This is a genomic window from Vibrio frigidus, assembly GCF_042465995.1.
Lineage (GTDB): Bacteria > Pseudomonadota > Gammaproteobacteria > Enterobacterales > Vibrionaceae > Vibrio.
This window is the reverse complement of sequence record NZ_JBCDMC010000010.1, coordinates 1-115,343: the sequence shown is the minus strand read 5'-3', so window position 1 is coordinate 115,343 and position 115,343 is coordinate 1. Positions and strand designations below refer to the sequence as shown.

Sequence of the window (115,343 nt, the reverse complement as noted above, 5' to 3'; positions counted from 1 at the left end):
AAAACGCCCCAGTCAAATATTGACTGGGGCGGCTGAATTAGCCTAATCCAATAACGTGAAACAAAAGGTCTGAAAGATAGAACATCTTACCTCTGTACCCTACGAGAGTTACTGTACAACAAACGATCATATTTGAAAATAGTTTTTGTAATTTATTTTCATCATTTTTTATCAAAAATACATAAGTGATTGAGATCACACTACTTTATTTTGAATAAAAAAAAGCCAACGAATGTGCGCTGGCTCATGTATTTAGGTCTTATTTAGTTAAAAAGTGTCTAGTGAGCCTGGTCCCAGTTATCACCATGACCCGCATCAGCCACTAAGGGGACATTTATTTCTGCCGCCGATTCCATCAAATTCTGTATTTTTATTTCAATTTCGGCTAATACGCTCTCTTTCACTTCAAATACCAATTCATCGTGTACCTGCATAAGCAAACGCACTTTTCCATCACCCTCAGACTGAACCCAATTATCGACCAACAACATCGCTTTTTTAATAATATCCGCAGCGGTCCCTTGCATCGGCGCATTGATAGCCGCTCGTTCTGCTGCTTTTCTACGTATACCATTACGAGATTTAATTTCTGGAAGGTACAGTTTTCGACCGAATATTGTCTCTACGTAGCCTTGAACCGATGCTTGTGAACGTGTGTCTTCCATATATTGCAAAACACCTGGGTAGCGTTCGAAATAAGTATTCATATAGTCTTGAGCTTCGTGTCTAGGTATACCAAGTTGCTTAGCCAGACCAAAAGCGCTCATGCCATATATTAATCCAAAATTAATGGCTTTAGCACGTCGACGTTGCTCACTACTCACGTCTTCAATGCTAACTCCCATCACTTCCGCCGCCGTTGCTGCATGGATATCTTTCCCATTTTTGAAGGCATCTAATAAGGCTTTATCACCAGAAAGGTGAGCCATAATACGAAGTTCTATTTGGGAGTAATCGACTGCCAATATTTTCCACCCATGTGGCGCAACAAATGCCTGGCGTATACGACGACCTTCTTCATTTCGAATGGGGATATTTTGCAAGTTTGGATCAGTTGATGAAAGACGACCAGTTGCTGTCACAGCCTGATGATAAGAGGTATGCACCCGGCCAGTTTCAGCATTGATCATTTTAGGCAGCTTATCAGTATAAGTTGATTTCAGCTTAGCGAGTCCACGATACTCTAAGATTCGTTTTGGTAATGGGTAATCAAGAGCGAGCTCTTGAAGAACCTCTTCATTTGTTGAAGGCGCACCCGACGGTGTTTTCTTTACGACTGGAAGCCCCATCTTCTCAAACAAGATCGCTTGCAACTGCTTAGGTGAGCTTAAGTTAAACTCCTGACCTGCGATTTCATACGTCTCTTTTTCTAATTCATCTAAACGAACAGCAATTTCCTGAGACTGTGCGGATAACAACATATCATCAATAAAAACTCCGGTTCTTTCTATGCGAGAGAGTACAGGCACAAGCGGTATCTCTATTTCTTCATATACCGATTTAATCTTTTCATCTTTCTCAATTTCAGCGTATATACGATTATGCAGACGCAATGTCACGTCTGCATCTTCTGCTGCATATGGTGAAGCCTGATCTATATCTATTTGGTTGAACGTAAGTTGTTTTTTTCCTTTACCGGCTATCGCCTCAAACGAAATACAACTGTGTTGCAGAAATCGAAGTGCCAAGCTGTCCATATCATGCCTGCCACCAACGCTGTTATAAACGTAAGAAGCTAACATTGTGTCATGTTTGATACCTTTCATTTCAATATCATATCGAGCCAAAACACTGGCATCATATTTTAGGTTTTGACCGACCTTTTTACGGCTATCATCTTCTAAGATTGGTTTGAGTTGTGATAACACCCATTCTCTATCTAACTGCTCTGGTGCGTCCATGTAGTCATGAGTAAGAGGTACATACGCAGCAATGCCTTCTTCAACGGCAAATGAAAGCCCAACAAGATTAGCTACCATATAGTCTAAACTGTCGGTTTCAGTATCGAATGCAAAGAGATCACACTCTTTCAGTTTCTCTAACCATTGGTGAAAACTCTCTGCGCTCAAAATCGTTTCATACTGGCTTCTGTCTATCTTTACCGCACTGTTATCTAGAGTAGAAGTGGTATTACTGCCTGTCGATGCCCCTGCAGCACGACCAGACTTATCATCAGCTTCGACGACGCCAGTTCCACCATCTAATAACTCATTCAACCATGCCTTGAATACAAGTTTGCCATAAAGTTCTATCAACTCATCACGATTTGGTTCTTGTTTTAGTAAAGAGTCATGTGTCTCTTCTAACTCAACATCTAACTTAATAGTGGCGAGTTCATAAGACATATATGCATTTTCTTTGTTATCGATAAGCTTTTTAGCCATGTTTTTAGAACCACGGAAGCCCAGTGCCGCAATACCGTCTAAATTATTGTATATCTCATCGACACTACCGATTCCTTGTAAAAGTGCCGTTGCCGTTTTATCACCTACACCGGGAACGCCTGGAATGTTATCAACCTTATCCCCCATTAGCGCAAGATAATCGATAATTAGTTCAGGAGGGATACCAAATTTCTCAATGACACCTTCCCTGTCCATCACAACATTAGTCATGGTGTTAATCAGGGTTACATTTTCGTCAACAAGCTGTGCCATGTCTTTATCGCCAGTACTAATAAGTACTGGCATACCCGCTGCAGATGCCTGAGAAGACAACGTACCTATTACATCATCAGCTTCCACTCCGGGAATAGATATTAACGGTAATCCCATTGCTCTTATTACGTTATAAAGAGGCTCTATCTGACAGCGCAATTCGTCCGGCATAGAAGGTCGATTAGCTTTGTATTCTGGATACAAATCATCTCGAAACGTTTTTCCTTTGGCATCGAATATGACGACTATTTTTTCAGTAGAAAATTGACGCATCATACTTCGCAGCATGTTAACTACACCATAAACGGCATTAGTTGGAATATCTCCATTACTCATAGAATCGGGGTATGCGTGAAATGCACGGTAAAGATAAGAAGAGCCATCGATAAGTATCAGTGGGTTTTCAGGAATGCTTGCCATGAGATTGTAATCCAGAACAGGGAAAAGTTATTCACTTAGAATGCCATGAAAGGTCATTATTATCCATTCAGATAACGAAACCTATGCGGCTGTTATTTGCAAGAACATATCAAGTTTTCTGTGGATAAGTCTGTTTGTACTTTCTGATCGCTTAAAAAAAATCCATGCGAATTTACTATTTTATTCACATAAAAACCTTAAATATCAACGGATTAAATGGAAACAACTTGAGAAGTTAAAGATCAAAAAATGATCCTTAATTGTGGAAAAGTTCTCGATAGGACAAAAGATAATTATTTTCAACTAGCGGTATTGTACAAAGATGGGATTCGGTATGACTTAAAAAAAGAAAGCGACATCAAGAGATGTCGCTTAGCATAACTAGTACAAGCAGAATCGGATCCTGCTTTTCCTAATAGCCTAATACACTGGAAGCAATGTGAGCAATGTCGTGTCAATAAGAGATAAAATTCAACTACTTTGGTAAACAGTGAATCATCTCCTGAAGACATGGTAATAATAACCATTCTCATTCGCATTGCAAGAGTTATTTGAAAAAACTTTGTATAGACAAGCGCTAAATCCAATTAATCAGGCATTAAAACAAAAAAACGGCGTCATTTGACTCCGTTTTTAATTTTTAAGCGATTAAGTAGAGGTTACTCGCTGATGCTTTCTTTCGCTTTGGCATTATCTTCCGCAAGCCAAAGTGCTACGTCTTTGGCAAAATAGGTCAAAATACCATCCGCTCCTGCGCGCTTAAAGCACAGCAATGACTCCATTACGGTCTCTTTCTCTTTTAACCAACCATTTTGAATAGCCGCTTTATGCATTGCATATTCGCCAGATACTTGATAGGCGAATGTAGGAACTTTCAGTTCAGACTTCACTCGTCGAACAATATCTAAATAAGGCATACCGGGTTTAACCATCACCATATCGGCACCTTCATTGATATCCATTGCAACTTCATGTAATGCTTCATCACTGTTCGCAGGATCCATCTGATAATTTTTCTTATTACCACCTTTCAGATTTGACGCTGATCCGACGGCATCTCTAAATGGACCGTAATAGTTCGACGCGTACTTAGCAGAATAAGCCATTATTTGGGTGTGAATGTATCCCGCCTCTTCCAAAGCTTCTCGGATACGACCAATTCGCCCATCCATCATATCTGAAGGTGCAACAACGTCAGCACCGGCTTCTGCATGAGAAAGCGCCTGCTTGATTAAAACGTCTGTTGTTTCTTCATTCATGACATAACCGGCTTCATCGATGATGCCATCTTGTCCGTGTGTCGTGAACGGATCCAGAGCAACATCAGTAATCACACCTATTTCCGGCACGTGTTCTTTTAACGCTCTCACTGCTCGTTGTGCTAATCCTTCCGAGTTATACGCCTCTTGCGCGCATAAACTTTTGACGTCTTGATTAACCACAGGAAATAATGCGATAGCGGGCACACCCAATTTAGCAAGTAACTGAGCCTCCTCTAACATCAAATCAATTGATAAACGCTCTACGCCTGGCATCGAATCAACGGCTTCGCGTCGATTTTTACCCATCAATATAAACATCGGGTAGATAAGGTCACTCGCACTTATCTGATTTTCGGCCATTAAACGGCGACTAAAATCGTGCTTACGCATACGACGCATACGTCGTACTGGAAATTCACCTTTAATAGAAACAGACACTTGGCTCTCCTAGACAATAATTCGTTTTTATCAATCAATGTACAGTTTGTATTATATCATTGTCGATATTGGATAGGAGCTTAATGCGGTAGAAATTCTCTCTAGAGCACAAATTCAATATATACTGAGAGGAATTTATTCAATCACCTAAACTCGGAATAATAGAGATACAATCATGATAGATACCCATGCCCACATATACGCTTCCGAATTTGACAACGACCGTGAAGAAGTCATTCATAGGGCGTTAAGTCAGGGGATAGATACTATTTTATTGCCTAATATTGACCTAGACTCTATCAAGCCCATGCTGGCCACTGAGGCGCAATATGCTGATGTTTGTCGCTCAATGATGGGGTTACATCCATGTTATGTAAATGGAGAGGTAAAACAGACTCTAGCAACGATTCACTCTTGGTTTGAAAAGCACAATTTTATTGCAGTTGGTGAGATAGGAATTGACCTCTATTGGGATAAAACCTACAAAGCCGAACAGGAATACGCCTTTATTACCCAACTAAACTGGGCGAAAGAGATGTCGTTACCTGTTGTCATCCATACTAGAGATTCAATTGAAGAAACGCTTCATTTATTGCGCAGTGAACAGGATGGTTCTTTATCCGGTGTATTTCATTGCTTTGGTGGCAGTATTGACGAAGCAAAGGCGATTAACGAACTCGGATTTCATCTTGGATTAGGCGGGGTATCAACATTCAAGAATGGTGGTATGGACAAAGTAATTCCAAGCTTAGACCTAGACTATGTCATTCTAGAAACCGACTGTCCGTATCTTGCACCAGTGCCACATCGAGGTAAACGTAACGAACCATCATATACCGCATTAGTCGCGAAACGAGTGGCTGAACTAAGGGCGTTGGATATTGAGGAAGTAGACCGTTTAACCACGGAGAATGCTAAACAACTATTTAAGCTGAGTCTTGAATCTTGAATCTTGAATCTTGGATCTTGGATCTTGGATCTTGGAAAGACAATAGTAAAAAAGCGAGTAGTACACCACTCGCTTTCAGTATATTAAGCCTCTGTTTCCTCTTCACTACTTTCATCGTCGTCTTTTTTTATATAGAAACGAGCGAAAAACAACCCCACTTCAAACAATATACACATTGGAATCGCGAGCAGTGTCTGTGAAATCATATCGGGTGGCGTTAACATCATCCCGAATACAAAAGCGGCAACAACAATATACGGACGTTTCTCCGCAAGGCTCTTTGGGTTTGTGGCACCAGTCCAACATAGCAATATAATTGCAACAGGTACTTCAAATGCGATACCAAATGCAAAAAACAGGGCAAGAACAAAGTCTAAATAACTCGAAATATCAGTAGCGAACTCTACACTGCCTAACGAAATAGCAGTAAAAAAACTAAAAACAAGTGGGAAAACAACATAATAGGCGAATGCAACGCCACAATAAAAAAGCAGCGAACTTGAAAACATAAGCGGCATAACTAACTTACGTTCATGTTTGTACAAGCCCGGAGCAACAAATCCCCATACCTGATGCAAAATATAAGGTACAGCAACAAATATAGACGCTATCAGCGTTAATTTAAGTGGCGTAAAAAAGGGAGAAGCGACGTCTGTTGCTATCATCGTAGCCCCTTCAGGCAGACGATCAACTAATGGAGACGAAACAAACACATAAATGTCACTGGCAAAATAAATTAAACCAACAAATATAAAGAGTACAGCCAATAGTGCTCTTAAAAGGCGATTTCTCAGCTCTAGTAGATGGCTAATCAAAGGTTGGGTTTGCTCGGCTGATGCCATATTTAACCTCTAAATGGAAAAACAGAAAGAGCTGCACTTGCGGCAGCTCTATCAAAATGAAGCCAAATCAGTCTGGCTTTTTTTCTTCAGGTACATCAACTTTCACGGCCTTCACCTTTTCAGGTTGAGCGGGATCCGTTGATTTAGACTCTGTAGCATAAGGTCTTTGAACATCTGCCGCCGCTTTTTTCAGTTCTTCAACTGATGCTTTTAGATCAGGGGCGAGATCTTCCATCCCCATTTTCTCGGCTTTTTTAAGGTTATCTTGTAATTCTTGAATTTTCAGCTCGTGGGTAAGTTCATCTTTTACCCCATTTGCCATTGCCTTTGCGCTGTTGATAAATTTTGAAACACTGCGTATCGCAACAGGTAAACGCTCTGGACCAAGGACTACTAAACCTACGACAGATATTAATACCAGTTCCCAAAAACCGATATCAAACACTAATTAGACCTTCTCTTTGTCTTTTTTAACTTCTTCAGTAGAAGCCTGTTCTGACTTCTGCTCTAAATTTTGCTGTTCGAAGTCTGCGTCTTTGGCTTCTTTTTTCGCCGCGTCTTCGTCACTCATGGCATTTTTAAATCCTTTTACTGCAGAACCCAAATCACCACCCATGTTGCGTAGCTTTTTAGTTCCAAATAGTAAAACAACGATAACTGCTATGATAAGCAACTGCCAAATACTAATACCGCCCATTTTCCAATACCTCGGGTTATACAATAAGACTATAAATAAGTGTGCTAGTTTACTTGTTATTTACCGCGTACACGTAAATTAAGCAAGCAAAATGTGACCTCAACAACACCACTACCTACACATGGGTAGATTAAGAATTGATATATTCCTTAATGTTAACGATTAAAAAGGAATGTAAACGTTTATTAACAATATACACCTCCTTTTCAGCGTCGATTTTTATTCTACTTGCTGTGTATGCGCCAGCTTACTAACCAACACAAAACACCAGTGACAGCGGAAGCAATAGCAATATCCTGATACGGACTTAGCAATAGAATCGCTGAACAAACAACCAATGTCGCGCCAACACCAAAGGTTAATATCCCTTTAGCATGTTGTTGCTTCGTCGCTCGATAGCCAGTATAAAGCTGCTCCATTTTGTGATTCATTGCTTTGCCCTGCTTAAGGCTGTCGTAAAGCAATTCAGGAAGTTCAGGTAATCGCTCCGCCCAAAACGGCGCTTTTTCTTTGATCGCATTAACGACCGCTTGGGGTCCAACTTGATTGGCCATCCACTTTTCTAAAAATGGTTTAGCGGTATCCCACAAATCTAACTGTGGGTAAAGCTGCCGACCCAAACCTTCAACATAGAGTAACGTTTTTTGTAACAGGATCAACTGCGGTTGTACTTCCATATTAAAACGGCGAGCGGTATTGAATAGATTCAATAACACATGACCAAAAGAGATTTCACACAGCGGCTTAGCAAAAATAGGTTCACATACAATGCGAATAGCAAATTCAAACTCTTGTAGGTTGGTGTCTGGTGGTACCCAACCGGAATCGACATGAAGCTCCGCGACTTTACGGTAATCGCGATTAAAAAAGGCAAGAAAATTTTCGGCAAGATAACGTTTATCTTCTGTGTTTAACGTACCTACGATCCCGCAATCAAGGCCAATCCATTGTGGATTCTCAGCATGCTCAGGATTCACAAACACATTACCGGGGTGCATATCTGCATGAAAAAAGCTGTCACGAAAAACTTGGGTAAAGAAAACGCTAACACCGCGTTCCGCGAGCAACTTCATATTAGTGCCGTTCGCTTCTAACCCTTCAATATCAGAAACTTGGATACCGTAAATACGTTCAGATACCATTAAAGCTTCACTACTGAAATCAGTCATAACCTCAGGAACATAGAGCTCTTCGCTCCCTTCAAAATTCCGTCTTAGCTGTATTGCGTTAGCGGCTTCTCGACGAAGATCTAATTCATCAATTAGCGTTTTTTCATACTCTCGTACCACTTCTACTGGCTTTAAGCGCCTAGCTTCGGGTGTCGCTTTAGCGACGATCTTCGCCATTCGATACATCAACTTAATATCCGCATCAATTGCTGGACGAATATCTGGGCGTATGATCTTGAGTACGATTTCTCTACCGCTATCTTTTAGCTTTGCAGTATGGACCTGAGCAATTGATGCGGAGGCTAGCGGCTCAATATCAAAGTCCGTAAACCAATTTTCTAGTTTTCCTCCTAGCGCTTTTTCCATTTGGTCCTTTGCTTCCTGACCATCAAATGGTGCTACTCGATCTTGCAAAAGAGCAAGTTGATCGGCTAAATGAGGAGGAAAAAGATCTCGACGAGTCGACATCATCTGACCAAACTTAATCCAAACTGGCCCCAACTCTTGGAGCGCTAAACGTAGCCTAACGCCAAGCGCTTTGTCTTGATGCTTGTTCTTGATCCAAAAAAGCGCTTTACGGGCAAGCAAGGGGGTTTTAGTCAGTTCATGTTCAGGAATTAATTCATCCAAACCATACTCTAACTGAACTTTAGTGATGTGGTACAGGCGTTGTAACTCTGCTGGTTTCATGCTTTCTCCAACAATTGAGTAAAGCGTTTATTTAGTTTGGCAGCACGGCTCTCAACGTCTGAGATCTGATTGCAAAAGTTGGCAATTTCCAGTGGACTCGGTGCGACTTTCCACTCTTCTGTCAGTATTTGTGCTACATGACTATGATGCCTATTCGCTTGTTTCTTAACCCAAGCACTCGTGTCTTTGACACCTTGTACAACGGTATGAGCGAAAATATCACCCGTCACTCTGGACATCCACTCCTCAAGATCGGGTTTACAATCGTTCATTAATTGAGAGAATTGCTGAGCCAATTTCAAATCACCTTCAAGCTCAATTTTTTCTTGCTTGATCAAGCGAGTGATATTGTTTTGGTCTTTAAGCTGTGTAAGCACGGTTAAATGAAGAGAAAGGTAGCAATCTGGCGAACCTTCATAATGCGTTAACACATCAACTTGCTGACTAAAAACGAAAGTAAGTGTTTTTTTTAATTCAATAAGATGAACTTGCAACACCTTTCCTTTAAGACGGTTTAAGCGTCGCCCATGTTCAGGGTTGTCTTTAATCAGAGTATTAATCGTGGTTTCTATTGCTGCTGTAGCAATTTGATCCGTCAAACCTAGCTCAAGCATTAGTTACCTCAACTTCAGAATTTGTAGCCGCGATGCAAAGCAACAATACCGCCCGTTAGATTGTAATAGCTGGTTTGCTCGAAACCAGCATCATCCAACATATCTTTGAGTGTTTCTTGATCTGGATGCATACGAATAGACTCAGCCAGATATCGATAGCTTTCTGAATCATTCGCTATCAACTGTCCCAGTTTAGGTAACAAATGGAATGAGTAAGTATCATAAATCTTAGATAATGGTTTTAATACTGGCTTAGAGAACTCAAGCACGAGTAATCGTCCACCCGGCTTAAGTACACGAAACATCGAACGCAATGCTTTATCTTTGTCTGTTACGTTTCTCAAACAAAAGCTAATTGTAATGCAATCAAAATAGTCATCAGGAAAAGGCAGATCTTCGGCGTTTGCTTGTACATAATGCACATTACCAACAACACCAACATCACGTAGTTTGTCACGGCCTACATTCAACATTGAGTTATTTATGTCCGCAAGAATGACATGACCTTGTTCACCAACAATGCGAGAAAATTTTGCCGTCAGATCACCGGTACCACCACCAAGGTCTAGAATTTTTTGACCAGGTCTTGCTCCACTACAATCAATAGTAAAACGCTTCCAGACACGGTGAACACCGCCTGACATTAAATCGTTCATAATGTCGTATTTCGTTGCTACAGAGTGGAATACTTCCGCTACTTTGGCGACTTTATCATCTTTGGCTATCGTTTTAAAACCAAAGTGTGTCGTCTCATCTGATGGTATCGCTGAGTTTTCATTTAGGCTTATATCGGTCATTGTGTTCCTCTTCTGCAATACCTTAACAACAGCTTTGTTGCTTTAAAATATTCAATACATTCAGTCTTAATTAGAAATACATCCGTACATTAAGTCAATTCTAACTCCGCAAATAAGCAATATGAATACGGTGTGTGTTTTTCACAAACTAGTAGGAATTGCGGACCGTCAGTTTACTTTATCCTCTGCCTGATGTCTTTCTTTTGACGACGCTTCCGTTAGGCAATTTTGTTCTAACTCAATAATACTTGTTGGTATTGAGCGCTTAACTTCCACACCTAACTCTTTGAAGCTTTCTGCCTGCCGGATTACATTTCCTCGACCCGTAGCCAGTTTATTCATTGCACCTTGGTAATTCTGATTCGCTTTGTCTAATGACTGCCCTACCGATTCCATATCGGTAACGAAAAGTCTTAACTTGTCATAAAGTTTACTTGCTCTATCCGCGATCACTTTTGCATTTTGATTCTGCCTTTCATTACGCCAAAGGTTATCTATCGTTCTTAACGCCACCAACAAGGTTGTGGGACTGACTAAAATGATATTATTTTCCATCGCATCTTTTACTAGGCTTGGGTCAGCCTCAATCGCGACCTGAAAAGCAGGTTCTACCGGAATAAACATTAATACATAATCGAGGCTCTGTATGCCTTTTAGGTGCTGGTAGTCTTTAAGACTTAAGCCTTTGATATGTGCACGTAACGCGAATAAGTGATCGCTTATCGCCTGTTGTTTATCTGCATCTGATTCAGCGTTAAAATACCTTTCATAGGCAACCAAGGCCATTTTTGAGTCAACAATTACCTGCTTTTCATGAGGAAGGTACACAATTACATCCGGTTGATAGCGCTTACCCGCGTCATCTTGAAGACTAACTTGTGTTTGATATTCATGTCCTTCTCGCAAACCAGATTCAGCTAACACTCGAGCCAAAACCACCTCACCCCAATTACCTTGCTGCTTATTGTCACCTTTCAAGGCCTGGGTTAAATTGACGGCTTCTTTCGTCATTTTCTCATTGAGTTTTTGTAAGCTTTTAATTTCATGAACAAGCGTGTGCCGCTCTTTGGCTTCCATACCATAGCTGTCTGTTACCTGCTTTTTAAAGCCTTCTAACTGTTCTTTCAACGGTGTGAGTAGCCCTTCAAGACTTTGTTTATTTTGTTGATCAACTTTCGCCGTCTTGGCATCAAAAAGGTTATTAGCGAGCTGTTCAAACTCCTGCTTTAGACGCTGCTCTGCCTTCTCCAATAGTTCGACCTTTTCATGAACGGCCTTACTTTCTTCTTGATGCCTTGCTTGTTGCTCTCTTAATTCCGCTTTTCTTTGTGATATCTCTTCTCTGGCAAGTTCAAGTAGTTGAGAAAACCTCAAACGTTCTTTTTTTACCGAATCAAAGTAGCGTAAATTCTCCATAGCAGCCATTAACTGACCATGAGTTTGTGTTAATTCATGCGCCGCTTTATCTCTGGCAATATCCAATTGCTCTAATTCTGTTTGAGCTCGTTGAATGCTCATCTCAAGTTGCTCATTTTTAGATCTAAGCAGGTTTTGTTCGGCTTCCGCTTGTTGTTTTAGCAACTGGATCTGAAATTGATACTTCTGTTTTATCCACCAACCGACAATAAATGCCGAAAAAATACCACTAGAGAGAATAGTAATAACGAGTTCTTGATTTTCTATAATCCACTGCATAATGTCAGTCTTAATCCTTTGAATGCTGGACAAATGGTAAGTGTGTACTGGATAAATGTCCAGTCATTCGGTACAGGTTAAATTTATTGATTCTTGAACCTAAAAACCGTTGGAATATTGGGCATTTCATTTGTTGAATCTAGGAAAGGTTTGTTGGCGTTAAATTTCGTGGTTTGAAAAATAATTACGCAAAGATTCAAAATTCAAGAAATGCTACTATCCAAGTCCATTTGAACAAAACAAAAATCTACATGATAAATGAACGTCGCGCTTTAGGATTTGGTATTGCTGCTGTCATGCTTTGGTCAACAGTTGCCACCGCTTTTAAAATAACCTTGCAAGAATTTACACCTATTCAAATGTTGACTGTGGCGAGCTTTGTTTCTGCGGTAACCTTATTCTCACTCTGTTATTTCCAAGGAAAAGTGAATCAGATATTCACTACCTTCTTCTCCAATCCACTCTATTTCGTCATCCTTGGGCTCATCAATCCATTGGCTTATTACTTAATTCTCTTTAAAGCCTATGAGTTACTGCCAGCCTCACAAGCGCAGCCATTAAACTACAGTTGGGCGATTACATTAACGTTGATGGCTGCTGTTTTTCTCGGTCAAAAAATAAAAAAACAAGATTGGTTGGCGTGCGCGCTTGGTTACTTCGGTGTTGTGATTATTGCCACAAAGGGAGATTTACTGGCACTTGATTTTGATAGCCCGCTCGGTGTTGGCTTGGCATTATTATCAACGCTACTTTGGTCCGGCTACTGGATTCTCAATGCTAAAAACAAAGCCGACCCGGTCATTGGCGTCTTTTTAGGCTTTGTTGTTGCCTTGCCTTTTGCTGTCGCTCTTTGTTTTTATGAACAGTCTTCATGGGATATGAGTATAAAAGGATGGCTAGCCGTTACTTATGTCGGACTATTTGAAATGGGAATTACCTTTGTTCTCTGGATCTCTGCACTAAAATCCACCGAAAATACGGCGAGAATCAGTAATCTAATTTTTATCTCTCCGTTTATTTCGTTACTCTTACTTGCCTATATCATCGGCGAAGAAATACATCTATCAACCTTGGTGGGGCTCGTGATGATCGTCATCGGATTACTTGTGCAACAATTAAAGAGTAAGCATTAATTTTACACTCTGACATTTAGCTATCATATATAACACCCTGTTGCCAATGACAAAAGAGAGTGATTAGAACGGAGTGTTGAGAGGAGAGTATATGAACCGAATCACACCTCTCCATTTAAAATGGCTTTTCATTCTTCGACTATAAATCTATGCAAACATCTTATAAGCTAGCTCAAAGCCTTTACCACGGACACCATCAATCGTCGGAATAACGTCTTTGTCCAATTTCAATGCAATAGCGCTCGGGTGAGATGAGATAAAGGTCAGCTTATCATCTTCTTTAATCAGTGAGTCCCAAACATTGTGAAGATCACTAGCTAAACGAATCGTATAAGCGAGTGTTGGTGATAGCTTTGCTTTTTCAGGATTAGGCAAAAAGAAAATAGCCTCGACCATTTGAGGCGGAAAGTTCCAAGCGTGAGCAAGTCTAGCCCCTAAGTAAGGCACGGTTGTATTCAACAACTCCTCTTGAACCCGATATGGGTCTTCTCCCTTCGCGATCCGATCGACCATTATTTGGGCTTCATCAGGCAGATTCGCATGAATCATTAACTCACCGATATTATGCAGAGTTCCCGTCGTAAAAACCTCGTTTTTATCCAATCCCGCAATAACACCAATCTTGCTGGCTATCATGGATATCTCAAAATTTTTCGACCAATAATCTTTCAAGCTGATGGTTTTAATCACAGGGAAAGCCATTGATAAAACAGAAGAACGAACAAGGGTGCGAACGTTGTCTTCACCAAGCCTCACGATGGCTTCATTAAGCGATGAGATCTCTCTTCGCCCGCCAAATTGTGCAGAATTAGCCATCCTCAACATGCTTGTACTGAGAAGTTGGTCCATAGACAATTTGATTGCAAGCTCATCAAAATCGAATTCGTCCTGATTGACGATATTAAGCGCATCTTGCAAAACTTGCTTAATTCTAGGTAATGCTTCGACCTTTGATAATCGCTCTTCTATTCCCATGAATTTATATCCTATGTTCAATTCCTACACTAAATATAAGATAGATCGAATTTTGGAGCTAGAGTTTCAATACCGTATAGAGAGCTGTATACAAAGAAAATACATAACCTTACAAATATTTCACTCATACGAATAAATTTGATTTGGTACTTAATCACCTTTGCACCTGTAATTACACCATTAACTTGACCGCAATCACACTTTCAATCATAATGTGATTCAAATCACATTTTATCGGAAAATATACATGAATACGACAATCTTAACCAACCATACAATGACAACAACAAGCGCTCTTAACCGCCTAATATCATCGGCAGCAAATGAAGTATTGTTCTTTACCAAATTGTCCATTGTGTTGACGGTAACTACCTTATTATTAGCGTCAGTTTGGGTCTAATCATTTACGGTTTAAAGCAATCGAAAACGGATTATTGTAAATAATCACCCCGATCACATCATTATGTCTGATTCTTTAGGTTTTCTCTAAACAACCCAATCATAATCACATAGCTTATTGCGGGTATCCAATAACTGGTACTCAAACCATACTTATCTATGCCAATGGCCTGTATCAAAGGCAAAATAGCACCACCCATTGTGCACATAATAAGTATCGCCGCACCCTGAGAATTATAACTTCCTGACGCACGAAGTGCTTGTGCATATATAATGGGATAAAGAACGGAATTAAACAGACCCACCATTATCATCAAATACCCCACAAATACACTTGTTACCTGTGTCGCAATCAAACAAACCACAATCGCCAGTAGACACATAATAGTGAATAGACGAAAGCTATGAGCTCGATGTCCGTATTTTGCAAAAACAAATCGTCCAAAAAACATCCATGCCCAATAAAGCGCAATAAACTGCGTCGCTCGCACTAACCCTAACCCACCAAATTGTTCGTCTGCTAAATAAGTAATCGTAAAAGTGCCAAAACACACCTCCATCCCAACATATAGCAGAAGTACGGCCGCTATTTTCAGAAAACGTGGTCGCTTTAATAAAATGAATAACCCACTAAAAAATCCAACCCTAGCACTCGGTTTAATATCGGGTAACTCAATCGTTCTAAAACAGATCATCAATCCTAAAAAATAGACAGCGATAACTAAAAACAGTATGGAAATTTGTTGCCCAGTATTCACAACCCCTAAGGTACTTGCAATGAGAATAATTGAGCTCAACACAACCGGACCTAGAACGGTTCCAATGGAGTTGGATGCTGTTGCAATACTTTGCCTACGCATGCTTTGATCCGGTGTCGAAAGCAACGATACGTAGGGAGAGCTCACCACTTGGATAGACGATATTCCAGATGCCATAAGTAAAATACCGAGCAACGTCAACGTCAACGTTTCTGTTTGGACAAAATAGGCCATCGCTAAGCAGCCGAAAAAGCACCAATATAGGCAATACTTTAGCGTTCTTTTATAGCCTATTTTTTCCATCAAAAATGAAATAGGTAATGAAGTCACTATCCGTGTAATAAAAAATGACATGAGAAAAAGCATTACCGTCTGATAATCCAGATTAAACAATTGTTTATAATGAGGAATCAAAGAATTACTGGCTACAGTAATAAAGCCCCATATAAAAAAGACAGATGATAATAGCGTTAGGGCTGAATCTCGATTTTTGAACCTAATCAATCTAGAACCTCACATTCAGGTCAAAAAAAAGCAGAAGGCACTTCACATGCTTCTGCTTTTTGGTGTTAAATCTTTGCTTAATCACGAATAAAGTTAATGTGATGCACTTTGATATCGTATTTTTCAATAATAACTTTGGTTGCATGCATGCTGGCTAACCTTGCATCAGAATTCAATGCAGATTCCATTACCGATTGATCTTCATAGCTGTGTTGCATCATCATCAATAAGTTTTTCTGACTTTCTGCTTCTATCATTTCAGGCTTATTAACCACAACACCTTGGTTATTAGGAAATGTCCGAATAATTGGCACCACTTCTTTTTCCATGTATTGATAAAAATCTTGTTTTTGTGCTTCAGTTAATTCCGCTTCAAAAAATGCCGTTCTTACAATGGTCATGTTATGACTCTCTTAAGGTTGCGTTTCAAATTGATTACAGGCTACATTAAAGTGCTTCATACCCGTCGTACCAGCGTTGCATCGTTGTTAGCGACGATAGCGACATTATTTGCCTAGACTCGCTCATTTGTCACCTCACTACAACGCCAATGACTTAGGGTATGTCTTGCTGTAATTTAGAGCTCGAAGCCAACACTATTCGCAATAGTCTGGATTTTATTCTTCGCTTCTTTAATCTCATCTAACCAGTTGTCGTTTTGAGCCCACATCTCGATCACAAGCGGAGCACTGTAGTCAATATCCACCAACGTTTTAAATATCGAATGAAAATCAACCTGTCCTTCACCTATGACAAGGTCTCTAAACTGACCCTTACATGTCTCTGATACACGCAACGTGTCTTTCAAATGGATTTGTACAATATGATCTCGACTCAACTTCAGCTCAGTACACACATCATAATTCCAACCAGTAATGTTGCCCACATCAGGATAAGCCATGAAATAAGGTGATGGAATTTCACGCTTCAATACTTCAAATTTGCTCAAAGAATTTAGATAGGGTGTATCCATAATCTCTACACCCAACATAATGCCTGCACGTTCGGCCATTTTTGCTGCTTGTTTCATACCATCAACAAATCGAGCGTGTGTCTTTTCAGACTGAGGCTCATAATAGACATCATAACCCGCCATTTGAATACAACGGATGCCGAGTTTATAAGACAGCGAAATTGCCTTTTGCATGATAACCAAAGACTTTTCTCTAACTTCTTCGTCCATTGAGCCGAATGGGAATTTTCGATGAGCACTCAAACACATAGATTGCAAAGGCATACCATGTTTCTCACACAAACGACGCAGGTCATAGATTTCATCGTCTGACCAATCCAATCGAGCTTGACGTTCATCTGTCTCATCTACAGAAATTTCTACAAAATCGAAGCCCGCGTTTTTCGCATGCTGCAATCTTTCTTCCCAGGTCAATGACGTTGGCATCGCTTTTTCATAGATGCCTAATCTAAATTTGTTTTTGGAATCAAACATTCTCTATCCTTAAAAGAGTTGCTGCTCAATACGCTTAGTGATGCTCTGAATTTTTTCTGCCAACAATTCATATCCAACTTGCTTCATTTTTGGCGTTAAAGAAGAGACACTAACCGCGTATACCGGAGCCTTATTTTTATCAAAGACAGGAACCGCTACACATGAAATTCCTGCTTCATTTTCTTCATCATCTAATGCATATCCACGTTCTCTGATTTCGTCTAGAACGTCTAAGAAATGCTTTTTATCTAAAATTGTATTTTCTGTCAGTGGCTTCATCGTGCTGACGTTTCTCTGCCAGTACGCTTCTCTAGCAAGATCAGAGCAGAATGCTAAATAGCACTTGCCCGCTGCTGAACAATACATTGGTGAATGTAATCCAACATAAGTACGGGTTCGAAACGAAGCATCAGCAGGCTCAAATTTATCCTTGAAGATAATATTGTCAGAATCAAACGACAAGAAATTAACCGTCTCATTAACATCGTCCAACAATTCACCTAAGTAAGGTTTTACTGCGCCAGTCACATCCGAATTTATTGCAGTATGCCCTAAATGGACAAGCTTCATCGTTAATCGATATTCTTTACCCGAGTTCAACTGAGCCACATACCCAGACGCTTCAAATGTCGCCAAAATTCGATGGGTAGACGATTTATTAAAACCTGTTCCTTCTGAGATTTTTTGTAATGAAATACCGTTTGGGAAACCACCCAAAAATTCTAAAACCGTTAGTGCCTTGGATAAGGATTTAATTTGTTCACTCATATTTTTTACCAGTGTTTTTCAATTTCATTATGAAAATACTCTGCTATTTTTTTCCCGTTTTCACCCGCTAGAGCTCTACCAGCTATAAATGACTTGGCGGACAAATCTTTAAATAAATGCAGATCTTCTGGCACAATACCACCAGTGATAGAGAGTTCAATGCCTATATCAGACAATTCTTGCATCTTATTCAGATCTTCATTGGTCCAATTCACTCCTGCGAGTTCAGCATCTCGTGAGCGATGATAGATGGCCTGCGTTATGCCCATAGCAACCCAACTTTTGGCGTCTTCCATGGTCCAGTGACCATAGAGTTCAATCTGAACTTCACCATTAAATTCATCGGTTACTTTTTTTGCCGCGCGGATAGTTTCAATATGCGCTGCGGCACTAACCGTAACCCAATTAGCACCCGCTTCCATTGCTAGTCGTGACAATATCGCGCTTGCATCGGTTATCTTCATATCACAGACGATAATATGATTAGGGTATTTCTCTCTTATAATTCGAACGCTATCTACACCATGAGCAAAGGCTAAAATGGTTCCGATTTCAATCACATCCAGCTTATCCGCCACCAACTCTACAGAGGCAAGTGCTGTTTCAATGTCAGTGGCATCAAGTGCCATCTGCAATAATGGTTTAGACATTCATCTCTTCCTCAAATTGCTTAAATAGTTGAACCAAGCGCTGATAATTTTTGTATTTATTTTGATAACTCTCGTAGTTCTCTTTATTAGGATAAACACGAGAAGATGCGACCGCTAACGTTTGCCCACACTCATCCACAGAATCAAACTCACCAGCACCTACCATGGCAACCATTGCCGCACCAAGTGAACCTGTTTCATCTACATCTGATATCTCTACTGTCATTCCGGTTAGGTCCGCTAACATTTGCATCCAAACAGGACTTGATGCTGGTCCACCGGTTACTTTCAATATTTCCGCTTTTGGAAAGCGTATTCGCATGCGCTCTAAATGAATGTTATGGCAGAATAATATTCCTTCCCAAATAGCTTGTATCAGGTGGCCTTTGGTATGGTGGGACTGCAAACCATAGAAACCAGATTTAAGCCCTAACCCTTGATTTGACCCATATAAAAATGGGACAAAGTAAATACTGCTATCAGCCGGTTGTAACCCTTCTACCAGAGATTGATTCTCGACATGATTTAGTTGACCATCTTCGCCTAAATAATCGGCAAACCATTCATAGTTACCAGCAGAAGTTGGACTTGCTTCATGGATGATGTATTCACCATCTACTGCATAATGACCATAAACAAAATTGTGTTCTTCTTTGGTGACTTCTTTGGTAATCCCAGAGGTCACTGACCACGTACCCATGACATAGTTAAGCGTATCCACTGAAGAGTTAATACCGGAACAAATTGCCGTTGAAACCACGTCAAATAGCCCGCCAAACACTGCTGTACCTGCCGCTAAACCGGTTTCATCCGCTACTTTCTTGGTCACCATACCGGCTTGTTGTTGAGGATTAACAATGGGAGGAAGCGCTTCCCAAACTTCCTCAATACCGAATTTTTTGAGCAGATCCCTGTCGTAACAACCTTTGACAGAATTGAAAAAATTACTTTCTGACATATTGGTGATCTCAGCACCAATTTCGCCCGTAAGCCGGTAACGTAGGTAGTCATGCGCCATCATAATTGAACCAATGTTTGCATAACGCTCCGCGTCGTTTTCTTTAATCCAACGAATAATAGAGACAGGGTGTCCAGTCCATAATGTCTGCAATGTAATGGGGTAGGTTTCTTGAGCTAAACCTTGCTCCAACCATTGTTTAACGATAGGCAGAGAACGAGAATCCGATGACATAATGCCATAACCTAAATTGTCTCCAGACTTATCAAGTAAATACGCACCTTTCCCTTGCGCCGAAATACTAATACCTTTGATCAAACTTACGTCAACGTGAGTGCTTGCAAGAAGTTGCTTTATAACTGATACCGCGTTTTCCCATAGTGCATCAAGATCTCTCTCAACCCAGCCTTGTCGATCATTAATCACCTTGGCTGACACTCTTGCTAATCCATGTTGTACACCTTTAGCGTCAAATAATGCCGCTTTCATAAAGGTGCCGCCAGAGTCTATTCCTATATAAAAATTCATTCACAAGCTCCCAATAGATCATTATGGATTTTAACGACAAGTTTTCGAACGGGTTGCGAGTTCCCATCATGGATGTTGGTGATATGAACGATATTAGGAGTAAACAAATAGAAACAACCCGGTAATGCATCGATATAATTGAGTTTTATATTTTCAAATTGATAAAATTGGAGATCGCGGTCTTTATTATATTCTTCTGCATTGACATGATGACCAGTATCTAATGACCATGCCATCGTCTCAGAACCCTGCAATATAATCTGAAGGTCAGAGTGATACTTGTGGACCTCTGGCTTAAAACAAGAGATGGGTTCTTTTTCATACTCAAGAACCACAAACCACACTTGTTTAGGGTCATAGTTTGGCAATTCATGACGCCCTAATTCTAATGAAGATTGGTCAAGACTATTTAAATATTGAAGAATATCTTGCACCGCCAAAGGGTAAGTTTTGGTAAGTAAGTTTTTTTGTGTATTTCCAACTAACATAATTATTCTCTACAAAAATAGGCTTTCTAAAAGTGTTGATAATCCCAACTCATCATCATGGGACTTTTCAGTCACTAACGTCGCAGACGCTTTTACTGTTTGGTCGGCATTCTGCATCGCGATACCAAGCCCCACTAACTTTAGCATTGAGATATCGTTATGATTGTCTCCTACCGCTACGCACTCATCTAAAGACACGCCAAGCTGTTTCGCATAACCAGACAAAGCATTACCTTTGCTGTTACCAGCCGCGGAGAAATCAACTCGGTCAACCCAAGAGCGCTCTCCATTAAAATTCGTTTTTACAAATTCGATATTCGAGAAAACATCAATATCGCCTCCCTCGACAACAAATTTCCAAACGAAATCTGTTGCACCTAACTCATCGAAAAAATTATCTACTCGACGAATATTTGGTTGAGAACCTTCAGGGAAAGACTGTGCCCATTGCGATAATGTTTCCATATAAGCAATGGGCCTTTTATTCGAATACAACATCGCATCTCGTACATACATCACCATTTTCAAATCATGTTTATCTGATATTGAGATGAAGTCAGCTGCAATATTTTTGTTTATTGCGTTTTCACTAATTACGCTGTCAGTCGCGTAATCAAACATATAGGTACCATTACAACAAATTATCGGCGTACGCAGACCCAGCTCTCTATAATAAGGCTGAGCGGCAACATGATGTCGTCCAGTTACAATAATGACGGGGACTTTCTGAGAGATATTTTTGATTGTCTCGACTAATACAGGACTGATTTTGTGTTGCGAGTTGAGTACTGTCCCGTCGAGATCCAATGCCAATAATTTGTGCATATTTCTACACCTTATTTCTGACCATAATACGAATTTTTTCCGTGCTTACGGTTATAGTGCTTATCCAATAATTCAGGATTAATTTTTATATCCGCATTCAGTGCACGAGTAGCGGTTGCCATTGCTGCCACTTCTTCCATTACCACAGCATTATGCACCGCATCAAAACCATCTTTCCCCCATGTAAATGGAGCATGGCCTGCGATTATCGCACCTGGCATCGCTTTTGAATCGATGTTGCGCTTCTGAAATTCTTCTATTATCACCAAACCAGTATTTTTTTCATAATCAACATGGATTTCTTCACTCGTAAGTTGACGAGTACAAGGAACGTCACCGTAAAAGTAGTCTGCGTGAGTCGTACCTAATGCGGGTATATCCAAACCTGCTTGCGCCCAAACTGTCGCATTGCGCGAATGGGTGTGTACAATTCCACCAATGGACGTAAATGCTTTATACAACTCAATATGAGTTGCCGTATCACTCGATGGATTAAGTTTTCCTTCAACACGATGACCATCTAAATCAACAATTACAATGTCGTCAACCGTCATGACATCATATTCAACACCAGATGGCTTAATGGCAATAACACCCTTGTCTCTATCAATTTCAGATACATTACCCCAAGTGAAAGTAACAAGGCCATATTTGGGCAGTTGAAGGTTTGCCGCTAATACACGCTCTTTTAATTGTTGGTACATAATATTTTTACCGAATTTTTTAGTGAAATGGAGGTGTTAATAAAGGTTAGGAAGAGACATATTGCCTCGCTTTTCAGCCAAGCAACATGTCAATTTAGCGACAGCTTATTTTGCTGCTGCTGCTATTTTCTTAACCATTTCATCACCGTTTACTTCAATGAATGCTTTCCATACAGGCGCGATAGCCTTTTGGAATGCAGCACCATCTACATCACGGTTAACTTCCATACCGCCAGCTTCTAGCTCAGCAATCATCTTGTCTTCTTTCTCGATGCTAAGCTCACGTTGCATCGCAACTGCTTCTGCAGCTACATCAGTAATAATGCTTTGCTCATCAGCACTTAACTTATCGAATTTTTTAAGATTCATAGTAAGAACAAGAGGTGAGTAAGCATGCTGAGTTAAGCTCAAGTACTTTTGTACTTCGTAGAACTTAAATGACAAAGTCACGCCAATTGGGTGGTCTTGAGAATCAACAACACCCGTTTCCAATGCTGTATAAAGTTCAGCAATAGGAAGTTGTAACGGGTTAGCACCTAACTCTTTAAACATATCATTCAGTGCTTTTGAACCATTGACTCGCATTTGCAGGCCTTCAACATCTGCAGGAACGCGGATTGGCTTGTCGTTGTTCGTCATGTTGCGGTAACCGTTTTCTGGGTAACCAAGTCCTTTCAGGCCAAATTTCTCCATTTTTTGTAGAATTTCTTGTCCTGGAGCACCATCAAGTACTTTGTAAGCCGTTTCACGATTTGGGAACATAAAAGGTAAAGTAAAAGCGGATGATTCTGGTAGTAGCCCAGAATAGTTATTAAGCCCAACCATCGCGATATCTAGGATGCCAGAACGTGAACCGTCAATCATCTGCTTGTCATTGCCAAGCTGACCCTGTGGGTAGATGTTGATTTTAATTTCGCCATTTGAACGAGCTTCAACTTCTTTCTTAAAGAACAAAGACATGTCTTGTTGAAGATCTGATTCAGGAGCCGCGTGCACTAACTTTAATGTTGTTTGTGCCATAGCTGTTGAGCTAAATGCGACCGCCGATGCAATTCCTACGACTTTAAATAATGACTTCATTTTTCTCTCCTTAGAGGGTTAACCAATGACAAAAGACATTGGCACAGTAATAATGCTTGGGAATATTACAAACAGTGTTAAAAGCATCATATATGCAGCAATAAACGGTAAAACACCTTTTACTGCTGTAGACATAGGTACACGAGCAACGCCGCATACCACGTTAAGAACAGTGCCTACTGGAGGCGTAATTAGCCCAATCGAACAGTTAATAACAAACATCAGACCGAAATACGTTGGGTCAATACCTGCCATTTTGACAATCGGCATTAACAGCGGGACTAAGATTAAGATTGTTGGACTCAAATCCATAACCATACCAACACATAACACCAATAACATGATAACGGCCATCAACAAGCGTGGACTGTCAACCAGTGGCCCTAACATCTCGGCTAATTGCTGAGGAAGCTGAGCAACCGTAATCAACCATGCTGCCACCATTGCACAACCAACGAGGAACATAACCATCGCGGTAGAGCGGCCAGCATTCAATAAGATTTTGTAGAAACTTTTTAATGTAAGTTCACGATAAATAAACGTAGATATAACGATAGCGTATACCGCCGCAACAACCGCAGCTTCCGTCGGCGTAAAGATGCCAAGACGAATACCGAAAATGATGATAACGGGTAAAAACAATGCCCAAATGCCATCTTTAAGCGCAGCACGTTTCTCAGCCTTCGTTGCACGTTCTGAGACTTCCAAATTCTCTTTACGAACGGTCATTCTCCATACGAACATCAACGTCATGCCCATTAGCAAGCCAGGAACAATACCGCCAAGGAACAAGTTTTTGATAGAGATGCCACCCGCTACACCAACCAAAATCAATGGAATTGAAGGTGGAATAACCGGAGCGATAATACCGCCGGATGCCAGCAGACCCATTGACGATGCTTCTGGGTATTTAGCCGCCTTCATCATTGGATAAAGAATACTAACTAACGCCGCGGCATCTGCAACGGCAGACCCAGACAAACCCGCCAAGAGTACTGATGTCAAAATGGCAACATATCCAAGGCCGCCTTGACGGTGCCCAACATAGGTTGTGGCTAAGCGAACGATACGGGTAGACAGTCCACCAGATGACATCACCTCACCAGCAATCAGGAAGAATGGAATGGCCAAGAGCGTAAAGCTGTCCACACCATTGATTAAAGATTGCGCAAGAATATCAGCACTAAAGAAATCCATATGCAGCATCAAAGCCATTGAAGACAACAGCAGCGCAAATGCCACAGGTAGCCCTAATAGGATTGAAATAATTAATACCGATAAGAATATCGCGAGAGTCATTACTGTTTCTCCATGTCTACGTTATCTAGTAGCCAATTTGGGTTAATAATACGAACCACCGCAATCACTCCCATCAATAGCCCCGACACAACACCAGCCATATAAAACAATGATGAAGGAAGACCCGTTAATGGTGAAATATCAGACCAGTTCGACATCATTTGTCGATAAGAACCGATGTAGAGCATGCCGACCGATACGGTAATAATTACCCAACATATACGTCTTAAAAATGGAACGGCTCTAGGAAGTAATTTTTCAGAAAACTCAGCAACAGCTAAGTGATCCCCTCGACGCAGTACAACTGCAGCACCAAGCATTACCACCCAAACCAAACCTAATCGAGAGAGTTCGACAGAAGGACGCAGACCAGAAGAAAATCCATAGCGTAATACCACATTAACAAAGACAAGTACGACCATGAATGCCAAAATGACAGCCATCAAGATATCGATGCTTTTCCAGAGCCACATAAATACTTTTAGCATATTATTTTGCATAAAGTTCTCCTACTTTACTTAAATTACAATGACGTAATTTGATTCCAAATCTCATCATGTATTTCTATGCCACCCGCTTGTTCATGCTTATCAATGAAACTTTGAATCTCAGAACCAGCAATCATTACTGAACCCGTTTCTGCAGGCTCAGAAGCTAAGACATAATCTCTAATACGTTTCATTTCTTGAGCATATCGTCCTTTGTCCATGGTTCTACTCAGGTCGATAGCGATCAAAAATTGAGAAACACCAAATTCTCCGCCCATATCTTCCGTCAATGCAGGAACCGAGTTACCGCCCGTAATCGCCGTCAACATCATATCCAGTACGATTGCCATAGACGATCCTTTCCAGAACCCCATTGGTAGCAAACGCTTATTTTCCCACAAAACATGAGGGTCAGTTGTCAATTCACCATTGTCGTCAAAACCGCCAACTACAGGTAACTGCTTGTCTGCTAATACATAATTTTGTAGCTGACCATACGAATACTGACTCATTGAGCAATCCACAAGAACAGGTGGGTCACCAGCGATAGCCATAATTAATGGGTTTGAACCTACACGGTGGTCTTTACCACCCCATGCTGGCATTACTGCAATTGAGTTGGTCGAAGCAATGCCTGCAAAACCTTCACGAGCCATTTTTAGAACATAAGCACCGCCACGCATCCAGTGGTTAGAATTACGCATTCCGACCATACCAATACCGAACTCACGTGCAAGCTCCATTGCTCTTTCTGAACAAATAAGGCCGTTTAAAACACCCGGTCCAAAATTACAGTCCCACTGCTCTAAAGCGCCCATGCTGTTCACACACTCAGGTACTTCATTTAATTTAATTTGGCCTTTATCTACCTGATCTATAAACACAGGAAAACGGTTAATACCGTGAGAGTAAGTACCTTCGTTTGCCATCTCGACAAAACCTGCAGCAAGCTTCGTTGCCATTTCAGGCTTCATATCGCGAGCTAATAAAATTCTTTCATATTCTTCTTGAAGCTTTTCAGTTGTTACCAATGGCATAATTTTTTACTCCGATGAATTCCGTAATGCGGAATATATAATGGTTCAGATTCCGAATTTTGTCACTATTGTCATTGGAATTTTATGACGAATGACACACTGTAAAACCTAAGTTACTGATTTTTAAACAAACAGCCAAAAAAGCCAAAAAATGGGATCTAAGTTCGATATTTAAATGTAAGGTTAAGTTGATTTGATGATTATTAGACGAGGATCACTGAATAATTCATTTGTTAATAGATTGTAAATTCATTTTCTTGCCAGTATATTCACGATCATCGTTTGGCTAAAAATACTTAAATGAGAGTGCATATTTAACGAGATTCGATAGGTAGATAGAAAAAAGAAATGCTTTCTTTTCAGAAATATTAGGTGGCAAAATGACGCATAAAAAATGTACACTTCCCGCTATCGCACACGTATTAAAATTATTTATATGAATTTAGACAAATATAAATGCATTATCTTTGACTTAGATGGAACCTTAATTAACTCGATGATAGCGCACGCTGCTGCTTGGGAAAAAACGTGTACAACGTTTGATATCCCTTATGAGAAAGAGTGGTTAAATCAACTCGGGGGGATGCCAACGAGAAAAGTAACGATTGAAATTATTAATCGTTACAATTTGGAACTAAACGCAGATTTGATCACTCAGGATAAAATTTCCAACTTCGAATCTATTGCGTTTAAAGGCGATACTATTCCCGGAATTTATCAAATACTAAAAGATAATTACCTCACGAAAAAAATTGGAATAGGCACAGGTGCACAACGCAAACATGCCCAAGAAATATTGGATACGACGGATATTCTAACCATGGTAGAAGTATTAGTTACCTCTGATGAAGTGGTTAACCACAAGCCCTCTCCTGACACTTTTCTCTCCGTCGCTCAACAACTCAACACACCTGCAAATCAGTGTGTTGTCTTTGAAGATACAAAGATAGGCAAACAAGCTGCGATTGCCGCAGGGATGGACTGTTATTTAGTTAATAATGGCAAGATTCTAGAATTTTGCCCAGCTACATAATTAATATTTATCTTATATAAAAGGTTTACTATGCACTGCTCTGACATACACTCATTAGACAACAATAGCCTCATTCATCAATTTATTTCTCGTGCATTAAAGCTCGAACTATCAAGCTTAGAACTCGGTGTGACCAAAATCGATGAGGACCGTTTTTTTGTTGTTAAGGTACAAGATAACGATAGGGCACTAGAAGATTCACAGATCGAAATACATCGATCATATATTGATGTACATTTAGTTCTCGCAGGACAAGAAACGCTTACCTATGCAATAAAGCCAGCTACGAGTGCTTTTATGGACGGGAAAAAGTTTGACAATGACGTGGAATTTGTCGAAAGCGTAAATAACGAACAATCTGTAACACTTAATGAGGGGGAGTTTGTCGTTTTTTATCCAGGAGAATGGCACCGCCCAATGGTGTCTAAGTCAGGGGGACTACCTATAAACAAAGTCGTGATCAAAATAGATTCGTCTTTGTATAATAGCAAATAGTAACCCTAAAATTAGAGCGAAGACCCGCTTATAGATTGGTGCTTTTTCGCTTTAAATACATAGATATATCCGTTCGGAAATAATAAATACTACCTCTAAGACGATGCCTGTAATTCGCGACTACGATACAACCTGATAATAGTAATGCACAATACCATCGCATTAAAAATATCATTCAATAACCCACCATATGAACCAACAATAAATGCATTTATCATCCACAAAAGGGTGCAGAACAAGAATGCAATCCTCATTCGCATTCCTTCTGCGCAAAACAATGCATAACAACTGAGTGAGGAAGCGACGGCGGGGAGAATGTCCCGAGGTTCTGTGTAGAAATAAACACTCATAGAGATTTGAATCACAAGGAATATAAAAAACAGTTTTACTCCTTTAAACTTCAAGGACACGAACGCTCGTATAGAGTTCACAAACAGATTTAGCCCTGCAACAAATGCCCCCATCAAGGTGTAATGCACAGAAAAAGTAAGACATGACAAGCATATTAACGCTCGCATTCGATTATCGCTTACCGTTGATACCGCGAAGAGGTTGATACCAAATGCTAAAAAGCCGAGTGCTTGGATACTGTATTCATTCAACATATAGAGAAATCCATCCGTCATTTCGTAAAAGTGAGATCAAGAAGGTAAGTCCAGAGAACCATAGTCCACAAGATAAGTATAAAAATGATCATTCATTACGTATAATGATAAAAATTCCCCTTTTAAGTCCTTAGAAGAATGGATGTAGATCAACTTCACGCTTTTTGTCAGCTAGCTCACGATAGAAACTACCGTGTCGCATCAGAACACCTTTGTGTTACGCAATCTGCGCTAACAAAAAAAATTAAGAGATTGGAAAAACAATTAAAAGTTGTACTGTTCGAGCGAGGCCGGCACGGTGCAGAACTAACACAAATTGGGCAAATATTGTTGCCTGAAGCTTGGCGAATGATTAGAACTTTCGAATCATTTCAAACGCTATCTAATTTCGTCGCGGAAGGAACTTATGGGCATTTAGACATCGCTTTTGGTATTTCCACTTACCATGAAGCGCCAAGATATATTGCCATGTTTAAACAACTGTGCCCTGATGTGCATGTAACGCTCAACGATATGCCCTCACACAACCAAATCGATGAATTATTGTCAGGTAATATACAACTTGGCTTTGATAGACTTCCTATAGAATCGTCGCTGGCTTCATTCCCTTTATTTTCTGATCAATTAGCTATTGCAGTAAATTGTAGTGACATTATTGACGAACAAAATTTATGGTCTTCGCTCCAACAATTGAATTATCTGGGCCTAAGCCGCAGCAAAAATCCGACAATAAACAGACAAATTGACACGTACTTTCTTGAGGTACAACAAAAGCCACATCTAGTGCAAGAAACCGATCATATTCTTACCCTGCTTGCTCTGGTTTCAGCCCGCCTCGGATACGCTGTTGTTCCAGCAAGTGCTGCACGTATTAGTCAGGCACAAATCCGATTTATTCCTTTATCAGGGTTAAATGTGAAATGGGATGTAGGGCTATTGTGGGACATCGAAAGACCAAATCCTATTAGGGACAAGTTCATCCAAGAAGTTAAAAACAATACAAGTACATTGGTATTAAGCGGAGTAGACATTAGAGAATAAAAAGCCAAGCATGAACGCTTGGCTTTTTTTGACTTTTTAGTTCGCGATATAATCGTAGATTAAGCGCGAATAATCATTTGTTCACGCTCTGGCCCTACTGATACCATATTAACAGGCACCTCCATGAGTTCCTCTATGCGAGTAACGTAATCTTGCGCAGCTTGAGGTAAACTTTCAAAAGTACGACAACCGGTAATATCTTCACTCCATCCGGCCATATTCTCATATACAGGTGTTAAAGCCGCAGTTTGTGGCCATATTGGGTTCTCGGTATGTTCACCAGCATAAGCAACACATATTTTGAGATCCTTCATACCTGAAAGGCAATCAATTTTGGTTAATGCCACTTCTGTCGCAGCTTGTAGTTCAACACCGTTGCGGGTTGCCACAGCATCAAAATAGCCCATATCACGTGGACGACCCGTCACGGCTCCGTACTCATTAGCGCTTTCGCGGAAGTTGTCTTGTTCATCCATCGCCGTGACTAAAGTGCCCGTTCCCACGGATGAACTAAAGGATTTAGCGACAGCAATAACGCGCTCAGGGTGAAGTGCAGGTAAACCACTGCCAATACCTGCGTAGGCTGCGGTTACATTAGATGACGTCGTCCAAGGATATTCGCCATAAACTAAATCGCGACCAGCTCCCAATTGAGCTTCAAACAGCAGATTCGCATCTTGCTTTTGAAGCGCTTTAAGTGGCAGAGTCACGTTACAAATAAACGGACGCCAAACCTTCGTTACTTCAAGCAACCACGTCGTCATTTCTGCTGCGGTTTGAGTGAAATCACAATTCGGATAGAGCGCTTTAAGCTGTGGCATTTTCCAGTCGAGCATAAATTGAATACGCTGCTCTAATACTTCAGGTTGATTTAACCAGCCAACCAATATGCCTTTTTTCATAACGCGATCACCATAAGCAGGCGCAATACCTTGCCGAGTTGAACCATAAGCCGCGTCGCCTAAACGTTGTTCTTCCAAGGTATCCTCAAGAGCATGCAAGGGTAAACATAATGTTGCACGATCAGAAATACAAAGTTTTACATCAACACCTTTTGCTTTTACTTCCGCAATTTCTTCACTAAGGGCGCTAGGGCTTATTACCATACCGGGACCAAGAACGGCAATACAATCAGGATTAAATATACCACTTGGTAATTGGTGTAGTTTAAACATACCGAAGTCATTTACTACAGTGTGACCCGCATTATTCCCACCTTGAAAACGAATGCTTGCAGAAGCATCAGAGGCTAAAAAATCGACGATTCGGCCCTTGCCTTCATCACCCCAATTGGCACCAACAACAACAACAGATGGCATAGTATTTCTCCTAATTGATTGAGAGACTATGCTATTCCTGTCGATACGATAAGAGAAATAAATTATAATTATTATCTTGATAAGAATTTCATATAACTTGCCATTAAGATCACGAAGGTTAGGGAAACGAAGATGCTGGATATCCATTGGTTAAAAACGTTTGTCACATTAGCTGAGTATAAACACTTTGGTAAGGCCGCAATTGCACTTCATATGACACAACCCAATGTCAGTTTGCACCTAAAGCAACTTGAACAAACTACCTGTGTGAAGCTGATTGAGAGAAGCCCATTTCGCCTGACTCAAGCTGGAATGCGATTGTTAGAGAGCAGCCAAAGAACCTTACTAGAATTACAGATCTGCCAAGCCGATCTTAATGCCCTTAATGAGTTCAACCGAGGTACATTAACCATTGCTGCCAGTGATATTATCTCTCGATTATTACTGATTGAACCATTTCAACTGTTTAAGGCTCAGTTCCCAGGCATTGACTTTACTGTATTTAATACCACGTCTTCGCAAGCCTCAGAATTAGTGAAAAATGCAGTCGCGGATATTGGTTTTGTGATTTCTCAAAAAGAAAGCCAACCATTGCATTTTACTGAGCTACAACAGATTAAATGGTGTGCTCTGGGTGATAGCTTTGAGCTTTGGATGCGAGATGAAAATCAGGAAGAGTCAAAGCAACAAGATATAAAACAACAGGAAGAACTAACCCTAATATTACTTGGTCATGATACACGTACTCGGGACTTAATTGACGAAGCGCTGCCTAAACTGAACCTTCCTAGTTATCGAGTGATGGAAGTAGGTAGTGTTGATGCGCAAATAGATTGGGCGGAGGCTGGATTTGGTGTGGCCATTATTCCAGAGTTTGCTATATCAACAAAGGAAAATCTGCTGTCTAAGGTGACGTCCTTACCAAATTTTCCCACCACCAGCCTTGGATATGTCGTGAGACAAAATCAAATATTATCTAAAGCGATTAAGCAGTTACTTCATTGGGTTAATGATGAAATCCTTAATTCACAACGAAGATAAATGAGTTTTATCGGTTGATTACCCGTATTCTTTATACATTCATAAAGAATACGGGTCGAAAGGTCGCCTTCGATGCATTTGTGTAAGTAAAATAAATTTTGCCAATATACTAAATTATTGTAAATTAAGTTTGCCAATAGCCTAATGACCAATGTGTCTCACTTGTTCAAAGACAAATTTAAATATGACTAGTCCTCTTCTCCCTCAACCTGACGAAACTATCCACAGCTTTATCTTTAGATTATGCGCTATCTATGGTGTAGAGCATCTATCCGACGTAATTAATAAAAAAGGTGAATGGGCTTCATCACTGCAACTCAATAAGAGTGTAAGACATTACTTTCTCAGCTTGCACGATCAACAGATCGTTGATCTAATGCAAAATTGTGGTTGGGCAAACAAAAAACTTGGACTATTTGATGACCCTACTAGTTACATGTCCATTATTGATAAATTAATCAATAAAAGGAAGGCTAATCATAAAAGAACATACAATCTACCTATAAAATACTGCATCCACTGTATAAAAGATTCTATTGTCAAAAATGGTTATGGCTACTTCAAAAGCGATTGGCAACTTGAGTATGGTAATTTTTGTAATGTTCACCGAGAAGCACTAATTTACATCTCCTGCCATACAAAATTTCAATCAATACAAGATCTAAAGCAAATATTTAAAGGTATTCTTCCTAAAGCTAGTTATTGTGAACTGTACTATAATCCTAAAAGTATCACTTGGGACGTTAAGCACCCTTACTATTCGAATATATCGTCACATTTGCTGCCGGACCAAAATGGTAATTTCTTACAGATCTCAAGTTGCTTAAAAAAGAACATAAAAAAGTGGTTAATTTCTGATAAGTATGACTTCCCAACCGCGGTCGCTCGAGCAGCTCATTATTCTTCTCCAACTTCAATGAAGCCAATCAACAGGAACCATGTTTTTAGGGATTATGTACTAATTAAAGTTATCATCGCATTGTTTGCAACTAGATTTGAGCCCTTTATGATGTTTTGGAGTGAGTTCGCAGTAAAACACCATGTTTATTGTGGGGTATTAAACAAAAAAGATATATTAGAAAATATATATATATACGAAAGTTCGAAAAACTGTCAACGTTGCTACGACTTCAGATGCCCTGCAAATCTATCCATAAAGTACTTCCACAATCATCGAACACTAGCTTCGCAATGCTTCAATGATTATCAAAAACTTGCTAAGCACCTCCAAAAACGCCATAACATTCATTACGCTTCAAGAAATGACATAAGAAAGCTAACTTTAGAAAATAAGATCAAAGTGCTATCGAAAGAATGCATAGATTGTTGTTCCAGCGACTTTGGGCTGCTGTGACTAGTACCGAACTAAATTGCAGCATTAGCGATGGAAAGAGCATAATGATGGTCGGTCATATGACCTTCTAAGTATCTTTTCACTTTTTAGAATTAATAGTCCCTATTTCATGCAAAATTTCTCAACTAATTGCCACTGTAGCGGTACGCTGGATTTGGCCGTAAAGATAGAGGTTTGCCATATTACCATTAATCATGATTATCTAAATTAGCGACCTCGCGGACACACAAATACCCAAAGGCGAGTTACGCCAGCCGATAGAATAACAAGGTCTGCCCTATTTAAACTCTGAGTAAAAGCTTAAACACTTTCTTTTGATATTCCCAGTAAACAATAAATCTTGATCTTAAAATGTAGGTTTTCGCCAACTAAAGTGAGCCAAATCATAACCATATTTGACCATTCCCAACTCATAACGGAACAATGCTGATTCGGAGTTCTAAACGCCTTCGTTATGAAATGACGCCATGCTTTATGCGCCCAATAAGATCTTTTAATACATCGAAATCTACAGTTGTCATTAACATCTCAAGTGGCTTTTTTCCACCTAACCCATATACTCTGGTTTGGATCCATTTGAGAGCCTTCTCTTCATCACCTATTAACTTTTCCGCCAATATTACCAATACAATAAGCCTATAAATTGCATCACTCTCTCTAGTGCTGAACCGCTCATTATTTTTTAGTCGCCTTCTAAGCGTACTAAGTCGTATACCCGTATACATTTGAAATTGCTTCTGAGTCAAGTTGGTTTTTAATATGAGGTTCCTATAAACAATAGGGTCAAACCCATAACGCACTTCTTCTATGCGTGAATTGTTGGTATCAGCTAAGCCAAAACCAGTCCATATGCTCTCATGAGGAAACAGAGTTGGTATAAATCGACGTAGTTTATTTTTTCTATACCACTAAAACCCATCAGAAAAGCCCCCTAAAAGAATAAAAAATTTCATTTAGTTTCCAAGATTAAAATGTTATCAATACTACACACTCTTTATCATATTACCGCCTTAATCATATTTATAAGCATATACAGTAGGTGTTGTATCCTCAATTTTCAACTGATGTCTGAATAGCCACCGATTTGATATACTCCTTATATACTCTTTTTAGCTAGACATTGGAGTGTTCAGAAACCATAAGCGACTCAATTCTATGTTAATAAATTGCATCAATTTCTTACATTACAATCTTGTCATTCTACTGTCAGTGACAGGTCAGCTCTCATAACTATAATAACCATATTCTTATGAATTCCACTGCCGGATATAAGATTTTTAATATCATTTTTTGTATTGTTCCTATGTTTGGGCTGAACTTTTCAGCCCAGTTTTTTTACTTTATATCGACAAGCTATGGCCGAAGTTTAAACAATTCAATTTTTGATTTATTCTTAAGGGTAACAACTGACTTTGAAGTAATACCTAAACAACTTTGGTCTGAGTGCATTTAAATAATTATTGTCTAGCCAACAAGATTTTCTCTAATTAAAAGTAATCTCATTTTCAATATCTATGTATTAACAAGTTATATCAATACATAGATATTAACTACAACATCAACTGGGGTTTGGATTTGTGATGCAAAATAATATGCGCACAATTTGGTTAGCTTTACTCACACTAACAGCTTTATTGTTATCTAGTGTTGTTTCTAGCACCCCTCTTCTTATGCCAATTAAAATGGCTGTTTCTAATGAAATGACAATGCATTTAGAATTAACTGATGACCATTGCTCTCCCCTGCAAGAAAATACTGAAATTCCTGAACAAGCTTGTTGTGACTCCGACAGTAATTCGTCAGACCATCAATGTTGTCCAACTAGTTGCGTCGCCAGCGGTTTTTCCATTACGACTGACTCTAAATATAACTATATCCAACCATCTACTCTCATTCTCTTTTCAAAAGAAGCCTCAAGACGCATAAGCTCCATTTCTAATACGCTTTACAAACCACCGATCGCCTAATTCCTATCTGATGATCTAATTTCATCACATCGTTATGCACGATATTTCTCGTGCTACCTGTTTTATTTGCAAATTGAACTCTAATTATTCATTTGCATCAATTAACGATTGGAATAAAAGTGAACATAAAACCCATCACGATTGCGCTAGCATTAAGCGCACTGATTGCGCCTTCATATGCCAATGAAGGTAAGCAATATTCATTAGACGAAATTATTGAACTTGCTGTTTTGCAAGATCATGGCGTTTCTCAATTATACTCAAACGCTTTATCCCTAAAAGAAACGGGTGTAGCAAGTTCTACCTTGATGGATCCAAAGCTTAAATTTGGTGTTGGCGGACTCCCCGTTGACAGTTTTCAATTTGACGAATCCGTGATGACCAATATCTCTATTGGGTTTGCACAACAATTTAGCAGAGGTTCTACGCTTGAACTCTCTCAACAAAGATATGAGCAACAATCTCAAATTGCCGAACAACAAATAGACGTGCGAAAACTTGATATTGCAAAAAACATAACTCGCCTATGGATTGAACTTCAATACTTAATTCGAGCTAACGAATTGACAATAGAAATGCGTGAATTGATGCGAGAGATGACAACTTTTATCCAAACAAATTATTCATTAGGAAGAAATGAAGCTCAAGATTTACTGTATGCAGAATTGCAGGTCAGTAAATTAGATGAAAAACTTCAGAAAAATCAACAAATGCAGCAGCGTATTCACACCCAACTTTCTGAATGGGTTAACTCAGAATACGTTGAACATATCTCCATAAATGAACAACTCAATTCTTACTGGAGCCGACTAAACCAACTACCTGAACATACAACACGTTTTTACGATTTGTTGGCTAAGCACCCAAAAGTATTAGCCATCGATAAAAATATTCTCTCTAAAGAAACTCAAGTACGTATAACTGAAGAAGCTTATGCTCCTCAATTCGGTATTGAGATGGGTTATGCCTATCGTCAGGCAAATGAGATGAATGGGCAACCAGCACCTGATTTGCTTAGTGCTTACTTGACAATGGATATTCCCCTATTTACTGATAAACGCCAGGATCGGCAGTATGCCGCAGCTCAATATCAAGTTGGCGCGGCAAAATCGCAGAAAGACCTACTTTTGGTACAAATGAACGCGAAAGTAAACACACTGATCACCGATAAGGAAAATTTGGGAGAACGAATAGAGCGATACCAAAAAGTATTATTAAAACAAGCGAACAATCGCACAAAAGCAACAGAACGAGGGTATGAAAATAATACCGTTCAATTTAGCGAACTAATAATGGCAGTCAGAGATGAACTAATAATTGCTATTGAAGAAGCAAAACTTCAATCAGATTTAGATAAAACGATGAATGAACTCGCCTACACGCTTAACCAATACGACCAAAACGTCACTGAACTAAATGTTTCATATGCTTTAGAGGAAAATAAATAATGAAATCTTTACCAATTGCAACTCTTGCACTCTTAATTGGTGGTGTTTTAGGATTCGCTGGAAATCAATATCTATTGAGTAACCAAGGTATGACATCAGATAGTATTTCCTCTTCTTCAGAAAAAAAACCTTTGTATTGGGTCGCCCCAATGGACCCTAACTATAAGCGAGATTCTCCAGGTAAATCACCAATGGGAATGGAACTGATTGCTGTCTTCGAAGAAGACTCAGCTAGAAGTAATGATAAAAAAGGAACGGTAAAGATTAATCCGGCAGTTGAGAATAATCTCGGAGTGAAAACTGCAAAAACTAGTTTTAACAAGTTAGAACCTGAAATAGATACTGTTGGCTATGTCAATTTTGATGAGAGTCGCTTATGGCAAACAAATATACGTGTGAGTGGATGGGTAGAAAAACTTAACATTGACGCGGTAGGAGAGACAGTAAAAAAAGGTGACGTCTTGTTCACCATATATTCTAATGAATTAGTTAAAGCCCAAGAAGAGCTACTAAACGCGTATCGCTCAGGCAGAAAAGCACTAATTAGAGGTGCTACGGATCGTTTAAATGCACTCGGCATTGATAAAAAACAGGTTAGTCAGATTCTTAAAGCAGGACGAGCAAGCCAAAACGTAGCAATAAAGGCACCGGCCGATGGTGTAATTGCATCACTTAAAGTTCGCGAAGGTGGATATGTTTCTCCATCTCAAACAATTATAAGTGCAGGACCTCTTGATGAAGTTTGGGTCGATGCCGAAGTATTCGAACGGGACTCTCATTGGGTAAATGTCGGTGTACAAGCAGAAATGACATTAAGTTCCTTTCCAGGAAAAAAATGGCATGGCACCGTAGATTATATCTACCCGATTCTAGACGCTAAAACTAGAACCTTGCGTGTTCGATTAAAATTTGCTAATGAAAATCGAGCGCTTAAGCCAAATATGTTTGCTAGCGTCACCCTAAAAGCCATCTCCGAAGTTCCTGTTCTAACCATTCCTAGAGAGTCTGTAATCCGTTCAGGTGGCATGACACGCGTAGTAATAGCAGAAGGGGACGGTAAATACCGTTCAAAAAGAATACAGGTGGGCCGTGAGGCAAAAGATAAAATTGAAGTGTTAGCTGGATTATCTAAAGACGACACTGTAGTCACATCAGCACAGTTCATGCTCGATTCAGAATCTAGTCAAAGTGCTGACTTATCACGTATAGATGGACCAGAGCAGGTAAGTTCTTCTAGTGTTTGGGCCTCAGGAGAAATTACGAATGTAATGGTAGATCACCGCATGGTCACAATAAGTCATCAACCCATCGATGAATGGCAATGGCCTGGAATGGTCATGAATTTCACATTGGCCGATGGTATCGATATTAATGAAGTACAAAAAGGACAAGCTATTACATTTGAAATTCAAAAAAACGAGTCTGGACAATATGAAATTTTGAATTTCAAAGCAGCTGAAAGCTCAATAACAAAAGAAATTTGGTTTGACGGTGAGATCAGTATGTTAATGGCAGATTTTGGTATGTTGACAGTTAAGCATGATGCAGTTCCTGATTGGGGTTGGGAAGCGGGAGAAATGAATTTTTCCGTGAATGACGAGATTAACCTTACATCACTTTCTGAAGGACAAAAAATTCGTGTTCTAGTAACCAAATCAGCTGGCGAAACAAAACTTAAATCATTAGAAACAGTAGGAGGAAAAATATGATCCCTGCTATTATTCGATGGTCACTCAATAATCGATTCTTAGTTTTAGTGGCTACAGTGCTTCTTGTTTCTGCAGGTTTATACAGTGTAAAAAACACACCAGTAGATGCGCTACCAGACCTATCCGATGTACAGGTCATTATTAAAACCAGTTACCCAGGACAGGCACCACAAGTAGTAGAAGATCAAGTCACTTATCCGCTGACAACAGCGATGCTAGCTGTACCGGGTGCGGAAACCGTCCGTGGATACTCTTTTTTTGGGGACTCCTATGTTTATATCATATTTAACGATGATACAGATATGTACTGGGCAAGATCCCGCGTTTTGGAATATTTAAGCCAAGTAGCTCCCAATCTTCCTTCAAGTGCAAAACCCACATTAGGACCCGACGCTACGGGTGTGGGTTGGGTATACAGCTATGTCTTACAAGACAAAACTGGTCAACATGATCTTGCACAATTAAGAAGTATTCAAGACTGGTTTCTAAAATACGAATTACAAACGGTTAATGGAGTATCAGAAGTAGCAACTGTAGGTGGCATGGTAAAACAATATCAAGTTCAAATTGACCCAGCAAAACTTCGAGCCTATGACTTAACCCTTCAACAAGTTAACCAAGCTATTAAAATGGGTAACCAAGAAACAGGGGCTTCAGTTATCGAAATAGCCGAAGCTGAGCATATGGTAAGAACTACAGGTTATCTTACCGGCATTGAGGACATAAAGTCCCTTCCTTTAAAAGTAACTAATACTGGCACCCCACTTTTATTAGGTGATATCGCGGACATTAATTTAGGTCCTCAGATGCGACGAGGTATTTCTGAGTTCAATGGTGAAGGTGAAGCCGTTGGAGGTGTTATTGTCATGCGGTTTGGTGAAAATGCGAGCGAAGTTATAGCCAACGTAAAAAATAAATTAACACAACTTCAATCTAGCTTACCTGATGGTGTAGAGGTTGTCGCTACATACGATCGATCGACACTAATTAACAGCGCGGTTAAAAATCTCTGGGAAAAACTGGCAGAAGAATTTTTAGTCGTTGCTGTAGTATGTGCGTTATTTTTATTTCATATTCGGTCTTCATTAGTTATCGCATTGAGTCTACCCGTTGGGATTTTATCAGCATTCATTGTTATGCACTCGCAAGGTATCAACGCTAATATCATGTCGCTTGGTGGTATTGCTATTGCTATCGGAGCCATGGTGGATGGGGCTATCGTGATGATTGAGAATGTTCACAAGCATATTGAGCGTACCCCGTTAACCGACAGTAACCGTTGGCAAGTAATTGGACGAGCTGCTGAGGAAGTCGGACCACCGCTATTTTTCTCATTGTTAATTATTACACTCAGTTTTGTACCTGTATTTGCATTGGAAGGTCAAGAGGGGAAAATGTTCTCTCCGTTAGCCTTTACCAAAACATTTGCAATGGCTGCATCAGCAGGCTTATCAATTACATTAGTTCCTGTTTTAATGGGATATTTTGTGAGAGGTAAAATTTTACCCGAACATAAAAACCCTATTAATAGAGTGCTTATTTCGCTTTATCGTCCATTACTTAATATCAGTCTTAAGTTTCCAAAAACAATGGTAATAATCGCACTTGTATTAATGTCATCTGCCTATATCCCAATTACAAAAATGGGTAGCGAATTCATTCCACCATTGGATGAAGGCGATCTAATGTATATGCCAACTACCTATCCTGGTATTTCAATTGGTAAAGCTCGTGAACTTTTACAACAAACTAACAAACTAATTAAAACTGTACCTGAAGTTAATACCGTCTGGGGCAAAGTTGGGCGTGCAGATAGCGCGACTGATCCAGCACCATTAACAATGGTTGAAACGGTAATTCAACTTAAACCAAAAGACGAGTGGCGCGAAGGAGTTACAAACGAATCCTTACGAAAGGAATTTGATAGTCTTATTCAATTCCCAGGGCTAACAAATGCTTGGGTGATGCCAATCAAAACTCGTATTGACATGTTAGCCACAGGTATCAAAACACCCATTGGTATAAAAATAGCTGGAGCAGAATTAAAAGTCATTGAACAAATCGGAGCAGATTTAGAACCATTATTAAACAGCATCACAGGTACCGCATCTGTCTATGCTGAACGTGTCGCTGGAGGCCGTTACGTCACTATAGATATTAATCGTAAGCAAGCTGCTAGATATGGTTTAAGCATCATGCAAATTCAACAAGTCGTTTCTACAGCGGTTGGTGGAATGAATGTTGGTGAAACAACGGAAGGGTTAGAGCGTTATCCAATTAACGTGCGATATCCTCAGTCCTATAGAGACTCTGTTGAAAAACTACAAAGCCTTCCTTTGGTCACTCCTAATGGGGCTAGAATCGCATTAGCGGATGTTGCAGATGTACGATTTGAAGATGGCCCTCCAATGATCAAAACTGAAAATGCTCGACCAAATGGCTGGGTATTTGTCGATATCGAAGGAAGAGACTTAGGTTCTTATGTTGCTGAAGCGCAAAAAATCGTTAATGAACAACTTAACTTACCTGCTGGTTATTCTCTCGCTTGGTCAGGGCAGTATGAATATATGGAGCGAGCAAAAGCAAGGTTAAGCGTCGTTACACCAATAACGATTGTAATCATAATGTTGCTCCTTTATTTGAGTTTTAAGAGAGTGGGGGAAGTATTGATGATAATGGGGACTTTACCATTGGCTATGGTTGGAGGACTTTGGTTAATGCATTACCTAAATTACAATTTCTCAATCGCAGTAGGCGTTGGCTTTATCGCCCTATCAGGTGTTGCCGTAGAAATAGGTGTAATTATGCTCGTTTATCTCAATCAAGCGTGGCACTCCCGCAAACTTGAACGTGCTGAAAATGACGAGAACCTTACAACTATAGACCTAATGGAATCCATTATTGAAGGGGCTGGTCTACGTGTACGGCCCGTAATGATGACAGTAGTTACCGTGATTATGGGTCTAATACCCATCATGTATGGTTCCGGTACTGGCTCTGAAGTAATGCAACGGATTGCCGCACCAATGATTGGAGGAATGGTATCAGCAACCGCCCTTACTCTACTGGTACTCCCTGCCGTATTCAAACTTTGGAAACAACATGAAATAAAACGAACTTAACTTTTTAACACTGAGTACTACTAAAGTAGTAGTACTCTATTAAACATATAATATTTAGAGGCTCAACATGAAAAAAACTTTAATCACTTTCGCTCTTATCGCACTTTCTGGAACCGCAGTAGCAGATTCTAGTCATGGCGCAAAAAAGATGGACCACAGCGCAATGGAAAGTTCGACTACCATGAAAATAGACCATTCAAATGGTATGGAAATGGAAGGTATATCGGATGTAGGGATGCCTGCAATGGGATCTAAACCGACTAAGGTCGTGCACGTTATATTATCTGACGATATGAAAATTACATTTAAAAAAGACGTAGACATCGATACAAATGACGTTGTTCAGTTTGTTATTATGAACACAGGTAAAATTGAACATGAATTCACCATTGGTAGCGCGACAGAGCAAATAGAACATCGGGAAATGATGAAATCGATGGGAAGCCATGCGCATGACAGTGCTAATGCAGTAACAGTCAAACCGGGCAAAGCCAAACAATTATTGTGGCACTTCCACGGCGATAAGAATGTTGAGTTAGCCTGTAATATTCCAGGGCACGCAGAAGCTGGAATGGTAAAAAAATTAACACTTTAAGTCTACAATATTCTCGCGTTCGTATAGCGCGAGAATACTTTCTTCCAAACAATAATTATGAAGAGGTAATTATGAAACGACTAATACATACTTTATTGCTATCAACGATGACTCTCAGTTTTTCCGTCTTAGCCAATCCAATCATTGAACTTTACAAATCACCAACGTGTGGTTGTTGCAAAGAATGGGCCGCAATTATGGAAAAAAATGGATATGAAGTTAATGTGCATCACAGTAAAGATTGGCGTTCAATAAAAAAAGAATTCGGTATGCCAGGCCAACTCACTTCATGCCACACGGCACTCATCGATGGGTATATGGTTGAAGGACATGTTCCTGAATCAGATATCTCTCGCTTATTAAATGAACGACCTGAAAGCATTTCAGGTATAGCCGCTCCGGGGATGCCACAACACTCTCCAGGCATGGCAAAGTCAGGGCAACCTTACAAAGGCTTTAATGTAATTGCATTTAATAACAACGGTCAAATAAGTTTATACAATAAGTATTGAGTTAAGTTCATTACAAAAGAGGAAAATGTACTCGTCTATATCAAGTATTTATCAGACTACCAGTCCTTTAAAAAAGCATTTTGCTTTATTTATGCTACTGTCGATGTAAAATGCCTCATTAACACCAATTGAAAACTGACCCATTTGAGATGAAATACTCCTACATTCAAAGGATTAAACGGGGACTATCATTAATTAGGAGTATGTAGTGAAAATTAAAATTTTACGTCGACAAAGATATCGTATTTACTTATCGAAAAAGAGTTTGCAATGAATATTACGAATTACAGTGAGGCATTATTTACGACCAAAAATCACAACGCCTAGTTGTTCTCTACGATATACAATAGAGCTTAAATTCACACCATACAAGACCTGCTTGAACGCACTAAAACACGTTAGGTCTCTTATTTCGTGGAACTCCAACATTGAAATATAAGGGGTAAAATTACGATACTTAGAGAACATGTTGTGCAATTTTTATATTTTTTTAAAAAATAACCTTCTGTAGATACGATTAGAAACACCAACCTTTGAAACAGGATATATTTCTATGATGTTTTTCTGGACACTAATTATTGGGTTCATCGCTTCAGTAACCATACCATCTAAGGGCCACATGTATGAAATAAGGCATCGTCCTTAGATATTGAAAAAAACATGTGGGGAGAGATATCTTTCAGAAGGTACTCGATAATATCAAATACAATATCTAAATTAACTTTGCAATCGAAAAATTTATTCAATCGTAAAACTATCAATAAACACGGAAACATCCTCTCTACTTTAGCTCTTTCTCTATCAGGGCAACCTTAACTTGATAAATAATTCGCACTATTTCTTGACTTATGTGCGACACAAAGGTTTATTATTACATCATGTTGTGCATTATTCAAATAGAAGGGGGATAACAATATGAGCTGTTGCAATAAAGCACCAAATGGCGGAAGTAATGATCTTGGTTTGTTGTTCAAAGTATTCATAGTAATGTTAGTTGCTATACTTTTACTCGCTTTCTTCTTTGGGTAGAAATTAACTTTAACTAACACGATTTATATACTAGATAAATTAGTAGATTAATTAGTATAAGGAAACTACGAGGTGCATATCTATACTCGTAAAGGGCTATTAAATGTAATCAGAGAATACCTACTATGGATATAACCATGCGACCTCAGAGCATTTTAAGTTTGTATCACTTAATGTTTTTCTTTATAAAAACTGAATAACCCACAGACACCTAGGCGGTATGAAACTCAATTAGACAAAAACACACACTAAGAGAGTTGGTCCATTTAATCAAAAAGTTGCATCTAAACCATTTTTATAGGTAAACAAGATGATAGATATTTTTATGTCATCACATAATAAAGGTGTAACAAAAGGTGTGTGAGAAATGCGGCATTAATAACTTCGTATGTCAATACTATAGCATTTCTAAACCAACACCGCATAAGCGTATGAAGCATAATTTTGGTGTATCACGTAAACAAACAGACAAAATAGCCTTACTTATAGTAATAAAGACTAATTGGTTTACATGAAAAAATCCTGAAATTTATCGATATACAATTGTCGAATACGATCGGTTTTAACAAATGTTCTGTGTAAGGTATGCCGTACCCTATTTAACGTATCCCGGATAATAGAGAGCGAGAACTGCTGTTAATAAAATCCAACAGATATTCATTGTTTATAGTATTTAGTTTTTTCCTAAAAACTTTGATATTTATGTTTGAATGGCATCACTATCAAATTTGGAAAGAAACGTTTCAAGAGCGGAATTACAAGCTAGATTTTCAATTAACAAAATTCAAATAGTTTCTGAGAATTACATATTTATTGGTAGTTATTATTCTGACAAATCGTCGATTTTATAACCCATTCCACGTACTGTATGAATCAGTTTAATATCATATGGTTTATCAATTTTTGCACGCAATCTTTTGACCGCAACGTCTATAACATTAGTATCGCTATCAAAATTCATATCCCAAATTAGAGATGCAATAGCAGAGCGAGACAAAACTTCCCCCCGTTTTCTTAAAAACAGTTCTAACAAGGAAAACTCCTTTGCGGTTAAGGAAATAACATCATTATTTCTAGACACCGTTCTTCTTAATATATCTAGTGATAAATCTGCCAATGTCAAAATGGTATCCGATACAGACGGAACTTTGTTCTTTCTCAAAGCATTCTTTACTCGGGCAAGTAATTCAACAAAAGCAAATGGCTTAACCACATAATCATTCGCTCCCAACTCTAAACCTTTAACGCGATCCTCCACTTGATCTTTTGCCGTTAGCATGATGATCGGCGTATCAATATCACTGCTTCTCATAGTCTGTAACACTTGCCAACCATTAAGCTTAGGCAACATCACATCTAATATTATTAGATCATAAGTATTAGTTGTCGCATTGTATAAGCCATCTACACCATCCATAGATACATCAACAACATACCCAGACTCTGTAAATCCTTTTTTCAGATAACTGCTTGTTTTAGGTTCATCTTCTACTATTAGTAATTTCATTTTTAAATGACTATTGAAAATAATATCTTATATAATATAGTATATTATTAGGAATAAACATCAAAATTATAACAATCTCCCTATGTTATTGTTACCGCCGATGTAAAAATGACCCACTAACGCCGACTGAAAATCGACCCACCTGAGGCACAATGTTCGTACGTTTAAATGATAAAGCGGCGGACTATGATTAATCAGGAGCAACTAGTGGAAATTCAAGTGTTACATCGACAAGGGTACAGTATCCGCCGTATCGCCAAGGAGCTTGGAATATCAAGAAATACGGTGAGGCATTATTTACGAACAAAAGCAGCAACGCCGACATATTCCCCTCGGGATAGAAAGCCGCGTAAAATCGCCCCATATAAAACTTATTTGCTCGAACGTATTGAAGCGGCAAAACCACATTGGATCCCTGCAACAGTGCTATTGCGTGAAATTCAAGCATTGGGATATGAAGGTGGCATTACCATGCTCAAAGAGCATGTTGTGCAATATAAATCCAAGCTTAATTATGATCCTATCGTTCGCTTTGAAACTGAACCAGGCCAACAGATGCAAGTCGACTTTACGACCATAACCCGTAACGGTAAACGACTAAAAGCGTTTGTGGCGACACTAGGTTACAGTCGTGCTACTTTCGTCCTTTTCTCTGAGCGAGAACGTCAGGAAGATTGGATTCAAGGGCTTGAAGCCGCGTTTGAGTTTTTTGGTGGCGTCCCTAAAGAGGCATTGTTCGATAACGCTAAAGCGATCATGATCGAGAGAGACGCTTATGGTGAAGGTGAGCATCGTTGGAACCCACAATTGCTTGCTACCGCTAAGAAATACGGTTTTAAGCCAAAAGCCTGTCGGCCCTATCGAGCGAAAACGAAGGGAAAAGTGGAACGCTTTAACTCCTACCTAAAAAGCAGTTTTATTACACCGCTAGCAGCAACGTTAAAACAACATGGTCTTGATCTTACCGTCGATGTCGCTAACGGTCACATTGGCGCATGGCTTGAAGCCGTTGCACACCAAAGAATACATGGCACGACAAATACCAAACCTCAGGTTTTACTCGAGAAAGAACGCTTCTCGCTTTTACCATTGCCGAATACAAGTGCACCAATTAGTTTACCGCCTGTTCGCCACTCTGTCGTTCCTATCGAGAGCTTCCAACATCCGTTATCTACTTATGATGCTCTGTTGGAGGTGAGAATATGAACTTACAAATGACACGAATCGTAGCGGCTTGTGAGGCTCTTAAACTCTACTCGATAAGTAACGAATGGACAGGGTTAGCGAAAACGGCCTTAAAAAAAGAGCAAAGCCTTGGTGATTTTTTAGAGTCTCTGCTGAATGTAGAACTGGAAGCTAAAGCAGAAAGAACTCGAACAACATTGATGAAGTTCGCTGGCTTCCCGATGAAGAAAACCTTCGAAGAATACGATTTTACGTTCGCAACTGGTGCACCTAAAAACCAACTTCGAGAGCTTACGGGACTCGCCTTTATAGAACGGAAGGAGAATATCGTTCTGCTCGGCCCTAGCGGTGTTGGCAAGAGCCACCTTGCTGTAAGTCTTGGCATGACGGCGGTTCAAAAGGGAATTAAAACTCGCTTCGTTACGGCGGCAGATTTAATGTTGCAACTGAGTACGGCAAAGAAACAAGGCCGACTGGAAAACTACCTTAAAAGAAGCGTACTAACACCAAGGCTCTTAATCGTCGACGAAATCGGATATCTGCCGTTCGGCAGGGAAGAAGCAAACTTGTTCTTTAATGTCATCGCTAAGCGTTACGAACAAGGCAGTATTATCGTGACTAGCAATTTACCGTTCTCACAATGGTCAAACGCGTTTGCCGACGACACGACTCTGACGGCTGCGTTGCTTGACCGCTTATTACATCACTCACACATCGTTCAGATAAGCGGAGAGAGTTATCGGTTGAAAGGGAAAAGAGCGGCAGGAGTCGTTCCAGCGATATTAGAAACTACCAAGAAGCAACAGTGGAATTAACTACATGGGTGGGTCAGTTTTAAATCGGCGATAACGCCGTTAAGTGGGTCAGTTTTAAGTCGGCGTTGACATGTTATGGGAGGATAGTTGTTATAAGTAAGATAATAAGTCCATTTTTTAATCGCCTAACATCGAAATATATAGTCCATGGACAGAATATATTTAGTCAAATCAAGCCACGCCACGTTAGTCTCTAGAGTCTCTTTCTGAAAAATGATAGCTAATATTTAATACACCACGATACAAAATATCTCCATCATGATTCATCATTTCCTCAACGTTTATATATCCACCATCGTTTACATGAATACTCTTTGGATTATAATTTATATTGTTTATTCTCAGAATTTTCGATAATTCTCGAGGAGAACTAGAGTATAGCTTCGTCAGTACTTTCAATCCCAACTTATAGGCTTCTACCTTCGTTTTTACTACCCCTGTATCAATGGTTGAGCTATTCAGTCTTTCCACAAAATTACCAGGAGTTGGTACATACTCTCCTGAGAATACGCTTGAACTCACTAACATTAGTGTTGTGATTACAATTTTTTTGATAAATTTCATTTGTTCGTCCTGTGATTAAGATTATCGTGCTGTTGAATTCAATGTTAACATTACGACAATGACTAACTACGGGTCGAATCATGACATTTTTGACATATTGCTAATGCCTATTATTGTTATTTATTACTACAATACAATGAATTTTACGTTCTATGCAGCAACCATTAGGTATTGACATTGTATAGCCTCTCAAGCTTTTATCTTGGTCAAAACCTCGACATGCCTTAATCGACAGTTGATAAAAATATAGTGTTGCAACTGAAAGCAGCGCGTCTATAAACCTTACCGCATCTTAAATGACATAAATATGACTTGTTTCACCATATGTACTGTCATAATGCTTTTGCTACTTAACTTGCTTCCAACTGAATTTTTTATAAGAAAATTTAATCATGGAATACGTATTTCGCTGAGTGTAGTCGGTCAGAACATAGCTTGTCAGTTTAATTTCATCGAATTACTCAACTAAGCCTGATACATATAAGAGAAGAGTGAATTAAATCAATTTAGTTGTTCGTGATCTTAAGTTGACTCAAGTAAGCATTAAAAATGGTAAGAATAACTCATTGAAGTTTAAACCCATATGACTTATCTGAAGTTATTATATACTTTTCTTAAAGTAAACATTTTTCTTTATGATACCAACCTACTTTGTTACATGAAATTTAATGAATAATAAAGAACGTGCTCTCTGGGTTGTCAATAGGTTAAATATCATATAAATGATACAATTTAGGCTACCATTATTACAAAAATGTCACACCCATGTACCAAATAAGTCATTAATAGTCTCTATACTAATCGTGTTTACTTATTTTTATACTTAAGTAAACATGTTTTTTCATTTAGTTCCTCCGTTCAAACCGAGCATTTAGCAGAGATGCTCGGTTATTTTAACACATAAAAAATCATCCATAATAAGAATGACACAATAGTTAGCCTCATATTTTTCATCCTGCTAACACAATAAACCGACAAATCAAGTAATTATAACAGTCAAGTAAGAACAGTGTGATAGTTATTATCGCATCTTATTATATAATAATGAACCATTACCTAGATATTACAAATTCATATCACCATACCGGTAACATGTAGATTCTAGTGACTCGCCTTAAATATATTTGTCACTAAATTAATCTAAAAAATATATGCCCAGGAAACAACATATATAAAAAGACCGTATTATGTTTAATAATTTCGACAATATCAACTGGTGTCAATGCAGTAGAATTTGAATTTCATCGTTATTTTAATAATCGCTTTCAACTTTATACTAACCAAAACGATTTTTTCAATGGAACCTGGGGCAACACTTAATGATACTTCAGGTGAGGCAATACAGATTAATTAACTGGCTATCAAAATAGTGAACTTAAGCCACTGGGTATTGAATAGTGAAAGAAGTGAAACCTTGTTCCGACCTAACAAAAATAGTACCATGGTAGGCGTGAACTATTGATTGCGTAATCGATAAACCTAAACCTGCACCTACACTACAAGTATGCTGACGAGACTTGTCTTGTCGATAGAAACGATCAAATAAATGAAGGATAGCACTAGGTGGTATGGTTTCACCAAAATTACCAACTGTTATTAGAACTCGATCTATATGAGACTGAATATCCACATTAATTTTAGACCCTACATCTGCATGTCGTATAGCATTAGATAACAGGTTATTTATTGTTCTTTCAAACATGTTTTTGTCCATGAATACTCGAGCTTTACCACTTATATCTAAAGTTAATTCTTGTTCCTCTCCAAGAATTTCAAAATAGTTAACAATTCTCTCAATTTCATTTTCAACACTTAACCATTCATCACTACGGTGTATCAGTAAATTCTCAGCTTTTGCTATATAGAGAACATCATTAATTGTCTTTATAATTCGGCTCAGTTCTTCTAGATTTGATTCTATAGTATCTTTGTATTCTTCATTGTTTCTATTAGCAGACAGAATCACTTGATTCTGCGTACTGATATTTGACAGCGGTGTACGCAACTCATGCGCTATATCTGAGGAGAATTCACTCAACCTCGCAAAACCGGTCTCCAACCGATCCAACATTTTGTTGTGCGTTATCGCCAATTCATATAACTCTACAGGCAATTCGCTGAGAGGAATGCGGATCCCAAGTTGATTAGGCGCAATTTGTTTTATGTGACTATTCAGAGTTGAGATAGGGCGAAGACCCTTTCTAACAATTATAATGCTATAAAGCGTGGATATAACTAACATCATCCCCATTGACCAAAATAAAATTAATCTAAACTCAGAAAAAAATGCTTTATGATGATTAATACTAATACCCATCACTAGAGAGTAATTTCCATCCACCGGGAATGCAAATGCTCTTATATTTAAAGAGTCAGCTGACCACTCGATAGCATGTTCACTCGTTATCAATCGAGGGTTCGTCAGTAACAATTGTTTATCCGGGAAGGCAATGTTTGAGTTCTGATTTAGTACTTTTCTATCTTTTATCAACCAAAGATAAGTTGGGTTATTTACAACGGCACTCAGAAGAGTCTGCGGTCTATGTAATTCTTCTTTAGTAATCGAATTGAATTTACTTAACAAATGCGCATAATCTTGGTTATAAAAATGTCTGTCAATGGCATAATGCAAGATTGCAGCTAGAGAAAAATAAACCAGGACAGTGGTAACTACAAACATTTGTACTAATTGTTTTTTCATAGAAAATTCTTTTAAACTCATAGCTCTTCCAAATTTTCAAGCTTGTAACCCATTCCACGGACTGTATGAATTAGAGGTTTATTGAATGGTTTATCTATTTTAGTCCTTAGCCTTTTTATTGCTACATCAATGACATTGGTATCACTATCAAAGTTCATATCCCATACCAAAGACGCAATAGTACTGCGGGAAAGTACTTCTCCTTTTCTTCGCATCAATAGCTCTAGAAGTAAATATTCTTTAGCTGTTAGCGTAAACGTTTGGTTTTTTCGCACTGCTATACGCTTGACAATATCCAACTCTAAATCAGAAACAATAATGCTATTGTTTTGAAATATACTATTTTTCGTAGGTAAATAATTTTTGAATACGTTTTTAATCCGAGCTAAAAGCTCAGCAAAAGCGTATGGTTTCACAACATAATCATTCGCTCCCAGTTCAAAGCCTCTCACTTTATCCTCTACCAATTCTTTTGCTGTAAGTAAGATAACCGGTGTTAAAATATCACTCCCCCTTAGCGTACTGAGGATCTGCCAACCATCCACGTGAGGCAACATAATATCTAAGATAATCAAATTATATTCTTCATTGGTAGAATAATACAAACCATCAATACCATTATCAACAAAATCTACTACATAGCCGGATTCTGTTAGACCCTTTTGTAGATATTGCCCTGTTTTCTTCTCATCTTCTATAACTAAAATTTTCAATTTTTACCATGCCAATTATGGTTCATAATTTAAAAGCTGACACGACATAAGTACAATTTACCTCAGTAGTAGTCAGCAATAAGTTAGTCAACACAACGTCCATTTAGAAAAACTTTTTCCAACGGAAGGACGGAAACTAAAGTTTCCTCATCTCCATCAACATTAAGAACCTCTAAGATGGTATTGACTATTTCAGCGCTTCTATCTGAAGATAAATAGATCTCCAATTGCATCAAAGCTTGCAATTGATACTTATCAACTGTCGGAGACGAATGGTCTCTTCCCTTGACTTCTTTCAAGATAAAGCAGCAATGCCCTGAGACTTGCAATGCCCGTTGGATTTTTTCTGTATGGATGAGATCAAATATCGCTGTGATTTTAGAATACATAAATCCTCCTACAATAAAAATGCAAATTAAATCATTGTTTTAATTATTACTATCACGTCTTATATAATGTACTTTAACATTCACCAAACCAACATATTCCATTTCCCCCTCACTCGTGATTCTTTCTTGTACGGTGACATAACTGCCATCTTCTAAATGAGTCTTATTTGATCCGATACTAAAATTCGTAATATTTAATGCGGAATTCAAACCACTAGCTGTCGAGATTTCAAGTGCGTTTAACTCAGACAGTGCGATTTCATATGCAAGTTTTTTGGTTTCTACAGGTTCAACACGAATAGTTTTTTCCGTTATTCTAGACAAATAGTTTGCTCCATAATACAGAGGTTGAGCAAACACTGCCGAGCTAGTTAAAACGAGGGACAAGCTAACAAAAATTGCATTGAACTTTTTCATATTTATTACCTTTTCAAATTTAGTCTCAGTACAATCATTATCAAATATACATGCTGACAACAATGGTTCAAAAAAATGACAAATTTGTAATGATAAACAAAGATACAATAATAACATGTTAAATATGAAGGTCGACACTACTATGTACCAAATAAAAAGTTGGTTTTTTATTATAAAAAATCTAAATGGAATGAGTAATATCAAAATTTATTTATTTAAAAATTTCCAGGCTACACCGATAAACAACGCCCCCATAAATACAAGCATATTGATGCTAAAGACTAAAGAACTGATCAATTGCCGTCGAGCCTAAATGGGTAAGTAAGAAACTCGCAAGAAGGATACCTATCGCGGTTGCGACAATAAATCATTTGTAACACAGTACTGTGACGCCAGCGACATAACTCACTACGTCAAATGAAATAAAAGGTATCAATCTTGAAAACATAACTACATACATTAATCGATTTTGGTTACCTAATCGCCATGTGGGTAACGATTATCCAACCAATTGTGGGCCTTTTTATAACCCATAATCCTGGCTATTCCAAACGCTATTGATGATCCTAATAGCGAGCCAAGATAAATGTAGAATGTTCCCTCAAAATGTCCATATATAGCCCCTGACGCTATTGCAATAGGTGCACTTGAAGTGGACTAAAAACAACAGCCATTACCATTATAGAAATAATTACTAATGGTACAGCTATGCCAGACTCACGAGTAAACATTATTATGTCCTTAGTATTGTTAAAATATAGATAATTCGCTAAGTAAGAACTATCTCGTAATATCAAAATCAATATCGTTATCAACAAAAAATAACAACAAAAAAGTATTACAATTCATACCTTGTCCAGAAAACTTGCGTTTAGATCAGCCAACAGTTAAGTTGATAAACAACAAATTCAGCTTAAAATTCAAGACCTAATTTAAATTATACCGCAGAATAATAATCTACTTTAATGTTATTGACGGGACTCAATATATACAGAGTGATTGCATACAGCCAAGCTGAAATAAATATAACCATGAGTATAGTTTATTGCGGAAAATGACTGACAAATATTATTACATTGCATGTTTTCTCTAGTTCTTTCTGTCGGTTATTCTTTATGTTCTATGTTCTATGTTCTATATTCTATATTCTATATTCTATATTCTATATTCTATATTCTATATTCTATATTCTATATTCTATATTTTCAACATTCAATAATGACCAAGTTGAATTGGTAACAACAACTCAACTTGGTTACCTTTAAAAAGTACTATATTTTACCACCAGACCTCAGCTTGGACACCCAAGTTAATTTCAGTGTCCTTTCCATTACCAAACGCATTTTTATTTTCATTATCTGTAAAATAACTACCATAAAAACGAATTTCTGGTCTAGCCCAATAACTTAATCCAGCAGTCCAGGCTTGAGCGATAGTCAATTTACTACCAGAGTCTTTCTCACCACTTATTCCGGTTTTTTCGAAATATCCCATTTCTACTAATGTCTTTAAGTTTTCATTCCATTTATACACAGGTCGAATTACAGTAGATAAATAGGTAATATCTTCTGTTTGGTCATCTGATATGTCATCTACCGATGAAGACCAAACTAGTTGATGCCCAACTTCCCAGTTTGAACCAACTTCTACTACACCCCAATTGATAATTCGATATGCATTAGCACCTTCTTTTGCTCCGGCACCGTACCAAGACCCGTCACCATATTCAGCTATGGTTTTTCCATACCCTTCAGTGCCATATTGAAAAACTGTTTTGTTAACTCCACTTCCTATGTTTTGAGTAAGTTCAATATTAATTAATGCCCCATTTTTGATGTCCTGTTCATATTCACTACTTTCGTTTGTAAACGCATAATTACCACCAATTTCCAAAGAAGCATGATTCCATAATTCGATATCAGAAAACCTGACGTCGAAGGAATTTACGTTCAAATCATTGCTGTTATTTCCAGTGTCTAAAACTTCATCACTGTCAGTCCTAATCCATGCAACGGACAACTTACCGTTGTCAAAATCGATATTCTCAATACCAGCCCCAGAACCAGAGATGTTCCAATAATAAAAATCTGCGAGATCTACATTATGACGTTGATAATAGCGCTTCCCCGCCCACATAGTGGCTTCAGGAGCCGAGGAGAGTAACCCTGTAGCTTGAACATTAATCTGAGGTAATACCACCTTCAAATCATCATCTTCTGTTGTTTCCCATCCAGTTGACCCGTCGCTGTAAGCCGCAATCATCGATTCAACATCAAATGACACACCATTTTCATTGTAGGCCTCGTGCTTGATACCCCACTCACCATACGTGTCGTTTTCGTTACCTAAACGACCTAGTTGGTTCTTATTATATTGAACATCTTGCCCGTTGTTTAGGCTCATACCAACACCACCACGTATATATCCAAAGTAGGACATATCATTTTCCGCAATTGCGTTTACGGACATGAGTAGTGTGGATATTGTTGTTATGCTGAAAATGGTTTTTTTTACTTGCATTGTTATACCTCTGCTATTTATCGTTATTTATAAAAACTGAACTTGATAAAAATATATCGGAATACAATGACTATTAGCTGACCTAGAAATTACATAAATGTAATCTGTGACTGAGATCTATGGCGGTCAGGAATAAAGATTTAAATATGCCCTATAAGATGATAACGAATCAAGGTGCATTATTAAATATGATGGGGAACTGACCAAGTTGACACGTTTCATATTTTTATTTTTTATAAATAAGAAAGTCACGTAAATATATTATATTTACTGTAACTTTCTTACATTGCACATGTAATGCATCTTTTACAGGGTTATGTTAGGCTTCGATTATTGATCATTGTCTCTCTCTTTCTGCGAAGTGATAACTGACATTTAGTACACCCCTATACATCATTCCTCCATTTACATCCATCATCTCTTCGACTGTAATGTAGCCACCATCATTAATATGCATGGTATTTTTATTAACATCCTTACCAATAACTCTTAAAGAACTAAATAATTCTGAAGAGGAACTTGTATATAGTTTAGTCAGTATTTCCAATCCTGCTTTATAGGCGTCATCTTTCGTTTTCATTACCTCAGTGTCGATGGTGGAGCTATTTAGACGCTCCACATAGTTACCAGGCGTTGGTACATATTGACCCGCAAATACAGATGTACTTAGTAGAAGTATTGTTGAAATTGTAACTGATTTAATTAGTTTCATGTTATTTCCTATTTGTGGTGTTTGTTCTGTCGATATAAATAATAACTTTTATACGATGACTAATACCGGGCTAATTCATGACAATTTTGTCATGAATATCTGGTACCAAAAATAATAGTGTATTGTGGCAGAAGTCAATTATCATCGTTTATAAATCGCTTAGCTGTCGTTATGACAATTTAATGAATTTTTATTGCAAATATTGGTCTTAATACACTTATATCACTTAACTTATAATGCACTCTTAGGTAAATCGATAGTTGTGACATATCCAGTTATCAGAATAGAAGTTGCTAACTAAGTTTCGGTTGATAGTGGAAAGAATCGATACCCTACATTATATGAGGTAAAACGCTAATTAGCACTCGGCTCTGACTGGAATGGTTAGTTATACGATAATGTGAAAATCTTCCTCATACTGACTAGTCATAATAAAAGTAAATAACCTACGGTTAGTACTCGTTAGGTCTCAAACCTTCCAAAGTAGCGCTCCATTGGTGCATTATCCCAGTAATTTTCTCTTCGAGAAAAACTTTTTTTACCTAAAAACGCCACCGAAATTGACGGCATTTCCTATTGGAATAATGACTGCCTTGGATGCCCTTCTAAGAGTCAAGTCGTTATTTGCATACTGTTGATTAAGGCGTTTTTATTTTTCAAAAGGTAATAAATTTCACGTGCTATGTATCTCTTTAAGCACCGTATAGCTTCCATTTTTGATAATCCATCAGCAGTTCGTTTTTTGATATAATCCTTTGAACGCTGTTCGGTTCTAAGTCTACCAATCGCAATAATATGGAGTGCACTATTGGCAGATCTATCACCACCTCGATTAAGCCTGTGTCTTTTGGTTTTTCCTGAGGATGCAGGTATAGGACTAACTCCACATAAAGCGGCAAAGCTAGATTCAGAGTTTAAACGTTCAGGGTTATCACCCAACGTTATCAGCAATTGTGCGGCGGATTCGTATCCAACCGCTTTTTGTTCGATTAATTCAGGAGCAAGCGTGTCAACGATAGAAGAAATCATTTTATCTAAATCCGCAATTTCGTCATGAAGCTCAAGATATCGACGAGCTAAGGATTTAAATACGATCCTATATGCGCTAGAAATATTTTTGTAAGCTGTTAAATCAGGTCTGCTTGATGCTAAGGTGCGAATCAAAGTCATACGAGTCATATGTCTTAATGTATCTCTTATTTCATCGGGGGCAGATACAATGCTCGTTCTAATCATCTGAAGGGCAACAGTGCGAGCTGCCATTGCTGTTTTACGGCAACCTTTAAGTATTCTTAACGACTCAACCATCCCGTCCCGCGTCTTTGGCGTCACCGTGCGTAATTTACTATACGCTGCGTGAGCAGCATTTTCTGCGTCTATTGTGTCATCCTTGCCTCGTTTTCTTCGATCAACCTTATCTGGAGCTGTTACTTCCAATACTTCAATGCCACTGCTTTGCATATAACGAAGCAAGCCCAAACCATACGTCCCTGAACACTCAATACCCACACGTGATATTTTACCAAATGAAGACATCCACTTTAACATTTCCTTATATCCATGACGGGTTGTTGGGAAGTATTCACTTGATAATACTTGGTTAGAATCATTGACGATTGCAGCTACGTGGATGTCCTTATGAGTATCCACTCCACCAATAACATAAGATGAGATTGTATTTTTATTCATTGTTGACTCCTTCACTATGTGAGTATGGACAAGAGTCACAAAACCAAATACTTGGACAAGACAGTAATGGGACAGGCGTCAGGCCCTTCTTGAGTCACAAATATTGGCGAGGCAACCCTCACCAAATAATGATACTAAGCAATCGACAGATCCAAGGAAGGACACATAAAGTCGATCACTATGTGGGTCAGAAAGCTCAGTACATTATTGGTACCATCTTTCAAGCATGAACCAACTTTCCTGTTAGTGTATGATGAAATCTAGCCAACACATTATTACTGTCATTATGGAATATGATTGTTCTAGGCTTAGCGCGTGATTCATAAGCAATCATAAATGCTTTATCTGTTAGCCGAGCATCAGGCGATAATGACATAGAGCAGCCAGCCACTTTTCGAACAAAGAGATCTATCAACACCATTAAATACATCTAGCGATTACCCGTCTAAATATAAGTAACATCACCCACTAAAGCCTCATTTGGATCAGTAACGGCAACTGCCTACTTAAGTGACTTGGAATTTCAATATGTTTCTGTGAACATTAAAGATTTCGCATAATATTTTTACACTCTAACTCTGCTTGAGTTTCTTAATTATCAAAAATTGTTCAGTGAGTTCTACATCATCAGGCTGCAGATTTTTGTAATACTTCATTATACTGCTCAAGGCGAGCCAATTTTTTCAGTTCACAAATTTCAGTGCGCCCAGGGGTTATAGGAAGTGCTCTAGCTGTTTTCCTCTAACATTCTTCTTTTAGTCGGCAAGTCCACTTATCCATCGTGGACTTGCCGACATTCATGACTTGTGTTTCTACAATAACTAAGTGATTTTGATCGAGAACTAATTGCTCAGCTTCTAGTTTGAAATCAGCGCTAAATAATCAATAACCTCTAGGCTGTAATCCTTCCAGTATCGCACAATTCGGTGTTTCATTCGCATTACATTGCTTCGACAATATCCTTAACGTCGATTGTATTGAATGTAGTGCATTAATTTTTTGTTCAATCCTATATAAGTGTTGATCTGTTATTTGTTTTACTCTTTTACTCTCACGTAGAGGATTTAGCCATAGTTCAAGTAAGGAATGTATCTCCCTGAGTGAAAAGCCAAGTTCTTTAGATTGACGTATAAAAGTTAGTTGGTTCAGATCATTATTGTTATATACACGATAACCGGACTGTGTGCGACAAACAGGTTTGATTAGACTTGTTTTTTCATAATGTCGTATCATTTTAGAAGAAAGTCCAGTTAACTTGCATGCTTCTCCGATTGTCACTAATCTTTTCAAGTTATGACTCCCTGTAGTAGTAAAAACGCCTCAATAGACTAATATATTTTCACTCATTGCCTTGTCTAAAATTTCTTATGAAAAGAAAGTAATTTTAAATCAACATGTTTATAATTTTTCAACATGGATTGAACTTACCAAAATTTGATTTTCCTTTAGATAAAGTATCTGTTGCATCAATATTCGCCAAGACGTACAGCTCTTTTTACCAACTACGACTTCATACTCATAGCTTTTACCCAAAAATCAATCTAGTTTATGATCAGGCTACACTTTGACATCATGTCAAGGTCAAGTAGATTACAAACTACGCTAACTGAAGTGTGATGTATGTCGCTAATTTAGAGGTTATGTAAACATCCCTATTTTAGTGGCACTCAAAATTAGAGCTTTCCCTTTGTTGCGATTTAACAAGATATTCCCAAGGTGTTAGATCTTCCAGTGAGTCATCTGGCCGCTCATGGTTATATTCTTTAACCCAAACTTCCGTTAGTTCGCGCACTTCACTCAGAGTCTTAAACACATACATATTCAGAATTGCATCACGGTAAGTTCGGTTAAAACGTTCAATATATGAATTCTGAGTAGGCCTCCCAGGTTTGATAAACTCCAGTTCAACTTGATTTATCTCAGCCCATTCAGCTAGTTTTAACGAAATAAATCCAGGTCCAATGTCCATTCGTATTTTTTCTGGGTAACCACGCCATGCGACAACCCGATCAAGTACTCGAAGGACACGTGTTGTCGGTAAACTCAAATCGATTTCTACAGCAAGTGCTTCACGATTAAAATCGTCTAAAAGGTTAAACGTACGAAAACGCCTGCCACACAGTAACGAATCGCTCATAAAATCCATAGACCAGCATACATTTGCTTTCTCTAGGACGCATAGCGGCATTGGATTATGAGTTGGCAATCGCCTCTTACCGCGTCGACGCATATTCAAGTTCAACAAACGGTATACTCGATGAACTCGCTTATGGTTCCATTTGTAATGCCATCGTTTTAGAATCTTAAATATCTTACTAAAATCGTAAGCGGGATAGCGTTCAACCGCTTTTTGAAGTGCATCAATGACCTCATCGTCTCGATGGGGATCAGCTTGATATTGATAAACTGAGTCACTAATGTCAACAACTCGGCAAGCTCTGCGTAGACTGATGTTGTGCGATTTTTTACATAATCAACCGGCGCACGGCGAACCGATGGCTTTACAGCTTTTTTTCGATAACGTCTTTAAGAATGGCGTGATCCAAACTCAAATCTGCGTACATTTGTTTTAATCGTCGGTTCTCCTCTTCAAGCTCTTTTAATCGCTTGATATCCGAGTTATTCATGCCGCCGTATTTGGACTTCCAGTTATAATACGTAGCATCTGAAATACCGTATTCACGGCAGGTATCCGATACCTTTCGGCCAGCCTCAACTTCCTTCAAGATCTTAACGATCTGCGATTCTGTATAGCGTGATTTTTCATCAGCGTTCTCCATTTGGTTTAGTTTAAACGGAATAACTCTAAATCGGAATTCATCTATTTTAGGGGATGGTTACAGTTACTGACACAGTTAAGTCGGCGTTGATAGTTGCGAGAACTTATTTAGAGCTTAATGGATTGAGTCAATAGTATTGACCTTTCCACAGTGTCAACCTGTATAAACGGAACAGAGACACCATATTCGAACGAATTTGTTCTATTTTCTTACTCAATTATACTAAAGGTTCACATGAGTCATTATTCCTTATCGGCAAAAATAATCCATTTTATTAGCGCGGTCTTAATAACTTCACTTACTATTTTGGGATTGTACATGGTTAGCGTAGAAGATAAAAAGTTGATGATCTTCTTATTTGATACACATAAATCTCTCGGTATATTAGTGCTTGTAACACTGGTTATTAGAATTATTTCCAAATTAAAATCAGAAAAAGTATATAAGTTAGATGGACACTCTTCAGTGGAAGACATATTGTCCTCGGTAATACAAAAAACCTTCTATTCGTTATTATTTATTGTACCCATTTCTGGATGGTTGATGACTAATGCAGCTGGATTCACAGTCTCAATGTTTGGTTTAATCGAATTACCTTCATTATCAATTGAGAGCGAGGCACTCATGACGGTTTATAGAGGTATTCATTTTTATTCTACGGCAATATTTACTTTTCTTATTGCAATACACGTGATTGGTGCTCTAAAACATCATTTTATTGATAAAGATGAAACTCTACAACGAATGTTTTCACATAAAGTTGGAACCTTAGGGGGAGTAACTATTGCAGTATTAACTGGTATGTTCTTGTTCTTTTCAGTTGAGTTATGGATTTCAGGTCTAGGCGAGAGCTCTACCACTCATGAAAAAGCGCATGATACATCTCATCAATCAGCCCACTAAAGATAATGGCACTTAATGTAAACTTTAATAACAGTTGGCTACGGCCAACCGTTATTAAAATCTATTGCACACTGGAAATGTCTTATATAAGGTACAGTGGCATCTAAACTATCGATTACAATCACATTTACATTGGTTATCAGATATAAATATTTTTCATAAAAGTAATAATATTCAATTTTGGATATTCATTTGTCCAATTGATTATATTGAAAAATGAATCAGGAGAGCCTGTAATGGTACGATGATCTTGGAGACTAATTAAGCCTTATAATCATATTATAAATGAGGCCAAATTATGAAACGAAAAGAACGAGTAATTATCTCAGAGCAGCAAAAACTCGAATACGCAAAAATGATGGTGGAAAATGGATACTCTAATCAGCAGATACAAGAAATATCAGGAGCATGTTCTTCCGCCGTGGTTCGATGGAAAAGACAATACAAAGCAGAAAAGTTAGGTATTACACCCCCATAGTCAAAAAGCAATAACACCTGAGCAACAACGAATACAAGAGTTGGAAGAACAGTTAGATAGGGCGAACCGAGACATCGATATATTAAAAAAAGCCAGCGCTTTGTTCATACGAGACAACTAAAACTGGATGTCGTCAGGCAGATGAAGAAAGCGTATCCGAACTATACTGTCTCTGAATTATGTAAAACACTTAAGGTGTCATTGAGTAATTTTTATTACAAAAAGGTCAATAAACTATGTGATATTCAACTCCGTCACCAGATCCAAGTAATATCAAGCGAATCAAACCACACTTATGGTAAACGTAGGATTAAGGAAGAGCTCATAGATAAAGGGGTGACAGTAAGTCTATATAAAGTTGCCAAGCTAATGAAAGAGCAAAATATTTATGTTCGTTATCCGAAAAAGAAACACTACTATCCAGATGCAGGACAAGAAAAGAGATATGCTCCGAACTTGCTAAATCGTCAATTTAATCCAGAGACTTACAACACTCATTGGGTGACAGACGTGACTTTTATCCGCTCTCATCAAGGATGGAGTTATCTTGCGTGCGTAATCGATCTAGCGACAAAAGAAGTCGTGGGATATGCGTTGTCTCGCTCCCCAGATACTAAATTAACGCTCGCCGCATTGAATCAGGCGATTATTAAGAAAAAACCAGATACAAGCCAACTAATGGTTCATTCAGATCAGGGATGCCATTATAGTTCGCATGGTTATCGAAATCACCTAAGTACTTTAAATATAACGCAAAGTATGAGTCGTAGAGGGAATTGTTGGGATAATTCAGTAATGGAACGATTCTTTAGAACATTAAAATCAGAACACTTAAATGTATTGAGCTTCATCAATCACCAAGCAGTGATATCAGAAGTGGAGAGCTATATTACCTTTTACAATTACAAGCGACGGCACAGCGGACTCAATTATCTAACTCCGCACAAACAATATATACAGATGAAAAAAGTGGCTTAAGAACTCTCCAGTATTAGTGGATCATTACAACTTGTTAGCGAGCATGAGCCGACGGGGAAATTGCCATGACAACGCAGTTGCAGAGAGCTTCTTCCAACTATTGAAACGTGAACGTATTAAAAAAAACCTACCTTACTAGAGAAAAAGCACGCAAAGATGTTTTCGATTACATCGAAATGTTCTATAACTCTAGACGTAAACATAGTCACGCTGGAAACATGCCGCCATTAATGTATGAACAGCTTGGAATTTACAAGTGAGAAGTTGTCTACGGTAAAGTGGTCGATTCACTTCTTGGTTTGTGGAGGTCTGAAACTGAAGGGGCGAAGTTCTGACTCAGCGTACTCACTGAACTTCAAAACCGAGGCGTGAATGATATTCTCATCACGTGCGTCGATGGCCTTAAGGGCTTTCCTGATGCTATCAATACCGTCTATCTAAAAACTCAAATCTAGCTTTGTATCGTACACATGATGAGAAACTCAATGAAATACGTTCCATGGAAAGACTACAAGACCATTAGCGAAGACTTAAAAGAAATCTATCAAGCCACGGCTGAAGATGAAGCGCTTTGGTGACAAATAGGATGAAAAGTATCCTCAAATCAGTCATTCGTGGACGGCACATTGGGACAATTTCAATACTCTGTTCAACTATCCTCAAAATATCCGTAGAGCTATCTACACAACGAATGCGATTGAGTCATTGAGCAGCGTGATCAGAAAAGCGACCAAGAAACGCAGACTGTTCCCGACAGGTGAATCGGCTAGAAAAGTGGTTTATCTAGCGATTATGTATGCTTCCAAGAGATGGACAATGCCCATTCATCACTGGAAGCAAGCACTAAACCGCTTTATGATTATGTTTGAAGAACGATTAACTGATTACTTGTAACCAAGAGCAGTTACACAGAATTATTTACAGGGTCTAATTTAACGATCAAAAGTTTTATTATTCACACCTTTTAGTTTTCATTAAACATTGCCCAATAATCAGCTTACTCGAAATTGACTTGTCATGTTATTTAACTGCAGAGCCAAGCTCTTAATATCCCGACTTACAGCATCTGTTTTTTTAGCAGTCAACATATTATCTTGTGCAATTTGCCTAACAGTCATTACATTCTCATTGATACTCTCCGCAACAATACTTTGTTGTTCCGATCCGTTAGCAATTTGTGTATTCATGTCTAATATTAATTTTACTGATTCTTCGATCGTAGTGAGTGCTTGTCCAGCATTTTCAATCTGTTCCATACTTTTAGTAGTTTGATTTCGTCCTTCATTCATTGCTTCAACTGTTATACCTATTCCTCCTTGTAATTTATCAGTAATAAAATCAATTTGAGCAATTGACTCTTGGGTACGTTGTGCAAGTGCTCGTACCTCATCAGCTACAACAGCAAAACCTCTTCCCTGTTCTCCTGCTCTAGCAGCTTCAATAGCGGCATTCAAAGCAAGGAGATTAGTTTGATCAGCCACTTCTCTGATTACTTTCAGTATATTTCCAATCTCAATAGAATCACTTTCTACAATAGAAAGTTTAGCCGCCGAATTATTCACACTCTCAACCAAAGAAATAATAGTTAAAACGGTTTGTTGGGTAATTTCATTCCCTTCAGAAGCTTTTAATTGTGCGTCAATAGCGGCATTCTCAGCATTTTTCGCATTTTGAGCGACGTCTTTTACTGTGCTTGCCATTTCCGTCATCGCTGTCGCGACTGAATCAGTTTCTCGCTCTTGCGTCTGAATACCAGTAGTCGATTCCTTTGTCACGCTAGTCATTTCTTCAGATGCTAGGTTTAGTTTCTGGTTTACTTGAGAGATAGTTCCCATCATAACTTTTAATTTTTCTACGGTATCGTTGATAGCATCAATTAATACACCAACTTCATCGGTCCGATTACCCTCATTCACTAATTTAAAAGCAAGGTTTCCTTGTGACATTGAGTTAGCAGCGTTGACTGCTAATGAAATCGGCTTAGTTATTGAAATAGTTATAGCATAGGTTGCTAGTAAACCGATGGATATTGCTATTATGGAGATGATTACACTTATTGTAATGCTTTGTTCCGTGGTTCTATCTAATTCCACTTTGGTAGCCAATTTTATACTGTTAACTCTAGACTGGATAGAATTTATATTCGTTTCGATCTCGGTTTCAATGGTTACTAGTTTTGAATTAATGAGATTATTACGTACTCTTACAATATCGAAAATAGCAGTCATTCCATCTAAATACGCTTTATGTGCTCCATGATAACTCATTAATAGTTCTTTAAGTTTTACAGAAGTTAATTTTTCTTCGAGTTCAACCACTTCAAGTTGTAATTCTTCCATATGTTTATTCGCCATGCTGAAAGTATCATCAGTGCTCGAATGGAGGAATTTCATAACAAACAAACGAGTTAAAAGAAGTTTTTCTTGAACTCGTGAGGCATGGTAGGCTACCAATAGGTCGTTCGTATCATAAGCTGACGTTGCTAAGTCGTTCATAACGGAAATCATTTTTAAACCACTAACTTCTAGTTGCCTATTGGTCACTTCGTTTCTTTCTTTTGTTAGTGCAACCACTTCAGAAAAAATAGTGTCATAATCTACTATTTTTCGAGATATATTTTCAACCAATTCTGCACTTTCATTCCCAAAAGATAATATATGACTCTTTAACGACTTATCTAAACTATTGATTTCCTCGTTATAAAGGTCGACATCACTACTATTATTTGAAAGCATAAAATCCTTCACATACTCCGAAACTTTCAGCATTTTGTTTTGGATATGATAACTAAACTCTGAAGCACTGGTTTGTTGGCTAAATGTCTTTATCCCATTATCAGCTTTTTTTAATGCAAATATGCTTACCAATAAAATAATGGAGAGAAATATCATGAGGGTACCAAAAACCAATCCTATCTTATGGCCTAACTTCAAATTATTTAACATATACTACTTCCATTGTCAGTTAACACTTAATATTATGATTTATATATTAAATAAAATTAATCTGTTTGATTCATATCATAATTAACCTATATAGTTTTATATTTAATCTAAAAAACTCGTAGATAAAGTGTAATACAATGCTTTTAAAATCAGTGACCTAGAGCTTAAGCCTTAAATTGATTGCCAGTTTCTGACTGATGTTCAACTAACTTAGTTTCAAAATTTAAATCATGTTCTTTCTTGTTGTTATATTCTTCTTTTCTCTTGTCATTGGACATCATGAATTTCATCATCACACCATGCATGATCAGACAGAAAACAATAGGTATGAGAGCTGTCCCTAACAAAGAAAAACTAAACGAGCCTAATGTAGTTGATAGTATTAATAAAGGTATACCTATCATTAAAATAATACATATCACCATCATCCAACCATGTCCTCTATGGCTTCCTCTTTCGGAATGACAACTTCTTACTTTGTTATTTGATTTCATAATTCGCTCCATATCGATACTTTAACTTGACTGCTATCAACCATATCAATTTGCACCTGTCAGGTTATGGGCTCTTTTCATGACAACCACGTCATTTTCACAATTTACAAACTATATATCCTTAAACTACCTCAAAATTAAAATAATTCGATTCCATTAAATATTTTTCAACTATTGCTAACTACGCAATCAAATTAGAGTACAAACTACTTGTTACGACGGCGTTTTGTTGCATTATTTAGTGACTGGTGACAGCTCCAGGGGGTGTGTTTTGCATTCTCTTTTACATTTTGATCGGCAAATTTGTAATAACTTTCTTTAGTATGAGTCCACCAATCATCATGAATTTCAGCACCGTATTTTCGAATTATATCCTCAATGCCGTCCAAGCAAAGACGACTTGCATCATAAGCTAAGCATATCTTTTCCTCATGATCATTGTACGATACCTCATCTAATCCAAATAAATGGTCAATTTCATCTAACATTACTCGTCGAGTTTCTGCATTAACTTGACTCAAGCGAAGATTGCGAACCACAAGATTGATTTCGTTCACGCTTACTCTATGTTTTTGGTTGTTCATAATTACTTCCTTTATCTAATTATCGAGATGGTAGTTACTTTAAACTCTGGTTTATTCTGCTAGGTATCCAACTCGGAGTAGCTTTCTGATAACGCAAGTATTAATTGTCAAATTCAATTTTTGCTTTTTGTTCCTCTTGGTAAGTAAATCGTCGATAAACCATTACTAAAATAGTAAATAGGATTAACGTAGGAATCGATGACCACTGCAATAAAAGCCAATCATAATTATGATAGATGATAGATATTAGATATTGAGGAGCTCTACAACGGGCGTACCAACCAGTTTTGGCTAACATTTCTGTAAATAATGCTAATACAAAAGCAGATAAAATACCTACGAGTCACCAGTCTGTGGCATCTTTGGCTTAATAAAGCTTAACGAAAAAAGATAAATATGATTGAATTTGACAATACTAATGGCCATAAACCATATAAAGTTTTTGTTTCCAGATTAATCTACTTTTCTGATATGGTTGTTATTATTTTCTGAGGGCGGTTGTATCCTTCTATCATTCTCATCTTGCTGACGAAGCCCATGACTTTTATGCATAAAGAGATGCATAATTGGACAAAATAACAAAACCAAATAGGGTAAAAATGGAACAAATGTTCTCCATGGTCAACCACTAGAAAATAAGAGGCAAACATTATCGAGCTTATCGCTACCCACTCTGTTGGAGTGGGCCAGAATTTAGTTTTCTGCTTAATTGATCACCTCATACCGCTTTGATAACACCACGATACATTTGCATCTGACAGTGAAAATCATATTCCCCGACTTCAAGACTAGGAAGAGACACGCTGCAGGGTTTATTTACAGGCAAGTTTTCAGATATATCTAACTCTGGAATTAGGACGATTTCTGAGCACGGAGACTTGTCATGCCTTACAAATTGTAATGTAAATGGTTTACCTGCAGGAACAGTAATGTGCGCTGGCATATAGACACCATCTTTGACTTCAATTGATATGTCACCTTCATTTAATTTCTGATCTGGTTCTTTATGCAACCAAAACCACCAGATTATTAGCCCTATTAATGACATACCAAGTATATTTATAATTATCATAATTGCCTCCTAGTGTTCTTCGGCTTTAAACCAGCGTAATCGATTAGCATTACTCACTACGGTTAGAGATGAGAAAGCCATAGCAGCACCCGCAATAACTGGGCTTAGTAAGACTCCAAAAAAAGGATAAAGTATGCCGGCAGCAACAGGGATGCCGGCTACGTTATAAATAAATGCACCAAATAGGTTCTGCTTAATATTGCGTAACGTCACTTTGCTTACAGCGATAGCATCCGCCAACCCATGAAGTGATCCGCGCATTAATGTAATATCAGCACTTTCTATAGCAACATCCGTACCTGTACCAATGGCGAAACCTACGTTCGCTAATGCCAGAGCCGGAGCATCATTTATACCATCACCCGTCATACCCACAATCTCTCCAGACAATTGCAATGCTTTTACCTTTTCGGCTTTGTCTTGTGGTAATACCTCGGCATAGAATTCGTCCACACCAACCTGTTTAGCCACTGCTGCTGCGGTGTCTCTATTGTCCCCCGTTAACATCACGACTTTGATACCATTAGATTTTAGCCTTGCAATGGCCTTTACAGAGTCGGGTTTGACGGGGTCAGCGACAGCGACGATGGCGGCTAACTTGCCGTCTATCGCAAAATACATCGGTGTTTTTGCCTCTTTAGCAAAATGTTGCGCTTTGTCGATAGCATCATCTAAATAAACGCCTTCCTCACGCATTAATTTTTCGTTACCAAACAATAAGTGTTGAGCTTCGCATTGCCCTTGTATTCCGTACCCGGAGATAGCCTTAAATTCAGTGATTTCGAGCAGATCGAGTGACTGTGATTTGGCACTTTCTACAATGGCCATCGCTAATGGATGCTCTGAATGAGACTCTATACTAGCGGCAAGTTGCAATACCTTTGTCTTATCAGTCGCATGGATGAGAGTAATATCAGTGACCGTTGGCGCTCCCTCTGTGATGGTGCCTGTTTTATCCAAGATCATCGTTGTGATTTTTGAGGCTGTTTGCAGGGCTTCACCATTTCGAATGAGTACTCCCGCTTCAGCTGCTTTGCCTACACCAACCATAACAGACATTGGTGTGGCTAATCCAAGTGCACACGGGCAAGCAATAATAAGTACGGTTGTCGCTGCTGCGATGGCAAAAGCAATACTCGGTTGTGGCCCAAAGTTAAACCAAACTAAAGCACTAACGACGGAAATGATCATCACAACCGGAACAAAGTACGCTGAAATCACATCGGCTAAACGACCAATCGGTGGTTTCGAATTTTGTGCTCTCTTCACCATGTTGATGATGTGTGCCAAAGCAGTGTCTTTTCCTACCCGGGTTGCTTTAAAGACAATGGAGCCTGTTTTATTTATTGTGCCAGAGACAACTTCTTTGCCTTTTCGTTTTTCAACAGGGATCGGCTCTCCTGTCAGCATAGATTCATCTATAGTGGTATTCCCGGTGATAACTTCACCATCAACTGGGATTTTTTCACCTGGACGTACTTTGACTAATTCATTTAATTGCACTTGTTCTATCGCAATATTAACTTCTTGACCATCGCGAATAACTGTCGCGGTTTTCGCCTGTAAACCAATCAAGCGCTTTATCGCTTCAGAAGTCTTGCCTCTAGCTTTTAGCTCCAAAGCTAAGCCAAGATTGATAAGACCAATGATCATTGCCGTCGCTTCAAAATAGACGTGGCGAGCCAATAGAGGCAAAGCGCCGGGGAAAAAGACCACGATCATAGAATAAACCCAAGCGGTACCGGTGCCTAATGCGATTAATGTATCCATATTTGCTGAATGATTTTTGAAGCTATTCCAAGCACCAACATAAAAGTGTTTACCCGAAAAATACATCACGCCAAACGTAATTAGTCCAATGCCTCCCCATACTATTTGCTCATTAATGCTCGTCACCGTCATTTCACCAACGACCAAGCTATAGATCATTAATGGAATACCTAAGGCTAAAGCCACCCAAGTATCACGTGTTAACGTTTTGTAGTAGAGCCATTCGGCCTGCTCCTTTTCAGTTAATACATCGCCTTCATTATCTGAATTGGACACAGTGGCATGGTAACCCGCTTGTTCAACTGCCTTTATCAGAGCTTCAGGTTCAGCCATCCCAGAAATTAAAACTGAGCGATCAGCGAAGTTCATTTGGGCCTGAGTGACTCCAGAAACCAAGGCGAGGGACGTTTCTATTTTATTGACACAACTGGCGCAGCTTGCTCCTTCGATGAAAAGTATTTGATGGGTATTTTCGTGATGATGGGAGCGCATCACTTTCTTATCTTTCTTTATCATATTCATACTTATCTCCATAATTAATGTGCTGACCGCTATACCTGATTGGTAAGAGCTTGCCTTTAACTAAATCTAACACCTATGTCTTAGATATAGGTCAAGCACGAAAATGAAAATAATTGCAGTAGGGAGGAAGCTCTATTACTTAGCTAATTTCTTCAAGCTGTTTTGCTCTAATACACATATACAATTTAAAAGAAACCATGTGAACCTCTCCTGAAATGCTGCTATTGATGGTATTTACGATCCCACTAACAAAATGGATTTTATTTTTCCTCGATCCATGCTTTTTTGTCAATTAAAACCAGAAACGAACACCTGCAACCCCAAATGTTTCTTGCGTCACACCATTTTCTTGTTTAAGAATATCTCGGGTATCACCCAACTTAACTTCCCACTCTACTCCGACATATGGAGCAAACTGCCGACTCAATTCATAACGCAGCCTTAAACCTGTTGCGACAGAAGAAAAACCACTCGCAATCTCTCTCTCTTTGTCATCTTTGCCATAGATGCTCATCTCTAACCGAGGTTGTAATATCAATTGTTGAGTGAGCAAAAGGTCATACTCAGTTTCTACATCAAGAGCAATTTGTCCATCCATACTCACAGAAGATTTAATATCAACCTCAAACCAGTAAGGAGCGAGTCCCTGAAAACCTGCTGTTATCCAAACTTGGTCTTTTTCGTCTCCAAAATTGTATCGGGCACCTATTTGTCTATCCCAGAAAGCACTAACTGCATGACTCCAGAGGAGTTCAGATGATGCATTGTTGAAGCTGTTATCATCGATTTTACCTTCACTACTAAAAATAGCTTTATCGTAGTCTCGTCCCCAGATAAATCTACCGTCAAAACTGAATGATTCATGCTCTTCAACGAAAGCATATTCAAATTTTTCAAAAGAGACATACCAGCGCGAATGGTCGTCGGCGAGGCTTAATTTATCTTTTCCCGTGATGGCATAGGGAGCAGATTCTAATGTGTAGTCACCAGAATAAATATTGGGGTCTCGGATATCATCAAAAAAAAACCCATTTGGAATCAATTTTATCTTCGATACTACTGACATATCATAAGGGTCATTGATATCTGCATATGAACTCAAGGAGAGAGCTAACATCGCAAAAACACTAATGATACTTACGGCGAATAATTTAAACGACTTCTGGCCAGAAAGACTACGATGCCCAATAGTGACAGATTTTACATTTTTCATGATACAACAACCTTTCGAAACATCCCTGCATCCATATGAAAGAGCAAGTGGCAATGCCACGCCCAAGCTCCAAGGGCATCAGCAGTAACCAAAAAACTGATCCGCTGAGCAGGTTGTACTGGAATAGTATGGCGACGAACTAACAATTCTCCATCAGAGCTCTCCAGTTCACTCCACATTCCATGTAAGTGCATTGGATGAGTCATCATGGTGTCGTTATGCAGTATAATTCTTACTCGCTCACCATATTTCAGATGAATGGGGGTTGACTCGCCAAACTCGACACCGTCAAAAGACCAAGTATAGCGTTTCATGTTCCCAGTTAAATGCAATTCAAGCTCACGTTCAGGTGGATGTAAATTATCGATTTTTATCAAACTTTTTAAATCGGAAAGCGTAAGGACCTTACGACAAGTTTTACGTAATCCAACTCCTGGGTCATCCAAACTAACGCGTGGTGTATCTACCCGCATATCAACACTTGGGCCATATTCGGTATTGGCATGTCGTACTTGTTGGCTAGGTTTGCCCATCAGATCATGAATATTTCTTCCATGAAGTGATGCTTCTATTGAAGAGATGCCCATCTTGCTATGACCCATATCTCCCATCATATCAACCATAGAAAGAGACTCTGGTTCATCCAAATCAGGAATGGTGGCTTTCAGTCCATACATGGTGGCTAACGTACCAGAAGCATAACCTGTTCTGTCCATGGCTTGAGCAAAAATCGTATTCGCATCTTTAGTCGGCTCAACCAATACGTCATAAGTCTCCCCCGGACCGAAACGAAACTCGTCTACCATAACCGGTTTAATGTTTAGTCCATCACTCTGCACAACCGTCATTTTGATACCAGGTATACGAACGTCATAGAAAGTATTTCCTGCTGCATTTATAAAACGAAGTCTTACTCGCTCGCCTTTGTGAAATAAGCCAGTCCAGCCCATATTCGGGACATTGCCATTTAATAGATAAGTGAGAGTTTTAGAAGACAAATCTGCCAGATCACTAGGACTCATGCGCATTTCGTTCCACATTTTTTTATTGGCATAAGTGGTTGCTAAACCCAGTTCAGACACTTGATTAATAGTTGAAATGGTTGTTGGTTGGTTGAAGTTGTAGAAATCACCCTGCATTTTCAGCTTGTTAAATACTGAATTCGGTTCCTCATCCGTCCAGTCGGATAATACGACCACATGATCCCTGTCATACTCAAATAGCTCTTTCTCTTTCGGTTCAATAATGATGGCCCCATACATTCCGGTCATCTCTTGCATTCCGGAATGGGAGTGATACCAATATGTACCACTTTGTTGAATCATAAATTTGTATGTAAATGATTCACCTGCTGGTATTCCAGAGAAACTCACTCCAGGTACTCCGTCCATCTGGTATGGTAGGATTAACCCGTGCCAGTGAATTGACGTCGACTCTTTAAGCTGATTGACAACCTTAATAGTAACAGCATCACCTTCTTTAAATTTTAACGTTGGTGCAGGTATTGAGCCGTTGATCGTCGTAGCAATGCGTTCTACACCCGTAAAGTTGACCAAGGATTCAAAAATGGTGAGCTCGAAGTACTTTCCTTCTAGAACTGGCATTTGTAAATTCATATCTCGTCGCGTACGAGCCCAAGCAGATGGTATATATTTGGAAAGTCCCATCACCACGCTTCCAGCGACAAAGCCTTGAACAAATATTCTCTTTGAAGGGTTAATAGGGGAAGACATCTTCACTCCTTGTTACATTGTTTATTTAACAAATATAGTGATAGAACGCTTTCAGCAAGCTGACGTTAGTATGAAATTAATGTCATCTATGTATGTTGATAGTATTAAGGGCTCACAAAACATTAATTCTTTTATTTTTTAAAATAAAAGAATTAGAGCGCATACATCTAGGCTGTAAATGTTAGAATTATCTAACGATATATTCGACTTTAATATCTTATTATTAGGTGTTCTTGTCTGGGAGACTTAATCTAACATGACTAAAATGTAACGGACCCGGCCGAAGTTAGTCATCATTCACGCTATTTTCTACAGTAAATTGAATTGATTGGTTATATTAGTGTTAAAACCAACGCCCACCGGAATACTGTCAGTTATTTCTGACTTGTGCCAGTCTCAAGGAATGCATTAATAGCCAAAAACTCAATACATTTGTAATAGGTATTTCATAATATTATTCGGGGACAGAAATGATGGACAGCCTATATCTGCGATTATTAGTATAGACATATTCTCATCTAGAGTAGCAATAAACTCGATCAGGGTCTTGCTTCCTTAATGAGAGTGCTAATTTACCTAAATATTTCATACGACTAATTCCAGATACACTGTAACTCTGTCATTTTTTTCCTTTGACAATTTGTGTATATTCAAAGTCATTGGACCATTGTTCAATTAAACAACAAACTGCTTTTCCATCAGGTTCCATATCTGGTTTACTTGCCCACTCGGACAAAGTATCTTCCATCATAGTAAGATGCTGATTCATCAATCCAATGTTCTGCTTCGTCTCAATTATTTTTATTCCGAGCATCTCTCTCACTTTCGGACAAGGAGAAGTACCTAATTCAGATAACGCGATTATTTCCTCTATCTCTTTTAAACTGAAACCGACATTTTTTGCTTGTGTAATAAATTTAAGTCGGGCTATCGCCTCTGAACCATAGAATTTATAACCATTAGTTGGGAGCCTCGTTGCCGATAACAATCCTTTTCGTGTATAAAAACGTACTGTCTCAGATGTAACTCCAACGTATTTTGCTAATTCAGTTGTCATCATGCTTAAATCTCTCTTTATAGTTATAAACGTCATTCTCTACAGTTTTAAAAATTAAGGGGTTTCCTACATAGAGTAAGAACAAAACTGCAGAAAACACTAAAAACACCGGAAGTAATAAACCAACTTTATGACTTCCTCTATTTGGGATTTTATTACAACAACTAATAATCGTTTCTCCTATCAATAAAGTCTAACCTTGTATGTTTAGTCAATAAAAATTGGTCACGACTCTAGATATTAACCAGAACAATCGCTCTGATTTTTTGGGTGTAAAGCCTCCATTGCATTGTATTGCTGAAGGTGAAGTTGGTTGTAATACTCACTGATTTATCGGATGATTTCTTGTGGGTCTCTGCAAAGCTACGATAACCCATCGTTGGTATCAACACGCTGGACTACGTCAATTCATTGCAACGGCTGCAAAGCGAATAGAGAGAGAAGAACGTCTCGTCAATCTGACAAGTGCAATCATCTTGAACGATTCTGCTAAGCTCGACAGAACAGTAAAACGGTCAAGCCAATGCTCGACCGTCATAAAATGTTTAGTGTCAATCAGAAGCCTACATTAAGCATCGCAACTATCTTGTACGTATCCTCAGAGTTCCCCTGGTAAAAATCACCCATAAATCCGTAGGACCCACGCAAGCTGAGGTCATATATGTCAGCGAACTTTTTTCCAAACTGGGCAGCTAATTCGGTACCAAGACTCGAACCGTTAGCCTGTGAAGTACTTTTTGGTGCATCGTCAGCAACGCTAAAGTAACCGACACCGTACTTCAGGTAGTAGTCTTCATCAAGTTGTTGGTCACCAGAAATCATTAGCCCTAGTAAACCGTACCCTTGATAAGCTGCATCATAAACTGCCTTTCCTCCTTGAGAACCATTGTTGTAGTAATAGTCTGTTCCGAAGATCATTAGATTACCGCTATTGAGCTCCCAACCTGACTGATTTGCGGCAAAACGATCTGTACCGTTGCTGCTGTCGTCAGCGGGGATATAAATGGCGTGAACCTTGATGCTACCCTCAGCCCAATGCTTTTTAGCATAAAGGTTTAGCATGAATGTGTCGCCATCAGTAGCATTGGAATCTACTCCAGACGCAAGTTTATAGAGTACCGAACCGCTATAAGCTATATCGCCTTGAGAAAAATCGACGTAGGAGCCGAGATAAATCTCGTCCGTTCGAGCAGCAGTGCCATTTATAGCATCTTCATTCCTGTTTTTAATCATGGCTCCGGTAAAACCGTAACTGAGATTATCGTTAGGGCTTAACTCACCATTCAACGTGTAGAAGTCAACATCGTCTGACGACTCTCTTTCACCTTCATCCCATTTGAACCAGCCTCCACTCAGAGTAGCCATATCTACATTGCCTAAAAACGAGATGCCATTCATATCATCGTCGGTAACGAAGCTCTCGTATTTGCCAAAACCATATCCCTGAATACCTGTTCGTACCTGCCAGTCGGTGTTCGGCACCCTAAAATCGACGTAAGCATTCTTAGTCTCTATACCAACACCATCGGAACTAAGTTTACCACCTGAGCCTGCAACGGTCTTGCTTCCGGTCTCGCCAAACGGAGCATCGTACTCGCCGTACCAGACTACGGTGACGTTATCGTGAAGGTCGCTCGTGACCTTCATACGTAGACGTTGATCAACCCAAGTACTGCTATTGTCCTCAGTTTCATCTAGGTTCTCCACCGTACTTTGTAAGCGGTAATAACCGTTAAACCTGATTGCGGACGTGTCATTTTTCAATAAATTGACTTCCGCTGTCAGTTGATCTATTTCGCCCTTCAACCCGTCTACAGACGGTGAAGCAACATTAGCTAATGCCGGTGCTGTAATTAATACCATTGCAAACGGAACGGCTACTTTTTTCAATTTTTCGCGCATTTACGCAATCTCCTTGTAAAGTCGAAATCCAACAAAGACCTATTTATTGTCATATAGTTTCGACATTTCTACCCCCCGAACCAACATTCTGAGGGACCATCTAATGCATGCCAGTACCAACAATGTCACGAAGAAAAAAGGGGGGGAGATGAGCCATGCAACACCAAGGTATTGAGGACTTCGATCCACTCAGCGATAATGAGACACTAACAAAGTAATATCACTCCAGTTTCTAATCAAAGAACAACTAAGCAAGTAGGGCTACTTGAATTGGGGCAATCATGGAGTTCTTTTGAGTAGGTGTAATCAATCTACTTTCCATCTAGATACACTAACAAGCTACTTCTGTCGCATTCATGACTTTAAAATGAAACATTTGTAATCTGCCGTATCTTCTTTTTAATTAGACAGATTTAAATGTTACCAGCCTGATTTTGGATATACGAAGAAAAGAAATGATGCGGTATTAGTTAATCAAGGAAGGTGATTATCAACAGCAGGCTTTGACTGAAGCAAGCTTTGCGGTCAAAGCATTTCACTGCGATGAAGACAACGTTGGACCTGTTGATATTAGACTTGATGCTTTTAGGTATTGAAGGTTGGTCAATTGCACAGTAAGTAAGGAAACCGGGTGTTCGCTTCCAATTGCTTCTCAATCGACTAGGTGACTCTTACTACATAGTAATACTACGAAGATCGACTAGGCCAAGGGGAGAGGCTCCGGGTCAGAAAGCTCAGTACATTATTGGTACTATAATATTTTGATCTTGAGCCAGCAATCCTAGGTCTATTAGGAGCGCTCATTGCGAATTTACGCTCTAAATAATTAGGGGTCTCTACGTGTTCTTGCTTCGCTTTCGGTATTTATGTTTTGGCTACTGACAACTTACTAACCCTAGTTTTATCATAATATTGTAAAATATTAACAAGAAACCATCCGATACATCATTGGGTAGTATAGCCAGCTTCACGCTCACCAATACAATGGCGGCATAACACCCAATGAGTTAAAGTGATTGTTCTGGTAAAACTCTAAAGTTGTGACCCATTCTTATTGACAACTACAGTGTGTCGTCTATCCGACAAAAGTGATTAAGCTTATTGTCTTTTTCCCTCACTTTTTGAATAAACCTACGACCACATTTTGCCCTCGGAGATGGATGAGGAGGAGTAGCTTCAGGTAAGTTACCCTCTAACCACATTTTTTCATGTTGATAAAGCCAGAAAAATGCGGCATTGCAATCAGACTTAATATCTAGCCGAATGGCTTGAGGGTGGAGTTGTCGATATCGAATAATCTGAAGCTGATAGCGTCGTCTTTTCGATTCACTTTTACATTTCTTCCGCCATTCAACTATCCCATCACTTGCAGAAATTATTGTTTCAATACTTCCAATAGATACCGACAGTCTTCGAGCTATTTCTTTACGATGAAACCCTTTTATAGCAAGCGCAATTGCAGTTTGGCAAACCAAAGAAGTTAACTTTCTCGGCTTCAGTCGCGTATTATCTTTTGCGTTAAGAGCAACAGCTTTTACAAAACAGCGACTTTTTCCTACTTCTCTGCTAATGCTTGCAATAGATTTTCCTTTCCTCAATAGTGTCAAACACCTTTCTATTTTTTTGTACCTGAGATCTATATTGCTAACTTTTGTTGTTACTGAGCAACTACACTCTATCGGCTCTGCTTTTTTCAACCAATAGCTAAATAATATATGTTTAAAAGGTTGTTGCGAGGCGTTTTCACGAAGCAAATATGACAAATATTTATAGTCAACTTGTGTTTGTGGTAGCAAATTATCTGATGGATATCTTAGCTGACAAGTAAACTGATAGAAATCAGAAGAAAGCAGCCTTCTCCTAAAACTATTGTTTCTCGTCACGTATCCCAGCTCGCGCAGTTTTTTCCTGTAGTATTCAAACCCTACAGTTGGATAGTGATCTTCGTTTGCTAGAAGAAACCTCTTTGCGTACTTTGCTAATTCGAAGCTTACTTGAGTGCTCTCTCCTAATGATTGAGTTGTAACAGGCAAACCTATGTTTGTTCTTATGCGACCAGGAATCTCAGCATGAACCAACCAAGTGGGATGCTTTGAGCAAGACTCTATACCGGGAGTTTGGTGGCTACGATGCCAAAATGAGACTCCATATTCGTGAACATCTGACATAACACACTGAGGGCAGTATTTGAGTGATAATGGTTCTCTTTCCCTCACGCAAGATAATTGACTGGTTCTAGTAGCTGAGCAATTGTCGTTTGAAAGAAGTGCTGAATAGATTTCAGTTGAGTGCGCTGGTAGACAGTGTATGAAAAGTGGAGCTAACGTCTGCTGGTACAACAAGCTATTGATATCTTCATCAGCTAGCTCAGCCAAGTTACTTAGACCAGCAGTAAGATAAGGATGAATACTTGCTCTAGAACTACCATATACAGCTAACAGAAATTTTGATACAGGCTGTCCTGACGCCATTAGGAATCTAATGATTCGGCTAAATACTAATTCGTCTGGTAGTACATTTGGAAGACAGAGCACAGCCAATCACCTCTCACTCTACTCACGTCTGTACATGACAACACCTTCATTTAGTCTCTCTTTAAACGTGAACGGGTCGTCACATATCACACCAACGTCCCTCATATGTTTAAAGCCTCGCTGAACCAAGTCAGGATCTTCTATCAATTCTAGAAGTCTCTCCTTTAAGTGCAAATCACGTAATCTAACCTCAAATTCTGGATGATGTGGTCTATTATAATCACCAATAATTAGTGTTTTTTTAGTTCTCACATTAACAATTGCTACAGCCGATTTATCCTTAAATTTTCTAGTTGGCAATACTAGACTATGCCTAGCTTCTATCACTTCACTAGTTCTGGATGATAACGAACATGCAATGGGATAAGCACACTCTAATACCGCAATGGTTATGCTCTCATCGCCTGTACCAATGACTAATCGTTGAGCTTCACAATAAATACGACAAGCCATGTCAATATTTCCTAATGAGAGATCGTACATTTTATCATTCAACTCATCACTTAGCAGAGTTTCTACATTGGTCCATTGTAAGTCCCACAGTTCGGCAACAAAAGCTTCCCAGCCGAGCTCATGACGTTGAAGAGGCTTCATGAAGATCGTACCACCACTTTCAGCTCGACGCGCATTTTTAAGCGTCAATGCAAGCGAATCATCAAATGGGGGGTTAGCACAAAAAAATAACGAGACACCAAGTTTATTAACTAGGTGATGCAAAAACTTCAAGAGATTATTTTCACCACCAGTTCTCTTGAATTGTAGGTTTTGCATTTCATCAATAACCAATATTCCTAAGTGGCTGGACTTGATTTTCTGTTCAATTTGAATGAGTAGCTTAGAGATTGTTGTCTCCGGTGTTGTTCGTTCTTGCCGCGTCGCAGAATCCAAATCAAACAATATTTCTTCACAAAGCTCTCGAACACTAGAATTTCTAGGACAATCTACTTTTATCCACACAACTTGATATTTGAAACCGAGTGCTTTCCCTTTATAGTCATGATGCTCAATCACATGTGGAAAATAATTAAGAACTTGCTCTAACATGCTGGTCTTACCGACACCACTATCTCCAATTAATGTAATTCCCTTTCCTTTTGGAACAAAATAACCCGTTCTCGGCTTAATGTTAGGCCGATCATCAACCGGATAATGAAGATACTGTGCTGTACTGGGTGTGAACGGATTCTTAGTTGAATAACCTGACTTTATTGCCCTTTCAACCGCTCTGAAACAATCAATATACTCGGGTAATGGCTGGCGTAATTCATCTATTCGAGCAAGGTACTCTTCCCTTACCAAGAAATCCAAAGAGCTGCGAACATGAAATGCCAACTCTGGATAATTGCAAAATTTATCGATAACATCGTTATCTTCGACCTTTGGCGGAAGAGATTCGATTAAGGGGTTTCCTTGGTGCTCAGGCAAAATTGCCTTTTTGTAGTTGGCTTGTTCCCATCGCATGATATTCTTCACTTCTTTCTTCTCGGTAGCTTAGTCACTTGGTTGGAAAAGCTTCGACCATCAATTTCTATCTCATCTTTCAACCGTTCAGATGGCGACAGTTTTTGCTGTACCTTAGTTTCCATTAACTCTAACTCATTACACCGTCTTTGTTTTACGTTTTGGGTTCGCTCACCCTTTGTCTTTAGCTTAGGTGCTTGTTTTGCCAAGCTAAGCACACTCTTCTGAAGGTTTTCTTTAAGAGTTAAGTTATAAATTGAAGAAGTTGTGACAGGTTGCCTACGCTTCTTATCATCTAGCCAGTCTTTCAAGTAATACACTTCAGCAAGAGGTATACCCTTGAACTCTTTACTCCTTTCCAAAATATCGCAACGAGTAAAGCCTTCATTTTCCTTTAACCTTACATAAATATATGAAGTATTATCGTAGTTAACCCTAGCTTCAAGTCTAGAGCGTCCATGATTTCTAGCGATCGCAGCTAAATTCTCATCACGAATACGCTGACAGGAATAATACATTCCATTAAATAAAACTCCACTACGTGTCATTGATACATCTTCTGAGGGCAATAATCGTGCGTTTATTTCATCGATGCCTGCCGTTTTAAGAGCGTGCTTATGATTTGATAAATGAATATTCCAATAATTTATAGGGGTAGGAGCAAGGTCATTCTCAATTAATAGTCGACTAGTTAGAGCCAGATCATCAAAAATTTCACTATTGTGTTCTAACACATCTTTAAGCAATAGTGATGTCACTTCTCGCAATGTATAAACAGCACTTTTTCGAGGATCTGGACTACCTCTAACTATTTTACCACCACGACTGCTTCCCAAAAGGCGGTGTATAGACTTATCATTCAAGTAGCCAAAACGCCTTTCTACTAGACTTTTACAATCGGGTCTATAAGGAGGGGCTATTTGCAATTCAGTCAGAGGTACAACGAGCTCTTGTGGTTTTAACCCAACCATTTCTCCATTGTCACAAATCAATCGTTGGGGAAGGTGTGAACATGGCCAACCTTCTTTATTGATCCCAACACCAAACTGCTGGCAATAATCAGTTTTTGGTGAGAAAGCATTGACTAAAGCCTGTCGAGCCGCCTTCCATGAAGCATTATATAAAGAAACGTGAAACCCAACAATCATTCGGCTAGCACGGTCAATAATTGAGTAAATTGTTGGTCTGCCTATTACATGATTTCTACGTAACTCAGAAACAATATGAACATCAGCAACGGTTGCATCTATCTCAAAGCAACTACCGGGTACTGGGGTTTTATCCGTGATACTAGCTTCTACAGCTCTTTTGTTTCTTAAATATTCAGTCTCACTTGTTCTAGATCTAATGACTATATCCTGATCGAAGATTTTTTTTGACCAATTAACGAACTGCCTATAACTAGGTACACCCGGAATCGTATCTAAGTAATGAGCATCTAAGATCTCAAACTTGTAGTGCAATCTTAGTAAGTTTTTATAGGTTTCTTTTAAGTTAAGTCCATTAGACTTTAAGTGATATTTCTTTAACACCTTTTCGAAAACTATGCGATCTGGTGTCTTTACAATGTACGACAGAGGTGATTGAAACAGTCCTGTGCGTGACACAGTGCGGGTTCCAAGACTATTATTTACAACTTGTCTTATTTTACCTTTCCCGCCGCTTAAACTATATGCAGGAAGCAAAGCATTTTTTGTTTGTCCATACTTCCAATATAAATTGAGTAGCCTATATATTGTCTTGTTATCAGTACCATACTCCCTCGCTTGCGTGGAAATCTCTGGGATTTTACGTTTTGTAGATAAATCAAAAATAAGTGAATCATTTTTAATCAACTCTTTAATTTTCAGGTACCTACTATCTCTTATTTTCTTATGTTTTCCACTGATTTTCTCTTCATCAACAAGCAAGTAGGGATTAAGTTCATAAATTGTCTTTTTGATCTTTTTCTGTTTGGAAAGTGCATCGAAATCATCAATTAGAAGCAAAGAAGGTCGGAGGATTTTTGATGTTTCTTCAAGGTTAAACACCATAAGTGCCGATATGTTACCTTCTATCTTAAGAACTCTGTATGTACCGTTTCTAAATCCTTCGACACCTTTAAAATCCCAGATACTATTCATTTCAATCGTCACCAACAACCCTCCTCACCTTTAATGAAATGTGATCAATCGTAATGATCGGAGATGTTTCGAGTAGGACTGCAAAATCAACAGAGATGAGCTTTTTAGATATTAGTATTCTGAGAATATTTAAAGCATCAACGCTATCAATATCAAAAGTGTTCACAAAGCTATCGCAAATATCTGACTTTAAATATTTGCCAGGAGATAGGAGGGCTAATGCTGGATCAATAAACTTAGCAATTTCATATTGAGTACTTGATCGAAGAGGGTCTGTTACCCATGATAAATTTCGACTTAGAAATTCTGTCTTATTGTTTCCTGTAAAAACCTGAAAAGGAATACCTAACAACTCCCACCAGACTCTCTCAATCTCAATTTTCTCAAGAACTCGGGGGTCGTCTAATTTATCTTCAGGTTTTACGCAAAAAGCTAAGTATGATTCTCCGGAATCATTTTTCACCGTTACCAAAATGTCGGTGGTCATGATGAACGGAATACCCGTTTTCTTAACCATTGGATGTTCAATACCAAGTGTTCTTGCAATCTTTTGAGTTATCTCCAAAGGGATCAATGGAAACTGTTCTCGAATATCGATGACATCATCACGATATTCGAGAATATAGAAGAGTTGAGTTTCTTTAGAAGAGAGAAAGTGGTGAACTCTTCCTGTTTTTAGGCCAAAAACCTCAGTTCTAAAAGCTTCAGGACCTTTAACGTCCCTTGTCGTAAACCAAGGCTTATATTGGCATCCTTCACCTTGACCCCATTTATTCCTGAGGTGACGCCTGTAATCTTCGTAACGTTCAAAGCTTCGAGCCATAATCAGTTCCAGTAATCATTATTACTGAAAGCGTAGATTTACCAATTAATTTTGGCAAACTTTATTTTACATTAAGCTATATTGGGGCAATATTTAATTGAACTTGGCAAACTTTATTTTACCTACACAGCATTACACCCATTGCCCTGCAACAAATCCACTGCTCCATGCGAATTGGAAGTTATAGCCTCCCAACCAACCGGATACATCAAGCACCTCGCCAATAAAGTAAAGCCCTTGGGTCTCTTTTGCTTGCATCGTTTTGGAAGAAATATGGTCAGTATCTACGCCACCAAGGGTTACTTCGGCTGTTCTATAGCCTTCTGTACCGTTTGGTTTTATCTGCCAATTCTCTAACGCCAGTACGGTGTTTTGTAATTCTTTGTCACTTACCTGTTTTAACGGTTTGTCTACCAGCTCTTTTCTATCAATCAAGGTTTCGACGAGACGCTTTGGCAGAACCTTAGCCAAGGTATTTTTCAGACTTTGGTTTGGGTGTTTTTCTTTGGATATAGATAAAAGTGCCTCAACATCCGTTTCAGGGACAAGGTTAATCGTTATTGCCTGTCCGGCTTTCCAATAAGACGAGATCTGCAACACCGCAGGACCTGACAAGCCTCTATGTGTAAACAAAAGCGCTTCTTTGAACGCGGTTCCATCTGCCGTTATTATTTCTGTAGGAATAGCGATACCCGAAAGATCGGCAAGGTCTTCTTTATCTTCTTTGTGTAACGTAAATGGCACTAAACCAGCTGAGGTTTGAACAACGGAGAGGTCAAACTGCTCTGCAATCTTGTAACCAAATGGTGTCGCTCCTAACTTAGGCATTGAAAGCCCTCCAGTTGCAACCACCAATGACTCACACTCAATCTGTTCCGTATTGGCATACAGAGAAAAACCATTCTCTATTTTTTCGATAGAGTGGGTATCCACTTGATATCGATAATTAACCGCAACTTCTTTGCACTCATCTAACAACATGGTCACTATCTGCTTGGCAGAGTCCATACAAAAAAGTTGCCCATGTTCGCGTTCTTCAAACTCGATGTCATGCTTAGAAACTAAGGCGATAAAATCCCAATTGGTGTATTGCGAAAGTGAGGATTTGACAAAGTGAGGGTTTTTACACACAAAGTGATTCGATGACACATCATAATTGGTAAAATTACACTTACCGCCACCAGAAATGAGAATTTTACGACCCGGTTTTTTCGCATGATCAAGCACCAGTACTTTTCGTCCTCGTTTACCTGCTTCAATTGCGCACATAAGCCCGGCTGCGCCGGCTCCAACGATGACCACATCTACCTTAGTTACCACGCCGTTTAACCTTTTTAGAAAATAAAAAGGATGCACGATATCGTACATCCTCAAATTGAGAAACATTTTAGCTATTCTTTGCGATCTTGCAAATTTATAAGCTTTTAACCATTAAGGTCTTCACCTCAATTGCCCCGCTTATTCTTGCCGATCAAACCAAAAACGATGCAAACAAAGTGACCGCAATCAAAACAACAAATAAAATAAACAGCTCTCTCACTTTTGTGCACTTACTCATAAAGACAGGATCGTGATGGTTCACAAATTCCTTATCTTTAAGGTAATGAAAAAGACGAACCTGTTTCATTACATTGCCATGGGTTGTAAAGAAACCACCGCCATCTACCTGTTGATAAAGTAACGGATGCGCTTCTCGCATGACATAGATTAACGACCGCAATGCAGTCAAATAGCGCGCTAAGTTTATGCTCACAATAAGCATAAGAGTGAATATTATAGTGTCTCCACTGATCATCTTTTCCTCCCTACACCTCCTAAGAAGCCGAAAGGAAAAGATGATTGAATCTATCTTTTCTTTTGCAGCAAATTACTCCGCTGCACCGGCTTCCATAACGGAAGATGAACCTTCTTTTGCCATTGCAGCTAGGTCTTTATCTATGAAGAACAAAGCCTTTCCATCTTCACCGACAAGTTCTAGCTTATCCAAAATCCCTTTAAACAGTTTCTCTTCTTCATGCTGTTCAGCAACGTACCACTGTAAGAAATTAAACGTTGAGTAATCTTGTGCTATAAATGCACCATGAGCCAACTTGTTGATTCTTTCTGTAATCATCTGCTCATGTTCATAGGTTTCACGAAAGACCTCTCCAAGACTTTTGAAATCATACTTAGGCGCTTCAATCGTCCCTAAAATTGGCATCGCTCCTGTTTCGCTAACATAGGTAAATAAGCGCTGCATATGTTCCATTTCTTCTACTGCATGACGCCTTAGAAATACTGCTGCACCTTCAAAACCTTTATCTTCACACCAAGCACTCATTTGTAAGTATAGATTGGATGAGAAAAATTCTAGGTTAATTTGCTCATTTAATTGTTCGATCATTGTTTGAGATAGCATGAAGACTCCCTTTTAGGTTCATTTATATCGCTTTAAAACTTTAGTATTACAACAAAGTTTTCTCAGAATCACTTTAGGTTACCCTTAACTATACCATGAAGCAAAATACCTTACGGGATAAGGCGAATAAAACAGATAAGGATATGAGATCACAACGACAATTTTTTTTGAAATTAGATGCTAGGCTTAAAAGGTAAGCCCTTTAAATGGAGATAGCACTATGAGCTATAAGCATATTTTGGTCGCTATTGACCTTAGCAAAGAAAGCCATATTCTGATTGAAAAAGCCGTCGCGTTAGCCCAACCGTTAGGCGCAGAAGTTTCATTTATTCATATTGATGTGAATTATGCCGAAATCTACACTGGTCTCATTGATATAAATTTGTCTGAAACACAAAATCACGCCATGGAAGAGTCGTTAGCGCAGCTTAAATTACTTGCAGAGCAAGCTAAAATGCCGATTAAACATACTTTAGTCGGAAGTGGCGATTTAGGGTATGAACTAAAGGAAACGATTGATAAAAAGGACGTCGATTTGGTCATTTGCGGACATCACCAAGATTTTTGGAGTGTCATACTATCTTCAACTAAGCAGCTACTAAATAGCGTTCCGGTTGATATGTTGGTCGTTCCTTTGCATGACGATTAATTTAGCCATTAAATTGGGGTACACTGCAGGTTCAAACATTCATTCGGTAAAATAAGACATGTTGTACCTTTCTGCAGTGACCCTATTATGGGCTTTTTCATTTAGTTTGATTGGCGTTTATCTTGCTGGCCAAGTTGACTCTTGGTTCTCTGTATTGATGCGCGTTGTTCTGGCTGCTCTGGTTTTTCTACCTTTTTTAAAATTTCGAAATATTCCAAAATCACTCATCCTCAAACTCATGACAGTAGGCGGCATACAGCTAGGACTAATGTACTGTTTTTACTATCAGTCTTTCTTACTGCTCTCTGTCCCTGAAGTATTGCTTTTTACTGTCTTTACACCCATTTATGTCACGCTGGTATATGATTTGCTGAAAGGTCGTTTCTCACCTTGGTATCTTATTACGGCAATCATCGCGGTTTCAGGTGCCGTGGTCATTAAATTCTCTGGGGTTAACGAGAATTTTTTACAAGGGTTCCTCGTCGTTCAAGGTGCAAACCTATGCTTTGCTATTGGTCAGGTAGGTTATAAAGTGATAATGGAAAAAGAGGAGGTAACGCTCCCCCAACACACTGTATTCGGTTATTTTTATTTAGGCGCTGTCTGTGTGGCCGTTATCGCTTTTGTTCTATTTGGCAACACAGACAGGCTACCAACGACCATGACTCAGTGGGGTATCCTAACCTATCTAGGTTTAATCGCTTCTGGATTAGGTTATTTTTTATGGAACAAAGGGGCATGTATGGTCAACGCAGGTGCCCTTGCGGTCATGAATAATGTTTTGGTACCCGCAGGGTTGGTGGTAAACATACTGATTTGGAATCGTGACGCAGACATGCTTAGACTCATGCTGGGGGGCGCTATCATCCTGTTCTCTCTACTGATAAACGAGACCATCATTAAGCGAAAAGTAGCTTTTTCTTATCATTAATAATCGCTTCAAGATGATGCAAATTAACTTAAACGACATCAAGCGATGTCGGCCTTAACAAACAAGGTCGACACGTCTTATCTAATCAGTGAAAAGAAGGTTTAGTGAAGGGCGGACTTGAGGTTTATTTCATTATGAAAAGTATTAAATTTTGCAAACTGTTCTTCAATTCTTTTCTGTTTTCTTAATAGTTTATTCTGTTTATCCAAAATACTCGCCATTTTCTTAACGTATTTTTTCTGCTTTTTGGCCTGTTTTTTAGCCTTTTTGATCTCTTTTTTTGTCACTTCACCGCGCATCTCAACAGGGAGTGCTGGGATTGGTAACGTATCCGCTAATACGACACATTGCTGTTTCTCTTCCTTACTTTTGGATAAACAAGCGTGAGGAGGAATAGCCGTCGGTTTGCAGAGTTGAGAACTGTCTTGAGAAGAACGAGCACACGAACGACAAAGATATTTGGCATCACTGACAAGAGAATAAATCTCGCCTAACCCTTCGGATATTTCTCTGCGATTCAACTTGCATAAACGCTTTGTCATTTAATGACTCCAACTGACACTATCGGCTCATTCTTTTTTGAGAATGATTATTAATTAGATATAGTCTCATTTGTTTCTTGATGCAATAAAAAATTTCCTTTAATTAATTATGTCATTGATTCTTTTACATATACATCGAAACGGTTTTTCTTGGTTTTAATTGCCATACTTGGTTTTTGTTGATTGAGCCAATCGGCATAATCAGGCCTTTTCACTATTACGCGTTTTTTGGCAAGCTGCATAGCGGGCTCAAATAAGCCATCAGCATCTAGATCGGCTCCGACGAGCGATTGGAATACACGCATCTCTTTTTTAACTAATGCCGACTTTTTTCCCTCCGGATGAGGGTACATAGGATCGAGGTAGACAACGTCTGGTCGCAGGAAGTTTTGATCTTTAGATATTATCTCCAATGCATCATGGCTAGATGCATGCAATAGCGACATTCTTTCTGAAACCCATGCGCCTATTTCTGGATCTTGTTTTGCTCTTTCTAAGCCATCATCCAGCAGAGCGGCGACGACTGGGTTTCGCTCTATCATCTGCACTTTACAGCCAAGAGATGCAAGTACAAACGCATCTCTACCTAGCCCTGCAGTTGCGTCCAACACACTTGGTATCACGCCTTTATTTAACCCTGCAGCTTTTGCAATAGACTGACCTTTACCGCCACCAAATTTTCTCCGGTGTCCAACGGGACCGCCCACTAGATCGACGTAGATCGCACCTAATTTTGGCTCATCTATTTTTCTGAGCTCTAGTCTTTCCGAGCTTAAAACCAACGCGAAACTACTCTGATCATCGTGTTGCAATGACCACGTTTGAGCAATACGTTCAAGCCGATTGGTATCTATGTTTTCTTCACAGATCAGTTGCAGGCGCAAAAGCACTCCATATAGGGATAGGTTTAGTGGCGGTATTTTACTGAATCTGTTGCAGTTCGGCTACTAATTCGGCTAATGGCTTAGGTTTACTAACGATATAGCCTTGCGCATAGTCAACTCCTAACTCAAGAAGCCTATCAATAATCGCGGTATTTTCTACAAACTCAGCAACTGTTTTCTTACCCATTTGTTTAGCTAAATCATTGATAGCGCGGACCATAATAAAATCCGTCTCATTTGTATCCATATCACGAACAAATAAACCATCTATCTTAACGATATCCACAGGTAATTTTTTTAGGTACCCAAAGGACGACAAACCAGAACCAAAATCATCCAGTGCGATCAGGCAGCCTCGCTGTTTGATCTGAGTAAACAGATTAATGGCACGATCCATGTTGCCCATTGCGGCTGTTTCTGTAATTTCGAGACAAAGTTTGTGGCTAGGTACCGAGCTATGTTCAATCGTTTCCAGCAAGAAATGTACAAATTCTCTGTTCCCTATCGACTGCCCCGATAAATTAATAGAGCAAAGCCCTAACTTATCATAGTCGGTTATATTGGACTCCAACCACGCCAGGGTTTGGGTCACAACAGCTTTATCAATAAGGTGTGCCACATTGTATTTTTCTGAGGCTGGCATGAAGATTCCTGGCGAAATATACTCGCCATTAGCACTTTTTATTCGGACTAATATTTCAAAGTGCATCTTCAGGGCATCACTTGACTCTTCAAGCGCTAGGATTGTCTGTGCAAATAGCTCCAATCGATTATTCGCCAACGCCTCATGAACCAAATTAACACACTCCATCTCAAGTTGACGTCGACGCAACTCTTCATCATCTTGAAGGTAAAGATGAAATCTATTCCGACCTTCATCTTTAGCTGCATGACACGCCGTATCCGCTTGAGCATGAACCATTTGAGGAGAATCGGCAGTATGATCGATCAATCGAATTCCAATAGAACACGTAATATTGAGTGATATGTCGTCCCACTGGAATGTATTGATGCTAAGTTCATTGATAATGGCTTTGGCAATATTTTGAGCATCGGTTTGCGTGCAGTCTCTTAATAGTACCGCAAATTCATCACCACCCATTCTAGACAATATAGAGTTATATGGTAAAACAGACTCAACCACCATTGCAGAGAACTTGATCGCAGCATCACCTGCTTCATGTCCAGCGGTATCATTAAGTACCTTCAATTGATCAAGGTCTAAATAAAGCATTGCGTGTGTACGTAAGTGATCACTTACTTCTTTCAAAGACTTTTCTAGTTCTAATTCAAAATGATTTCTGTTGAATGTTTCGGTGAGCAAGTCATAGCGAGCTTGATACTCCAATTGCTCGGTCAAAATATGAATCTCGGTAATATCCTCGCCGACCATCAGCAACTTACCAAAATGATCGAGTGGACGAATATTTTCTCTAATCCATAATACCGAGCCATCTTTATGTCGATATCGAGCTTCTCTTCGCCACACGCCATTAATTTCATGTTCTCGATTAAGCAGCAGTTGCTTCGCTGGTAATGTGCCTTCATCTGCATAAAAATCCTTCAAACGATGGCCTAATATTTCTAGCTCTTTATAGCCTAATAACTCTTGTGCAAATTTATTAAGCGCCTGAATTCGGTAGTTTTCATCTAGTGTCAACATCATGACCGGTTGTTGTTCATAATAGATCCGCATGGTGGACTCACGCTCAATCAATTTCTGCTGAGCCAATTTCCCCATAGTGATGTCGTTTGCTTCAAATAGGTATTGTGATTCAACACCAGACTCCTCTGGCAACTGATTAAGAACGACATCGAGTAAAATACATCCTGAGCCCTTACAAAGCGCTTCAATCTCGAATCGAGTTGAATTCAGTTCCAAGTTAGATTCAAAGAACTGGCCAAGCTTCTTAGCACCTTTATCTTCCCACCCATTGAAATGCCATATCGGTTTATCAATAGGTAATCCTTGATCAAAAACTAATTCATGAAATTTATTATTACTGGTCAAAACTCTGCCGTATTTATCGAGGATAGCAATATATTGATGGCTTTGTTCTATAACTGACTCGAGTAAATATTGGCTCTCACGAGCCTTGGCTTCACTATTACTTAAACGGCGAAGATAATACAGGAGCGCCATTATGACGGTAGCCATCAACAAAAAGATGGTGATGACAACTTGAACCCATTGGTAGTCGTCTTTAGGCTCGTTAATAAAATTCGCAACCGTGTTCTCTTGGCTTATATTAAGCCCCCACTTTTGAATTGCGTCGTAATCGAGTTCAATGGTCGGTGTCGCCAGTCTGACTGATGGGATATTACCTGACATGTTAGCTAACATGTCGACGAGTAATAGACCCGCGGATCTCCCCTGAGAGTCACCGTTATGAAGAACACCGCCAACGGTCCCATAACCGAATATCGAATCATGAAAGACATAAACCGGAACAGCTGAATACTCATCAATCTTTTCACGAATTTCCTGGTCGTTATGAATGTTCAACTCATCTTTAAAAAAGCCCCAATAAAGAATCGCGCTATTTTTAGGGACTTTAGCTAAAAAAGCTTTCAAGGACTCGTAGTCTGCTGGAACATAATGTTCGACCAATTCTCTATGACTGGGGGACTCGTCTAGATATTGATTGACCGTATCTCGAACCCCCTCCCCTGTAACCGATAGGCCGGTGATGACATAAATTTTGTTTACGTTAGGTTGCAACCTTTTTATTAATTCAATATTGCCTTGTATTTCTACCCGAGAGACCACGCCAGTCGCATTTAAATTGGAATGTAAATTCGTCTTATAACCATTAATACCGCTAAATATTATTGGGGTATCACCTAACATATGACCAAGGCTATTCATCAAATTCAATGCATAATTATCAACAACGATAATTGCTTTGAACTCCTCATTTTGAAGCTTAACGGTATACAGTTGAGCAAGTTGATCTAAATATTTTTTTGATTGGTGTCGTTTTGTGTCTAAATAAACAACCCGATTGGGGATTTTGTTTTTGGTAAGGATGTATTCTAGGCCACCTTGAAAATCGTCAGACCATAAAAACCCTTGATGATAAGAGTGTATAACAAGGACATCTTTCTCTTTAGCGTTAGTTGAAACGCTGAAAATCAAGATCAGTAGTATAAGAATTCTCACTGCAACTTTTGTCCTTCACACACGCGATAATTTAAATAAAAATCAAAACAATAGTAACACTCAATTGAATAAAATATACTCTTGTTACCCACATTCTTAGACTGGTTGCCTACTTCAATGCACACTAACACTCGCCTCGATGACTTAGACCGAGCTATCTTAAAAATATTATTAGAAGATGCACGGCGACCATATGCTGAAATGGCAAAGAAATTTGATGTAAGCCCTGCAACGATTCATGTACGAATAGAAAAGATGAAGGCCGCAGAAATTATTGAAGGGACGGAGGTTATTATTAACCCAAAAAAACTGGGTTACGACGTGTGCTGTTTCATTGGTATTAATCTAAATGCCGCTCGAGACTATCATTCAGCCCTAAAAAAATTGAACGCATTGGATGAAGTCGTAGAGGCTTATTATACAACAGGGGCATACAATATCTTCGTAAAGCTAATGTGCCACTCCATTGAAGAACTACAATATGTTTTGATTGATAAGCTTCAGGCTATAGACGAAGTGCAATCGACTGAAACATTAATATCACTTCAGAACCCAATCAATCGGAATGTGATTCCATAACGATAATTACGGTCCTAAGTAAAGGTACTCGTTTCTCATATTGAAGAGATTGAGAGCGAGTACCTAAAGTTTGTTGACCTTCCGAGGCTATTTTACTCGCTGATACCTGAATGCCTTAACAATGCATCTATTTTAGGCTCTCGACCTCTAAAGCGCTTAAACAATTCCATTGGCTCTTCACTGCCACCCATTTCAAGAATATTGTTAAGGAAGCTTTTACCCGTTTCTTGATTAAATATCCCTTCTTCTTCAAAACGAGAGAAAGCATCAGAGCTAAGCACCTCAGCCCAAAGATAGCTGTAATATCCTGCGCTATAACCACCAGCAAAAATATGACTAAATGCATGTGAGAAGCGATTCCATTCTAGGCTTGGTAATACCGCTACTTTACTCTTCACTTGGGCCAACGTTTCGAGAACTCGAGGGCCTATTTCGGGGTCGAATTCAGTATGCAACGTAAAATCAAACAAACCAAATTCTAGCTGACGAAGAATAAATATTGCCGACTGGAAATTTTTAGCGGCCAACATTTTCTCTAGCATCTCCGTTGGTAATGAAGCGCCTGTCTCATAATGACCTGAAATAAATTCCAATGCTTCTTCTTCCCAACACCAATTTTCCAAGAATTGACTAGGCAACTCAACAGCATCCCAAGGCACACCATTTATCCCGGAGACAGCAGAGACATCAATCTGAGTCAACATATGGTGAATACCATGCCCAAACTCATGGAACAATGTGACAACCTCATCATGGGTGAAGAGAGCGGGCTTGTCTCCTACTGGCTTATTAAAGTTACATGTCAAATAAGCCACTGGTGTTTGTAGTTCGCCACTTGTGGTCGTACGCCTAACACGACATTCATCCATCCACGCCCCACCCCGTTTATTTTCACGAGCATAGAGGTCAAGGTAGAAACTACCGCGCAGCGTATTATTTCCATCAAAGATATCAAAAAACCGAACCGATTGATGCCAAGTATCTATGCCCTCTTTCTCTAAAACAGTCATGCCAAATACGCGCTTTAGTACCTCAAACAATCCACTTACGGCTTTAGATTCGGGAAAGTAAGGACGCAATTCTTCATCAGATATTTGGAATAAATGTTGCTTTTGTTTTTCACTGTAATAGGCAATATCCCAAAGATTAAGATCGGTCACACCAAATTCTTTTTTTGCAAACTCCGTCAGTTCACGAACCTCTTTTTCACCTTGAGGTTTCACTTTTACTGCCAAATCATTCAAAAAACCGAGGACTTGTGCTGGTGTCTCCGCCATTTTAGTGGCCAATGATTTTTCACTGTATGTAGCAAACCCTAGCAATCGAGAAATTTCATGACGAAGCTTGAGCTGTTCAGCCATAACGTCTGTATTGTCCCATTTCCCTGCCATCGGCCCTCGGTCTGAAGCTCGAGTAACATACGCTTCATACATTTCTCGGCGAAGCTCTTGATTATCGCAGTATGTCAGTACCGGAAGATAAGATGGAATGTCTAGGGTTAACACCCAACCATCTAACTCTTTTGACTCTGCCGTTGCTCTTGCTGCATCCATTGCCGATTCTGGCATTCCTTTCAGATCTGACTCTTCAGTAATGTGCTTTGTCCAACCCATTGTTGCATCAAGAACATTATTAGAAAACTGAGAACCTAATTCGGACATTCGCTTGCTAATTTCACCATAACGATGCTGTTCATTCGCAGGTAGGCCGATGCCTGACAGCTCAAAATCAAGCAATGCATCGGTAATGCTTTTCTTCTGAGCTTGCGTCATATTATCGAATACTGGGCTCGCTTTAATCGCTTTGTACGCTTCATAAAGCCCTTTATGCTGACCAACCCATGTACCATATTCTGATAACAATGGTAGACAGCTTTCATAAGCTTCTCGAAGCTCTTGGCTATTGACTACAGAATTCATGTGGCTAACTGGAGACCAAATTCTACTTAGTTTGTCGTCCACCTCAGCTAAAGGATCACAAATCGTCTCCCAGGTTGGATTACTGTTACCGTCAAGAACTTGCTCTATTTTGATTCTGCAATCCGCTATAGCTTGCTCTACAGCTGGCTTTACATACTCTGGACTTATCTCAGAGAATGGTGGTAGGTCAGTAAAATCTAAAAGTGGGTTGGACATACGTTGTTCCTTTATAAAATCTTTATATCTAAATGTAGGCGGCTTATAGAATTTTCAATAGTGGCGTATAATGAAAAGGTTTGAAAATATATTGTTTATCACACTCATGCGCATACAGAGAGCCTAATTTGTTAAGTTACAGACACAGTTTCCATGCTGGAAATCACGCAGATGTACTAAAACACATAGTACAGAGCCTTATTCTTGATTCTCTAAAACAAAAAGAGAAGCCTTTTGTCTATCACGATACACACTCTGGTGTTGGTCGTTACGATCTTACTCATGAATGGTCTGAAAAAACCAGTGAATATAAACAAGGTATATCTCGAATTTGGCAACAAGATTCAAATCCTGAGGAGATTCAAAGTTATTTAGACGCTATCCGTATTCTTAATGATAACAATGAACTCCGTTATTATCCTGGTTCACCAAGGATAGCTCGCGCTCAACTGAGGCCACAAGATAGAATGATTCTAACGGAACTTCATCCAAGTGATTATCCTTTGTTAGAACAAGAATTCCACCGAGATCGCCAAGTGAAAATATACAAAGAAGACGGTTTTCAGCGCCTAAAAGGCAGCTTACCACCCAAAGAGCGACGTGGTTTAGTCTTAATTGATCCACCTTACGAACTGGCGAAAGAGTATCGCGATGTCGTTAAAGCTGTTGCTCAAAGCCATAAGCGATGGGCAAATGGGATATACGCCATTTGGTATCCTGTGGTAAATCGATTTGACATTGAAGATATGTTTAAAGGGTTAGAGTCTCTTGGCATTAAAAATATTCTTCAGATCGAGCTTGGGGTATCACCAGACACAAACGAACGTGGTATGACCGCATCTGGCATGATAGTTATTAACCCTCCTTGGAAATTGGAAAGCCAGATGGAAAAAATTCTCCCATTTTTAAAAGAAGCTATTGCGCCGATTACCGGTCATTGTAAAGTGAATTGGATTGTACCTGAGTAAAAGGTCCCCATATATATATTAGATATATCTAATGATAATTCCATTGAAGAGCTTGCTCGCATGCTCTTTATGTTAGGTCTACTATAGAAACATTGAGAAAATCAAAAAAAGATTGGAGAACATAATGGCGAAAGAATTTGACTACATCTGTATCGGTGGCGGTAGTGGCGGTATAGCTTCTGCTAATCGTGCGGCTATGCATGGCGCTAAAGTTGCATTGATTGAAGCAAAAGACCTTGGTGGAACGTGCGTAAACGTTGGCTGTGTACCTAAAAAAGTAATGTGGCATGGCGCTCAGGTGGCTGAAGCAATACATTTGTATGCAAAAGACTATGGTTTTGATGTTGAGGCTAAAGCGCTTAACTGGGGTAAATTAGTTGAGAACCGTCAAGCGTATATCGGCCGAATTCACCAATCTTATGATAATGTACTTGGCAAAAACAAAATTGAAGTGATCAAAGGTTTCGCTAAGTTTATCGACCAAAAAACCATTGAAGTAAACGGCGAGCTTTATACCGCAGAACATATTCTCGTCGCGGTTGGCGGTCGTCCAAGCATTCCAAGCATCCCTGGTGCCGAGTATGGTATTGATTCAAATGGCTTCTTCGAACTGAAAGAGCAACCAAAGCGTGTTGCGGTGATTGGTGCTGGCTACATAGCGGTAGAAATTGCAGGTGTTTTGCACGCACTAGGGTCAAAAACGGATCTATTTGTTCGCAAACAATCCCCTATCCGCAGCTTTGACCCAATGATTATAGAAACGTTGGTTGAAGTAATGGCGCAAGAAGGCCCTACTTTACATACTCAATCCATCCCTAAAGAGATTGTAAAAGAAGCCGATGGCAGCTTAACCCTGCACTTGGAAAACGGTAAAGCACACAATGTTGATACCTTAATTTGGGCGATTGGCCGCCACCCAGCAACGGATACAATCAACTTAGACGTGACTGGTGTTGCACTTAACGACCGCGGTTACATCAAAGTTGATGAGTACCAAGAAACCAATGTGAAAGGCATTTATTGTGTTGGTGACATTATGGAAGGTGGTATTGAACTAACCCCTGTAGCCGTTAAAGCTGGTCGTCAATTATCTGAGCGTCTGTTTAACAATAAGCCAACGGCAAAAATGGATTACGATCTTGTCCCTACCGTGGTATTCAGTCACCCACCGATTGGCACCATTGGGATTACTGAACCTGAGGCGATTGCTCAATATGGTAAAGAGAACGTTACTGTTTATCAGTCAGGTTTTACAGCAATGTACACGGCGATAACTCAACATCGTCAACCTTGCAAGATGAAATTAGTCTGCGCGGGAGACGACGAGAAAGTTGTCGGCTTACATGGTATTGGCTTCACTGTAGACGAAATGATTCAAGGTTTTGCGGTTGCGATCAAAATGGGCGCAACCAAAGCCGATTTCGATAGTGTTGTAGCGATACATCCAACGGGTTCAGAAGAGTTCGTTACGATGACGTAACGAACGGCTACTATTATAAAGGCTTTAATCTCTCCGATTAGAGCCTTTTTAATATCTTTACTTTACACAAACCACATTCAACAACGATGTTCCTGTAAGTTGCGTTACTTTACCGCTAGTAAATAGCCCTTGCTTATCCATTCCCCAATACGGCAAATGCAGTGGCCATTGTTTTTTACTCATTACTTGAGAATTTATCAACAACTTCCATTCATCCGCGGTAGGCAAACTCATTTGCTGAGACTCACAAACTTCCATTGCACGTTCATAGTTTAGGCGATTCCACGCAATACCGTACTCCATATAGAACTGATCATACCCGTCCATTAAAAATGGAATAGCATAATATTTGTCACCAATTTTCACATCTCTACGAGCAACGACGGTTTCAGATGTCTTAATGCTCTTCTCTGCCGCTTTGGGGGCTTTTTTAGACATGGGTGCCGATTCAATAGAATTAGCCGCCACAGGCGCTAGAGCTGCCGAAACGGGAAGTTTTTTAGCGGTTGGTGCGGGTGCTTTTGGTAACGTCTTTTTTGTCGCTGGTTGTGCTGTAGTCGTTGTTTTTGTCTCTTTAGTTGAGGTTGCATTACGAATAAAAGATTCTTTATACGAATTCAGCTTTTTTAAATTAACCAGATCCGCTTGTGCAACAGAATATTGTTCATACGGCCCCACCAGACAACGATAACCTTTCTTCTCAGGTTTTACCCATACATCTGTGGATACCACCTTGTATATCGGCTGCGCTTGGCTGATCGTTTGAGCCTCACTAAAGAACCCACATTGAATCCAAAATAATCCGTCATCAACAACAGGATCAGAACCCCATACTCCATTACCGACAGGACAATCTTGCGAAAGAACCGGTAATTCACTCTTTGAGTTCTGTTTTGCCTCACAGATATACTCGTCATCAGCGGCGCTCACTAGAGATGGAATAGCCAAGCTTAAACAAAAAACCATAACCACCAGTTTTCTAGCAGAAATCATACTCATATTGTTATCTCTATATTCATCATATTGCCTACTTGATACCGATACGCTCTAAAAAAAAGAGTCGCAATAATAGCGACTCTTAGTTTAGGAACTTTTATGGTTAGAGATCAATCGTTTTGGATCACCCTTTGTAAATTTTAGGATTAAATACGTCTCTTAACCAGTCTCCGAGCAAATTAATCACTAAAACAAGTGTCACTAATACAAAACCTGGGAATGCAGTAATCCACCACGCACCAGAGAAAATGTAATTAAAGCCGATACTAATTAGTGCACCTAAAGAGGGTTGATCAACCGGTAGACCTAATCCTAAGAAGGAAAGAGCCGCTTCTGACATGATTGCATTTGCAACCTGAACCGTTGAGATAACCAAAATAGGTGATAGGCAGTTCGGTAGAATATGACGGAACATAATTCGAGGTGATCGAAAACCCATCACTCGTGCAGCTTCTACATACTCTTTATTCTTCTCTGCTAGAACAGAGGCTCGAATAGTTCGAGCGTACTGCGGCCATTCTGCAATACCGATAATCACCACCAACATTAAGACCGCATATTGACTATAAAAATCACTACCAAAACTCGCCTTAAATATTGCCGATACGATTATCGCAACCATCATGGTTGAAAAAGAAAGCTGTACATCAGCAAAACGCATTAAGAAGCTATCAATACGACCACCAAAATAGCCTGCAGACAACCCTATAATAATGCCTAGAAATAACTGCAATCCTACGGCGAAAAAACCGATAGTAAGAGAAAGTCGCGAACCGTAAAGCATGGTGGATAAGATATCACGCCCTTGCTCATCGGTACCCAACACAAACTTAGAATCACCATTTTCCATCCAAGAAGGAGGAAGCTCAGAATCCATAATATCGATAGACGTTAAATCGTATGGGTCCATCGGCGCTAATAACGGCGCGGCTATCGACATCATTAGAAATACCATAAATACGGCAAAACTAAACATCGCTACTTTGTCACGCAAGAAATAATACAGAAAATCAGACTGCTTGAAACGCTCCCAACGGCTTGGGACAACATTAGATTGTTCCATTATCATGCTCCTTTGCCAGTTAAGTTAACAGTCGGGTTAATCAGACCATACATAAGGTCAACAATTGTATTTGTCACCACGAATACCAAACCTACAAAAATTACATATGCGGTAATTAACGGTGTATCTACGCGGTTAATTGCCTCTAAGAAAAGGAACCCCGTTCCAGGCCACTGAAATACGGTTTCCGTAAGAATGGTATACGCCACCATGGTACCAATCTGAACACCGCCAACCGTTAATACTGGCAACATTGTATTTTTAAGGGCATGTTGATAATAAATTTTCTTTGAAGATAACCCTTTAGCTCGACCAAATTTAATATATTCAGAGCTCAAGACTTCAAGCATTTCAGAACGGACTAAACGGATGAATAATGGCAGCATAATCGATGCCAATGAAACACAAGGTAAAACTAGGTGCGCTAAACCATCAAGTGTAAAGTACCCAGACTCCCAACCAAGTAGGTTCATGGTTTCACCCCTACCGTAAGAAGGTAGCCAACCCAACTCAATAGAGAATACATACATCAACATAATTGCCGTAAGAAACACCGGTATCGATATACCAATACTACTGAATGCCATTACCATTTTTGTCAGTATGCTTTTGGGATGTATAGCAGAATAAACACCGAGTGGTATCGACATGAGTACAATAATTAATGCCGCACCAAAAACCAACTCCAGTGTTGCCACTAATTTATTCAATATTACGTCAGCGGCTGGTTTTTTATAAAAATAAGATGTGCCGAAATCACCTTGTATAGCATTACCTACAAAGCGAGCGTATTTAGTAAAAAACGGATCATTTAATCCCAGATCATCACGCAAAGCTTGACGTTCCGATTCCGAAACAGACTGGCCAACCAGTTCACGCAACGGGTCTCCCAAGTTATCTTGGATGGCAAATGCCACTAAACTGATCACAAACATCACTATCAGTGCCTGATACAGGCGCTTGACCAGAAACGAAAACATCCCTTGCCCCTTAATATTCCATTATATTCTTCGAAAAGAAGTCTTTCAGTCAGTCTTCAGTTTAAAAATGGTACTCAACCCGACTGAAATAAGGTTGAGTACCACAAAGCTAATTACCACCAAATAACACGTTCGGACGCTGGCATGTCATCCTACTTCAAAACAATCGCACCGTTTACGTTAGTAATTGAGTGCTACTGACATGAGAATAGAACGACACACCTAATTCTCATACTTATTTAACTTCTAGGTCGCCAAAGTATGGGAAGTTCATTGCGTTAACAATAGGAGCGATATCAACATTAGATTTCGCACCCCACGCTAGGTTCTGCCAATGTAGAGGAACAAACGCCGCTTCGTTATAAAGCGTTGCTTCCACTTGTTGTAGCATTTTCGCGCGTTTTGCAGGGTCTGTTTCTACGTTTGACTCTTCAACCATACGGTCAACGTCTGCGTTTGAGTAATGACCACAGTTATACTGACCACGACCTGTCTCTTCATTGCGAGTCATTGTTAAGAACTCAGAGAAGTTAGCTGAATCTTCTGTATCTGAGTGCCAACCGATCATCATCATATCTGCTGCACATACATCAAACTCTGGCCAGTATTGTGCTTTAGGCATCGTTTTAAGATCAACCTTGATACCAATCTTAGATAGCATCGCAGAAGCGGCTTGGGCAACTTTAGCATCGTTCACATAACGGTTGTTTGGAGCCATCATGGATAACGTAAAGCCATCTTCATAACCCGCTTCTTTCATAAGTGCTTTCGCTTTCTTAAGATCGTAACGAGGCATTAGATCAGCAGAATAACCCGCGTAACCTTCAGGCCCTTGTTGACTAGCCGTTGTAGCGAAACCTTTCATGATTTTTTTAACAATACCATCATTGTTAATTGCATGAACGATTGCTTGACGAACACGCACATCTTTCAGTGCTTCGTTGCTGCTTTGATTCATTTGGAAAGTGATGATACGTGTACCTGCTAGCGTCACTAGGTCGATACCGTCTGCATCTTGAACACGTTTGTGGTCATTTGGTGCTACTGGAGCAATCATATCGACGTCACCAGAAAGAAGTGCAGCAACACGTGTCGCATCTTCTTTAATTGGTACGAGAGTCAACTTATCTACATTACCTTTCGACTCTGTATCCCAGTAGTCATTGAATCGAGAGAACTCAACTTTAACGCCCTGCTCACGAGAAGTAACGACAAATGGACCTGTACCTGAAACGTTTGTAGACGCAAATGAGCTACCGTGCTTAACCAGTTCAGCTTTGTCTGAACCTTCTGCTGTTTGACCTGAATAGAACTTGCTATCCATTGGGAAAATGTAAGTAGCCGTTTGAAGTACTAGCGGGTATGGACCATTAGTAACTAAATCAACAGTGTACTCGTCAACTTTAACCATTTCCTTGTAAGGTGTGAAAATACCTTTGAAATCTGGAGAATCTTTAAGACGCTTAAATGTCCAAACAACATCATCAGCTGTCATTTCATTGCCAGAATGGAACTTAACACCTTTGCGTAGGTTAAAGCGAACTGTTGTATCGTTTTGACGCTCCCAGCTAGTTGCTAGACGAGGTTCAAAATCTAACTTCTGTGTATAGCGAACTAGAGGATCAAATACCATGTGAGACATTTGCAGTGTACCGCCGGATAACTGCTCATGCGGGTCAAGAGATACCGGATCAGCATCGTAAGCAACGGTAATATCTGCAGCAGCTGCACTAAAACTTAGGCCTGCGGCCATCAAAGCAACTGTTAATTTGGTCTTAATGGTTTTCATTGCATAACTCCTTATGCGGGAAATCATATCCCTGTTTATTGTATTTGCTTCTATCTATTGTCTTCTAGAGCGTTAACGCTCAAGAGCTTTAATCATTAGTTAAGCAAAACGGAAGCTCAACTAACAAAAAATCACGCTATATCTTCTCTCAGCCCAGTAAATTCCGGCATTAGAGCCACTAGATGTTTACTATATTCATGCTGAGGATCATTAAATAATTGCTCTGTTGGGGCGACCTCTAAAAGTTGTCCCATTTGCATCACACCAATACGATCACACATCTGACGAATTACTGGTAAATCATGACTGATAAATAGCATAGTTAAATTTAATTCATCTTGCAGATCTTTCAGCAAGTTAAGAATTTGTGCTTGAACCGACACATCAAGTGCCGACGTAGGCTCGTCACAAATCAACAAACGAGGTCTCGTCGCTAATGCTCGAGCAATTGAAATACGCTGACGTTGGCCACCAGAAAATTCATGTGGATATTTTAGACCTGCCATTCTACCTAGGCCAACATGATCCAGTAAGTCATGAACTATTTCTCTGGTTTCGGTTTCGTTACGAGTCAGCTTATGGAAGCGGATAGGTTCTGCAATAATGTCAAAGATTTTCATCCTTGGATTCATTGAAGTATAAGGATTTTGGAATACCATCTGCATCTGACGACGCATTGGTCTACGTTCTTTTTCTGACTTTAAACCCGTTAGATCGATACCTTCAAAGGTAACCTTGCCAGAGTTCGGTTTATACAATCCAGCAATAATACGAGCAATCGTCGATTTACCAGAACCAGACTCACCCACTAAACCAAACGTCTCACCTTCAAAAACTTCAAAGCTGACATCATTGGAAGCCTGAACATACTCTCGACGACTTTCAAAAAGAGAATCTTTGGTAATAAAACGTAGGTTTACATTTTCTATGTTAAGAAGAGGTCCAGTGTATTGTCTCTCATCTTGGCTTTGACCTAACCAATGGTTTTTAACATCGAGAGGCGCCATCTCACCAGCCTCTTCGATATAACTAACCAATGGGAAACGATCGAGTTTTTTGTCTGAGCGAGGAACCGCAGAAATTAAGCTACGAGTATAAGAATGGTCGGGATCGCCCAATACTTTATCCGTCTTACCAAACTCAACTAAATCACCACGATACATAACCGCGACTTTATCAGTCACATTTGATACTACACCCATATCATGAGTCACTAGCATGCAACCGACATTGTTAGTAACACACAGGTCGCGAATTAGACTTAGGATCTGGTCTTGAATAGAGACATCGAGAGCCGTTGTCGGCTCATCTGCAATAATAAGATCGGGCTCACCTGCCAATGCAATCGCGATAACAACACGTTGACGCATACCACCAGAAAACTGATGTGGAAATTGTTTAAGTCTATTCTCGGGCTGAGGAATCCCTACTTGATTCATCAAGGATAACGATCGTTCGTATGCTTCTGCATCCGAGACCTTCATATTGGCATGAATCGTCTCTTTGAGCTGATGCTCTACCGTAAATAGCGGATTAAGGGAGGTCATTGGATCTTGAAAAATAAACCCAATCTTTGAACCTCGAACCTTCCTCATTTCTTCATTGGTTAAACCGGAGATCTTCTCTCCATCGAGATAGACATCACCACCCGCAATAAAGCCAGGAGGGCTCAACAGATCAATAACACCGTTACCAACCGTGGACTTACCTGCACCTGATTCACCAACAACACCAACAATCTCACCACGTTCAATACTGAACGATAGATCTTTTACTGCTGCATGCACACCATGCCTTGACGGATACTCGATCCGAAGGTTTTTAACTTCTAAAAGCGACATTACCAGACCTCGACCACGGCGCTAACTGCCCTGTCTGCAAATTGATTCCATTCATTACCAGAATAATGCCCTGATAATCTAATAACTGACAAATTTGGCAAATATTTCACTAAAAAGCAACATATATAGTATAAAAACGCGTATTCGGACATTTTTAAAGCACGTAGATTCAATAATTATTCATTTTTTATACAATTATAACGATTTATGGATTATGCGATTACTCTGCAATTACCTCTAAAATCCTTATTTAAAAGCATTTAACGTTAGAACTGCCTCAATATAACAAATATAGGTTTGTTTGCTCATGCATATCTATTTAAATATTTAAAACTATAAAAATATAACAAAAAAGAAACATAATCCAATATGTAGTAAAAAAGCAGCTCATAACACCAATATATCCAAACAAAGCAGTTTATGAGGCCGCAATGGAAAAATTGCAAATATTTCGTGATAACAAAATGAATAGAGCAAATTTAATAATACGTGTCCACAACAAAAATATATGGCACTTATCACGAGTTAAATTTCTAATTTTAAAGGTAATCATCATCATAAAATACCAAGAAAACCGAACCTCTGGTCCCGCTCTTTTCAAAACCGGATGCGCTACCAAGCTTCACTCACTACCGATGTAAAAAAGCCCCGTCCATTGACGAGGCTTTTAAAGATGGTCGGTGAAGAGCGGAAGTTGAGAGAGGCGAACCCCCGACCCTCTGGTCCCACTCTTTTCAAAACCGGATGCGCTACCAAGCTTCACTCACTACCGATGTAAAAAAGCCCCGTCTATTGACGAGGCTTTTAAAGATGGTCGGTGAAGAGCGTAAGTTGAGAGAGGCGAACCCCCGACCCTTTGGTCTTGCTTTTTTCAAAACCGGATACGCTACCAAGCTTCACAAACTGCAAATGTAAAAAAGCCCCGTCCATTGACGAGGCTTTTAAAGATGGTCGGTGAAGAGGGATTCGAACCCCCGACCCTCTGGTCCCAAACCAGATGCGCTACCAAGCTGCGCTATTCACCGAAATCTTGCTTTAAACCCAGATATTACATCTAAGCTTTTAAATAAATGGGGTGGCTAACGAGACTCGAACTCGCGACAACCGGAATCACAATCCAGGGCTCTACCAACTGAGCTATAGCCACCACTAAAAGTATTAAAAGCCCCGTCCATTGACGAGGCTTTGAAAGATGGTCGGTGAAGAGGGATTCGAACCCCCGACCCTCTGGTCCCAAACCAGATGCGCTACCAAGCTGCGCTATTCACCGAAATCTTGCTTTTGAACCCAGATAATAATACATCTAAGCTTTTTAAATAAATGGGGTGGCTAACGAGACTCGAACTCGCGACAACCGGAATCACAATCCAGGGCTCTACCAACTGAGCTATAGCCACCACTAATTTTCTACCGCCAACATCTGACACTTCCGGAATTTGGTGCGCCCGAAAGGATTCGAACCTTCGACCTTTGGCTCCGGAGGCCAACGCTCTATCCAGCTGAGCTACGGGCGCATGCCCCATCGGCGGAGTGGAATAATACGTATATCGCCTTTCTCAGTCTAGTTTTTTTTACAGTTTTTTTATTAATTGTTGTCTTTTTCAGCAGTTAGGATGTGATAAAGCGCTAATCATGGCGATCTTAGTATTTATTGCAGTAAATTAACAGGATATAATCTCCTGAAATTCACACGAAATTAACAATGTGTTTTCAAATTGTCTTTTTTTACCTGAACACTCTAACAAATTTGTTGAACACAAAGCCCAATAAAAACGATAACTGTAAAGTGAGCTAAAATATATGTCTCTAAGAATGATCGGCGTACTATTCGCTGCAATTACATTTTCAGCTGGAACACTAGCAACAAATGTAGGTGATAAAGAATACGATGCTATTGCAGAACGCATTAAACCAGTCGGTGATGTTTACCTTGCGGGTGCCGCACCTGTAGTGGCAGAACGTACTGAACCTCGCGATGGGCCTGCAGTATATAATACTTACTGTACAGCTTGTCATGCTACTGGTGCTGCTGGCGCCCCAATAAAGGGGAACGCAGAACAGTGGGCACCTAGAATTGCACAAGGAATGGATGTACTAACTAATCATGCACTTCAGGGCTTCAATGCTATGCCTGCCAAAGGGTCTTGCATGGACTGTAGTGATGACGAAGTTATTGCAGCAGTTAAGTTCTTAACTGAAGGAATGTAATCTCTACAGGTAACACTTTAGATTTGTAAATAAGGGTTGACCTAAGGTTAGCCCTTTTTTTCGACATGAATTTATTTTTTGAACATATTTCGGATATTTGCAATGTGCGCTTGCCCCTTTGCCATGCGCTCTTCTGGTGACTCTTTTTTCTTCGTGCTCTCCCACTCCACATCATCGAATGGGAGTTCATCTAAAAATCGACTTTGGGTAGGTTTTATCAGCTCTCCAAATTGTCGACGCTCTTTACACATCGTAAAAGTGAGCTCTTTCTGTGCTCGCGTAATACCTACGTAAGCCAAACGTCGTTCTTCTTCTACATTTTCTTCATCGATACTCGTTTGATGTGGAAGGATACCTTCTTCAGCTCCCATCAAATAAACAAATGGAAACTCAAGTCCTTTGGAAGCATGTAATGTCATTAACTGAACTTGGTCAGCGTCATCAGCATCTTCTCCACGTTCCATCATATCTCTAAGAGTTAAACGCAAAACCACTTCTTTTAGTGTTTTTACCTCTTTGTCATAATTGTCCCCTTCAAGGTCAGCGACAATCCAACTGTACAATTCGGACACATTCTTCATTCGCATTTCGGCCGCTTTCGCACTTGAAGATGTTTCATATAACCAATCTTCGTAATTGATATCACGTACTAACGAACGCAACGCTTCTACGGTATAGCCTCTTTCTGCATTTTCTGAGATTGCGACTATCCAACTGGTGAGCTTCCTAAGTGATTCTAACCCTCGGCCTGATAAATGTTGTTCTAACCCAAGTTCAAAGCTTGCTTCAAAAAGACTTTTTCCTCTCATGTTTGCGTAAGTACCAAGCTTTTCTAATGTGACAGGGCCAATCTCTCTTCTTGGCGTATTAACAATTCGTAAAAATGCATTATCGTCATCAGAATTAACCATCACTTTTAAGTACGCCATAATATCTTTAATTTCAGGACGTGAGAAAAACGAGGTCCCTCCAGAAATCTTATACGGGATGCGATTCTGCATGAGTGATTTTTCAATCAGCCGGGATTGATGATTACCACGATATAAAATGGCGTAATCTTTGTACTCAGTCCGATTAAGAAATTTGTGAGCAATAATTTCACCTGTAACCCTTTCTGCCTCATGGTCTTCATTGTTAGCAATGAGTACTTTGAGTTTTTCACCATCAGGAATTTCAGAAAAAAGCGTCTTCTTAAATACGTGTGGGTTGTTATCAATTAATATATTTGCGGCTCTTAAAATTCGGCTTGTAGAACGGTAATTTTGCTCTAGTTTTATCACCCGTAGATCTGGGTAATCTTTGTTTAATAAGATTAGATTTTGAGGTTTGGCTCCGCGCCAAGAATAGATAGATTGATCATCGTCGCCAACAACGGTCAAGCGAGCTCTCTCTCCTACTAATAGCCTAACCAGTTCATACTGGCTGGTATTCGTGTCTTGATATTCGTCAACCAATAAATAACGAATACGTGATTGCCAGCGCTGGCGAACATCTTCATTAGTCTTAAGTAAGGATACGGGCATTGAAATTAAGTCATCGAAATCCAGAGCATTATAGGCCTTCATCTGCTTTTGATAAGCATCAAAACAATCTGCAAATATCGTCTCTTGCTCCGACTTTGCATAAGACATGGCTTGGCTTGGTGTCAGCATGTCATTCTTCCAATTAGATATGGTGCTTAACAATTGCCTCAATAAATCTTTGTCACCATCCAATTGCTCTTCAGTGAGTTCTTTAAGTAATGCAAGCTGGTCTTGGTCATCAAACAGTGAAAAGCCTGCTTTTAGCCCGAGTATTTTGTACTCTTTTCGAATAATATTTAGGCCCAATGTATGGAATGTGGAAACCATTAACCCCTTTGACTCTTGTTTGCTTAACGTCTGTCCAACACGCACCTTCATTTCTCTTGCGGCCTTATTAGTAAAGGTCACCGCAGCAATATTTCGTGCCTTGTGTCCGCATTGCTGCACCAAGTAAGCAATCTTGTTAGTAATAACACGAGTTTTACCTGATCCAGCCCCCGCAAGTACCAGACATGGTCCAGAGACAAATTTTACTGCTTCATCTTGCGCCGGGTTTAGTTTCATTTTTACTACTCTACTGTGCGGATAAGAAATCAGACCTATAATAGTATTCTGACCCTCATAATGCTATTGCAAGGTTACGATGAGAGTATTAATCACAATTGAGACCGTTTAATTATTGAATAATCGTGTCGATGTATGATTTAATGAATGAACGTTCATTCATTATTAGGTTTTTTATGTCTCCCGAATGTAGCGATAAAAGAAAGCTTATTCTTAATGCCACCGAAAAACTGGTCGCAGAAGAGGGTATTCACGGATTATCTATGCAAAAGCTTGCTAAAGAAGCTGGCGTGGCGGCTGGTACGATTTATAGATATTTCGACGATAAAGAGCACCTGATCGAAGAAACTCGATATCATGTTTCACAAAGAACAGCAGATATTATTCAAGCTGGTGTTGATGATGATATGACACTAAAAGAAAAGTATTCCATTATCTGGTTAAACATATGGCACTTTGCAAATACAAAAGATGCGGTTAAAAGTCATATGTTATTTGAACAGCTTTCTTCTAAGGAAGAAGGATGTCACTTTCCAAAAAAGAAAGAGATATTTTATAAAATAGAGCAAATGTTCGATGAAGGTAAGTCTCAAGGTATATTTAAATTACTGGATAACAAGGTGTTATCCAGTGTTAGTTTAGAGTCTAGCGCAGCACTCGCTAGAAAACATAGAAACAACGGCTTTCCAATAGACGATGAGGCCATTACACAAGCCATCGATGCTAGCTGGGACGCTCTAATTAACCATTAACTCGGAGTTCAACAAAGAATGAAAAAGTGGACTTTTTCCATGCTAATTATCGCTATATTACTTTTTGGTAGCGTGATTGGCTTTAACATGTTTAAGCAACAAAAAATTGCTGAGTTTATGGCAAATATGCCTGAACCAGAATTCCCTGTCACAATAGTAGACGTCAATTCTGTTGATTGGATTCCTACGATACAAGCGATTGGTTTCATTGAGCCAAACCAAGGTGTCACACTAACAACAGAATCGAATGGTGTTATTGACAAGATCGCCTTTGATTCCGGTGAAACAGTAAAAACTGGTCAGAAACTTATTCTTCTTGATACCGAAGTAGAGAAGGCAAACTTAAATAGTTCGAAAGCTCGTTTGCCTGCGGCAGAGGCCAAATATAAGCGTTACAAAGGTTTGTTTAAGAAAGGTTCTGTATCAAAAGAATCTTACGATACGGCTGAAGCAGAATATTTCTCACTTAAATCTGATATTAAATCATTAGAAGCCGAGATCGACAGAAGAGAAATTTCGGCACCATTTGATGGTGTTGTTGGTATTAGAAATGTTTTCTTGGGTCAATACCTACAGCCTGGTGACGATATCGTTCGTTTGGAAGATACCAGTGTGATGCGCCTTCGTTTCACCGTTTCTCAGACTGATATTTCTCGTATTTATATCGATCAAGAAGTAAACATCAAAGTTGACTCATATCCTGCAGACACCTTCAAAGGTTCTATCTCAGCTATAGAGCCTGCAGTTGATAGTCAAAGTGGCTTGATACAGGTTCAAGCAGACATACCAAACAATGGTGGAAAGCTTCGTAGCGGAATGTTTGCTCGTGCGGATATAATTCTGCCAACGATTAATGATCAGATTGTTCTTCCACAAGTCGCGATTACCTTCACTTTATATGGTGACAATATCTATGTTCTGTCTGAAGTTGACGGCGTTCTGCGGGTGAAACAACACGTAGTTAAGGTTGGCGAACGTAGAGCTGATGTTGCTCATATCTTAAGTGGTGTAAGCGCAGGTGATAAAATTGTTACGTCAGGTCAAGTACGCTTGAGTAACGATGCAAAAGTTAAGGTAGTGGAGAACGATGCACTTACTCTTCCTACTGAAACACCTATGCTGTAATTGGGGGCAAAATGCGCTTTACTGACATTTTTATCAAACGTCCTGTTCTGGCAGTATCTATCAGCTTTTTGATCGCCTTGCTTGGTCTCCAAGCAATCTTCAAGATGCAGGTACGTGAATACCCGGAAATGACGAATACGGTAGTAACCGTAACAACAAGCTATTACGGCGCGAGTGCAAACTTAATCCAAGGTTTTATTACCCAGCCATTGGAACAAGCCATTGCACAAGCAGACAATATTGACTATATGACATCTCAATCCGTGCTGGGTATGTCTACCATCACTGTCACGATGAAACTTAACACGGACCCGAACGCCGCTCTATCGGATATTCTTGCCAAAACAAACTCAGTTCGCTCTCAATTACCTAGTGAGTCAGAAGATCCGACAGTGACAATGTCGACAGGCTCAACGACAGCGGTACTTTATATAGGCTTTACCAGTGACGAATTAGCGTCAAGTCAGGTAACCGACTATCTGGAACGCGTTATCGACCCGCAATTATTCTCTGTAAATGGAGTGGCAAGCGTCGACCATTATGGTGGCTCTAAATATGCAATGCGTATTTGGCTCGATCCACCAAAAATGGCCGCGATTGGATTAACGGCGACAGATGTGATGGGCGTTCTAAATTCAAACAACTATCAATCTGCAACCGGCCAATCTATCGGTGAATTTGTTTTATACAATGGTAGCGCAGATACTCAAATATCGAGCGTAGCTGAGCTAAAACGCTTGGTTGTGAAACAAGAAGGTGGTGAGCTTGTACGACTAAGTGATATTGCCAAAGTGACGCGAGAGAAGAGTCACGATGTTGTGCGTGCAAACGCAAATGGTCGTGAAGCTGTCGTCGCCGCAATTAACGCGGCGCCAAGCGCTAACCCAATCAATATCGCTCGCGATGTCTTGGAACTACTTCCTTCGCTAAGAAAGAACATGCCAAGCAACATCGAAATGAACGTTATGTACGACTCGACCGTAGCCATTAATGAGTCAATCAGCGAGGTGGTAAAGACAATAGTTGAAGCAGCATTAATTGTCCTTGTGGTTATTACACTATTCTTGGGATCACTCCGAGCGGTAATCATTCCAATTGTCACAATACCACTCTCCTTGATTGGTGTGGCCATGGTAATGCAAGCTATCGGGTTTTCGTGGAACCTGATGACATTGCTTGCAATGGTACTTGCTATCGGGCTTGTAGTTGATGATGCCATCGTTGTGTTGGAGAATGTGGATCGCCACATAAAACTGGGCGAATCGCCATTTCGAGCCGCCATTATTGGTACACGAGAGATAGCGATACCGGTTATAGCGATGACACTAACGTTAGGCGCTGTATATGCACCTATCGCTATGATGGGAGGGATTACGGGCTCTCTATTCAAAGAGTTTGCGTTAACACTAGCAGGTGCCGTATTTATTTCAGGCATTATTGCGTTAACACTGTCTCCGATGATGTGTTCAAAAATGCTAAAAGCACACGTAAAACCGAGTCGATTTGAAACAATGGTACACGGTGTTCTAGATCGCATGACTAACCGTTATGAGAAAATGCTTTCAGCCATAATGCAAAAACGCCCTGTCATCATTGCTTTCGCTATTATTGTGTTCGCAAGCCTACCATTGTTGTTCAAGTTTATTCCAAGTGAACTTGCTCCTTCGGAAGATAAAGGTATCGTGATGTTAATGGGTACTGGCCCTTCTAACGCGAACCTCGATTACCTGCAAAACACCATGGCTGATGTGAACAAAATGCTATCGGACCAGCCAGAAGTGGCTTATTCCCAAGTATTTGTTGGTGTACCGAATTCTAACCAAGCATTTGGTATCGCCTCAATGGTTCCATGGAGCGAACGTGAAGCAAGTCAAGCTGAAGTAACAAACCGAGTAGGGCAACTGATCAAAGGTATTCCTGGTATGGCTGTAACGGCATTCCAGATGCCTGAATTGCCCGGTGCTGGTTCTGGTCTTCCTATTCAGTTTGTCATTACTACACCGAATAGTTTTGAAAGTTTATTCCAAATAGCGACAGATGTTTTAGTCGACACCATGTCGAGCCCATACTTTGTCTATTCAAATATTGATTTGAATTACGATTCAGCAACAATGAAAATCAATATCGATAAAGATAAAGCAGGTGCTTATGGGGTAACGATGCAGGATATTGGCATAACGTTAAGTACCATGATGGCCGACGGATACGTTAATCGTATCGATCTAAATGGTCGCTCCTATGAAGTCATTCCACAGGTTGAGCGAAAGTATCGCTTAAACCCAGAATCAATGAACAACTTCTATGTGCGGAGTTCAAGTGGCGCTGCCGTTCCATTGGGAAGCTTGATTAGTATCGATGTTGTGGCTGATCCTAGATCATTACCCCACTTCAATCAGCTAAACTCTGCAACGATTGGTGCTGTACCGTCACCCGCAATTGCAATGGGAGACGCGATCAACTGGTTTGAAAATATTGCGGCAACTAAACTTCCAAGTGGTTATTCATATGACTACATGGGTGAAGCAAGACAATACGTTACCGAAGGTAGTTCATTATTTGCAACATTTGGACTCGCCCTCGCTATTATCTTCTTGGTATTGGCTATTCAATTTGAATCGGTAAAAGATCCATTGGTTATTATGGTCTCGGTGCCGTTAGCGATTTGTGGTGCCTTAATCGCACTCGCGTGGGGTGCAGCTACGATGAATATTTACTCTCAAGTGGGTCTAATTACTCTCGTTGGTTTAATCACCAAGCACGGTATTTTGATATGTGAAGTGGCTAAAGAAGAGCAATTGCTACACGGAAAAACACGTACAGAAGCAGTAATGGAAGCGGCGAAAGTTCGCCTTCGTCCAATTCTTATGACAACAGCCGCAATGATTGCAGGTCTGGTTCCGCTAATGTATGCCACGGGTGCTGGTGCTGCTCAACGTTTCAGTATTGGTATAGTTATCGTTGCTGGTTTAGCCATTGGTACTATATTCACATTGTTTGTATTGCCAGTTATCTATTCTTACCTTGCAGAAAAACACAAGCCACTACCCATCTTCTTAGAAGATAAGGACTTGGAAAAACTTGCACGATTTGATGAAGCGAAGGCAGCACAGCGTGAATTATCTAGCCATCACTAAGTCATTTTAATGACTTAAAGGCCACTTAGGTGGCCTTTTTATTTATATTACTAAGGACTTTTTGATCTATTTTGAATAGAATGAATTCAAATTGATAGGAGTTTACGTCTCATGTTTGATCCGAAAAAATTAGAACAGATTGCAAAGCAAATTCATGAATCGATGCCCGCTCCAGTAAAAGAGCTGGGTGCCGATGTCGATCAAAAAGTTCGCCAAGTTATCCAAGGTCAGCTAAACAAATTAGATGTTGTTAGCCGTGAAGAGTTCGATGTTCAGACCCAAGTACTGCTACGCACACGCCAAAAAATAACTGAAATGGAAGCAAAGTTGGCTGAAATTGAAGCGAAGTTTACTGACAAATAATCAACGTTAGAGTATGGAAACTAAAACCATTAAAAAAGGCTTGGTCTATTAATAGACCAAGCCTTTTTATTTTATCTAGGAAGGAATTAACCGCCTACGGCGATACGCTTCATATCTGTCATATAGCCACGCAACTCTTCACCAATATACTCTACTGGGTGATTCCGAATGATTTCGTTCACTTCAATCAACGTACCGTTATCAACATGATTAGACGTCTCGTCTAAGCCTTTACCAATGACATCAGTACCCACTTTAGGCATGAACTTCTCACGTAAAAGTGGTGTCGCTACGTTAGCAAATAGATAGTTACCATATTCAGCAGTATCAGAAATAACGACGTTCATTTCATAAAGACGTTTACGTGCAACGGTATTAGCAATCAACGGAAGTTCATGTAAAGACTCGTAATATGCTGACTCATCAATGATGCCAGATGCTGTCATCGCTTCAAATGCGAGTTCAACGCCTGCACGAACCATCGCAATCATTAAGATACCGTTGTCGAAGTACTCTTGTTCCGATATTTCTACATCTGTCTCAGGATAGTTTTCAAACGCGGTTTGGCCTGTCTCTTCACGCCAACCTAGTAGGTTAACGTCATCGTTAGCCCAATCTGCCATCATCGTGCCCGAAAAATTACCAACGATAATATCGTCCATGTGTTTATTATAAAGAGGACGCATTAGCTCTTTAAGCTCTTCAGAAAGCTCAAATGCTTTAACTTTACCAGGGTTAGATAAGCGATCCATCATGTGACTGATGCCACCAAATTTAAGTGCTTCTGTAATTGTTTCCCAACCGAACTGAAGAAGTTTACCTGCATAGCCTTCATCAATACCTTCAGAAATCATTTTCTCATAACATACGATAGAGCCCGCTTGCAGCATGCCACATAGGATAGTTTGCTCTCCCATTAGGTCTGATTTAACTTCCGCAACAAAAGACGACTCTAGACAACCAGCTCTGTGACCACCAGTACCCGCAGCCCAAGCTTTGGCAATATCCCAACCTTCACCTTGTGGATCATTTTCTGGGTGAACAGCAATGAGTGTTGGTACACCGAATCCGCGTTTGTATTCTTCACGTACTTCTGTGCCCGGACACTTAGGTGCAACCATAACCACTGTTATATCTTTACGAACCTGCATACCCTCTTCAACGATGTTGAAACCGTGAGAATAACCTAGAGCTGCCCCCTCTTTCATCAAGGGCATAATCGTTTCAACAACATTAGTGTGTTGTTTGTCTGGCGTTAGATTCACAACCAGATCAGCTTGAGGGATAAGAGTCTCGTAACTGCCTACTTCAAAACCGTTTTCACTCGCATTTTTGAATGACTGACGCTTTTCATCAATCGCAGCCTGACGTAGAGCGTAAGCAATATCAAGACCAGAATCACGCATGTTAAGACCCTGGTTAAGACCTTGAGCACCACAACCAACGATCACAACTTTTTTACCTTTAAGGTAATCCGCTTCTGCCGCAAATTCTTCACGATCCATAAAACGACAGCGACCAAGTTGGTCTAATTGTTCACGTAGATTAAGAGTATTGAAATAGTTAGCCATGTAAGAGACTCCTTTAAGAATTGTCCGTTGGTCGACTGCATATGAGTTGAATAACCACATAGTAATGCAGGCGTTTAATTGCTTAAAGTGATATATTCACAATTAGTAAATGCAATAAATGCAACATCAAGTGTGAGATATGAATATTAAGAGCCTTCAGTTGTTTATTCATCTGTGCGATAGCAGAAGTTTCAATAAAACCGCGCATGCAATGCACGTCAGCCCGTCCGCTTTGAGTCGTCAAATTCAAAAGCTTGAAGAAGAAATAGGACAAAGTCTTCTTATTAGAGATAACAGGAGCGTAGACCTAACTAACGCAGGTAAAAAACTCTTGCCAATAGCGCTAAGTATCACGACTGATTGGTATGGATATCGGTCAGAGTTGTCAGAACAGAGCAAAGAGTTAGAAGGTGAGATCCATCTATTTTGCTCGGTGACAGCAAGCTATAGCCATCTACCTGATCTACTGAATGACTTTAGACTCACCTACCCACAAATTGACCTAAAGATATCTACTGGAGATCCAGCACAAGCAATAGATATTGTTCTAGAAGGCAAGGCAGATATCGCTATATCAGCAAAACCAGAGCAACTGCCAGCGAGATTGGTATTCGAAACTATCGGTAATATACCGCTGTCAATTATTGCACCAACTGGCATTAGCAGCTTTTCTCAAGAATTACTAAAAGAACAACCTATGTGGGAAACCATCCCTTTTATTTTACCAGAAGCTGGAACCGCAAGAGACCGCGCAAATTATTGGTTCAAAAAGAAAAAAATAAAGCCCAATATATACGCTCAGGTATCAGGACATGAAGCAATTGTCAGTATGGTCGCACTAGGTTGCGGAATTGGGATTGCGCCAGATGTGGTCATAAACAATAGCCCCGTAAAAGATAAGATACAAAGATTAAAGCTAGAATCAGTAAAACCATTTGATTTAGGGATCTGCTGTAACCGATCCAAATTAAATGATCCATTGATTCATGCACTTTGGGAATTAGCTGAGAATAAATTTATATCTACTTAAACGAAAAAAGCCTTCCCGCAAAGGAAGGCTTTTCGAATTTCTTGCCTTTATATTGATAAGGCTCATTATCATCACTTATAAAAAGTGAAAAGATAAAATTAGAACCTGGCAATGTCCTACTCTCACATGGGGAGACCCCACACTACCATCGGCGCTATTGCGTTTCACTTCTGAGTTCGGCATGGAATCAGGTGGGTCCACAATGCTATGGTTGCCAAGAAAAATTCTGGTGCTGATACCCAGACTCGAACTGGGGACCTCATCCTTACCAAGGATGCGCTCTACCGGGCTGAGCTATATCAGCGCTCTAAATTTGGATATTTGCAAAAAGCAATAGCCCGATCAAAGAACGGGCTATTTTATTCTGCTAATAATCAAAGTCTTATGAAATTTAGCTTTGATTATTTTTTGCCTTTATCTTTCCTAAAAAAGATAAAACGATGTTAAAGCCTGGCGATGTCCTACTCTCACATGGGGAGACCCCACACTACCATCGGCGCTATTGCGTTTCACTTCTGAGTTCGGCATGGGATCAGGTGGGTCCACAATG

At 39.5% G+C, this 115,343-nt stretch carries 92 protein-coding genes, 6 tRNA genes, 2 rRNA genes and 8 pseudogenes; 31 read left to right on the top strand and 77 right to left on the bottom strand.

All coding sequences use genetic code 11. From position 1 onward, the window contains the following. Nucleotides 1-37: 37 nt before the first annotated feature. The 3 genes from spfP to hemB form a co-directional block, all read right to left on the bottom strand. Complete coding sequence (gene spfP / locus AACW90_RS23110; RefSeq protein ID WP_438356636.1) at nucleotides 38-85, bottom strand: small protein SpfP; 48 nt, start codon at nucleotides 83-85, stop codon at nucleotides 38-40. 193 nt (nucleotides 86-278) lie between these two features. After that, nucleotides 279-3,077: a DNA polymerase I gene (polA, locus tag AACW90_RS17450; protein ID WP_390236959.1), complete on the bottom strand. Its 2,799-nt coding sequence runs from the start codon at nucleotides 3,075-3,077 to the stop codon at nucleotides 279-281. 659 nt (nucleotides 3,078-3,736) lie between these two features. Next, nucleotides 3,737-4,777, bottom strand: coding sequence for a porphobilinogen synthase (hemB, locus tag AACW90_RS17445; RefSeq protein ID WP_390236957.1), 1,041 nt, complete (start codon nucleotides 4,775-4,777; stop codon nucleotides 3,737-3,739). Nucleotides 4,778-4,952: 175 nt separating this feature from the next. Between hemB and AACW90_RS17440 the strand changes: the two genes are divergently transcribed. Continuing rightward, nucleotides 4,953-5,726 carry a TatD family hydrolase gene (locus AACW90_RS17440; protein ID WP_390236954.1) on the top strand — a complete coding sequence of 258 codons (774 nt, stop codon included), beginning with the start codon at nucleotides 4,953-4,955 and terminating at the stop codon, nucleotides 5,724-5,726. Nucleotides 5,727-5,809: 83 nt separating this feature from the next. Here the strand turns inward: AACW90_RS17440 and tatC are convergent, their stop codons facing one another. From tatC to rmuC, 7 genes and pseudogenes are all read right to left on the bottom strand, one after another. Next, nucleotides 5,810-6,568 (bottom strand): twin-arginine translocase subunit TatC, encoded by a 759-nt coding sequence (gene tatC, locus AACW90_RS17435; RefSeq protein ID WP_195704828.1) that lies wholly within the window; start codon nucleotides 6,566-6,568, stop codon nucleotides 5,810-5,812. Nucleotides 6,569-6,722: 154 nt separating this feature from the next. Next, a pseudogene (gene tatB / locus AACW90_RS17430) lies at nucleotides 6,723-7,013 on the bottom strand (Sec-independent protein translocase protein TatB); the annotation flags it as partial. A gap of 3 nt (nucleotides 7,014-7,016) precedes the next feature. Continuing rightward, nucleotides 7,017-7,265, bottom strand: coding sequence for a Sec-independent protein translocase subunit TatA (gene tatA / locus AACW90_RS17425; protein WP_195704826.1), 249 nt, complete (start codon nucleotides 7,263-7,265; stop codon nucleotides 7,017-7,019). A gap of 224 nt (nucleotides 7,266-7,489) precedes the next feature. Continuing rightward, the gene (gene ubiB / locus AACW90_RS17420; RefSeq protein ID WP_390236951.1) at nucleotides 7,490-9,124 is read right to left on the bottom strand and encodes a ubiquinone biosynthesis regulatory protein kinase UbiB; all 1,635 of its coding nucleotides are present in this window, start codon (nucleotides 9,122-9,124) and stop codon (nucleotides 7,490-7,492) included. After that, nucleotides 9,121-9,738 (bottom strand): ubiquinone biosynthesis accessory factor UbiJ, encoded by a 618-nt coding sequence (locus AACW90_RS17415; protein WP_390236949.1) that lies wholly within the window; start codon nucleotides 9,736-9,738, stop codon nucleotides 9,121-9,123. The genes ubiB and AACW90_RS17415 overlap by 4 nt, the downstream gene beginning before the upstream one ends. A 14-nt stretch (nucleotides 9,739-9,752) precedes the next feature. Next, the gene (gene ubiE, locus AACW90_RS17410; protein WP_390236947.1) at nucleotides 9,753-10,535 is read right to left on the bottom strand and encodes a bifunctional demethylmenaquinone methyltransferase/2-methoxy-6-polyprenyl-1,4-benzoquinol methylase UbiE; all 783 of its coding nucleotides are present in this window, start codon (nucleotides 10,533-10,535) and stop codon (nucleotides 9,753-9,755) included. A 168-nt stretch (nucleotides 10,536-10,703) separates the two neighbouring features. Further along, the gene (gene rmuC / locus AACW90_RS17405) at nucleotides 10,704-12,230 is read right to left on the bottom strand and encodes a DNA recombination protein RmuC (protein ID WP_390236945.1); all 1,527 of its coding nucleotides are present in this window, start codon (nucleotides 12,228-12,230) and stop codon (nucleotides 10,704-10,706) included. 254 nt (nucleotides 12,231-12,484) lie between these two features. Between rmuC and AACW90_RS17400 the strand changes: the two genes are divergently transcribed. Continuing rightward, on the top strand, nucleotides 12,485-13,363 hold the full coding sequence (locus AACW90_RS17400; protein ID WP_390237068.1) for a DMT family transporter: 879 nt from the start codon (nucleotides 12,485-12,487) through the stop codon (nucleotides 13,361-13,363). A 147-nt stretch (nucleotides 13,364-13,510) separates the two neighbouring features. On the opposite strand, the gene AACW90_RS17395 is transcribed toward AACW90_RS17400, so the two are convergent. Then, nucleotides 13,511-14,338 carry an HDOD domain-containing protein gene (locus AACW90_RS17395; protein ID WP_390236943.1) on the bottom strand — a complete coding sequence of 276 codons (828 nt, stop codon included), beginning with the start codon at nucleotides 14,336-14,338 and terminating at the stop codon, nucleotides 13,511-13,513. Nucleotides 14,339-14,585: 247 nt separating this feature from the next. Here AACW90_RS17395 and AACW90_RS17390 point away from each other — a divergent pair, with 247 nt between their 5' ends. Next, entirely contained in the window at nucleotides 14,586-14,738 is a 153-nt protein-coding gene (locus AACW90_RS17390; RefSeq protein ID WP_390236941.1) for a hypothetical protein, read from the top strand. A 61-nt stretch (nucleotides 14,739-14,799) separates the two neighbouring features. Here AACW90_RS17390 and AACW90_RS17385 read toward each other — a convergent pair whose 3' ends face one another. From AACW90_RS17385 to yiaK, 13 genes are all read right to left on the bottom strand, one after another. Next, a complete protein-coding gene (locus AACW90_RS17385) occupies nucleotides 14,800-15,999 on the bottom strand; it encodes an MFS transporter (RefSeq protein ID WP_390236939.1) in 1,200 nt (399 codons plus the stop codon). Between the two features lie 77 nt (nucleotides 16,000-16,076). Continuing rightward, nucleotides 16,077-16,400: a hypothetical protein gene (locus tag AACW90_RS17380; RefSeq protein WP_347998661.1), complete on the bottom strand. Its 324-nt coding sequence runs from the start codon at nucleotides 16,398-16,400 to the stop codon at nucleotides 16,077-16,079. A 176-nt stretch (nucleotides 16,401-16,576) separates the two neighbouring features. Then, nucleotides 16,577-17,446, bottom strand: coding sequence for an L-ribulose-5-phosphate 3-epimerase (locus AACW90_RS17375; RefSeq protein WP_390236936.1), 870 nt, complete (start codon nucleotides 17,444-17,446; stop codon nucleotides 16,577-16,579). A gap of 9 nt (nucleotides 17,447-17,455) precedes the next feature. Continuing rightward, nucleotides 17,456-18,214, bottom strand: a complete 759-nt coding sequence (locus AACW90_RS17370; protein WP_390236934.1) for an IclR family transcriptional regulator — start codon at nucleotides 18,212-18,214, stop codon at nucleotides 17,456-17,458. Between the two features lie 5 nt (nucleotides 18,215-18,219). Further along, the gene (locus AACW90_RS17365; RefSeq protein WP_390236932.1) at nucleotides 18,220-18,864 is read right to left on the bottom strand and encodes a 3-keto-L-gulonate-6-phosphate decarboxylase UlaD; all 645 of its coding nucleotides are present in this window, start codon (nucleotides 18,862-18,864) and stop codon (nucleotides 18,220-18,222) included. Then, the gene (locus AACW90_RS17360) at nucleotides 18,857-20,350 is read right to left on the bottom strand and encodes an FGGY-family carbohydrate kinase (protein ID WP_390236930.1); all 1,494 of its coding nucleotides are present in this window, start codon (nucleotides 20,348-20,350) and stop codon (nucleotides 18,857-18,859) included. The genes AACW90_RS17365 and AACW90_RS17360 overlap by 8 nt, the downstream gene beginning before the upstream one ends. Further along, a complete protein-coding gene (locus AACW90_RS17355; protein ID WP_390236928.1) occupies nucleotides 20,347-20,838 on the bottom strand; it encodes a NanQ anomerase/TabA/YiaL family protein in 492 nt (163 codons plus the stop codon). The genes AACW90_RS17360 and AACW90_RS17355 overlap by 4 nt, the downstream gene beginning before the upstream one ends. A 9-nt stretch (nucleotides 20,839-20,847) precedes the next feature. Beyond that, nucleotides 20,848-21,663, bottom strand: coding sequence for a Cof-type HAD-IIB family hydrolase (locus AACW90_RS17350; RefSeq protein ID WP_390236926.1), 816 nt, complete (start codon nucleotides 21,661-21,663; stop codon nucleotides 20,848-20,850). Between the two features lie 11 nt (nucleotides 21,664-21,674). Further along, entirely contained in the window at nucleotides 21,675-22,367 is a 693-nt protein-coding gene (locus AACW90_RS17345) for an L-ribulose-5-phosphate 4-epimerase (protein ID WP_390236924.1), read from the bottom strand. Nucleotides 22,368-22,472: 105 nt separating this feature from the next. Further along, nucleotides 22,473-23,447 carry a TRAP transporter substrate-binding protein gene (locus tag AACW90_RS17340; RefSeq protein ID WP_390236922.1) on the bottom strand — a complete coding sequence of 325 codons (975 nt, stop codon included), beginning with the start codon at nucleotides 23,445-23,447 and terminating at the stop codon, nucleotides 22,473-22,475. 18 nt (nucleotides 23,448-23,465) lie between these two features. Next, on the bottom strand, nucleotides 23,466-24,746 hold the full coding sequence (locus tag AACW90_RS17335) for a TRAP transporter large permease subunit (protein WP_195704810.1): 1,281 nt from the start codon (nucleotides 24,744-24,746) through the stop codon (nucleotides 23,466-23,468). Then, nucleotides 24,746-25,246, bottom strand: a complete 501-nt coding sequence (locus tag AACW90_RS17330; protein WP_390236919.1) for a TRAP transporter small permease — start codon at nucleotides 25,244-25,246, stop codon at nucleotides 24,746-24,748. The genes AACW90_RS17335 and AACW90_RS17330 overlap by 1 nt, the downstream gene beginning before the upstream one ends. A gap of 23 nt (nucleotides 25,247-25,269) precedes the next feature. Continuing rightward, complete coding sequence (gene yiaK, locus AACW90_RS17325) at nucleotides 25,270-26,271, bottom strand: 3-dehydro-L-gulonate 2-dehydrogenase (RefSeq protein WP_390236917.1); 1,002 nt, start codon at nucleotides 26,269-26,271, stop codon at nucleotides 25,270-25,272. A gap of 436 nt (nucleotides 26,272-26,707) precedes the next feature. Here yiaK and AACW90_RS17320 point away from each other — a divergent pair, with 436 nt between their 5' ends. Both AACW90_RS17320 and AACW90_RS17315 read left to right on the top strand, forming a co-directional pair. Further along, nucleotides 26,708-27,304 (top strand): HAD-IA family hydrolase, encoded by a 597-nt coding sequence (locus tag AACW90_RS17320; RefSeq protein ID WP_390236915.1) that lies wholly within the window; start codon nucleotides 26,708-26,710, stop codon nucleotides 27,302-27,304. A gap of 30 nt (nucleotides 27,305-27,334) precedes the next feature. Continuing rightward, nucleotides 27,335-27,799 carry a NanQ anomerase/TabA/YiaL family protein gene (locus tag AACW90_RS17315; RefSeq protein ID WP_390236913.1) on the top strand — a complete coding sequence of 155 codons (465 nt, stop codon included), beginning with the start codon at nucleotides 27,335-27,337 and terminating at the stop codon, nucleotides 27,797-27,799. A gap of 95 nt (nucleotides 27,800-27,894) precedes the next feature. Here AACW90_RS17315 and AACW90_RS17310 read toward each other — a convergent pair whose 3' ends face one another. Continuing rightward, on the bottom strand, nucleotides 27,895-28,404 hold the full coding sequence (locus AACW90_RS17310) for a YgjV family protein (RefSeq protein WP_390236912.1): 510 nt from the start codon (nucleotides 28,402-28,404) through the stop codon (nucleotides 27,895-27,897). 138 nt (nucleotides 28,405-28,542) lie between these two features. Here AACW90_RS17310 and AACW90_RS17305 point away from each other — a divergent pair, with 138 nt between their 5' ends. After that, nucleotides 28,543-29,445 (top strand): LysR family transcriptional regulator, encoded by a 903-nt coding sequence (locus AACW90_RS17305; RefSeq protein ID WP_390236911.1) that lies wholly within the window; start codon nucleotides 28,543-28,545, stop codon nucleotides 29,443-29,445. A 59-nt stretch (nucleotides 29,446-29,504) separates the two neighbouring features. Here the strand turns inward: AACW90_RS17305 and AACW90_RS17300 are convergent, their stop codons facing one another. After that, entirely contained in the window at nucleotides 29,505-30,764 is a 1,260-nt protein-coding gene (locus AACW90_RS17300) for an adenylosuccinate synthase (RefSeq protein WP_390236909.1), read from the bottom strand. Nucleotides 30,765-30,896: 132 nt separating this feature from the next. On the opposite strand from AACW90_RS17300, the gene AACW90_RS17295 reads away from it, so the two are divergent. Next, on the top strand, nucleotides 30,897-31,805 hold the full coding sequence (locus AACW90_RS17295) for a LysR family transcriptional regulator (protein ID WP_390236907.1): 909 nt from the start codon (nucleotides 30,897-30,899) through the stop codon (nucleotides 31,803-31,805). A gap of 184 nt (nucleotides 31,806-31,989) precedes the next feature. Continuing rightward, entirely contained in the window at nucleotides 31,990-33,159 is a 1,170-nt protein-coding gene (locus tag AACW90_RS17290; RefSeq protein WP_390236905.1) for a TniQ family protein, read from the top strand. Between the two features lie 452 nt (nucleotides 33,160-33,611). Here AACW90_RS17290 and AACW90_RS17285 read toward each other — a convergent pair whose 3' ends face one another. Further along, nucleotides 33,612-33,959, bottom strand: a complete 348-nt coding sequence (locus AACW90_RS17285) for an Xre family toxin-antitoxin system antitoxin (protein ID WP_390236903.1) — start codon at nucleotides 33,957-33,959, stop codon at nucleotides 33,612-33,614. A 780-nt stretch (nucleotides 33,960-34,739) separates the two neighbouring features. Here AACW90_RS17285 and AACW90_RS17280 point away from each other — a divergent pair. The 6 genes from AACW90_RS17280 (at nucleotide 34,740) to AACW90_RS17255 (ending at nucleotide 42,512) form a co-directional block, all read left to right on the top strand. After that, a complete protein-coding gene (locus tag AACW90_RS17280) occupies nucleotides 34,740-35,126 on the top strand; it encodes a hypothetical protein (protein WP_390236901.1) in 387 nt (128 codons plus the stop codon). Between the two features lie 125 nt (nucleotides 35,127-35,251). Continuing rightward, the gene (locus AACW90_RS17275; RefSeq protein WP_390237066.1) at nucleotides 35,252-36,574 is read left to right on the top strand and encodes a TolC family protein; all 1,323 of its coding nucleotides are present in this window, start codon (nucleotides 35,252-35,254) and stop codon (nucleotides 36,572-36,574) included. Further along, a complete protein-coding gene (locus AACW90_RS17270) occupies nucleotides 36,574-38,283 on the top strand; it encodes an efflux RND transporter periplasmic adaptor subunit (protein WP_390236899.1) in 1,710 nt (569 codons plus the stop codon). The genes AACW90_RS17275 and AACW90_RS17270 overlap by 1 nt, the downstream gene beginning before the upstream one ends. Continuing rightward, complete coding sequence (locus AACW90_RS17265) at nucleotides 38,280-41,405, top strand: efflux RND transporter permease subunit (protein ID WP_390236897.1); 3,126 nt, start codon at nucleotides 38,280-38,282, stop codon at nucleotides 41,403-41,405. The genes AACW90_RS17270 and AACW90_RS17265 overlap by 4 nt, the downstream gene beginning before the upstream one ends. 67 nt (nucleotides 41,406-41,472) lie before the next feature. After that, on the top strand, nucleotides 41,473-42,000 hold the full coding sequence (gene copI, locus AACW90_RS17260; protein WP_390236895.1) for a copper-resistant cuproprotein CopI: 528 nt from the start codon (nucleotides 41,473-41,475) through the stop codon (nucleotides 41,998-42,000). Nucleotides 42,001-42,071: 71 nt separating this feature from the next. Beyond that, nucleotides 42,072-42,512 carry a DUF411 domain-containing protein gene (locus AACW90_RS17255; protein WP_390236893.1) on the top strand — a complete coding sequence of 147 codons (441 nt, stop codon included), beginning with the start codon at nucleotides 42,072-42,074 and terminating at the stop codon, nucleotides 42,510-42,512. A 1,852-nt stretch (nucleotides 42,513-44,364) separates the two neighbouring features. Here the strand turns inward: AACW90_RS17255 and AACW90_RS17250 are convergent. Next, nucleotides 44,365-45,048 (bottom strand): heavy metal response regulator transcription factor, encoded by a 684-nt coding sequence (locus tag AACW90_RS17250; protein ID WP_390236891.1) that lies wholly within the window; start codon nucleotides 45,046-45,048, stop codon nucleotides 44,365-44,367. A 186-nt stretch (nucleotides 45,049-45,234) separates the two neighbouring features. On the opposite strand from AACW90_RS17250, the gene istA reads away from it, so the two are divergent. Both istA and istB read left to right on the top strand, forming a co-directional pair. Beyond that, the gene (istA, locus tag AACW90_RS17245) at nucleotides 45,235-46,254 is read left to right on the top strand and encodes an IS21 family transposase (RefSeq protein ID WP_390236889.1); all 1,020 of its coding nucleotides are present in this window, start codon (nucleotides 45,235-45,237) and stop codon (nucleotides 46,252-46,254) included. Next, nucleotides 46,251-47,048, top strand: coding sequence for an IS21-like element helper ATPase IstB (gene istB / locus AACW90_RS17240; RefSeq protein ID WP_390236887.1), 798 nt, complete (start codon nucleotides 46,251-46,253; stop codon nucleotides 47,046-47,048). The genes istA and istB overlap by 4 nt, the downstream gene beginning before the upstream one ends. A gap of 186 nt (nucleotides 47,049-47,234) precedes the next feature. Here the strand turns inward: istB and AACW90_RS17235 are convergent, their stop codons facing one another. From AACW90_RS17235 to AACW90_RS17175, 13 genes and pseudogenes are all read right to left on the bottom strand, one after another. Next, nucleotides 47,235-47,612, bottom strand: a complete 378-nt coding sequence (locus AACW90_RS17235; RefSeq protein ID WP_390236885.1) for a DUF3316 domain-containing protein — start codon at nucleotides 47,610-47,612, stop codon at nucleotides 47,235-47,237. A gap of 1,375 nt (nucleotides 47,613-48,987) precedes the next feature. Continuing rightward, entirely contained in the window at nucleotides 48,988-50,334 is a 1,347-nt protein-coding gene (locus AACW90_RS17230) for a heavy metal sensor histidine kinase (RefSeq protein WP_390236883.1), read from the bottom strand. Continuing rightward, complete coding sequence (locus tag AACW90_RS17225; protein ID WP_390236881.1) at nucleotides 50,331-51,026, bottom strand: heavy metal response regulator transcription factor; 696 nt, start codon at nucleotides 51,024-51,026, stop codon at nucleotides 50,331-50,333. The genes AACW90_RS17230 and AACW90_RS17225 overlap by 4 nt, the downstream gene beginning before the upstream one ends. Before the next feature lie 83 nt (nucleotides 51,027-51,109). Continuing rightward, on the bottom strand, nucleotides 51,110-51,415 hold the full coding sequence (locus tag AACW90_RS17220) for a hypothetical protein (RefSeq protein ID WP_390236879.1): 306 nt from the start codon (nucleotides 51,413-51,415) through the stop codon (nucleotides 51,110-51,112). A gap of 39 nt (nucleotides 51,416-51,454) precedes the next feature. Continuing rightward, nucleotides 51,455-51,832, bottom strand: a complete 378-nt coding sequence (locus tag AACW90_RS17215; protein WP_390236877.1) for a DUF3316 domain-containing protein — start codon at nucleotides 51,830-51,832, stop codon at nucleotides 51,455-51,457. A gap of 477 nt (nucleotides 51,833-52,309) precedes the next feature. Beyond that, nucleotides 52,310-52,471, bottom strand: a complete 162-nt coding sequence (locus AACW90_RS17210; RefSeq protein ID WP_502226699.1) for a hypothetical protein — start codon at nucleotides 52,469-52,471, stop codon at nucleotides 52,310-52,312. A 639-nt stretch (nucleotides 52,472-53,110) separates the two neighbouring features. Next, the gene (lamB, locus tag AACW90_RS17205; RefSeq protein ID WP_390236875.1) at nucleotides 53,111-54,352 is read right to left on the bottom strand and encodes a maltoporin LamB; all 1,242 of its coding nucleotides are present in this window, start codon (nucleotides 54,350-54,352) and stop codon (nucleotides 53,111-53,113) included. Nucleotides 54,353-54,689: 337 nt separating this feature from the next. After that, the gene (locus AACW90_RS17200; RefSeq protein WP_390236874.1) at nucleotides 54,690-55,064 is read right to left on the bottom strand and encodes a DUF3316 domain-containing protein; all 375 of its coding nucleotides are present in this window, start codon (nucleotides 55,062-55,064) and stop codon (nucleotides 54,690-54,692) included. Between the two features lie 465 nt (nucleotides 55,065-55,529). Continuing rightward, nucleotides 55,530-55,660: pseudogene (locus AACW90_RS17195) on the bottom strand (IS3 family transposase); the annotation flags it as partial. Nucleotides 55,661-55,676: 16 nt separating this feature from the next. Next, entirely contained in the window at nucleotides 55,677-56,753 is a 1,077-nt protein-coding gene (locus AACW90_RS17190) for an IS110 family RNA-guided transposase (RefSeq protein WP_390236872.1), read from the bottom strand. Between the two features lie 271 nt (nucleotides 56,754-57,024). Further along, nucleotides 57,025-57,635: pseudogene (locus tag AACW90_RS17185) on the bottom strand (DDE-type integrase/transposase/recombinase); the annotation flags it as partial. Then, nucleotides 57,636-58,031, bottom strand: coding sequence for a MerR family transcriptional regulator (locus AACW90_RS17180; protein WP_390237062.1), 396 nt, complete (start codon nucleotides 58,029-58,031; stop codon nucleotides 57,636-57,638). It abuts the pseudogene before it with no gap. Between the two features lie 379 nt (nucleotides 58,032-58,410). After that, nucleotides 58,411-59,533, bottom strand: a pseudogene (locus AACW90_RS17175) (IS3 family transposase). Nucleotides 59,534-59,767: 234 nt separating this feature from the next. Between AACW90_RS17175 and AACW90_RS17170 the strand changes: the two are divergent. The 4 genes and pseudogenes from AACW90_RS17170 to AACW90_RS17155 form a co-directional block, all read left to right on the top strand. After that, nucleotides 59,768-60,436: a cytochrome b gene (locus AACW90_RS17170; RefSeq protein WP_390236870.1), complete on the top strand. Its 669-nt coding sequence runs from the start codon at nucleotides 59,768-59,770 to the stop codon at nucleotides 60,434-60,436. A gap of 298 nt (nucleotides 60,437-60,734) precedes the next feature. Next, nucleotides 60,735-61,892 (top strand): annotated as a pseudogene (locus AACW90_RS17165) (IS3 family transposase). A gap of 25 nt (nucleotides 61,893-61,917) precedes the next feature. After that, nucleotides 61,918-62,152: pseudogene (locus AACW90_RS17160) on the top strand (IS3 family transposase); the annotation flags it as partial. A 30-nt stretch (nucleotides 62,153-62,182) separates the two neighbouring features. Beyond that, nucleotides 62,183-62,786 (top strand): annotated as a pseudogene (locus AACW90_RS17155) (IS256 family transposase); the annotation flags it as partial. A gap of 98 nt (nucleotides 62,787-62,884) precedes the next feature. On the opposite strand, the gene AACW90_RS17150 reads toward AACW90_RS17155, so the two are convergent. The 17 genes and pseudogenes from AACW90_RS17150 to ftnA all read right to left on the bottom strand — a co-directional run bounded on the left by AACW90_RS17150 (nucleotide 62,885) and on the right by ftnA (nucleotide 84,523). After that, nucleotides 62,885-64,837, bottom strand: coding sequence for a HAMP domain-containing methyl-accepting chemotaxis protein (locus tag AACW90_RS17150; RefSeq protein ID WP_390236868.1), 1,953 nt, complete (start codon nucleotides 64,835-64,837; stop codon nucleotides 62,885-62,887). Nucleotides 64,838-65,001: 164 nt separating this feature from the next. Further along, complete coding sequence (locus AACW90_RS17145; RefSeq protein WP_390236866.1) at nucleotides 65,002-65,331, bottom strand: hypothetical protein; 330 nt, start codon at nucleotides 65,329-65,331, stop codon at nucleotides 65,002-65,004. 206 nt (nucleotides 65,332-65,537) lie between these two features. Further along, complete coding sequence (locus AACW90_RS17140; RefSeq protein ID WP_390236864.1) at nucleotides 65,538-65,915, bottom strand: cation transporter; 378 nt, start codon at nucleotides 65,913-65,915, stop codon at nucleotides 65,538-65,540. 453 nt (nucleotides 65,916-66,368) lie between these two features. Then, nucleotides 66,369-66,512, bottom strand: a pseudogene (locus AACW90_RS17135) (DUF2933 domain-containing protein); the annotation flags it as partial. Between the two features lie 121 nt (nucleotides 66,513-66,633). Continuing rightward, entirely contained in the window at nucleotides 66,634-66,987 is a 354-nt protein-coding gene (locus AACW90_RS17130; protein WP_390236860.1) for a cupredoxin domain-containing protein, read from the bottom strand. A 9-nt stretch (nucleotides 66,988-66,996) separates the two neighbouring features. Then, nucleotides 66,997-69,279, bottom strand: a complete 2,283-nt coding sequence (locus tag AACW90_RS17125) for a heavy metal translocating P-type ATPase (RefSeq protein WP_390236859.1) — start codon at nucleotides 69,277-69,279, stop codon at nucleotides 66,997-66,999. A 292-nt stretch (nucleotides 69,280-69,571) separates the two neighbouring features. Then, nucleotides 69,572-70,492, bottom strand: coding sequence for a copper resistance protein B (locus AACW90_RS17120; RefSeq protein WP_390236857.1), 921 nt, complete (start codon nucleotides 70,490-70,492; stop codon nucleotides 69,572-69,574). Further along, nucleotides 70,489-72,225, bottom strand: coding sequence for a copper resistance system multicopper oxidase (locus tag AACW90_RS17115; protein ID WP_390236855.1), 1,737 nt, complete (start codon nucleotides 72,223-72,225; stop codon nucleotides 70,489-70,491). Before AACW90_RS17115 ends, AACW90_RS17120 begins: the two co-directional genes overlap by 4 nt. Nucleotides 72,226-72,844: 619 nt before the next feature. Then, entirely contained in the window at nucleotides 72,845-73,285 is a 441-nt protein-coding gene (locus tag AACW90_RS17110) for a MerR family transcriptional regulator (protein WP_390236853.1), read from the bottom strand. 552 nt (nucleotides 73,286-73,837) lie between these two features. Further along, nucleotides 73,838-75,184, bottom strand: a complete 1,347-nt coding sequence (locus tag AACW90_RS17105; protein ID WP_390236851.1) for a hypothetical protein — start codon at nucleotides 75,182-75,184, stop codon at nucleotides 73,838-73,840. Between the two features lie 1,061 nt (nucleotides 75,185-76,245). Next, a complete protein-coding gene (locus AACW90_RS17100; protein ID WP_390236849.1) occupies nucleotides 76,246-77,718 on the bottom strand; it encodes a TnsD family Tn7-like transposition protein in 1,473 nt (490 codons plus the stop codon). An 18-nt stretch (nucleotides 77,719-77,736) separates the two neighbouring features. Continuing rightward, nucleotides 77,737-79,191, bottom strand: a complete 1,455-nt coding sequence (locus AACW90_RS17095) for an ATP-binding protein (RefSeq protein WP_390236847.1) — start codon at nucleotides 79,189-79,191, stop codon at nucleotides 77,737-77,739. Next, nucleotides 79,188-81,314 carry a TnsB C-terminal domain-containing protein gene (locus AACW90_RS17090; protein ID WP_390236846.1) on the bottom strand — a complete coding sequence of 709 codons (2,127 nt, stop codon included), beginning with the start codon at nucleotides 81,312-81,314 and terminating at the stop codon, nucleotides 79,188-79,190. The genes AACW90_RS17095 and AACW90_RS17090 overlap by 4 nt, the downstream gene beginning before the upstream one ends. Further along, nucleotides 81,304-82,125, bottom strand: coding sequence for a TnsA endonuclease N-terminal domain-containing protein (locus AACW90_RS17085; protein WP_390236844.1), 822 nt, complete (start codon nucleotides 82,123-82,125; stop codon nucleotides 81,304-81,306). Before AACW90_RS17085 ends, AACW90_RS17090 begins: the two co-directional genes overlap by 11 nt. Nucleotides 82,126-82,257: 132 nt before the next feature. Further along, nucleotides 82,258-83,445 (bottom strand): BaiN/RdsA family NAD(P)/FAD-dependent oxidoreductase, encoded by a 1,188-nt coding sequence (locus AACW90_RS17080; RefSeq protein WP_390236842.1) that lies wholly within the window; start codon nucleotides 83,443-83,445, stop codon nucleotides 82,258-82,260. Nucleotides 83,446-83,596: 151 nt separating this feature from the next. Continuing rightward, nucleotides 83,597-83,920: a universal stress protein UspB gene (uspB, locus tag AACW90_RS17075; protein ID WP_195704794.1), complete on the bottom strand. Its 324-nt coding sequence runs from the start codon at nucleotides 83,918-83,920 to the stop codon at nucleotides 83,597-83,599. A gap of 72 nt (nucleotides 83,921-83,992) precedes the next feature. Next, nucleotides 83,993-84,523, bottom strand: a complete 531-nt coding sequence (gene ftnA, locus AACW90_RS17070; RefSeq protein WP_195704793.1) for a non-heme ferritin — start codon at nucleotides 84,521-84,523, stop codon at nucleotides 83,993-83,995. Nucleotides 84,524-84,743: 220 nt separating this feature from the next. On the opposite strand from ftnA, the gene AACW90_RS17065 reads away from it, so the two are divergent. Beyond that, a complete protein-coding gene (locus AACW90_RS17065) occupies nucleotides 84,744-85,172 on the top strand; it encodes a universal stress protein (RefSeq protein WP_195704792.1) in 429 nt (142 codons plus the stop codon). A 58-nt stretch (nucleotides 85,173-85,230) separates the two neighbouring features. Continuing rightward, nucleotides 85,231-86,103: a carboxylate/amino acid/amine transporter gene (locus tag AACW90_RS17060; RefSeq protein ID WP_390236839.1), complete on the top strand. Its 873-nt coding sequence runs from the start codon at nucleotides 85,231-85,233 to the stop codon at nucleotides 86,101-86,103. Between the two features lie 101 nt (nucleotides 86,104-86,204). Here the strand turns inward: AACW90_RS17060 and AACW90_RS17055 are convergent, their stop codons facing one another. From AACW90_RS17055 to AACW90_RS17045, 3 genes are all read right to left on the bottom strand, one after another. Beyond that, nucleotides 86,205-86,645, bottom strand: a complete 441-nt coding sequence (locus AACW90_RS17055; RefSeq protein WP_390236837.1) for a hypothetical protein — start codon at nucleotides 86,643-86,645, stop codon at nucleotides 86,205-86,207. 107 nt (nucleotides 86,646-86,752) lie between these two features. Next, a complete protein-coding gene (locus AACW90_RS17050) occupies nucleotides 86,753-87,529 on the bottom strand; it encodes a class I SAM-dependent methyltransferase (RefSeq protein ID WP_390236836.1) in 777 nt (258 codons plus the stop codon). A gap of 37 nt (nucleotides 87,530-87,566) precedes the next feature. Continuing rightward, complete coding sequence (locus AACW90_RS17045) at nucleotides 87,567-90,668, bottom strand: EAL domain-containing protein (RefSeq protein WP_390237060.1); 3,102 nt, start codon at nucleotides 90,666-90,668, stop codon at nucleotides 87,567-87,569. 141 nt (nucleotides 90,669-90,809) lie between these two features. On the opposite strand from AACW90_RS17045, the gene asnC reads away from it, so the two are divergent. After that, complete coding sequence (gene asnC / locus AACW90_RS17040; protein ID WP_195704787.1) at nucleotides 90,810-91,271, top strand: transcriptional regulator AsnC; 462 nt, start codon at nucleotides 90,810-90,812, stop codon at nucleotides 91,269-91,271. A 92-nt stretch (nucleotides 91,272-91,363) separates the two neighbouring features. Here the strand turns inward: asnC and prlC are convergent, their stop codons facing one another. Further along, nucleotides 91,364-93,406, bottom strand: coding sequence for an oligopeptidase A (gene prlC, locus AACW90_RS17035; RefSeq protein WP_390236834.1), 2,043 nt, complete (start codon nucleotides 93,404-93,406; stop codon nucleotides 91,364-91,366). A gap of 128 nt (nucleotides 93,407-93,534) precedes the next feature. Here prlC and AACW90_RS17030 point away from each other — a divergent pair, with 128 nt between their 5' ends. Further along, nucleotides 93,535-94,374, top strand: a complete 840-nt coding sequence (locus tag AACW90_RS17030) for a 23S rRNA (adenine(2030)-N(6))-methyltransferase RlmJ (protein ID WP_390236832.1) — start codon at nucleotides 93,535-93,537, stop codon at nucleotides 94,372-94,374. Between the two features lie 124 nt (nucleotides 94,375-94,498). Next, nucleotides 94,499-95,854: a glutathione-disulfide reductase gene (gene gorA, locus AACW90_RS17025; protein ID WP_390236830.1), complete on the top strand. Its 1,356-nt coding sequence runs from the start codon at nucleotides 94,499-94,501 to the stop codon at nucleotides 95,852-95,854. A gap of 57 nt (nucleotides 95,855-95,911) precedes the next feature. Here gorA and AACW90_RS17020 read toward each other — a convergent pair whose 3' ends face one another. The 10 genes from AACW90_RS17020 to AACW90_RS16975 all read right to left on the bottom strand — a co-directional run bounded on the left by AACW90_RS17020 (nucleotide 95,912) and on the right by AACW90_RS16975 (nucleotide 104,037). Then, on the bottom strand, nucleotides 95,912-96,853 hold the full coding sequence (locus tag AACW90_RS17020; protein ID WP_390236828.1) for an SPOR domain-containing protein: 942 nt from the start codon (nucleotides 96,851-96,853) through the stop codon (nucleotides 95,912-95,914). Nucleotides 96,854-96,974: 121 nt separating this feature from the next. Continuing rightward, nucleotides 96,975-97,913, bottom strand: coding sequence for an ABC transporter permease (locus AACW90_RS17015; protein WP_195704782.1), 939 nt, complete (start codon nucleotides 97,911-97,913; stop codon nucleotides 96,975-96,977). A 2-nt stretch (nucleotides 97,914-97,915) separates the two neighbouring features. Further along, nucleotides 97,916-98,893 (bottom strand): ABC transporter permease, encoded by a 978-nt coding sequence (locus tag AACW90_RS17010; protein WP_390236826.1) that lies wholly within the window; start codon nucleotides 98,891-98,893, stop codon nucleotides 97,916-97,918. A gap of 235 nt (nucleotides 98,894-99,128) precedes the next feature. Next, nucleotides 99,129-100,682, bottom strand: coding sequence for an ABC transporter substrate-binding protein (locus tag AACW90_RS17005; protein WP_275135232.1), 1,554 nt, complete (start codon nucleotides 100,680-100,682; stop codon nucleotides 99,129-99,131). 131 nt (nucleotides 100,683-100,813) lie between these two features. Beyond that, nucleotides 100,814-102,523 carry a dipeptide ABC transporter ATP-binding protein gene (locus tag AACW90_RS17000; RefSeq protein ID WP_390236824.1) on the bottom strand — a complete coding sequence of 570 codons (1,710 nt, stop codon included), beginning with the start codon at nucleotides 102,521-102,523 and terminating at the stop codon, nucleotides 100,814-100,816. 948 nt (nucleotides 102,524-103,471) lie between these two features. Next, a tRNA-Pro gene (locus tag AACW90_RS16995) sits at nucleotides 103,472-103,548 on the bottom strand. Nucleotides 103,549-103,594: 46 nt separating this feature from the next. Beyond that, a tRNA-His gene (locus tag AACW90_RS16990) sits at nucleotides 103,595-103,670 on the bottom strand. 46 nt (nucleotides 103,671-103,716) lie between these two features. Beyond that, a tRNA-Pro gene (locus AACW90_RS16985) sits at nucleotides 103,717-103,793 on the bottom strand. 51 nt (nucleotides 103,794-103,844) lie between these two features. Next, nucleotides 103,845-103,920: transfer RNA gene (locus AACW90_RS16980), tRNA-His, on the bottom strand. A 40-nt stretch (nucleotides 103,921-103,960) separates the two neighbouring features. Further along, nucleotides 103,961-104,037: transfer RNA gene (locus AACW90_RS16975), tRNA-Arg, on the bottom strand. 286 nt (nucleotides 104,038-104,323) lie between these two features. Between AACW90_RS16975 and AACW90_RS16970 the strand changes: the two genes are divergently transcribed. Next, nucleotides 104,324-104,731: a c-type cytochrome gene (locus AACW90_RS16970; protein WP_331275668.1), complete on the top strand. Its 408-nt coding sequence runs from the start codon at nucleotides 104,324-104,326 to the stop codon at nucleotides 104,729-104,731. Nucleotides 104,732-104,802: 71 nt separating this feature from the next. Here the strand turns inward: AACW90_RS16970 and rep are convergent, their stop codons facing one another. After that, complete coding sequence (rep, locus tag AACW90_RS16965) at nucleotides 104,803-106,818, bottom strand: DNA helicase Rep (RefSeq protein WP_390236821.1); 2,016 nt, start codon at nucleotides 106,816-106,818, stop codon at nucleotides 104,803-104,805. Between the two features lie 176 nt (nucleotides 106,819-106,994). Between rep and AACW90_RS16960 the strand changes: the two genes are divergently transcribed. From AACW90_RS16960 to ubiK, 4 genes are all read left to right on the top strand, one after another. Then, on the top strand, nucleotides 106,995-107,570 hold the full coding sequence (locus AACW90_RS16960; RefSeq protein ID WP_390236819.1) for a TetR/AcrR family transcriptional regulator: 576 nt from the start codon (nucleotides 106,995-106,997) through the stop codon (nucleotides 107,568-107,570). Between the two features lie 18 nt (nucleotides 107,571-107,588). After that, entirely contained in the window at nucleotides 107,589-108,695 is a 1,107-nt protein-coding gene (locus AACW90_RS16955; protein WP_390236817.1) for an efflux RND transporter periplasmic adaptor subunit, read from the top strand. Between the two features lie 11 nt (nucleotides 108,696-108,706). Then, the gene (locus tag AACW90_RS16950) at nucleotides 108,707-111,829 is read left to right on the top strand and encodes a multidrug efflux RND transporter permease subunit (protein WP_390236815.1); all 3,123 of its coding nucleotides are present in this window, start codon (nucleotides 108,707-108,709) and stop codon (nucleotides 111,827-111,829) included. 111 nt (nucleotides 111,830-111,940) lie between these two features. Then, nucleotides 111,941-112,192, top strand: a complete 252-nt coding sequence (gene ubiK / locus AACW90_RS16945) for a ubiquinone biosynthesis accessory factor UbiK (RefSeq protein WP_195704775.1) — start codon at nucleotides 111,941-111,943, stop codon at nucleotides 112,190-112,192. Between the two features lie 86 nt (nucleotides 112,193-112,278). Here the strand turns inward: ubiK and ilvC are convergent, their stop codons facing one another. Next, a complete protein-coding gene (ilvC, locus tag AACW90_RS16940) occupies nucleotides 112,279-113,763 on the bottom strand; it encodes a ketol-acid reductoisomerase (RefSeq protein WP_390236812.1) in 1,485 nt (494 codons plus the stop codon). 139 nt (nucleotides 113,764-113,902) lie between these two features. Between ilvC and ilvY the strand changes: the two genes are divergently transcribed. Next, the gene (gene ilvY, locus AACW90_RS16935; RefSeq protein WP_390236810.1) at nucleotides 113,903-114,793 is read left to right on the top strand and encodes an HTH-type transcriptional activator IlvY; all 891 of its coding nucleotides are present in this window, start codon (nucleotides 113,903-113,905) and stop codon (nucleotides 114,791-114,793) included. A 103-nt stretch (nucleotides 114,794-114,896) separates the two neighbouring features. On the opposite strand, the gene rrf (AACW90_RS16930) is transcribed toward ilvY, so the two are convergent. From rrf (AACW90_RS16930) to rrf (AACW90_RS16920), 3 genes are all read right to left on the bottom strand, one after another. Then, a 5S ribosomal RNA gene (gene rrf, locus AACW90_RS16930) occupies nucleotides 114,897-115,012 on the bottom strand. Nucleotides 115,013-115,020: 8 nt separating this feature from the next. After that, a tRNA-Thr gene (locus AACW90_RS16925) sits at nucleotides 115,021-115,097 on the bottom strand. Between the two features lie 144 nt (nucleotides 115,098-115,241). Continuing rightward, a 5S ribosomal RNA gene (rrf, locus tag AACW90_RS16920) occupies nucleotides 115,242-115,343 on the bottom strand; the annotation flags it as partial.

What these genes read in the sequence shown, in the direction of transcription:
- polA (WP_390236959.1), bottom strand. Translation starts at nt 3,077, where the DNA reads ATGGCAAGCATTCCTGAAAACCCACTGATACTTATCGATGGCTCTTCT.
- AACW90_RS17440 (WP_390236954.1), top strand. Translation starts at nt 4,953, where the DNA reads ATGATAGATACCCATGCCCACATATACGCTTCCGAATTTGACAACGAC.
- tatC (WP_195704828.1), bottom strand. Translation starts at nt 6,568, where the DNA reads ATGGCATCAGCCGAGCAAACCCAACCTTTGATTAGCCATCTACTAGAG.
- tatA (WP_195704826.1), bottom strand. Translation starts at nt 7,265, where the DNA reads ATGGGCGGTATTAGTATTTGGCAGTTGCTTATCATAGCAGTTATCGTT.
- ubiB (WP_390236951.1), bottom strand. Translation starts at nt 9,124, where the DNA reads ATGAAACCAGCAGAGTTACAACGCCTGTACCACATCACTAAAGTTCAG.
- AACW90_RS17415 (WP_390236949.1), bottom strand. Translation starts at nt 9,738, where the DNA reads ATGCTTGAGCTAGGTTTGACGGATCAAATTGCTACAGCAGCAATAGAA.
- ubiE (WP_390236947.1), bottom strand. Translation starts at nt 10,535, where the DNA reads ATGACCGATATAAGCCTAAATGAAAACTCAGCGATACCATCAGATGAG.
- rmuC (WP_390236945.1), bottom strand. Translation starts at nt 12,230, where the DNA reads ATGCAGTGGATTATAGAAAATCAAGAACTCGTTATTACTATTCTCTCT.
- AACW90_RS17395 (WP_390236943.1), bottom strand. Translation starts at nt 14,338, where the DNA reads ATGGGAATAGAAGAGCGATTATCAAAGGTCGAAGCATTACCTAGAATT.
- AACW90_RS17390 (WP_390236941.1), top strand. Translation starts at nt 14,586, where the DNA reads ATGAATACGACAATCTTAACCAACCATACAATGACAACAACAAGCGCT.
- AACW90_RS17380 (WP_347998661.1), bottom strand. Translation starts at nt 16,400, where the DNA reads ATGACCATTGTAAGAACGGCATTTTTTGAAGCGGAATTAACTGAAGCA.
- AACW90_RS17375 (WP_390236936.1), bottom strand. Translation starts at nt 17,446, where the DNA reads ATGTTTGATTCCAAAAACAAATTTAGATTAGGCATCTATGAAAAAGCG.
- AACW90_RS17370 (WP_390236934.1), bottom strand. Translation starts at nt 18,214, where the DNA reads ATGAGTGAACAAATTAAATCCTTATCCAAGGCACTAACGGTTTTAGAA.
- AACW90_RS17365 (WP_390236932.1), bottom strand. Translation starts at nt 18,864, where the DNA reads ATGTCTAAACCATTATTGCAGATGGCACTTGATGCCACTGACATTGAA.
- AACW90_RS17360 (WP_390236930.1), bottom strand. Translation starts at nt 20,350, where the DNA reads ATGAATTTTTATATAGGAATAGACTCTGGCGGCACCTTTATGAAAGCG.
- AACW90_RS17355 (WP_390236928.1), bottom strand. Translation starts at nt 20,838, where the DNA reads ATGTTAGTTGGAAATACACAAAAAAACTTACTTACCAAAACTTACCCT.
- AACW90_RS17350 (WP_390236926.1), bottom strand. Translation starts at nt 21,663, where the DNA reads ATGCACAAATTATTGGCATTGGATCTCGACGGGACAGTACTCAACTCG.
- AACW90_RS17345 (WP_390236924.1), bottom strand. Translation starts at nt 22,367, where the DNA reads ATGTACCAACAATTAAAAGAGCGTGTATTAGCGGCAAACCTTCAACTG.
- AACW90_RS17340 (WP_390236922.1), bottom strand. Translation starts at nt 23,447, where the DNA reads ATGAAGTCATTATTTAAAGTCGTAGGAATTGCATCGGCGGTCGCATTT.
- AACW90_RS17335 (WP_195704810.1), bottom strand. Translation starts at nt 24,746, where the DNA reads ATGACTCTCGCGATATTCTTATCGGTATTAATTATTTCAATCCTATTA.
- AACW90_RS17330 (WP_390236919.1), bottom strand. Translation starts at nt 25,246, where the DNA reads ATGCAAAATAATATGCTAAAAGTATTTATGTGGCTCTGGAAAAGCATC.
- yiaK (WP_390236917.1), bottom strand. Translation starts at nt 26,271, where the DNA reads ATGCCATTGGTAACAACTGAAAAGCTTCAAGAAGAATATGAAAGAATT.
- AACW90_RS17320 (WP_390236915.1), top strand. Translation starts at nt 26,708, where the DNA reads ATGAATTTAGACAAATATAAATGCATTATCTTTGACTTAGATGGAACC.
- AACW90_RS17315 (WP_390236913.1), top strand. Translation starts at nt 27,335, where the DNA reads ATGCACTGCTCTGACATACACTCATTAGACAACAATAGCCTCATTCAT.
- AACW90_RS17310 (WP_390236912.1), bottom strand. Translation starts at nt 28,404, where the DNA reads ATGTTGAATGAATACAGTATCCAAGCACTCGGCTTTTTAGCATTTGGT.
- AACW90_RS17305 (WP_390236911.1), top strand. Translation starts at nt 28,543, where the DNA reads ATGGATGTAGATCAACTTCACGCTTTTTGTCAGCTAGCTCACGATAGA.
- AACW90_RS17300 (WP_390236909.1), bottom strand. Translation starts at nt 30,764, where the DNA reads ATGCCATCTGTTGTTGTTGTTGGTGCCAATTGGGGTGATGAAGGCAAG.
- AACW90_RS17295 (WP_390236907.1), top strand. Translation starts at nt 30,897, where the DNA reads ATGCTGGATATCCATTGGTTAAAAACGTTTGTCACATTAGCTGAGTAT.
- AACW90_RS17290 (WP_390236905.1), top strand. Translation starts at nt 31,990, where the DNA reads ATGACTAGTCCTCTTCTCCCTCAACCTGACGAAACTATCCACAGCTTT.
- AACW90_RS17280 (WP_390236901.1), top strand. Translation starts at nt 34,740, where the DNA reads ATGCAAAATAATATGCGCACAATTTGGTTAGCTTTACTCACACTAACA.
- AACW90_RS17270 (WP_390236899.1), top strand. Translation starts at nt 36,574, where the DNA reads ATGAAATCTTTACCAATTGCAACTCTTGCACTCTTAATTGGTGGTGTT.
- AACW90_RS17265 (WP_390236897.1), top strand. Translation starts at nt 38,280, where the DNA reads ATGATCCCTGCTATTATTCGATGGTCACTCAATAATCGATTCTTAGTT.
- copI (WP_390236895.1), top strand. Translation starts at nt 41,473, where the DNA reads ATGAAAAAAACTTTAATCACTTTCGCTCTTATCGCACTTTCTGGAACC.
- AACW90_RS17255 (WP_390236893.1), top strand. Translation starts at nt 42,072, where the DNA reads ATGAAACGACTAATACATACTTTATTGCTATCAACGATGACTCTCAGT.
- AACW90_RS17250 (WP_390236891.1), bottom strand. Translation starts at nt 45,048, where the DNA reads ATGAAATTACTAATAGTAGAAGATGAACCTAAAACAAGCAGTTATCTG.
- istA (WP_390236889.1), top strand. Translation starts at nt 45,235, where the DNA reads ATGATTAATCAGGAGCAACTAGTGGAAATTCAAGTGTTACATCGACAA.
- istB (WP_390236887.1), top strand. Translation starts at nt 46,251, where the DNA reads ATGAACTTACAAATGACACGAATCGTAGCGGCTTGTGAGGCTCTTAAA.
- AACW90_RS17235 (WP_390236885.1), bottom strand. Translation starts at nt 47,612, where the DNA reads ATGAAATTTATCAAAAAAATTGTAATCACAACACTAATGTTAGTGAGT.
- AACW90_RS17230 (WP_390236883.1), bottom strand. Translation starts at nt 50,334, where the DNA reads ATGAGTTTAAAAGAATTTTCTATGAAAAAACAATTAGTACAAATGTTT.
- AACW90_RS17220 (WP_390236879.1), bottom strand. Translation starts at nt 51,415, where the DNA reads ATGTATTCTAAAATCACAGCGATATTTGATCTCATCCATACAGAAAAA.
- AACW90_RS17215 (WP_390236877.1), bottom strand. Translation starts at nt 51,832, where the DNA reads ATGAAAAAGTTCAATGCAATTTTTGTTAGCTTGTCCCTCGTTTTAACT.
- lamB (WP_390236875.1), bottom strand. Translation starts at nt 54,352, where the DNA reads ATGCAAGTAAAAAAAACCATTTTCAGCATAACAACAATATCCACACTA.
- AACW90_RS17200 (WP_390236874.1), bottom strand. Translation starts at nt 55,064, where the DNA reads ATGAAACTAATTAAATCAGTTACAATTTCAACAATACTTCTACTAAGT.
- AACW90_RS17190 (WP_390236872.1), bottom strand. Translation starts at nt 56,753, where the DNA reads ATGAATAAAAATACAATCTCATCTTATGTTATTGGTGGAGTGGATACT.
- AACW90_RS17170 (WP_390236870.1), top strand. Translation starts at nt 59,768, where the DNA reads ATGAGTCATTATTCCTTATCGGCAAAAATAATCCATTTTATTAGCGCG.
- AACW90_RS17150 (WP_390236868.1), bottom strand. Translation starts at nt 64,837, where the DNA reads ATGTTAAATAATTTGAAGTTAGGCCATAAGATAGGATTGGTTTTTGGT.
- AACW90_RS17145 (WP_390236866.1), bottom strand. Translation starts at nt 65,331, where the DNA reads ATGAAATCAAATAACAAAGTAAGAAGTTGTCATTCCGAAAGAGGAAGC.
- AACW90_RS17140 (WP_390236864.1), bottom strand. Translation starts at nt 65,915, where the DNA reads ATGAACAACCAAAAACATAGAGTAAGCGTGAACGAAATCAATCTTGTG.
- AACW90_RS17130 (WP_390236860.1), bottom strand. Translation starts at nt 66,987, where the DNA reads ATGATAATTATAAATATACTTGGTATGTCATTAATAGGGCTAATAATC.
- AACW90_RS17125 (WP_390236859.1), bottom strand. Translation starts at nt 69,279, where the DNA reads ATGAATATGATAAAGAAAGATAAGAAAGTGATGCGCTCCCATCATCAC.
- AACW90_RS17120 (WP_390236857.1), bottom strand. Translation starts at nt 70,492, where the DNA reads ATGAAAAATGTAAAATCTGTCACTATTGGGCATCGTAGTCTTTCTGGC.
- AACW90_RS17115 (WP_390236855.1), bottom strand. Translation starts at nt 72,225, where the DNA reads ATGTCTTCCCCTATTAACCCTTCAAAGAGAATATTTGTTCAAGGCTTT.
- AACW90_RS17110 (WP_390236853.1), bottom strand. Translation starts at nt 73,285, where the DNA reads ATGATGACAACTGAATTAGCAAAATACGTTGGAGTTACATCTGAGACA.
- AACW90_RS17105 (WP_390236851.1), bottom strand. Translation starts at nt 75,184, where the DNA reads ATGCGCGAAAAATTGAAAAAAGTAGCCGTTCCGTTTGCAATGGTATTA.
- AACW90_RS17085 (WP_390236844.1), bottom strand. Translation starts at nt 82,125, where the DNA reads ATGGCTCGAAGCTTTGAACGTTACGAAGATTACAGGCGTCACCTCAGG.
- uspB (WP_195704794.1), bottom strand. Translation starts at nt 83,920, where the DNA reads ATGATCAGTGGAGACACTATAATATTCACTCTTATGCTTATTGTGAGC.
- ftnA (WP_195704793.1), bottom strand. Translation starts at nt 84,523, where the DNA reads ATGCTATCTCAAACAATGATCGAACAATTAAATGAGCAAATTAACCTA.
- AACW90_RS17065 (WP_195704792.1), top strand. Translation starts at nt 84,744, where the DNA reads ATGAGCTATAAGCATATTTTGGTCGCTATTGACCTTAGCAAAGAAAGC.
- AACW90_RS17060 (WP_390236839.1), top strand. Translation starts at nt 85,231, where the DNA reads ATGTTGTACCTTTCTGCAGTGACCCTATTATGGGCTTTTTCATTTAGT.
- AACW90_RS17055 (WP_390236837.1), bottom strand. Translation starts at nt 86,645, where the DNA reads ATGACAAAGCGTTTATGCAAGTTGAATCGCAGAGAAATATCCGAAGGG.
- asnC (WP_195704787.1), top strand. Translation starts at nt 90,810, where the DNA reads ATGCACACTAACACTCGCCTCGATGACTTAGACCGAGCTATCTTAAAA.
- prlC (WP_390236834.1), bottom strand. Translation starts at nt 93,406, where the DNA reads ATGTCCAACCCACTTTTAGATTTTACTGACCTACCACCATTCTCTGAG.
- gorA (WP_390236830.1), top strand. Translation starts at nt 94,499, where the DNA reads ATGGCGAAAGAATTTGACTACATCTGTATCGGTGGCGGTAGTGGCGGT.
- AACW90_RS17020 (WP_390236828.1), bottom strand. Translation starts at nt 96,853, where the DNA reads ATGAGTATGATTTCTGCTAGAAAACTGGTGGTTATGGTTTTTTGTTTA.
- AACW90_RS17015 (WP_195704782.1), bottom strand. Translation starts at nt 97,913, where the DNA reads ATGGAACAATCTAATGTTGTCCCAAGCCGTTGGGAGCGTTTCAAGCAG.
- AACW90_RS17010 (WP_390236826.1), bottom strand. Translation starts at nt 98,893, where the DNA reads ATGTTTTCGTTTCTGGTCAAGCGCCTGTATCAGGCACTGATAGTGATG.
- AACW90_RS17005 (WP_275135232.1), bottom strand. Translation starts at nt 100,682, where the DNA reads ATGAAAACCATTAAGACCAAATTAACAGTTGCTTTGATGGCCGCAGGC.
- AACW90_RS17000 (WP_390236824.1), bottom strand. Translation starts at nt 102,523, where the DNA reads ATGTCGCTTTTAGAAGTTAAAAACCTTCGGATCGAGTATCCGTCAAGG.
- AACW90_RS16970 (WP_331275668.1), top strand. Translation starts at nt 104,324, where the DNA reads ATGTCTCTAAGAATGATCGGCGTACTATTCGCTGCAATTACATTTTCA.
- rep (WP_390236821.1), bottom strand. Translation starts at nt 106,818, where the DNA reads ATGAAACTAAACCCGGCGCAAGATGAAGCAGTAAAATTTGTCTCTGGA.
- AACW90_RS16960 (WP_390236819.1), top strand. Translation starts at nt 106,995, where the DNA reads ATGTCTCCCGAATGTAGCGATAAAAGAAAGCTTATTCTTAATGCCACC.
- AACW90_RS16955 (WP_390236817.1), top strand. Translation starts at nt 107,589, where the DNA reads ATGAAAAAGTGGACTTTTTCCATGCTAATTATCGCTATATTACTTTTT.
- AACW90_RS16950 (WP_390236815.1), top strand. Translation starts at nt 108,707, where the DNA reads ATGCGCTTTACTGACATTTTTATCAAACGTCCTGTTCTGGCAGTATCT.
- ubiK (WP_195704775.1), top strand. Translation starts at nt 111,941, where the DNA reads ATGTTTGATCCGAAAAAATTAGAACAGATTGCAAAGCAAATTCATGAA.
- ilvC (WP_390236812.1), bottom strand. Translation starts at nt 113,763, where the DNA reads ATGGCTAACTATTTCAATACTCTTAATCTACGTGAACAATTAGACCAA.
- ilvY (WP_390236810.1), top strand. Translation starts at nt 113,903, where the DNA reads ATGAATATTAAGAGCCTTCAGTTGTTTATTCATCTGTGCGATAGCAGA.